Origin of the sequence: Streptomyces luteogriseus, assembly GCF_014205055.1 — a bacterium.
Classification (GTDB): Bacteria; Actinomycetota; Actinomycetes; order Streptomycetales; family Streptomycetaceae; genus Streptomyces; species Streptomyces luteogriseus.
This window is the reverse complement of record NZ_JACHMS010000001.1, coordinates 1-113,678: the sequence shown is the minus strand read 5'-3', so window position 1 is coordinate 113,678 and position 113,678 is coordinate 1. Positions and strand designations below refer to the sequence as shown.

Genomic DNA, 113,678 nt, shown 5'->3' with positions numbered 1-113,678 from the left:
GCGACTGTGGCTGTGACCTGGGTGCGCATGATGTCGACGTAGCGGCTGATCTCGGTGTGGGCGAAGGCCGGTTGCAGCTGGCGGCGTTTGCGTACGTGAGGGCGGCCGGTGGCGGTGACGACGCTGTCGCCCAGCAGTTGGCCCAGTTTGTCGTAGAGCCGGCCTTTGTCGAGGGTGGGTGCCAGGGCTTTGAGCATCTGGTGGATCAGGGCCGGGTCCTGGACCACGATGGTGCGCGTTCCGGGTTGCAGCACGATCTCGATGAGGGGTTCTCGTGTGTCGCGCAGTGAGTCGATGAAGCCGAGGTTGTCGCGCATTTTCAGTGCGTGGCCGATGAACGGAAGCGATCCTGCAGCCCGGGGTATGGGGGGAGGCGCAGCGGACGTCACGGGTCATCCCTTTCACGGCAGTCATGGACGTCCCTATGGCTTCCCTGGCCCGTCCCGGGCGCAATCCCGTCATGAACGTGTCCCTCGCCACGTGGGGCGGGCTGGTGGGGGGCCGGGGGCCCGTGGCCGGAGGGTGGTGCAGGGGGTTCCGGCGGCGAGGGGGCGGGTGAGTCGACCGCCCGGGCGCTGCGTCGTTCCCTCTGTGTCCCTTCCGGCCGGCCCGGCCGCCGCGTCGCCGGGCGGGCCGAACGTGCTCCCGCCGGGTCCTGGGCTGCCTTTACGACGAGGACCGGGACCGGTTGCCCGTGCTCGGTGACGCTGTGGAGGGCGCCCCCGAGGCCTGGGGCGGTCTCTTCGGGGCTTCTGCCTCGACGGGAAGGCCGGCCTGGGGGAGATGCTGGTGGGTGCCGGCGGCCGAGCCGCGCGCTGTCACTGCCGGAGGCCGGCCGGTGATGGAGATCGCCGGGATGCCACACGGGCTGATCCGCTGGACCTTCCGGCGTGGCGACCAGATCGCCGCCTGCCTGGAGGCCTTGGAGCGCGTGTGCGTCAGCGCAGTCTGCCTGGAGTACGAGTACGTCACCGCTGCCCGCCTGGAGGTCTTGGAGTACGAGCAGGTCTACGCCGTCGATGACGACGGTGAGCGGTGTCTCCAGTCCGCAAGCGTCGCCAGCAGGTCTGTCGCGAGCCGAAGCCCAGCTACCTCGCTCACCTGGCCCGGCCTGAAGCAGGGCAAGATGCGCCGGCGAACGGCAAGTGCGCCTGTGCCAGCATGCCCAAGAACCAGAACGAAGGAGTCGGCGGCGACCTGGGCGGTTCACCAAGGCTCAGCGACTCCTTGGTGATGACGGATGCTGGGTCGACGCAGAATGCAACCTGCAATTGCCGTATCCCGCGTTGCTGGGCGGCCGCAGCCGGCAAGGCGGGCCGGCCAGCGACGGCTGAAGCCGTGACAAGGAACCCGACGGGGCAGCACAGTGACCAGTGACATCTTCCCGAACCGCCAGCTCTACCAGCTCGGTTATTGCGCCGTCCTCGCAAAGGGCGTCGCACCCGCGGAACTTTTGGCCGTGTAGGAGGCGAAGGCCTCCACCTCGTCGCTTTGCCCCGCACCGAGACCGCTCACACTGAGGCCCTCGGCGAGGACATCGACGAGGACGACGTGCCCGACGTGACGTTGGATCAGCTGCAAGACAGCGGAGTCCTCGCCAGTGACGGCCCCGTCCTTAGGGCCGGCGAACACGATGGCTGGTCACTCGTGATCGAATCCGAGGGCTCCTATCTGGCGGCAGACGACATGGTGAAGTCGGTGTCCCGGGAGACGGTGGCTCTCTCGCTGCGGGACAGGGAGTCGGGCTCCTGCTGGATCTCCTACGCTGAGGACGGCGAGATCCTCTCATCCTTCGATCCGCTCTTCCCGGACCATGAATACGGCACGCGGCCTGAGGTGCTCGAGCAGCTCACCGGGCATGGGGCAGCAATCAGCAACGGGGATCGAGCCGACGCGTACGCGAACGCGGTGCGAGCGATCCATCAGAGGTTGCAGTGCACGGTGCCGCAGGAAGCAGATGAGAGCCGCCTCCTCACACTCAAGATCGCAGATGAGTACTGAGTCGACGATGGCCAGGCCCACCGCGACCACCTGCCTCTGCCTCATGCACCTGCGTCGCGGTGTGAGCGGATCGGGCTGTATCGGCGCGTGCATGTCGTCGGCCGGCCGCGGGCAATGCTGAACTATGGCTACGGATGGTGGCGTTGCGGCCGGAGTGCAGGTCTGCTCGCTCAAGGTCGATACACCTCAGCTGATCTCGCCGGGCGCCACGTACACGATCGTCCGGTTCCCCTTCGGAGCGGCGGAATCGACGGACCGATTCGAGATGCACCAGGCGGTCCAGCCGGACGGCTACGTGGTGAGTGACTGGACAACAGACGACCGTAGCGGCCTGATCTGGCCGTCCAAAGCCGGCTGGGGACACCTGCACGCGATGATCCAGTGGGAGTCCGCCAGCGGCACGGCCGGCTACACCGAGCTGCGCGACCAGTACGTCCGTGACCCGCTGGGCCTGACGCCCCACCCCAACGACACCACGGCGACCGAGCATCGCACGCCGACGCCCGGCGGCCAGTACTACGTCAAGAACCACGGCGTCTTCGTTGTCCCGGGCACCCCGGTTGCGCTCCGTGTCACGCACAACGACGCCAACCCGCGCCTGTTGACCCTCGCTGAGTTCAAGCTCGTCATCCACGACGCCGCCTAGGGCCTGTATCGAAAGTGTCTGGTTGTGACTCTGTGGCCTGTGTTTCTATGCCGGTGTGAACATCGAGAGCTTCGGGGTGCCGGATGAGAGACCGAGCCGCTGGGTCCGGCAGAGGGCTGATGGCGATGTCGAGGAGTGCGTGCGGGTCCTCGCGGAGGTCCATGCGCGCGACGGCTATCCGGTGAACTGGCCGGATCTGCCCGGCGAGTGGCTGTCACGCGGTCCCCTGCTGGGCTCCTGGGTTGCCGAACTCGAAGGCCGCCTGATCGGGCATGTCAGTTTGTCGCAAGGCGGCGAAGGCGATCTGGCCCCGAAGTTGTGGAGCGAGCGAAACGGGGCGACGCGGGGTATGACCGCCGTGGTCAGCAGGCTGTTCGTTGCCCCGCAGGCGAGGGGACATCAGATCGGTGCACTGCTGATCGGCCAGGCAGTGGAGGAAGCACGGCGTCGTGGCCTGCATCCGGTGCTCGACGTCGTCGCATCCGATGCCGCGGCGGCAGCCCTGTATGAGCGGCTGGGCTGGGAGCTGATGGCCACAGTCGAGCAGCAGTGGAGTCCGCACCAGACGGTGGCCATCCGCTGTTACGCAGCGCCATCGTGACGTGATCAGTCATAGCCACTCGTTGATGGCCGCGGCGAGGACGGTCGCCTCGTAGCGGACCGCGAGCCAGTCGTACCTCGTGGCAACGGCCCGGTGCCTTTTGAGGCGATTGATGCCGCACTCGACTGCGTGCCGAGCTTTGTGGTCGGACTTCTGGCCCTATTCGATATGCGTGCGTTTCCGGCGGATGAGTGCTTGGCCGTAGCCCGGTGTCCGATCTGGCGCCTCGTACAGGTATCACCGCTCGTCAGTGGCGTTTCAGGCGCTGTTCTGGCAGGCAAGGTGTCGGGCATGGACATCTCGCCGTTCCTGCAGCGCAAACTCGCCCGGCGCTTCGCCACCTTCGACACACTGCCGGGACCTTGTCGAGCAAGGGCAGCAGCTGGGTGACGTCGTTGCGGTTGCCGCCGGTCAGCGATACCGCGAGCGGGATGCCCTGGCCGTCGGTGAGGACGTGATGTTTGCTGCCCGGACGTGCGCGGTCGACCGGGCTGGGACCGCTTTTTGGGCCTCTGCGGGTCGCCCGGACGTGAGAGGAGTCGATCACCGGCCGCGACCAGTCGAGCTTCTTCGCTGCCCGCAGCTTCTCCAACAGCACCAAGTGCAGTTCGTCCCAGACGCCGGCCTCGTTCCAGGCGGCCAGGCGCCGCCAGCATGTCATCCCTGAGGCGAAGCCCAACTCCTGCGGCAGGTACTCCCACTGGATGCCGGTGTGCAGTACGAACAGGATCCGCACAAGGCCTGGAGGTCCGGGACCCGAAGTCTGCCCTCGACCAGCTTCGGACCCGGCTCAGGCAGCAACGGCTCAATCAGCAACCACAGTTCGTCCGAGACGATCCACGGTCGCGACTCCCTCTTTCCCACGACCAGACCAACGAGCAACCAAGCCGACCGTCACATGACCAACAGCTTCTGTCAGGACCTCTTAGAGACCCAATCTGTCGGCCGGACAGGCCGACAGGGCAAGGCCTTGAGCAGTCCCCAGCCGCTCTGACACCCGTGGCGGCGAAGGGTGCCAGGCGGTGTGGCGGGGGACGCTCCACGAGTCTGGTCTGTCACCGGGTGCGCCGGATGCGCGGGCGTGCCCAGGTTCAGAAGCTATCGAATTTCAGACGGCTCCCGCGAGATCGGCCCTGATTGCCTCGGGACAGACGATGGTGCGGCTCCGTGCGCCCCTGGTGGTCTCGAAGCGCGGCCGCGCCTCCAGCGCCCCCCTCACGGGCGGTTTGGCATCCGGAGCAGGTCAGGGCTTGCCGCAGGACTGTGACACTCGAATGGCTGCGGGGGGATGACCTGGCCATCGGGCCGGAACCGTCCGTATGCCTTCCGCCGACCAAGGGGAGAAGCAAGCATGGCGAACGAGCTGAAGTACGGCGACCAGGTCCACCTGCAGAACGGCTACAGCAGTTGGGCGGGCGGGTACCTGGACACCAACGGCCACAGCAGCGACGGCGGGGCGAAGTACGCGGTGTCGACGGCGGACTCGCCCACGCGGGGAGCGGGCACCGGAACCTGGCAGATCCTCTCCGCCGCGGGCAAGGCCGTGGGCGCCAACGTGGTCAGCGGGGACCTGGTCTACCTGCGCAACCTCTACGGCGGTGACGGCGGCTACCTCGACACCAACGGGCACGCGACCGCCGACCAGCAGAACAGCGGCGGCAAGTACAACGTCTTAACGTCCAAGGACCAGGACCGCGCCCCCGGTACCGGCCGCTGGCGCCTTTTCGCCCAGGCGTCCAGCCCCGGGGACCAGAACGTCCGGCCCGGCGACGTGATCCACCTGTGGAACACCTACGGCGACAACGGCGGCTTCCTGGAGACGAACGGAGGCGGACCCTCCGGCGGCAAGTACGACGTGTGCACCAACGCCTACTACAACCGGGCCCAGAACGTCGGCGACTGGAAACTCCACCGCGCGTAGGCCGGCACCGGTGCCGCCACCACCGTGGCCCGTCCGATGCTCCTGAAGACCACGCGGAACCCGCCCTGGACCGGGAGGCCCAGGGCGGGTTCGCGGCCTTCGGCCGCGGGGCACCGCGGCGCGGTGAGACTGTGACTGGCCCCCTTCGGAGCGGACCCTTTGCCCGCCCCGAACCGGGGGGAGAAGATGCCGACCCCGACGCCCACTTGGCAGACCCGCTGTCGGCGTCGGAGACGATCGCCGCCCACCAGGCGGAGCTGGAACCGCTCGTCGCCGACGCCGACCAGGACGATGACACGTTCGGCCGGTTCGGCGACCGACTGGACGCGCACCTGAACAGCCTGGCCGTGTCCGTTCCCGCGGCCGCCGTCACCGGATTCACCGAACTGGACAGCCCCATGAAGCTGATGCCCGGGCAGATGATCCTGGTCGCCGCCCGGCCAGCCATGGGCAAGTCCGCGTTCGCCTTCGGCGTGGCCACCGCGAACGCGAGCAACGGAGCTCTCCATCGCACCGGCAACGTGGGCGCTGCCACCCTCCCCCTCCCCCTGCAGCTCGCCCTCGCTGCCGAGGCCTACCCGGGCCCGGGCCGACAGGATCCGGTTGCTGACTTCCGCGCGGCCCATGTCCAGGCTGTGCACGAGCGTGGGACGGCCAGCGGTGCCAGTGGCGGCGTGATACTGATCAACTGGTAGACCGGCCAGCGACCGTGCTTCCGGGTCTGCTCCAGCTGAGGGCAACCCGGGGAGCCGTGAAGGCACCGCGAACACCTGGTTCCACCGGGCCGTATCCGCCTCTGCGCCCGCCAGCGGGCCCCAAGGTCGCTGCGCGGCGGCCCCCGGCTGGTCGCCGTCCCCAAGGAACTGGTGCCATGTGACTGCTGGGTGCGGCCCGGGCGTTGACGAAGCTTCCAGGCTGGAGGAGTTCAGTGGTGCGTGCTGTTGTTCCCCTTGCCGGCTGCTTTCGTGTTCGCGTTGTTGTTCGATGCTTCCGAGAGGGTGCTGTTGACGAGCGATCCCAGGACGTTGACGGAATCCAGGGCGGCGGCGTTGTCGAGTGCGCCGTCGACGACCCCGGCCTGCGCGGGGGCCACGGAGGCAAGTGCTGCGCCGGCGGTGAGTGCCGTGATGGCGATGATGCGTGAGGGCGACTTCTTCATGCCGTGATCAACTCCCGCAGCGCCTGCGGGACACGGTCCAGTGCAGCTGATCGCTGACGCGCATGAGGCTGGACCCCATCACGTACGACCTGGCCACGCTGGAGCATGTGCTGGCCGCTCCGCAGCCTGCTGATCTGGGACAGCCGGCCTGCCCGTCACGCCCCCGGCGCGTACAGCTCCCCGGACGTCAGAGGAGTCGACCGTGAGCGCCGCTGTCCGCCACCGCGACCGCAGACGATCCCCGAGCAGATGGGCACCGCCAAACAGGGAACGCGCAAGAACGGCCCGGGCGGGACAACATCACGGGCCCCGGGGAAGCCTCCCCGGGGCCCGGCATGACCCGGCCCGTAGCATCGGGGCGGCGTGCGCAAGGCCCGGGGCGGGCAAGGGCGCTGGCAGCGCTGCGGGAGGCCGCGTAGGTGTGCGTCGCCTTGGGGCGGCGGCGTGAACCCGTTCGTCGCCATGTGGCAAGTACTGGGTGTGAGCACCCACCATCCTGACACCCACCGACCCCACCGACGGACGGACTGTCCATGACCGACCTGGCCGGCGGCGACGCCGAGCTCATCGCGGCCTCTGTGGAGGACCCCGAGCGTTTCGCAGCGCTCTTCGACCGACACGCACCGGCGATCCACCAGTACGTCACCCGGCGGCTGGGCCGGGACGCAGCCGACGACGTCACCGCGGAAACGTTCTTGACGGCCTTCCGGATACGGGCCCGGTTCGATGCGGCCCGAGCCGGCGTGCGGCCCTGGTTGTACGGCATCGCCGCCAAGGAGATCGGCCGACACCGCCGACAGGAGGTGAAGGCGCTGAAACTGCTCGCCCGCACCGGCCACGACCCCATCGCCGACAGCTGGACCGACTCCGCTGACGACCGTCTTGCCGCCGAAGCCGCCGCCCGCCCCCTGGCCGAGACGCTGGCTCGACTGTCCGCGGGCGACCGGCACGTCCTGCTGCTGTTCGCCTGGGCCGACCTCAGCTACCAGGAGATCGCGGAGGCCCTCGACATTCCCGTCGGAACTGTCCGCTCCCGCCTCAACCGCGCCCGCCGCAAGCTGCGCCGCGCGGCCGGCGCAGGCGGCCCTCTCGTCGAAGCTCGCATACACGAAGGTGACCCCGCATGAACGAGCTCTCCGTGCTCCGCGGCCTGCGCGCCGACGCACCCCTTCCCGACGCCGACCGGCTCGCCGCGCCGCGAGCCCGCCTCACCGCGGCGATCCACCAGGACACCCGCCGCGGGCGCGCCGCCCTTCCCCAGCGCCGGATGATCCTCGTCGGCGCCGCCACCGCAGGGGCCCTCGCAGTGACCGCCGGGATCATCTCGGCTCTGCCCGGAGACAGTTCCGGCGCCTCCGCGCCGAAGGGCCCTCAGGTGCTGTCGGCAGGCGCCTCCGCCGACACGCTCGAACTGGCCGCCGCGACCGTCGAGAAGCACGACGGGACCGAACCCGGCCCGAAGCAGTGGGTGTACGAGAAGGAGACCGTCTTCGGCCAGGACAAGCCGCGCACCGATGAGGAGTGGACCCGCTGGGACGGCACCGGGCACGCCAATCTGCCCGGCATTGCCCCGGCCGGTGACATCTCGGGCTTCGACCCGGACAAGCTCCAGGTCTGGTACGGCCCCAACCAGGAGGAGAAATGGAAGAAGGAGGGCTACGATGACCGCTCCCAGCGGCAGTTCTACCGCTTCCTCGACACCCTGCCGAGCGACCCCGACCGCATGATGAAGCGCATCCGCGAGGAGCACGCCATCGGTGACATCAAGGGGGAGACGCGCGCACAGCGCGACTGGCGGGAGATCAACGTGCTGTACCGCTCGGTGCTGATCCCGCCGAAGGTCCAGGCGGGCCTGTTCCGGGCGCTCGCGAAGATCCCCGGCGCCCGGGTGACGACCGGTGTGAAGGACCCGCTCGGCCGTGCGGCGATCAGCGTGAGCGTGCATTACGCCGAGAAGATCCCGTCGGGCTGGCAGGGCAAGCAGGAGATCTTCTTCGATCCCGAGAGCTATGCCTACCTCGGGACGAGCAAGGCCGACGGGCTCGTCGTCAGCGCCCGCGACGCCTGGGGCGTCGTCGACAAGCCCGGCGCCCGCCCCTGAGCACCCGCCAGAAGCGCCCGGTACGGGGTTCGGACTCATGCCTCCGGCGTTCCGGACCTCGCATCGGGCTGGGAGCGGCCCGATGCGCTGACGGCGACAGTTACGGGTGCCGCACCTAACCCTCGGGCGGCGTCATCGCTCTCCGGGCCTGGTCGCGAGGTACGTGGCCCGTGCTCGACCCTGCTGTCGTACCGGGTGGGCAATTGCGAGCGTGTGCTGGCGGCCTTCCGGTGCACGACCCCGGTTCACGCCGGGACGACGTGCGGCCGACGCTGTGGCAGGAGCTAGCCCGCGGCCCAGCCGGTTCGAACTGCGGGCCGCCGCCCCGGACGGGCCCTGGCGCACCTTCGCCACCCTGAGCTTGGATGCCGCGACGAGGAAAGCCCGTGTGGCTCATCATCGGGCTCATTGTTCTCGTAGCCTCTTGCAGTGCCTGCCGGGGTCGTTCGGCGTGTTCGGGAAGGACCAGCGCGTGCTAGGCGTTGTGGCCGTCGGTCGTCCCGATGGGCGTGACAGCAGCGTAAGGGTTCCGTCATCTCCTGCGGGCTACGGGACGACAGCTCGCCGCGTTGAATGGGGAGCGACAGGCGGACTCTTGAGGGGCGAGGCAAGGATGAGGCGCGCGCGGAAGGCACTGACCAAGCCGTTGGTCATCGGGGTGCTAGTGGTGGCGGTTGCCGGGGTAGGTTTCGGGCTGTACTGGTTCCAGCCGTGGAAGCTGTGGCAGGACGAGACCGTCCAAGAGGCTCTGCCCGAGATAGTGACCACATCCGCCCCACCAACGGCGGTGGCCGAGACGCCTTCCTCACCGGTCGGGCCGCTGACGCTGGCGAGTGGTGAACTGATCAGCCACGAACACGCGACATCGGGCACGGTGAAACTCGTACAGCTGGCCGATGGCTCCCACGTCGTTCGGATGGAGAACCTCGACACCAGCAATGGGCCGGACCTGCGCGTGTGGCTGACCGACGCACCTGTGAAGGAGGGGAAGTCCGGCTGGCACGTCTTCGATGACGGGAAGTATGTCAGCCTGGGCAAGCTCAAGGGCAACAAGGGAAGTCAGAACTACGTCCTGCCCGACGACGTCGACCCTGCTCGCTACACCAGCGTCAGCATTTGGTGTGACCGCTTCGACGTCTCCTTCGGTGCGGCCGAACTCGCCCGCGCCTGACGTCTGTGCGCGGTCTCACGGGACCGCGCATGATGCTGTGCCGTCCCCGGGCGCAACAGTGGCACCGTGGACGTAGCCGGACGGACAGTCGATCTCTGCTCGCACCACGTTGGGGGTGCTGGAAGCGGAGGAGGGAACGGCCATCGGGGCGAGCGCCAGGGCGGCGATCGCCGCCGTACGCATCAGGATCTTGAGCACGTGGCGGAGGGTGTGCTGGTCGGGAGTCATCACTGATCCTGTGAGGAGGGGTAGATCCGCCAGAGCTGGGAGAGGTTCGGTCCGCCCCACATGCGGGTCAGGCCCACCAGCCGGTCGTTGCCCGGGAGATGGTCGGCGATGGCCAGGGCGTATCGGGGGTGCACGACAGAGACCAGGTAGAAGTCGTTGCCTCGCTCGGTGTGGGAGACCAGCCGCCAGTGCTGGTTGAGGCTGTCGGTGGGTTCTCGGAGGGTCACGGTGTCGGGCGGGTTGGCCCCTGCTGTGAGGCAGCGCTGGTTGGCGTAGGACTCGATGCGCACGGTGCCGTCGGCGTTCTGCCGCAGGAACCACCGGTGGGAGTTGTTGTCCTTGGCGAACGGGTCCTGTGCCCAGGTCTGGGTGTGGTTGCCGACACCGTCGTGCCAGTCGTTGCACATGAAGTAGGTGCCGGTGACGTGGTGAGTCATGGTCACCGAGCCGCCCGCGAGCAGTACGAGGTCGGTCACGTCCGTGCTCCTCAGCCTCGAGAGTTCTTCATGGGAGAGGGCGCCCCTGAAACTCAGGGTAGCCAGCAGGCTGTTGCTTCAACGCACGGTGAACCGGTCGTTTCGCTAGGTCAGAGCCTGTCCAGGGGGTCTCGAACACATAGACGGCACTACACAGACCCACTGACGCAGCGTCACCCACATGTCGCGCACGCGAAGCAACGGTGCGGAAACACACCGCTGGATTCAAACGGGCGAGCGTGAACCCCTCGTGGCTGGCACGAGTGGCAAGAACGAGAACCAGACAGCCGTTTCGACGATGTGGCTGTCTCATTCGCCTCCCTGTCACGAGAGGCGCCGGGCCCGGGACGGCCGGCTGAGCCGCGGGGTGCACCTCACGAGGAGGCGCTGGCGGCTCTGGCACGGGCTGGGGTTCCCGCGATCCGTCGGCACGAGAACTCCAGCCGGCCGAATCATGGGACGGGGCTGACGGTGACGTCGGTGCCGGGCGTCGCGTCAGCGTCGTCTACAGGGCGGGCCGCGTGTTCTGTGCTGCCATGCGACGGCGCAGTCCGCGCCGCCGGACTGTGGCCCGGGCGAGGGTACGAGAGTGCGCGTGTCGTGGAGGCTGTCGCCGAAGGTGCTCAGTAGACGGTTGAGGCGGTTGGTTGGGGTTTCCGCGATTGTCGGACAACGCTGGTGAGGAGGACTCGTGTGCCTCGTGCCAGTGCGGGCGGAAGAACGACGGTTCCCCGTCCAGAGCGCGGATGAGAGCACTGATTTCTTCCCAGGTCCCGGGCCTCTCACCGTGAAGGATCCGGCGGATGCCGTGTGGCTGACGAGTTGCCCGGTAGCGACCGCGAGGCTGAACGGGGAGGGACAGGCTGCCCGCTGGTACAGGGTGCGCAGCGCCGCAGCAAGTGATGCGCCGGAGTCCGGCTCTCCAGGCGGAGACTCCTGGCGGGCCCGACGAGGGCGGATGCCGTGGCGGTCGCGTTCGTCCTGCCACACCTTGAGCACGGCGTCGTGTGTCCGCTCCGAGGACCAGGGCGATTCTCACGTCCGACAGTCCCCAGGGGCCGGCATCCCAGGCACCGCCGCAGTGAGTGTTTTCGAACCTGAGCTCTGCGAGAACCGGAGTGACAGGGGCCCCGTGATGGGCGAGACTCCGGCCGTGCGTGATCACGTAGAGACTCCATCCGGGCTGCTGCTGCGTCGATGGGCCGGGCTGGATGCCCGCCCTGTGATGAGTGCGTTTGCAGACCCTTTGATGCGTGGGCAGTCTGAGGAGGCGATCGACTCGCAGGACGCTGCGGAACGGTGGATTTCGGGGTGGATGGAGCGATGGGACGCGGGGTCGGCGTTTGCCTTCGCCGTGGTTGATGAAGGAGGCGCCGTACTCGGAAACGTCGCCGTTGGTGCCGTCGATCGGCGTCATGCCACCGGCTGGGTGTCGTACTGGACGACGTCCACGGCCCGCGGGCGGGGGGTTGCCTCGCAGGCATGCAGGGCTCTGGCACGGTGGGCGTTCGATGACGCTGAGCTGTTCCGCCTCGAGCTGGGCCACCGGGTCAACAACCCCGCGTCGTGCCGGGTCGCTGCCGCCGCTGGCTTCGCGGCCGAGGGACTTCAGCGGCAGAAACTCGAATACGACGGCGTGCGCTATGACGTCGAACTCCACGCAAGGCTGGCAAGCGACAAAGAACCGTCACTCCGGTAGAGAACCAATGAGGCGGGCACCTTGCGCGGCGGGTTCCGCCTCGGACCTCAGGCGTTGTCCGCAGTCTTCTTCGTCGAACCTCGTCGGCAAGACCTGCATAAGAGTCGAAGACGGCCTGACCGGGTCGTGCAGCAGGCGTTCACCCGCCCATCCCCAAGTCGGCCAGCGCGCAGATCTGGTGGGCAGTACACCGCCGGCGCCGGACAAGCCGCAGCTGCCTACTGCCTCTACCTGCACCACCTGGCGCTCGGGGAGCGCGACACAGCAGACTTCTGGCACCGACAGACCGCTGCCAAGCCCACAGACCGACCTGCCTGCCGGGAGGTTCTGTGATTCTGCTTGCCCTGCTTCTGCCGGTTGTGATGATGGCTTCTCTCTTCGCTGCGGACGCGCTCGAGGACCTCTTCTTCCCTCCAGCAGTCCCAAACAAGGCAGCCCTCGCTGTCGACGGCTCCGGATCCTCGCATCCTGACGGTGCCCTCTTGAGAGACCTCCTCTAGGCGTCGGCGAGGAGGGGGCCGTACGCGGTGTTTGTGCGGCGGCCCGACATGAAGGAGAGGAAGTCGCCCACGAAGGCGCTTTGGCTGTAGGTGCCGTCAGTGGTGGTGAGGTCGCGGTGGAAGGCGGTGCGGAAAAGGGTCCGGTACTCGTCGGCGTCGATGGTTCCGCTGCCGTCCTTGTCGGTGGCGTCGAAGAGAACCTCGGCGACGCGGATGAGTGCGGGTCCGGCGAGGGAGGGGACGGCGGCGGCGTACTCCTCGGCGCTGACGCGGCCGTCGCCGTCCGTGTCGAGGGCGCTCTGCAGCTCGCGCCACCAGGCGGCGAAGGCGTTGTAGAGCCGGGTCTCCTCGGGTTCGTCCAGGTCGAGGCGGGTGGAGAGTTCACGGGCCATGGCGGCGAGGTCGGGCCAGTCGAGATGGCCGTCGCCGGTCTGGTCCAGCACCTTGCGGAAGAACTCCTCCGCTGAACGCCGGCTCTCTCCCAAGCCCGTTGAGGGTGCCGGGTCCGGGTCGGGGCCGCCGCTCAGTGGTGTGAGGAGGCGGAGCAGAGCCGATGCCCGCTTCATGCGGGCGGCCAGGGCGGTCACGGTCCGGCCCCGGGGGTCGTCGCTGTCGGGCGAGAGGGAGAGGGCTTCGATGATGCTTTCGGCGTTGATCCAGCCCTCGGGCAGGAAGCGGGCGAGTCCGGCGGCGCAGTAGGCGCCCTGCATGAGAGTCGAGGCGCCGGGCATCTCCGGCAAACCGGCCCGGCGCCGGTACGGCTCGGGGAGCGAGGCGACGGTGATCGCGCCCAGCAGCGGACCGGCTACGGCTCGGCCGGCTGCCCACAGCGTCGGTGCCCCCTCGAGCAGCGCCGGGGCGGGCAGGTGGTCGAAGAGCCGGTAGAGGATGACGCGGGCCGCCTCGGTGTTCTCCAGTTCGTCCTCGACGACCCGGTCGAAGTATCGCCAGAAGTCGTTCATGTCCTCGGGGAGTTCTGCGGCGTCGCCGTCGAGGGCGGCGAGGAATGCGCGGTACTCGGCGTACATCCGCTCCATGGTGCCCTGGTCGAGCGGTTGACCGCTTAGCCGGCACATGGTGACGGCGCTTTCGAAGAGGGTGGCGACCACCCAGGCCCGGGTCGCCCGGTCCATCGCGTCGTAGGCACGGCCGCGGGAATCGGAGCCGCTCATGCGGGCGTGCAGCCGGTTGAGCCGGGCGGCCTCCCGTTCCCGTACCGCAGGGTCAGCGCCGAACATGCGCCGCATGCTCAGGAAGGTATTGCGCAGCCGGCGCCAGGGGTGGGCGACGAAGGTGGAGTTGTCGACGAGGGCGGCGCCGATCTGCGGGTGCGCGGCCTCCAGCACGGTGGCTCGGATCATCGCCAGCGCCCAGCGCGGGTCGTCAAAGAAGGCGCTGAACCGTGATTCCGGGCCGAACAGTGGCGTCTCGTCGGCCGTTCCCGTGGTGGTCATGAGGGGTCTCCGTTCGTGCGGGGCGGCACGCCGCCGAAACGGCGGTCGCGGCGCCGGTAGGTGTGCAGGCAGGCGAGAAAGTCGGGGGCCCGGAAGTCCGGCCAGAGCACCTCGGGGAAGACCCACTCGGCGTAGGCGACCTGCCAGAGCATGAAGTTGGAGATGCGCTGCTCGCCAGAGGTGCGGATGACCAGGTCGACGTCGGGGGTGTCGGGGAACGGCAGGTGGTCCGCGAAGAGCCGCTCGGTCACCTCGTCCGCGGGTGTCTTGCTGCGGATCAGCGACCTGGTGGCCTCCACGATGTCCCGGCGCCCGCCGTGGTCGAAGGCCACGGTCAGTGTCATCCCCCGGTTGTCTGCGGTCAGCGTCGTCAGATCCTCGAAATCCCGGGCCAGCTCACGCGGGATGCGAGGGTCGGCGACCCCGAGGAAACGGCAGCGAATGCCCCGGGCCAGCAGCAATGGCGCGTGCTTGCGCACGACCCGGCGAACCAGACGCATCAGGAATTCGACCTCAGTGCCAGGACGGTTCCAGTTCTCGGTGGAGAAGGCATACAGGCTGAGCCACTCCACGCCGGAAGCCCGGGCCGCCTCGATGATGTCGATGACAGTGGCCTCAGCGGCCCGGTGCCCCGCCGTGCGGGGAAGCGAACGCCGCTGCGCCCAGCGGCCGTTGCCGTCCATCACGCAGGCCACGTGCCGCGGCACCGCACGCGCCGCCCCGTCGCTCTTCTGCTGCCCATCGGGGCCGCCACCGTACTGTCGCCCACCCGGCCCGTCCCCCGTCGCCGCGCGTGCGCGAGGGACGCCGTGGTCCCTCCTGGCCGGCCCCGTCCCATCCGGAACCGCACGCTCGGCCGTACCGCGTTCGGTCACACCCACCCCGCCTCACCGCCCAGGTGCCTCACCCACGCCCCCACCGGCGCGTTCCCTCCTGGGAGTCTGGCAGCGCGAAAGAGGCGACGACCGGCCAAGCGGGTGGCCGCCACCCTTGGCTCGTGTGTCCGATTCCCAGGGGGCCGCCAGGGCCCCTGCCGATGCTGCCCACACCCTGGTCCTCACAAGATGATCAAGGTGCATATGCTGCGCTGCGTGTGCGTCTTCGAGGACGATCAGCAGCCGGCTGTGGCAGCGCCGTGGGGGAGCGGAATGTTCGCTGCCACAGGCGGTCTGTGTCGGCGTGCCCGCCGACCGCGTCCGCAATCGCCAAACCACCCTTGCCGGTAGACCTGTACCAGGCTAGCCACTGGCCCGGGCCCGTCGAGCGCTCCACACGTCATCCCCTGCTGGCTGTGCGATCTTCGTCCGTCTGGCTGGTGGAGCTGGTCCTTCTGCTAACGCCACGCCCCGTGGCACCGCGGTCAGGAGGTGTCGTGGCGGCCTTGGCGCCTCTCGTCCCCTTGGTGCGGTTTTGATGCAGTTCGGCCGTCGAAACTCAGCCTCTCGGGCCGTGAGAACAGCCGATGTGGGGCCTGCCGGGCGACGACCCTCGTCGGCCCGGACAGCTTGCATCCGACCGGGCCGAGGGTGCCGAGTGAGTGCGGGGAGGTTTCTTGGTGGTCAGGGCAAGTGCTGTGGGTTGCTCGGACGGGGTGTGGGGATGACGGTCGTTGCGGTCGCGCCGCTGTCGCCGTCGGAGGTGAGGTGCAGGTGGGCGGTGATGTGTTTGCCGTTGGTGCGCAGAGTGACGTCGACGGTGTGGCTGACCATGTGAACCACGCGCATTCCGTGGCCTCCGATGCCGCTGGGGTCGCTCCTTTTCATCACCGGCCGGTGGGGCGAGGTGTCCCACACGGTGATGCTCAGTTCGGTACTGGAGAGCTGCAGGTTGATCCCGCAGGGTCCGGGGGCGTGTCTCACGGCGTTGGTGAGCAGTTCGCTGACGACGAGTTCGGCGTCCAGGGTCAGGCGGGCGGGCGGGGGTGTGCGGCCGGTGTTCGGGGCGTGGGTGAGCAAGGCACGCACGGCACGGCGCGCGTCGGCTAGCGGGACGGTGCCCTCTGCCCACGCCGCACTGAAGTGCAGCGTGGTGGGCTCGTCCCCGCCCTGTTCATCCGCCTGCTTCATAAGCGGGATGACCATGTGGGATCTTTCGAGTCGTCTTGCGGTCCGGTGGCTGACCTGCTGGCGTCTACCCGGGTGCGGACGGCGCATACGGGGTTGGACCTGCCGCTGCTGATCGCCGGCGCCTTCCAGCCCGACAACCGCCCGATACAAGGGAGAAGAACACCGGCGCAGAACAGCGGCCCGACTGACACCCCGGGCGGCGCGCACATGTCGGGCGATGCCGCAGGGCTTGATGTTGTGGCGCTGCGGAGACGGGGTGCACCACGTTGAGGGCCCCGTCATCGCTCATGCGGCGGCGCTCCACGAGTTTCCCGTGGCCTCAGTGATGGCGTGCCGGTTCTCCAGGGCGCGCTGAGGCTGGTCGAGGGTGCGGGCAAACCCGTGGAGGGCGACGGTGGCGTGCGGGCCAAACGCCCAGCCCGTGGTTGCGGCGTCCTCGTGGACGGTGCGGGACTTGGGCGCAAGGGCCACTGTGGCATTCTGAGCTGTTGCCGGAACTCGGATACGTGACACACTTTTCCGGCAATCGATGACGTGATCCCGTTGGGGGAGAGAGCTACCGGAGGAGGCTGAAGGTGTCTCGGGAGGAGGCTGTGACGCCGACGCTGGTGAGCGACACGGGCGGGGAGCCGTTGCCGCAACAGCGCACCGGACGCGCCTCGGAGGTGGCGGGGGTGGTGCAGTACGAATGGCGCGGGGCGTGGGTCGTCACCGCCCGCGGCGCCTACGACCTGGACTCGCTCACTCCGCGGGCACGGTCGAGGCCGTGCACCATCATTCCTCTCTAACGATTTCCATATTTTAAGCCCAGCAGTAACCGGCTGCGCGCAGCAGAAACACGTCAGGACGCCAAAAGCCCGCCGGGCCGTTATGTATACGCGGTAATGTGGGATTCACCTACTGGTGGCGAATTCTCGCCAGTCAACCGTGGAGTCACATGTCACCTGATCTGTTGATGTCCAAAATCGCGAAGCGTTTCGAACTTCTCGATGTCGACGGCGATGGCGCGGTCACGGCCGCAGACTTCCAGGAGTCTCTTCGCCGTCTGGCCGAGGAGTTCGGCGAATCGCCCGGGGCGCCGAAGTATGAAGCACTCAGCAACGCATACGCCCAGCTCTGGGAGCAGTTGCTGCGGCACGCGGACGCGGATGGGGATGGCGTGGTCACTCGTGAGGAGTACGTCGCATCGCTGCATGTCGACGGTCCGATCGACTACGGAAGTGTCATGCGCCCCCTCGCGAAGGCGACGCTCGAACTGTGCGACACCGACGACGATGGTTTGATCGGCCGCGAGGAGTTGCGCCGGGTACAGCGCAGCCTGCGCATGAACACCACCGACGCAGACTTGGCGTTCACCGCGCTGGACCGCGACGGTGACGGTTCCGTCAGCCTGGAGGAACTGATCCGGGCGATTGAGGAGTTCTACACCAGCGTCGACCCTGCCGCTCCGGGGAACATGGCTTTCGGCTCCTACTGATCCATGTGCCGGTGCCGGGTGATGACTCGGCACCGGCAGTGGAACGCCCTCAGCGCGCCATCTCGTGAGCGCCAGCAGCCGACGCCGAACGAGAGATGCGTTGCCGGGTCAGGGCCCGCTGCCACTTCCCGCTTGTCGTACGGGGCAGGGAGTTGGCGGCGACGGTGTGTACCTCGACTGCGTTGATGTCGAGCGCCTCACACACCGCTCGCCGTACACGCTTGGCGGTGGATTCGGGTGCTCCGGTGCGTGCTACCTCGATCGCCACAGCGATGCGCTCATCACCGTCGTGGTCCGTCACAGGGAAGGCGACGCAGTGTCCGCGATGGACGCCCTGGACTTGGCTCGCGACCGCCTCGATGTCCTCCGGGAAGACGTTCACACCCCGAATGATGATCATTTCCTTGTTGCGGCCCGCGACGAACAGATCCCCCTGGAGCTGGAAGCCGAGATCGCCGGTGCGGAACCAACAGCCGTCGAAGGCTTCCCTGTTGGCCTCGGGATTTCGGTAGTAGCCGGTGGTCACGGCTGGACCGCTGATCTGGACTTCGCCGAGCCGGCCGGGACGGCACAGCTCTCCGGACTTCTCCACCAGCCGCATACGCATGCCGTGGACCGGCTTGCCGACGGCCACGAGCGCTTTGCCTCCGGGGTGGTCGTGGGGGCGCAAGCGAACAGCGCCTTCGTTGCTGAGCACTTCCCGGTCCACGTGCACCACGCGGGGCCGGCTGCCCGGTTCGGGAAAGGTGATTGCCAAGGTCGCCTCTGCCATCCCGTAGACGGGATACATGCTCGACGATGCGACCCCGGCCGGGGCGAAGCGCTCCTCGAATGCCGTGAGTGTGGCGGCGCGGACCGGTTCGGCACCGTTGAAGGCGATGCGCCAGCGGCGCAGATCCAGCCCGGCGAGGGTCTCCGGGGTCGCCGCCGAAGCCAGGCGTCGATAGGAGAAGTCCGGCCCGGTCATGAGCGTGCCGCGGCTTCGGGCCATTTCCGCCAAGAGGCCCGCCGGCCTTCGGATGAAGGACATCGGGCTGAGGAGGACCGCGCTGCCGCCGTTGAGCAGCGCGGTGAGCATTCCGAAGAGCCCCATGTCGTGATGGGGCGGCACCCACTGCACGAGCACGTCGTCAGGCGTCAGTCCACTCGACAGCGCAATGGCGCGCAGACCGGCCAGCACTGCCCTGTGCGGGAGCATGACGCCCTTGGGCTCGGCGGTGCTGCCGGAAGTGAATTGAACGATCGCGAGATCGTCGGGCGCTACCTCGGGCAGGGTGCCGCTGCCGGGTGCGCCGATGTCGGCTCCGAGGAGCGCCAGGCCGGGACAGGATTCGCGCAGATACCCGATGGCGGTCGGATCTACTGCGCCGGTGATCAGGTGACGCATTCCTGCCGCATGCACAGCGTGGGCGAGACGAGTTCTGCTGCTGGACAGCCCCTGCAGTGCCGGCAACGGACAGACCGCCGCACCCGCCCGCAGTACGCCGAAGAGGCTCACCAGGAAGTCCGCCGAGGCCGGAACGGCGAGACCGACCACGGCTCCAGGGCGTACACCGTGGCGGAGCAGGCCGCGGGCGAACCGGGCCGATGCCTGGTCGAGTCCGGCGGCGTCCAGGCTCACGTTCATGCCGGGGAACGTGGCCGTCGCGGCCGGAAAGTGGCGTGACAACGCTGACAAGGCCGCGGGAAGCGTCGCCTGGTCCAGTGGATGGTCCGCTGGTGCGTTCATCGCGAGGTCCGTTCTCGGTGCTGCGAAAAGGTGATGGTCAGCGGTCCGGCCGGGGAGATGCTCGCCCCGTTGTGCGTGACGTCCGCCACGTACCTGTCGGAATCGGCGTTCATGCGGAACGCCTCCAGGAAGTGCTGGGTGATGAGTCTGCTGGTGAGTGTGGCGAGATGGACACCGGGGCAGATACGAGGGCCTGCGCCGAAGGGGACCAGGGCGAAGCCGGGCGGGGTCTCCTCCGTCTTTCCGACACCGAAGCGGCCGATTCGGAACTTCTCCGGCTCGGGGAACAGGACCGGGTCGTGGTGGGCGGTGAGAACGGAGAAGAACACATGGCTGCCTGCGGGAATGTGGTGTCCCGCCCAGTTCAGGTCGACGCCCGAACGCCGCGGGAGATGCGCGAGGGGTGGGTGCAGACGGGCCGTCTCGGCGAACACCGCGTCGAACAGCGACCGTCCCCCGACAGGGTCTTTCCTTTGGAACCCCAGGCGGAGCTGTTCCTGTAGTTCCGCGTGGCGAGCCACCAGCCACAGCATCCGGGACAGCAGGTAGCCCGTGGTCTCGTATCCGCCGAGAAGGAGAATGGACAGGTTCTCGGCGATCTGGAGGTCCGACGGCCGGTCGTCCAGCGCTCTGAGCCGGGTCACCGCGTTGTCGCGGTTGCCGCCTGGCCGGCGGGCGGCGGCGAGGAGACCGGCGCGCAGTGCATGGCGTGCCCTGACGGCACGCTGTACGGCGCGCATACCCTCCGCGGTGCCCAGGGGCCGAGGCGCCTGGAGATGGATGTACGCCTCCAACAGTTCCTCGGTGTCGCGCGGTGCGATACCCGCGAGAATCTCCGCGGAGATCTCAAACACGAGTCTGCGGACGAGAGGGAACACGTCGACGCTTCCGCCGAGCTCCGTAGTGACCCTGCGAAAGGCGGAGGTGATGTGCGGGGCGTAGGCGGCAACGGCGCGTCGTTTCAGCAGCGGCATCACGGCCCGCCGGTACGTGTCGTGAAGACGCCCGTCGAGATTGAGCATCCCGTGTCCAAAGGCCGCTCCCAGGACACTGTTCCATCCGTCGGCGTGACTGAGCGCACCATCGTGGGCGTGGAAGAACCGACGGGCGAAGTCCGGCCCGTGCACGTAAAAGCACCGGTCGGCCTCCACGGGACCCAGCGTGGGACCTGCGAACAGGCCGGACGCTCCTTGAGCCCAGTGCTTGACCGCCCGCGGATCGGTCTCGCGCACAGAGCAAGGGCTGGGCGGCGTGATCATGTCGCTCCGTTCCCTGTCGACCCTCCTGGGTCAGCGCTGCACGGGCGTGGGCAGTTCGGTCGCCATCAGCTGTTCGACGAGGTCGTCGAGAGTGCGCGCGCCGATGAAACTCCTCGGGTCCACGTGGCGAGCAAGGCCAAGCGTCTCCTCCGCCAGGACCAGCAACTCAACCCGAGCGAACGAATCCAGGCCCAGGTCTGCCACCAGTGACCTTTCCCCGTTGATGTCTTGGGGGGACAAAGCCGGGTTGACCTGCATCAGATTCTGCACAAGCACATCGAAGACTTCGTCGCGACTAGTCATCAGAGAACTCCCGAGATAGGCACTAGACATCCGGTCCACTCCAACGCACCGAACATCCTTCCCTCACCTTTTGGCGCAGCTCGGCCGTCGCCACGCCGAAAGTCCCTCATTCGAGTGAGCGCCGCGTTGTCCGTCAGGGAGGGATCACTATGCTCTCCGGAGGTGAGCGGGTGTCATGGGTGCGGCACCGACTTAGCCCAAATGGAGGCGTGACGATGGATAGGTGTGCGAACCGTGGGGTCACGCTCCGACAGTCCGTGCACTACGACGACCTCGATGCCATGGGCATGCTGCACAACGCCCGTTACCCCGTCCTGGTCGAGCGCGCGATCTCCGATTTCTGGTCTCGGTACGGTGTCACCATGCGGGACGGCCGCCCGAGCCATCCCGACGGGGCAATCGCGGTACGCGAGATGAGCGTTTCGTACCTGTCCCCGGTGCGGGAATCCGGCGCCGTGGAGATCAGGATTTGGGTCGAACGACTGGGCAACACCAGTGCGACGTACCGATTCGCCGTCGTCTCTCTGGACGGCCACACGGTGCACGCGGAGGGGCATCGGGTCGTGATCAAAATCGACCTGGCGGACGGCCGGCCGTCACCATGGAGCCCCCAGTACACGGCTGTTGTCGAGAAGGAGCTCACCGGCCGGTCGTCCGCGCCTCCTGACGAGGCCTGATCAGACCTCGGTGAGCGCTGTGGATTGTTCGGAGGGGGAGTGGGGAGGTCGGGCCCTTCTGGCGCGTCGCTGTGGCCATCGGTGGTGAGGTGCAGGTGGGCGGTGACGTGTTTGCCGTTGGTGCGCAGGGTGACGTCGACGGTGTGGCTGACCATGTGAACCACGCGCATTCCGTGGCCTCCGATGCCGAGGGAGTCTCTTTTTCATCACCGGCGTGTGGGGCGAGGTGTCCCAGACGGTGATGCTCAGTTCGGCAAACCGACGGGGCCCGAGCCCCTCTCATCCGTCCCCGTGCGCCCGTTTGAGGTGAGGCATCGAAGGACCTACCAGGCACCTCTACTCATGACGCGATCAATACCTCGCGCCCTGGAGTGTCCAGGGCGTCACCGCGCGGATCTGCCCGGATGATGAGGTATGGCGTGCGACGAAGGCCATGGTGGTTGGAGGCCTCCATCGCCGGGCTGCAGGTCCGTGCGGAAGGCGCCGCCCGGGATGCGTGTGCTGGGGTGGGAGGGGGGCGTGCCGCTTTCGGTGATCAGAACCGCGTGGAGTGTGCGGAGCCGGCAGCCAGTTGCCTGGCTGCCCCTCCAGCGATGCTGCCGGGGGTGAGAGGGACACAGCACACCCAAGGCCGCCTGCCGACCCGGCACAGGCTCAGGCCACGTCCGTCACCGGACGCGTGGGGCCGGGACATTGAGATGATCCGCCAGGTTCTGCGGCGGGCCGGGTGTGCGGAGTTCAGCGATACCGACGACGGCTTCGTCGTCGATCACGGCCCAGACGAGGAACTGCTCCGCGTGGTGTGCACGATCGGGCACGGGACGGCGGTGCAGCGGGAGTTGCGGCGATACCGCCAGGCGCTCACCCAGGCGGGCATGCAGGTTGGGCGGCACTCAAAGGACCGCAACACCTTGCTCGTGTCGATGCCGGACACCACGGTGTTGGCGGCGCCTGTCGGACCGGTAGGGGTTCGTACTGGTCGCGTCGTGTCTGTGATCGCCTGGGAGTGCGCAGCGTCCGTGGCTGGTAGGCCCGCATCAGGGCTGTTCGCGGATCACGGCGAAGAGCGCCCGGTCTGTCGGGCGCCCGGTGGCGTCGAAGGCGCGATGCCGGCCGAGATGCTCGACGCGGCCACCTGAGCAGTTCTCCAGCAGGTACTCGCCGAGCCAGACGTCCGGTGTCGGCACCATCGCGGGAAGGCCGAACTCCCGGGGCATCTCGTCCTCGCCATGTCTTACCCGGGCCTGTCCGGGTGGGTGCCACCTGTTCGGGGGAGTGACATCGCAGTTGGCCGGGCCCAGCGACGAGAAAGGTTGGCTCGCTCAACCGGAGCCTCCGTGTCACCATGCCGGGGGCCTCGGGGGAGAAGTCGCCCCCGAGGCCCGGCATATGGAGTTGTGCTGCTCAACGACAGTGCACCTCAGCTGTCACGCGTGGGCCGGTCACCGGTCACGTGTGCAGCCGGTTGGTCGGCGGTGGTGGCCCCAGGAGGCGTCGTGGATGAAGCGTCCGTGGTCGTTGCGGAGGGTGGCGGTGTCGGAGCGGTTGTCCCAGACGTAGTTGCGGCGGTCCTGGAACAGGTCGCTGCGGGAGTCGCGGCCTTCACCAGTGTGGACGCGGACGGTGGAGCGGCCGTCCAGGCGGTAGTGGTGGAAGGTGAACTTGTGGCCGTCCTCGTCGCGCAGGGTCCAGCCGTCCGGGTTCACGGCGCGGCGGCCGGTGTTGGTGATCTCCACCATACGCCGCTGCACTCTGACGGAGTGCTCCAGGCTGTCGACCGCCGATGCCCTGTGACTGTTCGACAGCAGCCGCAGCAGGTGGCGCACTCCTCCTGCGTGTCCTGAGCAGTCCCTCGAGCAGCTGCAGCTGCTAGAGGGACTGCTCAGGCAGTGCCTTGGAGGCGGTGTCCGGGTCGGCGGAGTCGCCGCGTCGGCGATCCTGGCGACACGGGCTGCATCGCCGCCTACCTCGACCGCTTCCTCACCGCCCGCGGCATCAGTCTGCTGCGGCCCTCCTACCGCAACCGCGACATCCCGCAGCCCGCAGAAGCCCTGCTCAAGACGGTGCGGCAGCTGATCGAGTCGGTCAACGACACCCTTAAGTCCAATTCGACCTCGAGCAGCACGGTGGACGCACCATCGCGGGCGTCGGTGTCCGGGGGGCCCAGCGGATCCTGGCAATGACCTGCGCGATCTGGCACAACCGCAACACCGGCGCACCCGTCACCAGGTCCCTCATCGCCTACGACCACTGAGCCACGTCGGAACTACTCGTCTAGCTCCGGAGCGGGCTCAGTCGTATGCCTTAAGGCACAGCAGTGTGGCGCCGTCGTCCACCTTCTGGGACCAGTATGTGTTCGTGTCGTACTGCCCGGCACGGCAGTCCGCGGTGGAGGTGCTCGCCGTTGCCCGGTAGATGGCCGTGATGACGAAGATGTCGTGGTACGCGCTGGGGACCTGTCTGTCGGTGCAGTTCACGGACGACAGCAGCGCGATGCTGGCAGAGTCGCCGCGGTTGTTGGCGAGCAGGCAGTCGCCGTTGCGGTACTGGCCTTCGAGGCAGAGCGCGGTGCGCTCGCCGCTGCTGCTGGAGTAGTACGACCAGGTCGCCTGGTCCCGGGCGCTGTCGCAGTCGCCGGTGGTGCGGTAGACCCGCACGCGCGCGGTGCTGCAAGGAGCCGTGTTGGGCTCCTCTTTGCTCCAGTCGTACTTTTCCTCGCCGCCGTACCCGGTGTCGACGACGTCCAGGCAGTCCCCGACCGAGACGGCCTTGAAGGCATCCTCGGTGGGGTCCGGCTCCGGCGAGCTGGTCTCCGGTTCGGGTTCGGGATCGTAGTCGTCCGAGCCGCCGCTCGACGAGGTGGAGAAGCCGTCGGAGCCGGACGAGGCGTCGCCGCTGCTGCCACCGCTGACCAGGCCGGAGCTGTATGTCGGCTGGGGGCTGCTTTGCGGGCTGTTGTCCTTCTGCTTGTCCCAGGGCTGCCAGATCAGGAGCCCGATGATGACTGCGCCCACGAGCAGGCCGACCCAGCCTTCGGAGTTGTTCGATGTTTTCGAGGCGGACTTTGCCGGAGTCTTCGGTCTCGACGAGGCCGAGGATGTAGAGGGCGTGGAGGTTGAGCCCTGGGTAGAGGTCTGGGTCCCCGCCCGCGCTACGCGTTCGCGCTCCTTGCGCTCGTTCTCCTTGCGTTCCTTCTCCGCGCGGTCCGCAGCCTTGCGCGCCTGCTCCAAGCGGCCGCGTTCCTCCTCCGCTAGGCGCCGCCGCTCCCGCTCCTCGGCCTCCGCCCGCTCCTCGGCCTGCTCCTGTGCTAGGGCATCCCGTTGCTTGCGTAGCGCCTCCAGCTGTTCGCGCATCGCGCTGACGGTCTCTTCCCAACCGTCGCGGTCGGCCTCGGGCCCTACCTGCGTCCGTGCGTCGGCCGCATCGAAGTCGACTATCCCGTTCTGTAACTGGCGTCCCTGCTCCGCGTACTCCTCGATGAGCGCGGTCCACTCCGGCGGCAGCCACCGTGCGGCCTGCCCGGTCACCGTCAGCGGGCCGAGGCCGCGCAGGCAGTTCCGCAGTACATCGGCGGGTGCGGGCCGCTCCCCAGGCTCGGCCCGCAGCAACGGGAGGATCAACCGCTCCAGTTGCTGGGGAAGCCCCTCCGTGTCGAGCTCGGCGCGCTGAACGAGAGCAAGGAGCCCGATGGAGTGGTCGGTTTGCTCGTACGGGGGGCGGCCGACCGCGAGGAAGAAGAGTGTCGCTCCCAGCGAATACATGTCAGACGCGGTGGTGGACTTCTTGCCGGACGCCTGCTCCGGCGACGTGAACGGGAAGGTACCGATCGTCGTTGCGGAGCTGGTGTGGTCATGGGCGTGCGAGATACCGAAGTCGATGAGGCGGGGCCCGCCCCGGGTCAGCAGAATGTTCTGGGGTTTGACGTCCCGGTGGACGACCCCTACGCCGTGCAGCTCGACCAGCGCACGCGCGGCCTCGGCCGCGACCCAATGCACGGCGTCGGCAGGCAACGTCCCAGCCTCGCAGACGAGTTCGGCCAGACTGGGCGCCGGAATGAACTCGATGGCCAGCCACGGGCGCTTCGCCGTCGCGTCGGAGGCCAGGACCTTGGCCGTGGACGCGCTCTCGACGCGTCCAGCCAACGCCACCTCGCGGGCGAATCGGTCCCGGTCCGGCCTGCTGACGAAGCCCTCAGCGAGGAGCGTCTTGACCGCGACCAAAGGATGGTCCACCACGGTTCCGGTAGGCCCGGCTGCGTCCGCTGCGGCCGCCTCCTGCCGCGCGAGATAGATGCGGCCCATCCCGCCCGTGGCGATCCGCCGCAGCAACCGGTAGGGGCCGAGCCGCCGCGGATCATTCGATTCGAGTGAGTAGAGCTTCATTCCGGTCATGCCGTGTCACTCCCCATGCGCGTCCCCCGTCGTCCTGTTGTCGCATGCGCCCCTTGCGGCCCTAGCCGCCCCCGAAATTCTGGGATCAAACCGTGCCACGATGCAGGCAGTTGGGGAAGTTGGTGCGGCTGGAGTGGCCATGACCATCCAGCGAAGCCAACTGAAGATGCGCTCGCCACGAGCGGTCTTCGATGGCCGGTCAGCAGGGTGCCGTTCCCTGCCTTCCACGCCTCGGTCGCACCGGGCCGCTCCACCACTACGGGGAAGCGGCCCGACGCGGCGCTCGTTCAGCCAGCGGCGGGCCGGCTCTGCTCGACCTGTGCAGTGGGAGGGGGCCGCCGACCCTGCTTCTGCAGTTGTACGTGGCTCGCGTCGCTGGAGGTCATGCGCCGGAGGGGCGGCGGCGAAGTTGTCCCTGAGCTCAGTGACTCTTCTGGCCAGCGACATCGTGCGGACCCTCGTCATGGCTTCGGCCACGGCTCAGGGGCAGATCCGGTGGTACGCGACTCCGTTGGGGACGTAGCGGCGCCATTCGCCTTTGGTCAGGGACCGGCCCGCGATTGTGCAGGCCTTGTGGGTGAGAGTGGCGAGGTCGTTGAAGGTGTCGGTGTCCCACAGCCGTACGGTCCCGTCGGCGCTGCTGGTGGTGGCGAGGGCGTCCCCGTCCGGGGCGAAGATGGCCGACTGCACGCCACCGGTGTGGCCGGTGTACAGGGCCAACTGCTGGCGGGTTTCGATGTCCCAAAGACGTACGGTGCGGTCGTCACCGGTCGTTGCCAGGGTCTGGCCGTCGGGGCTGACTGCGACCGACCCGACGATGCCGGTGTGGCCAGCGAGGGTGGTGAGGCGGCGGTGGGTGGTGACGTTCCACAGTCTCGCTGTGGCGTCCCGACCGCTGCTGGCCAGACTCTTCCCATCTGGGGTGAAGGCCACCGACTCCACCACGTCGGTGTGACCCTCGAGTGTCGCGATGAGGCGGCGGGCCCGCACGTCCCACAACCGCAGTTCTCCGCCTCCGCCTGCCGTAACCAGGGTGCTACCGTCCGGGCTGAAGGCAACGGGGCCTAACATTTTGCTAACCGCGTCCAGGGTACCGAGCCGACGGTGGCTCCGGGCATCCCAGACATGCACGGCCGAGGACTGGAAGGCGCTGGTGACGAGGGTTTCGCCGTCCGGGCTGAAAGTCGTCCAGCCGGACCCGCCCGGGATGGACGCCAGCCGACGATGGGTGCGGACGCTCCACAGGCGGGTTGTACCGTCGATGAAACTACTGGTGGCGAGGGTCTGGCCGTCGGGGCTGAAGAGGACGGAATACACGGGTCTGCTGTGGTCGTCGAGGGTGGCGAGGCGACGGCGGCTCCGTACGTCCCACAGCAGGACTGTCGGGCTGTCGTAGCTGCTCGCGGCTATAAGCCTGCCGTCGGGACTGAACCCAACAGAGCTCACCGAGCCGTCGACTCCGGTCAGTCGCCCCAGCATATGTCGCGCGCGGACGTCGTACAGGCGTACGCCCCCGTAGTCGTCACCGACCGCCAGCACCTTCCCGTCGGGGCTGTAAACGGCCTCGGGTTCCGACACCACGGTTCGGGGTTCCGTACCGGCCGGTCGGACGATCGTGGCGCGCGGCCGCCCGGCCCGCATGTCCCACAGTCGGACCGCAGCGTCCTGGGACCCGCTGGCCAGCATCGCGCTGTCCGGGCTGAACGCGAGTGCGTCCACAAACCCCGTGTGGCCGTTCAGCACGGTCACGGCCGTACGTTCCCGCACGTCCCACAGCCGTACGGTACGGTCCTGGCCTCCGCTCGCCAGGGTCCGGCCGTCCGGGCTGAAGGCCAACGCGAACACGGTGCCGCTGTGTCCGGTGAGTGTGGCCACCGGGCGGCGCCCGCGCACGTCCCACAGGCGCACCGTGGCATCGCTCGCACCCGTGGTCAGGGTAGCGCCGTCCGGGCTGAACGCCAGCGAAGTCACCTGCCCTGTGTGGCCCTTCAGCGTGGCGATGCGCCGGCCCTTCCCCACGTCCCAGAGCTGCACCTCGGACTGGTCGCTTTTACTGGCCCGGAAGCCGAAGACGGTTACGGCGAGGGTCTTGCCGTCCGGGCTTAGGGCGAGGCCGTGAGGCGAGGCGCCGTCGTTGCTGCGGTGGACCTGGAGTTCGTCGATCTTCTGATGAGTACGGGCGTCCCAGAGCAGGACCTTGCCCTGCTGACTGCCTGTGGCGATTGTGGCTCCGTCCGGGCTGAAGACAGCCGGGGCTCCGACGCCGGTCAAGGTAGCGGTCTGTTCTCGGGTATGGACGTCCCACAGTCGTGCCTTCGAGCCGCCATGACTGGTGATGAGGGCCCTGCCATCAGGGCTGAACGCCGCGGTGTCCACCTGGCTACTGTGGTCGTCGAGTGAGGCCACCTGCCGACGCCTCAGCACGTCCCACAGTCGTGCGGTGCCGTCGTTTCCGCTGGTCGCGAGAGTCTTGCCGTCGGGGCTGAAGGAGACCGATCTCACCCCTTTGGTATGCCCAGTGAGAATGGCCCGCAGGGGTGAGGACACCGTGGCCAGGAGCTGCGCGCGGGTCCCTGGAGTCGGGGAGATGCGCTGAGCGGCCAGGGCGAGGCGAGCCGCCAGGGCCGGGTCGGCGTTGGCCTGTTGCCGACTCTGCTCCGTCAGGCTCCGAGTGGCGGCCAGGGCCCGCTGCTCGCTGCTGCTGCTGCGGGCGTTGAGGGTGGCCAGACCGGCTGCAACGAGAACGAGTGCGGTGAGCACGGCGAAGCCCGCGATGACCAGGCGGCGCCGACGTTGGACCTGAGTACTGGCCTCGACGTACTCGGCCTCCTCGGCGGGTACTTCGGTGACGCGTGTGCCAATCCACCGCCGCGCCTCCGCGATCTGCTCCCGGCCGAGGGCCAGTTTGCGCGGGTGCCCCTGCTCCTGCCAGGCCCGCAGGGAACGGCGCAGCCCCTCCTGCCAGCTGCGGAACTCCCGGTTCTCCTCGACCCAGCCTTGCAGCCGCGGCCACTTCTCAACCAGTGCCTGGTGCGCGAGCTCAGCGGTGTCCCGCCCCGTCGGGCGGCGCGTCACCACGACCAACCGCGTGCTGGCCAGCCGGTGGATCAACGCCCAGTCTCCCGGGGAAAATTGGGTGCGGGCGGCGACCCGGCGGGTGTCCGGGCCCCGCTCCCCGGCGTCCAGCTGCTCGCCGGGACGTACAAGCTGGATGAAGATCCGCTCCAGCGCCTGCTGCTCGGCCTTGTCCGCCCAGTCCCACAGACTGTGGTCCGCTTCTCCCGCCAGGGCCCCCTCCACGCCACCAAGCTCCTGGTACGCGGTGGTGGTCAGCCACCCGCGTTCCTGTCGCTCCCACAGTCGACTCAGGGCGTATTCCAGCATCGGCAGCGCGGCCGGACCGGGCCGGGTGTCCCGCAGCAGCTGCTCGACCAAGCCGTCGGCGAACCGGACCCCCGCATGCCCCTCCAGCGGACAGGCGATCACCTCTCGCAGCTGCGTTCGCGTCATCGGCTGTACCACCATGGAGGTGGCGTCCCATGCCGTACGAAGGTGAGGGAGCTGCTCGATCTGCCGGAGGAAGTCGATCCGGGCAACGACCACGGCCTGGGCGGGGCGGCTGCCGTCCGTGCGGCGAGCCGTCATCACCCCGAGCATGGCATCCAGTCGGCCGGCGGTGTCGGGGGCGTCCGCGAGTAGCGTTTCGAACTGGTCGGCCACAAGCACCAGCCGGGACCGTCCGCCGTGGCGGGCCAGTGTCTGTTCCACGGCGGTACGGATGCCCTGCTCGTCGGTGAGTTGCCGGGCCAGCGCCACCCAGCGGTCGTGCCAGCCCGCCTGCATGGTGTCCGCGTCTCCGGCCGAGGCCAGGGCCCAGGCCAGCAGTTCCTCGGCGGTGAGGCGCAGCCCGTGGGGCAAGCGGGCGATCACGTACCGGTCGCTGTCGAGGTGCCCGAGCAGGCCGGCGCCGACCAGCGAGGACTTGCCGACGCCGGAGGGTCCGAGCACAGGCAGGACGGGGACCTGCTGCTTGAGGAGGTCGATCAGCTGCTGCGTCTCGTTCGTACGGCCGTGAAAGATGGCGCGGTCGTGCTCGGTGAACGGCAGCAGTTCGCGGTACGGGCTGTCCGCCAGCAGCCTTCTGCGCAGCTCGGGCCACTCCCGGGTGAGCGACTCCACGGTGAGTGCGTAGCCGGTCCGGCGCCGCCGGTCCCCCTCGACGGCGACGACGATGCCGATGACACCACCGTATTCCTCGTCCCACACCGGCGCCCCGCTGAAGCCGCCTGCCAGAGGGAACGGTGCCTCTTCGTCGCAGGTCAGCTGCCACCAGCCGGTACCCTCGCGGCCCTCGACGATGCCGCGCGTCCAGATCCCGGCGTCCTTGCTGCCGCCTCGTCCCGGGAACTTCGGGAAGCCGAAAGCCCGCCAGCGGTGCCCGGCCAGGCCCTCCGCCTCCACGATCCGCAGGGGCACGGCACCCGGAGGGGGCTCGCCGCGCAGCTGCAGGACGGCGACATCGCCGCTGCTGTCACCGGCCACAGGCACGCTGAAGTGCACGGTGGCCGTGGCCTCGGGACGCCCAGGCAGCAGCGGGAAGTCGAGGGTGACCGGAAGGAGGTCCGGCAGCGGCTCGTCGTCCGGGAGGCCTGCGGTGGAGGCGACGACGTGGGTGCACGTAAGCAGCAGCCGGTCGGGGATCAGGAATGCCACCCCGACCGGACGCCCGTCGTGCACCACCCGGGCGGTCCCGCGCTCCCATGCGGAGTACGGCTCGCCTGCCGGCGTCATGCGCCGCTCTCGGGGCGGCTCCACTCCAGCTCCAGTTTGATGTGCGCGTCCCCGGATCCCTTCGCCACGACCAGGCCCGCCTCAGCTGTCACCCGTAGTCCGAACTCCGCGCGGACGTGATCAGGACTGCGTGGCAGATCCGCCAGCCGCTGAAGCATGGTCGCGGCCACTCGCTGCACCCGGGCCATACCCGACTCGAATGTGTCGGCGGACGTCTCGAAGAGCTCGTCGCCGCGACTCGCCCGGATCACCCCGGAACCCTGCTCGTCGGACAATTCGACGACGAAGACTTCACCGTCCTCGAAGGGGACACTCAGGTACACGCGATGACCTCTCTGCTGCTCCATCAAGTCACATGCAAATCAGCAAAGTTGAGCGGATCTTCCGGGCCTGCCATGGTAGCTGTGATCTCCGCCTGCGGGCCCTTCTTCGGGCGTTCCTGAGTTGGGCAAGGGGCGCTCCAAGACCGGCTTCGAAGGAGCCGACGAAGCAGGGACCCCTCTCGCGGACTGGCTGCGCGGCCGCGGGATCGAGGAGTCGACGTGATGGACATCGCCACGGACCACTGCGTGCGTGCCACCGCGCTGGACGCTGTGAAGGCCGGCTTCCGCGCACGGGTACGCGTGGACTATCGGATTCGCCCCGGACACGACGGCCGCGGCCGTGGACGACTTCCACCAGGCAGGTATCGCCGTATCCGGTGCGGCTTCACTACCGCAGTAGTCCCACTCGGGTCATGGCCCGGCCGTGCAGAGCGCGGCCGGGTGCTTTCGGAAATGCCGGCGTGGCCGGCTGTGTCAACCTCCGTTGCTCCTTGTGTCCGGCGATTCGAAGAGTACGCAGCCGATCTGCCTGGTTTCTTCACGCTTCTTGCGGGAACTGGGCTCAGTTTCTTCACCGATGTCTGCCCTCCCGGTCGTCGGGTGTCTGCCCGTCCGCGCCTTTCCGCCGCGCAGCTCGAAGCGAACGTGCTGGCCCATGCCGCGCTCGTCCGTGCCCGAGGTGGAGTTGATGCCGCGCTCACGCGGCTCCCCTGTCGCCGCTCGAGACCACACCTCACCACTCACACACGAAAATCTATCTTTGCTGGAGTAGACATTGGTCGGTGGTGTGGTTATGGTTTCTCTCGTAGCCAGCCAGACAGAAGGGCACGGCAGACACGAACTGCCGGGCAGCAGTACCGCAGTTGCAGTGCGCAGGACGGTGCGGTGGTGGAGTTCCGAAGCCAGGGTTGTTGCAGGACGGCGACGGGACTGACGACCGGACCGGGTGGCCCGCAGTGGTCAGGGGCCGCCGCGAGCAGTACCCGCTGTATCCGCAGTGGAATCAGTGAGCAGTATCTCGGTGAAGGCGCCGGCTGCGGGCGCGCGCATCGGGAGGTTCGGCAGTGGGGTTCCAAGCCAGAGCAGTGGCAGGACGGGCGACGGGGCTGGCTGCCGAAGAGTGGCGCTGTAACAGGCCACCAGCAGTACACAGTGGAGCAGTACCAGCAGCGAGGGAATGAACGGAGGAAGTGGACGCCATCAGGATCGCCCGGGCGGCTTTTCGAGTCCCGGGTACCGCAGGACATCGATAGTGAGGTGGTCTCCGGTCAAGCAACCGCGATCCCAGCATCCCCGGCGGCATTCCGGCCGGGTGTGCGGTGACAGAAGGCCGGCGCAGCAGTAGGGCCGGCAGATGGTGTAGCAGTTCCTTCGGGCCCTGGCGCCGTACGGCGCCAGGGCCCTCCACGCGTTCCACAGAGAGGTCAGATGACAGCAGACGATTCCTTCGGACGTCTCGAAGACGACAACTACCCCGCCTACACCATGGGACGGGCCGCGGAGCTGCTCGGCACCACGCAGGGTTTTCTCCGCGCCATCGGCGACGCCCGCCTCATCACGCCGCTGCGCTCCGCGGGCGGACATCGCCGCTACTCCCGCTACCAGCTGCGCATCGCCGCCCGCGCTCGCGAACTCGTCGACCAGGGCACCCCCATCGAGGCCGCCTGCCGCATCATCATTCTCGAAGACCAGCTCGAGGAAGCCCGGCGCCTCAACGCCGAATACCGCCGTGCCGCAGCCCGACACACGGCCGGTGTCTGACCCGCACTCCACGGCGACGCGCCGGACCGCAATTCCTCCGCTGATTCAGAAGATGAGCGCATGATCGCCGAAGACCCTCAGCCGCCGGCACGCGGACCGGAGCCCCATGCGCCCGACGTACCCCGGCGGCAGATGCGCCTGCCGGCGCAACCTGCCGGCTCGCCCTGGTCCGGCACCGGTAGCCGCCGGCTCGCCGGAGCTCGGCGAACTCCACGGTCGCAATGGGAGCGGCCGGTGCCCAATCCGCAGTGCGGGTGGCAAGGGCACCGGCCAACCAAAGACCCTCACGAAGAAGACTCCACTACCAGCGTATCGGGCCCTCAGCCTTCGCAGACCTGCCCGCGGAACTCCACCGCCCCTTTTTGAGTGCACCGGCAGCGTGCTGGTGGGCCCGGACGACCGTGGAGTCCACCGACATCGTCCAGTCGATGTCGTCATCGGCGTCCGCCGCCGATAGGACGGCAGCGAGGAGCATCTCCCAGGTGCCATCGACGGCCCATCTGATCAGCCGCTTGTGAGCGGTCTGGAACGAGCCGAGCTCGTCGGGAAGGTCCCGCCAGGGCGAGTTGGTGCGGTACTTCCACGCGATGGCCTCAAGAGTGCGTCGGTGGTCGGCCCACCGCCGCCCGCGGACCGGATCAGCCAACGGAGGGCACGGCCACGGAGCATCAACGGCTCGATCCGGCCCCACATCGCATCGGTGATCACTAATCGGACAGACACATCCGATCAACTCACCAATCCATCAAGGAGACACGCGCTAGGGCCCGTATGGCGACTGGCCAGTTACCCCTCCGCTCCTGGAACGTCACCTTCTAAGGGGCGCACACCCGAGACTCAGCGCCGGAGCACGTCGGCGAGCCAGTCGAAAACGACGTCGCAGTGCTGCTGAGGGGCCATCGGGGAGCAGTGCAACTGTGCCCCGGTGGCCTTCGTCAGTTTCACGTAGTCGCGCCGCGTGCGCAGCAGGTCGTACATCTCCCGCGGCTGGCCCGGGTAGAACTGCTCGAAGTCGTAGTCCAGTACGAGCGTCGGGGCCTTGATCCTGCCGACGATCCCGGTGATGTCGAGGCCCATGGCCACCTGCGCCGGTGTCCAGAGGTCGGTGAGGACCTTGCCCTGGCGCGCCTGGCGCAGTGCCTTCCGATCGAAGATCTCGAAGCGCTTCTTGACCGTGAAGGCCTCCTGCGGGGTCAGCTCCGGGACGACGTCCTCGTTCCAGACCCGGTTGGTCTCCTCCTTGTCGGGTGTGACGATGTCACGCAGTGCCTCGTCGAATCCGAGCCAGGGGCTGAGGCATCCGGGCATCGCCACACAGGCGGCGAGCCGGTGCTCGAAGGCGGCGGCGCGCGGGGCGAGGTTGCCGCCCATGCTGAGGCCGGTGAGGGCGATCCGTCGGCCGTCCACGTCCTCGCGCCGCAGCAGCCAGTCGACGATCGGGGCGACCACCGTCTCCCAGCGGGTGGTGAAAGGGATCTCCTCGACGAACAGCAACTGCCCCTGTCCGGGGCCGTCGTAGACGAGGGCGTTCCAGCCGCGGTCGAGGGCTGCGGACACGCCGTAGGTCCACATGTCCACGTTCTGCCCGTCACTGCCGTTGGTGAGGATGACGGTGGGGCGCCGCTCGGCGGGGCCGTCCGGGCGGAAGAACCACAGCGGCAGCCGGGTCCTGCCCCACGGAACCCGGGCTGTGACAGCGGCGGGCGTGCCGAGCCGGGCGAAGGTGTCCCAGGCCCTGCGTCCCGCCTCGTAGACCGCCTCCTCGTCACCGGGCTGGTCGGTGCCCAGGACGTAGAACAGCGCCTGGGCGTAGTACTGGGCCGCGCGCAGCGAGCGGAAACGGCGGGTCTGCGACGGCGTCCCGCGGCCGTCCCGGCCCACGGCCGGGGGAGCGGAGAGCTGGTCGCCCCAGGACCGGAAGGTGTCGGTGTAGGTCTGTTCGGAGAGCCCCGCCGCGTTGATGGCATTGACCGCGGTCAGCACCTCGCCGACCTCGGAGGCGCGCATGCCTGCGGCTCCCAACGCGAGCAACCCGGCGAAGTTGAAGCCGGGATCGGCGAAGAGCTGCATCGCTCCCGGCGTCGGATCGGGCGCCGCCGAAGGCGCAGTGGGCGCGGCGGCCGCGGTACGAGCGGTGCTCCCGACGGCGAGCGCGCCCGCCCCCGCGGCGAGCCCGGTCAGGGCCGCGCGGCGGGTGAGGGAAGCAGGCTGGTGCGGTGTGCTTGCGGTCATGCGGGGGACGCTACGGCGCTCCACCCCGCGCGAAAATGTGGCGCGCCCTCCCATGCTCCGAACGGGCCCGTGTGCGGGCCTGCTTCGGTCTCCTGCAAGAGCCGGTCTCCGGGAGTGAAGTCCCAGGCAGTGGCCCGTGGCCGCCGACCTTGCCACTGCCTGCGGGTCGCAGGAACGTGGCCGCACTGCGGTGGCCGCCGGTCCGAACTCGTCCCGATCGTGGATCGGGAACTCGCGGCTCTGCTCACCAAGGTCGTACCGTCGCATCCGTGGCCATGGTTTCCAGAAGGAACCACTGGGCCGGAGCAGGATCTCGGCCGCCAGGCACTGGACGCCGTGGCCGACACGGTGACGAATCCCTGCTCGGCCAGCAGCCTTCGAACGAAGCGGTATTGGCGGCCGTGGGTGCTCCTCAAGGCACCCCCCCTGGGCATTGCCGTGATGATGATCAGGCGGGCTCAGGTGGGTCCACGGCGAACTCGTAGGCCACTTCCCAGCTGCCGTCCGGGACGACGATGTCGGCGGTCTCCACGGCGCGGCCGTCGCTGGCGTAGTACGACCGAGCAGGAACGGAGACACGATGCGGGAGTTCCAGGCTTGATCGACTGGGTGTCCGGCACCTGAGCCGGCCTGGCAAGGATCAGATGCGGAGCAGCGGTTGCCGCGTCGCAGGTTCGGTGGCCCATGGCCATCACGCGCCTGCGGAGTCCCATCCGCGCCGCCTCGACTGTGCGCGCGTCGGCGGGCGACACTCCTGCTTCTGTGTGATCCATGTCACATGTAGCTCCTGTCAGGAATCAGGGCGCTGTCCCGCTCAAGTCACCGACATGGAGCTAGCGAACCGACGGGAGCATCACATGAAGCACCGCATCGTCGTTCTCGGCGCCGGCTATGCCGGGGCCTACGCGGCCGGCACCCTGGCCCGTCGGCTGTCCCCGGCAGGCACCGAGATCACTGTGGTCAACGCTGAGCCGGATTTTGTCCAGCGGCTGCGGCTGCACCAGCTCGCGGTCGGCCAGGAGATCGAGGCTCCGCGGCTCGCCGACGTCTTCGCGGGCACGGGTATACGGCTGCGCCTGGCCCGTGTCACCGCCGTCGACCCCGAGCGACAGGTCGTCTCCGTGGCTGACGCCGACGGCGGCGGCGAGCTCGGCTACGACACCCTCCTCTACGCGCTCGGCAGCCGCGTCGCCGACCACGGCGTCCCCGGCGTAGCCGAGCATGCCTCCCATGTCACCAGTCGTCCGGCGGCGCTGCGTCTGCGCGAGCGCCTGGACAGCCTGGGCAAGCGGGGCGAAGGCGGGAAGGTGCTGGTCGTCGGCGACGGGCTGACCGGCATCGAGACCGCCACCGAGATCGCCGAATCCCGGCCCAGCCTGTCGGTGTCGCTGGTTGCTCGCGGCGAACTGGGTGCCCCGCTCTCCGCCGGAGCCCGCAGCCATCTGCGCCAGGCCTGTGACCGGCTGGGCATCACCGTCCTGGAGCACACCAGCGTCGAGGCCGTCGAAGCGGCGCGGGTGCTGTGCGCCGACGGCACCGTCCTGGCATCCGACGCGACCGTGTGGACGGCCGGGTTCGCGGTCGACGCCATCGCCGCCGCAGGCGGGCTGGAGGTCACCGACAACGGTCGGATCGTCGTCGATCGCACCATGCGGTCGGTCTCGCACCCGAACGTCTACGCCGTGGGCGACAGCGCCTACGCCATCGGCGACAACGGCCGGCCGCTGCCGATGTCCTGCGCGTCGGCCGGCTACACCGGCATGCAGGCCACGGCCGCGATCGTGGGACGCTTGACCGGGCACAAAATCCCTAACGCCAAGCTGGACTACCACGGCAACCACATCAGCCTCGGGCGGCGGGACGGGATCCTGCAGATGGTCGACGGCGAAGCACAGGCGAAGCCGAAGTACGTGGGCGGCAGGAAGGCCGCGCGGATCAAGGCGGGCATCCTGAGGATGTCGCTGTGGACCACCTCGCACCCGACTTTCGGCCTACCCAAGCGCAAGCGCCACCTGGTCGCCGTACCGGAGGTGTCCGCAAAGAAGGCGGTCGCGTAGCCGCCGTGGGCAAGCGCTGCCACAGCGCTTCGACACCAGTCGCTTCGAGGGCCAGGGGCGGATCGCCTCCGCCCCCTCCTGTGCGCGCCTGAGCACCCCGCACTGGGCCAGAGATGGGCCGCCCACCTGCGAGGCCGGACCAGCATCCGGGCGGAGCCACTGCCGACCCGAGGTGTTCACAACCAGCCCGTCCCCGTCACCAAGCAAGGAAATCTCTCTGTCCGAGGAGGACGCATGGATACTCCGGCCCCACGCGTAGCCGACACGCTGCCGTCGACCTGGCCGACGGTGGCCAGGACAGTCGTCCTGCTCACAGCACTCATCAGCGTGCTGCTCACCGCCTTCGCCTGGCCGTCGGTGCGGTCGCATGTGCACGACGTGCCGATCGCCGTCGCCGGACCGCCCGCCGCGGTCAAGCGGGTCAGCGCCGCGCTCGACCAACGTCTGCCAGGCGGCTTCGCGATCACCGAGGTCGCCGACACCACAGCCGCCGAACGGCTGATCCGCGACCGGGAGGTGTACGGGGCGGTAGACGTCAGCTCCGGCGCTCCGCAGGTCATCACAGCCTCGGCCGCCGGCGCAGCGGTCGCCCAGACCCTGCAGGGTGTCGCGGTGGGGCTCGGTCAGGGGCAGGGCCTCAGCAAGACGTCCCCTGTCCGCGACATCGTCGCCCTGCCGGCCGACGACCCCCGCGGCGCCGGCCTGGCCGCCGGAGCCCTGCCCCTGGTCATGGGCGGCCTGCTCGCCGCGCTGTTGCTGACCAGGCTCGTCCGCGGCATCGCCCGCCAGGTCGCCGGGGCACTCACCTTCGCGATCACCGGAGGCCTGGCCGTGGCAGCGATCCTGCAGTTCTGGCTCGGCTCACTGGACGATTCCTACCTGGTCAACACCGGCGCGATCGCTTTGGCCATCGCCGCCACATCCCTGACCATCATCGGGCTGGAGTCACAGCTCGGGTACGCCGGCTTCGGCCTCGGTGCCGCCACCATGATGCTCATCGGCAACCCCCTGTCAGGCACCTCGACCGCACCCGAGATGCTGCCGGGCTGGTCCGGCACGCTCGGCCAGTTGCTGCCGCCCGGGGCGGGCGGCCAGTTGCTGCGCTCCACAGCCTTCTTCGACGGCCACGGCTCCACCCACTCCGTCCTCGTGCTCATGACCTGGCTCGGATTCGGTGTCGCGCTTTGTCTGGCCGGCGGTCGCCCCAGGCGCGAGCGCCGCCTGGCCGCCGGGTCCGCCGAGAACGCGGCAGCGCAGCCGTCTAGTTAGGGTGTTTCGCGTGGACAGAACCGCCAATGATCGCTTCGACACCAGCCGGTTCGAGGCCAGCCGGAACCGGCTGGCCTCGCTGGCGTACCGGCTGCTGGGATCCGCCGCCGATGCGGAAGACGCCGTGCAGGATGCGTTCTTGCACTGGCAGGCTGCCGACCGACAGCGGATCAAGGTGCCGGAAGCATGGCTGACCAAGATCGTCACCAACCTGTGCCTCGATCGACTCCGCTCGGCGCAGGCCCGCCGCGAACGCACCGTCGGTGCCTGGCTGCCCGAACCGCTCCTCGACGGCGACCCGATGCTTGGCCCGGCCGACACATTCGAGCAGCGTGAATCGGTCTCCCTGGCCGTGCTGACCCTCGTGGAGCGTCTGTCACCGCTGGAGCGGGCCGTCTACGTCCTGCGCGAAGCGTTCTCCCACAACCACGCCGAGATCGCCGAGATCCTCGACATCACCGAATCCGCAAGCCAGCAGCACCTCCACCGGGCCCGGCACCGCATCACCGCCGCGCGCCGCGGCGGCGGCGAAGTCGACCCGGCATCCGCCCGCAGGATCGTCGAGGAATTCCTCGCAGCTGCGACCTCGGGCCGCACCGAACGCCTGGTGGCGCTGCTCACCGACGACGCGACCGCGATCTCCGACGGTGCCGGCCTGACCGAGAAGCTGCTGCGGTACGACACTCCGCAGCGCATCGCCGCCATCGCACGGGCCGGCTTCACATCCACACCCGCAAAACAGCGACTTGCCGGCGGAATTTCTGCTGTCCACTACGCGCTCGTCAACGGCGCCCCCGCCATCCTTTTCGTGCCCGACGGCAAGGTTGTCGGCGCCGTGACGTTCGACATCACAGGCGGCAAGATCGCAACCGTGCGCGGCATCGCCGCCCCAGCCCGCCTCGTCCGTCTCACCGAAGCCTGGCGTCAGCACGGACCGGACACACCGCTCATCACCCAGTGGTGAGCCGGCGCCGACCGCGGCCAAGCACAGCGCCGGGGGCGCGGCGAGAGCCATGCCCGGGACACGGTCGAGCCGACACGGTGGGCCTCACTGCGCAGGGCTTCGAAGCAGGCATGTGGCCCTGCGGGGGAGCCCCCTTCACGTACGACACGGTGCCGGTGATCGCCAGGACATAAACCAAACCCGTGCCCTTCATGGCCCGGTCGGGGACCGACGTTTCTTGATGTAGTGCCGCAGCCAACGCCAACCACGAGGGTCCTCGTACACCAGGTGCAACATCCCTGCCCTTTCACAGTGTTATTGGCCAGTGGACCGGAGGCTGTGACAACGGACCTGCTCTCCAGCTCTCGCCGATCGTCCAACCAGCGCAAGTACTCCCCGGGCATCGGCCTGCTCACCGACGAGGAAAGGGACACCAGCGCATGAGTTCCCTGATCAGCGCGGACGAGATCAGCCACGAAGCCGAACTCGTGTGGCTGGAGGACATCAACGACCTCGACTACGTGCGCCAGAGCCTGGACCGGCTGCCCACCCGCAAGGGCAAACCCCCTACCACCGCGACGGCCGCATGGTCGGTTACGCCATCCTCGGCCCCGAGGCCAAGGCCTCCCGCGCGTCTGGCACTTTCCGCCGCCGCGTCTTCTGGCTGCTGCCCCACGACCGCGACAGCGAGCCTGACGGCCTGTACGCCAAGAGCGCCCCCGCCGAAGCCGTCGACCCCCGCACCCTCGAACCGCGGGTCAAGGGCTACAAGACCGAACGCTCCGAAGGCGGCCCACCCTCCGCCGCCATGCAGGAACTCGGCATACAACTCCCGCTGTAACCGGCCCTCCGAGGCACCGCCGCCGATGATCGATTGCCGGTTGAGGGCAAGTTCTAGCTGTACCACCAGCTGTCGTAGGGCGCGGCGTCCACGAGTTGGCAGAGTCCGGCAGCGGCAGCTCCGAGGACCAGGAGAAACAGCCCGCAGCGCAGGAACACCGGACCCACAATGGTGACCGAGGCGGACTGTCCCGTGATGGTGCGCCAGTCCCGCACGCGTCGGATGTCTCCCGCGCTGGCCCACCAAAGCCGGCACCGGTCACCAAGAAGATCGCCCCGAACAGGGCGACAGCACTGACGTCGGTACTCATTGACCTCACGTACATGAGCGCCCGGAGCCTCCGGCACGGACCCATGCCGGCTGAGGCGATGGTCCCGCGCCTCGTGCATGCAGTGTGCTCAGCGGGCGCGGGGATTACCGGCCACCGACGACCGCTGTATCGCCGGCGAAGAAGATCCCCCGCGGGGGCTGGGACGACCAGCTTGGTGCGGCTGACGGCAACTTCGTCCAAAAGCTACCCCCGCGTGCGCGGGGACGACCTCGTGTCACTCGGCACGCCTCTCCAATCGCTGCCGAGGGCCGCGTGGTCATCGGTCGGAACGGCTGGCGGTCCCCAATGCGCGGCCCGCGAGCCAGGCAGCGATCCGCTTCTGCAACTCCTTGTCGGCGCGGGGATAGTCCCAATGTGCGTACCATTCCAGGTCCTGCAGGATGTTCTCAGAGCGGGCCGGGTGGGCCACCGCACTCACGTCGACCCCGATCTCGCCCGTCGAGCAGCCGATGTACACGCTGCTGTCGAGCGCCATCATGCCGAAACCCGGGTGGCCCGCACGTATGCCGAGGAACGCCGATGCCGCACCCCGACCCATGATGTCCCAGCGGTCAAGGAGCCGGACCCGGGTCCAGACCGGCGATGGGGCACGGCGGCCATAGTGCAGGTTCTCCTTGGGCAGGACGGCCTGGTGCGTGTAGGTGCCGTGAGGAAGCAGGACGAGGAACTCGCGCCGGTGGTCGAAAAGGCCCGAGGAGACCGCCAGGGCATGCCAGTCCTCGTTGAGACGCTCGACGAGCCGTGGGGTTTCGTACCGGTGGGAGAAGCCGCCGACGATGTCCTCGGGACCATATCCGGAGACGAACGGCATCGTTCCGTCCGGCACGGCGTCCGGGATCACTTCCAGGCCGGCCCGCCACAGCGGCCGGTACATCTTGCGTTCGCGCTCCTGGACACCCACGGGTCAGTGTTCTACCAGGTGCGGCGCGCCAAGACTCCCCGGCCCGGCGCGTCTCCGTGTGGCTCCATTGGAGGGACGAGCGTACCCGGGTGCGTTCCGTGGTGGCGGGCTCCGCCCTGGGCCCGGCGGTCAGCGATAGTAGGGCTCGACCGCAGCCCGTACCTCGTCGAGCAGCGCGGGGCCATCCTGCGGCACGGGCCGTCGGCTGCTGCCCGGCCTGATGTCCAGGAGCTGTTCGTTGGACAGGGCGAACACCACTCGCCGCAGCCCCGCCCATTGGATGACTGCCTCGCACATCCCGCACGGCTGGCAGCTGGTGTACATGGTGGTGCCTGCCGCGGTCTGCGCGTCGAGTTCTCTTGCGGCCCACCTCGCCAATTTGAGTTCCGGGTGTGCTGTGACGTCATTGTCGGTGAGGGTGGTGTTGTGCTCCTCGGCCAGGATTGTCCCGTCCGGTCCTGCCAACAGAGATCCAAAGGGCGGGTTGCCGCTCGCGCGTGCCTTGGCCGCGAGAGAGATGGCCTGCCGGAGGAGGGGGTGGTCGTCGAGTGTGGTCATGACTGCTCCATCGTGGTGCGGGGTGGGGTGCTGGGTGGGAGAAGGTGCGCGGCCACGGTGGCGAGGGCCTGCCAGGCCGCCTGCGGGTGACATGTCGTGTGGGGGTCGCCCGGGTAGGTGTCGAGGACGACGGACTTGGCGCCCAGCAGCCGCAGTTGGTCGAGGTCGTCCATGATCTGATCGATGGTGCCCTCTCCGGCGAGCCGTCCCGCTCCGTCGACCGGTTCCTTGGTGAGTCGCAGGGCGATGCGGGGAGCCAGGGCGGGCACGGGCAAGTGTTGCTCGTCCGCGTACGTCTGCAGCCTGCCTGCGGCTTTGCGCAGCCACGGCACGGTGGGGCGCAGCGGATGCCATGCGTCTCCGACTCGTACGGCCCGGCGCAGTCCCGCGTCGCTGTTGCCGCCGACCCACACCGGGATCCGGCGGTCTCCGTATGAGGCGGTGTCCTTCCAGGCGGCCCGGATGTCCCGCAGGTGGCCGTCGGTCAGCTGTCCGCGCTGTGAGAACGGGATGCCGAGGGCGGTGAACTCCTGCCGCGCCCAGCCCACTCCCACGCCGAGGACCAGCCGGCCGCCGCTCAGCTCATTCAGATTGGCCGCCATTCGGGCGGTGAGCAGAGGGTGCCGGTAGGGAGCGATGAGGACCGTCGTGCCGAGCTGGATACGGGTGGTGATGCCGGCCAGCCAGGACAAGGTGGTGAACGGCTCGTAGAAGGGTGCCGGATAGCGCTCGGCAACATCCGGCGTAATGGCGATGTGGTCCGAGATCATCAGTAGGTCGAAGCCCAGGCCTTCCACGGTCTGGGCCCAGCTTCGCAACACTCCGGGGTCGGTGCCCGGGCCGAAATTGGGGACGTTCACTCCGATCTTCATAGGGCCCAACCCTAGGCAGGGCGTATGGGTCGCCAGAAGGGATTCCCGCCTGTTCAGAGGCAGTTCAGCCGTGGATCCGCCGGTAGAATGGGCGTATGACCGAGAGTCTCGACGTGACGGACTGGGCGATCCTGGCAGAAGTCCAACGGGACGGCCGGATCCCGTTCACCGAGCTGGCGCGGCGGGTGAACCTGAGCGCGTCGGCGACCAAGGAGCGGGTGCGCCGGCTCGAGGAGGCCGAGGTGATCACGGGGTACCGTGCGGAGGTGAACCCGGAGCGGACCGGTTACCCGGTGATGGCGGTGGTCCGGCTCAAGTACCCGGGGCCGGGAACCCGGCACCAGCCGCTGCGCCGGCTGCTGGACGAGCGCCCGGAGATCCTGGAGTGCCTGCGCACCACCGGAGACGACTGCTACGTCATGAAGGTGGCGGCAACGTCGATGGCCCACTTGGAGGAGATCGTCGACGAGCTGGCCGAGTTCGGGAGCACGACCACCAACCTCGTCCTCAGTCGGACGCTCCCGTTGCGCGGCCCGGGGGTGCCTCGGGTGAACACCGTCAGGTAGGCGCTGACGTTGCGCGGACGCCACTCCATCACCGGGGCCCGGCCTGGCGTCCAGCAGCGGCGAGTCGCCGCGCTGCGCGAGCGTGAACGCGACCTCACCGCCGCGATCGTCACGCACGGCCTTCTGGAACGACGTCGCCGGGCCCGAACGGCTCGATGCCCGCTCACAGCTCAAGCACGCCCTCGCACGTGAGGACGGCGAGGGCCAGGAGGCGGCGTAGCCGTGGCGGACACGCCACCCGAGCCGGAGCCGCCGCCCATCATCGTGGTCCTGCCCGACGGCCAAGAGGTCACCGGCCCGCCTCCAGGAGCGCCAGCAGGTTCCGGGCGCCTGGCTGTACAAGGTGGCCGTCCCGGCCTGGCAGGACACGCCTTCCGGGCATGTGGAGCCCGCCTGGTACGGGGTGTGGGTGCAAGCCCCCGACCATGTGGAAGCCGGTGCCCGGCGTCTCGTACGACGACGTCCCCACGAGCAGGCCGCCGCCGACGGAGCAGCAGATCCTCGGTGAGCGCCGGCCGTCGGGCTGGGTCCTGCAGAAGCTGGACGGCGGCCGCGGTCCCGGCCGGGGCGTCTTCCACGCCGTCGACTGCGAAGCACCCGCCGGGGCGCCGAAGCTGACCCTGGGCCAGGCGCCGGACGCCGCGGAGCATCCAGGGACCCGGCTGTGCTCCCTGCGCGACGCGGCCCAGGTTCAATAGCGACGAAGCTGTTGTAGTGGGCGGGGTGTTCATTGCTGAAGCGAGTGACGTCGTAGCCAGCTCCGTTGACTGGTAGGTGTATCGGTACGACCTGGAATGTGCCTGGCACTTCGGCGCTCGGCTTTCTGCGCCGGTGGTCAGCCGGTGAAGGACTCGGGGCCCCAACGGCCCCACGCGACGAAGGCGGCTAGGGCGAGGTAGATCAGGTCGCCTGCGATCGTGGCCTTCTCGCCACGGCGCAGACGCATGGCGACCGCGCAGGCGAACAGCAGAACGAGTCCGGTGGCGGCCAACGGCACCAGGGCCGGCGCGACGTCGAGCGCCGCGGGCAGGATCAGGCCGACCGCAGCCAGCAACTCGACGGCACCGATGGCCTTGAGGGCACCGGGGCTGAACTCCAGGACCCACTGCGCAGAGGAGCCCATCGCGGCCAGCTTCTCCCTCGGCACGAACACCTTGGAGCTGCCCACCAGGCAGACAGCGGCGAGCACTCCGGCAGTGATCCACAGTGCGACGTTCATCATCAACTCCCTGATCGAGGACTTCCGCACCCGAGACGAGGCAGCGACTTGGCCTGTGACATCCCGAGCCCGGTCAGCGGAGAGACGTGGCTCACACCGCGTCGTGTCACAGACGTGAGGGCCGTCTCGTCTTGGGGATGAAGGCATCGACGAACGTGGAGGAGCACACGATGGACACGCGACTGAACTACTTCGCCAGCGCGACCGCCGGCAAGGCGCTCAAGTACTTCATGTCGGTCGGCCGGGAGCTGAAGGAATCGCCGCTGCCGGCCACGACGCAGGAACTGGTGGCGCTGCGCGTGAGCCAGATCAACGGCTGCGCGGCCTGCATCGACATGCACACCAAGGAAGCCGCCGCGGCCGGCGAGAGCCCGGTGCGGCTGAACCTGATCGCGGCCTGGCGGGAAGCAACGGTCTTCACCGCGGCCGAGCGCGCCGCACTGGAGCTGGCGGAGCAGGGAACCCGGGTCGCGGACGCGGCCACCGGGGTCAGCGACGACGTGTGGGCGCGCGCCGCCCAGCACTACGACGAGGAGCAGCTCACGGCCCTCGTGCTGCTGGTCTCGTTCATGAACACGGTGAACCGACTGAACATCATCACCCAGCAGCCGGCCGGCGACTACCAGGTCGGCCAGTTCCACTGAACCGCCACCGCATCCTGGCCCAGGTCAGGCCCGCCGGGGCCAGGACGCCGTGGTCAAGGCGGGCAGGGCGGTCGCGGTACGAGCGTTGTCTGCTCCGCCCACACATCGGATGATCTTCGAAGGTGCCTCACCGGCGCGGGTCCGGACGGGCACACAGACCGCAATGGGGGAAGACTGCATGAGCAAGGTCGAGGAGTTCGAGGAGCTCCGGCCGCTGCTGTTCTCGATCGCGTACCGGATCCTGGGCAGCGTGGGCGAGGCGGAGGACGCGGTGCAGGAGACCTGGCTCCGCTACGACGCCTCGAGAACCCGGCCCGTGTCGGCCAAGGCGTTCTTGTCAGCCACGGTGACCCGGATCGCGATCGACGTGCTTCGCTCCGCCCGGGTACGGCGGGAGAAGTACGTCGGACCGTGGTTGCCCGAGCCGCTGCTGGACGATCCGTACCAGGACCCGGCCCGCGCGGCCGAGCTGGCCGACTCGGTGTCGATGGCGGCGCTGCTGCTCCTGGAGCGGCTCAGCCCGCTGGAGCGGTCGGTGTTCGTGCTGCGGGACGTCTTCGCCTTCGGCTTCGACGAGATCGCCGACGCGGTGGGGCGCTCAGAGGCGGCGTGCCGGCAGCTGCTCGTACGGGCACGCCGCCACATGCACGAGGGGCGGCCCCGGTTCGAAGCGGACCGCCAGGATCGGCAGGAACTGGCGAGGCGGTTCTTCGAGGCACTGACGCAGGGAGACGTGGACGGACTGCAGAATCTGCTGTCGGCCGACGTCCAGCTCATCGGGGACGGCGGTGGCAAGGCACCGCAGCTGGCCAGGGCCGTCGCCGGCGCCGAGGACGTGGCCAGGCTACTCGCCACCGTCTACCCGCTCATGGCCCGGATCGACATCACGTTCGAAGCGCACGAGGTCAACGGGCAGCCGGGCGCGCTCTTCCGCGACCGCGACGGCAAGATCCTCCACATCCTCGCCCTCGACACACTCGACGGGCAGATCCAGACGATCCGCGCGGTCATCAACCCCGACAAGCTCAGCCACCTCGGCCCGGTCGCCGACGCCTGGGCCGTCGACCAGGAAGTGAAGCAGACCCGTAAAACCCAGTGATCTCCCGACCAGCCTGACAGGGCAGGACCGGAGGTTTCAGTGCCGCATGCCGATGTCCTGGCGCACGGCTCGTCCTGACGTTCTCCCACGATTTGAACCGCGATACGAACCGTGATCATCCACCGCGCAAGATCGACTATCGACACACCCACGAGGGGTTCAATCATGATCCTGATTACCGGGGCCACCGGCGTCGTCGGCCGAGAAACCATCCGCCTCCTGGTCGAGGGGGGAACAAAAGTCGCCGCTGTCACCCGCGACCCGCACGCCGAATTCCCCGCGGGCACACAACTCGTCCACCCCGCGAAGGTGCCCGCCCTCGACGGCGTGGAGGCCATCATGCTCAGCCCACGTGCCGCCGGCTCCACCGCTGTCGACCTGCTGGCCCACGCCTGCGAAACGGGCGCGGCAAGAGTGGTCGTACTGTCCTCCGTGACCGTGCGGTACCCGGCCGGGCACGCACGCTTCCGGCAGCAGTTCCACGCGGTCGAGGAAATCGCCAGGGGGAGCGGCCTGGACTGGACGATCCTGCGCTGCGCCGATTTCGCCGCGAACACCCTGGCCTGGGCCGGGCAGATCCAGGCCACCGGGATCGTACGGGGGGCGTACCCGCATGCGAGGACCTCGACCGTCGACGAGCGTGACATCGCCGCGGTGGCCGCCCTCGCCCTGACCCACCCGCAGCACCGCGGTCAGACGTACCTGCTCACCGGAGAACAGTCGCTGAGCCAGCCGGAGAAGGTCGCCGCGCTCGGCGCGGCCCTCGACCGGACACTGTCGTTCGTCGAGGCCGCACCGGACGAGATCCGCCGCGGCATGCTCGCCGCCGGCCTGCCCGACGAGGTACCCGACCGGCTGCTCGGCTCGCTGGCCGACTACGCCCGCGAAGCCGGGCCCACCACCGACACCGTGCGGCGGCTGCTGGCCCGCCCGGCCCGCACGTTCGCCACCTGGGCGCAGGACCACCGCGCCGCCTTCACCGCGGGAGGACCCCGATGAGACTCACGATCGTCGCCGCCACCGGCGGTATCGGACGGCACCTGGTCGAGCAGGCGGTAGCCGGCGGGCATGACGTCACCGCCGTGGCCCGCCGCCCAAGTGACCTGCCGGACGGCGTCAGGACGGTCGCCGTCGACCTCACCCGACCCGACATGCCGACGCTCACCGCGGCGGTACGCGGCGCCGACGCCGTACTGTCCGCGCTCGGCCCGCGAAACCCGCGCGCGGACGCGGGCATCACCTCGCACGGCACCCGCGCGATCGTCGCGGCGATGCAGGCCGAGCGCGTCCGGCGGATCATCATCGTCAGCGCCGCACCCGTCGGACCGGTGCCGGTGCCTGGCCGGCCGACGCCACCCAGGCACGATCCCGGCGACGGCTTCCTCATGCGCCACCTGGGAGTCCGGTTGACCCATGCGATGTTCGGCCGGCACTACGCCGACCTCGCCGTCACCGAGCAGACCCTGCGCGACAGCGGACTGGACTGGACGGTGTCGCGCCCGCCCAAACTCACCGACAAGCCCCTGACCGGCACGTACCGGACCGCGTGGAACCGCAACATCCGGGGCGGATTCTCCGTGCCACGCGCCGACGTCGCCCACCACATGCTCGCCATGGTGAACGAGCCGGAGACCGTCGAGCAGGTCGTCGGAATCGCGACCTGACGCATACCAGCCACGCACACGACCCGGCGCGGCGACGAGAGTCGGGATGAGAGTGCGCGCGGTGCCGAGGACGGCGTCCTCAGACAAGTCGAACCGCAGCGGAAGTTCCTCCTGGCGGCTCGGACGCCTCGGAGCCCAAAAATGCGGCTTTCGCTTGCCAAAGGATTGAGACGAGGCCACGCCGAGTGCGTATCGGTTGACAAGAAGACCGTAGGCACACCTCTGCGGCCCAGCTCACCAACAGACGATATCGACCCGATCTCCCGCGTTGACCGGCCAGTTCAGCAGATCACTGGTCTGCCGGCACGGATTCCACGCAGCACTATGCGGGCCGTGGTGGCGCCCCGCTCCGGACCTGGTTGGTCGAGGAGGACTACCGATGGGATGCGACGAGGCCGAACCGATCCCGGCCCTCCACTGGGGGCGCGAGCCCGCGCAAGAAATCCAGGATTCGTTTCAGGCAGTTCTGAACGCCCTGGATGCCGCTCGCGCTGATCTTTACGCGGTGGAGGAGCACGGCCCGCCCGGAAGCCCGCTACCGTCCTTGGACCACCCCAGCGCAACAGCCGGATACGGTAGCTCCACTCATCCCGACCCGTCCCTGTCGCCACCGCAGCCACGGACGCAGGGCCTGGGGTCCCGGCCCGAACTGGTTCCGGTCAGTCCGGAAGGCCTCCTACCGTCTGCCGACCCGCCTCAACCCGCTCGGGACCGGCCAGCCGCCGAGAACGCCGTGGTCGAGCCGCTGTGGTCACGCGGTGTGCGGCAGGAGGCGGTCACGCCCCCCGACGCGGTCGCACCACCGGAGACGGGCCAGCCACCCACTGCGAGCGGCGGGGGTCCAGCGCAGGCCGAACCGCCAGCAGCTTTCCCGCCGCCCCCAGGCGCTCTGCAGGAATGTGCGCGCCGAAGGACCGACTCAACGGAGGACTCCCCCTACCAATCGCAGGCCGCGCAGCCGAGCTGCTTCGTCGCCCCTCCCTCCCACACGCCACTGCGGCCAGAACCGGTCCGCCCGCCTGAGCCGAGGGCAAGCCAAGGACATCGACGCTTCACCGACCGGCGACACAGCCGGCTCGCCGGAGTCTTCGGCCTGGGCGCCGTGAGTGGCTTGGTCCTTGCCTCTTGGCTGCTCAGCACAGGCGACTCCGCACCGGCGCCGCCTGCGTCCTTGGAGCAACCGGCCCGGCCATTGCCTGAGAATCCGGCACCTGCAGTACCGTCCCCACCGACCGGGCAACCGAACCGGCCCACTCCCGGCAACGCCTCGCTTCCCGAGATCCCGGGCACCGGGCTACTGCGCCAAGGCGACACCGGCCACGGTGTTTACGAGTTGCAGGTGCGTCTGCTCCAGATCCCTCACATCTATGACGGCGGCGCCCTCAACGGCCGTTTCGACACGGAGGTCCGGCAGGCAGTGGGCCGATTCCAGAACGCGTACGGCATCCATGGAGACGAGACCGGCGTCTACGGGGACAACACTCGACACGCCCTCATGTTGCGGACGAAATAGTCGTCAACAGCCACATGCCGCCGCGGCACGTGTACGCATGAGGTCCGTATCGAGGGAGGGCAGTTCCGGCGTCCTTCTGGGGGGGGCGGAGCGAGAGCGACATGATGGAGCTCGCGACCTGAGACTGCCGCGGCAGCGCTTAGGGCGTACGTCGGCGCGAGCATGAAGAGCATCACTGCGTACCGCAGCCGCCCTCGTCACGGCCTCCGCCATTGAATGCTCTCTCGCCTTGGTCAAGGCCAGGGGGCAGAGAGCAGCCGCCTGGACCGCGGGTAGAGCAGTTTGTCCCGGGCGGGACTGCACCAAGGCCCGGTATGACCATTTCACTCACAGCGCCCCGTGCTGTGTCGTTATCACTGGTCCTCGGGATCGAATATCGCGGCCTGCCGTGACACGCACAACCGCCATCGCGAGCCCGTCCCGTGATGGCGGTTGCGCTGTGTCTCAGTCCAGCCTGGTGATGGAGTAGGCCTCGATGGCTCGCGCTGAAATGCGGCTAGCCCCGGGGCGATCGCCTCGTAGGCGGTGCGCCAGGCGTCGTTGTCCACGCAGGAGCGTCCGATGGCCCGGTACTCCTCGGCCGAACCGACACGCAGCTGAGTCAGGGCCCGGTACTGGGCGATCGCGTTACGGCGCCCGGACAGGCATCTCGGCGGTCATCCTCATCCACCGTGTCGTCCACGGACCGTCTGCGTTACTCGAGCAACGCTTTCGCGTCGGCCGACAGGCCGACGACACTCAGCTGCGGCCCTGCCACTGAACACGACGACCGCCTCTCAAGTGCTGCGCCTGCTCGACCTGGCCCCGGGGCAGAGTCTGCTGGTCACTGGCGCGGGCGGTGGAGTCGGGGCGCACGCCGTGGAACTGGCCCACCGGCAGGGGCTGAAGGTCACCGGCCTCGGCTCCGCCGCTGACGAGAAGTTCGTCCGAGCCCGCGGCGCCGACCACCTCCTGGACCGCGGCCAGCCCCCCCGAAGTGGCCGGCTTCGACGGCGTGCTCGACGCCGCGGGTCTGGGGCAGGCCGTGCTCGCCGTCGTCCGCGACGAGGCCGCCTACGCCGGCCTGTGGCCCGGCAGCGAACCCGTCTCCGAGCGCGGCATCCGCGTCGAGGCCCTCAGCGTGCAGTCCGACGGCGCCCTGCACACGGGTGAGTGCTGGGACCCGGGCAAACGGACGAAACCTGCGACCAGAGCGCAGGCCATCGCGGCACTGCGCCAGCAGGCGTCGGCGTGCACGAAGTGCAGGCCGGACACGGCGCTCGGCATCGAGATCTAGGCGCTGCGTGGCCAGCGCCCGGACGTCCTTATCACCGCCGGCCGGCGGCACGCGCAGCGTCGGCGGGGTGCTGAGGAGGCACGCCCGGCATCGGTTGAACCAGCGGGGCCCGTGGGCCCGGAGGGTGGGTCCCGCTGCTGGTGCGGGAGTCTCCCCGGCCTACTCGCGGAGATGCTGGGTTGTCTCATGGCCCGGGATCAGGGTGTCCAGCGCCTGGTCCAGGACTGTGAGCAGGTGCTCCCGCTCCTGCGGGGTGTACAGCATGCGCAGTGCCAGGCCGTCGGACAGTGCGATGACTGCGTCAGCGACGGCCGCCGCGTGGGTTTCGTGCCCGGCTGACTCCAGCCAGGTGGCCAGTGCCTGACGGATGTCCTGGTCGACCTGTCGCCGGATCGCGGCAAGGCGGGGGTGGTGTGCCGCGTGGACGGCGAAGGCTAGTTGCGCGGTGGCCTCGGCGCGCCGCTCGGCGTCCATGGGGAGCGTGGTCAGGATCAGGTCACGCAGCGCCTGGCGCAGCGGCAATGCGGTGTTCACCTCGGCCATCCGGCGCTCGATGCGCTCACCGGCCAGCTCGGCGGCGAACGTGAGCATCTCGTCCTTGGTGCGGAAGTACTTCTGAACAGCGCCGGGGGAACGGGCCGTTGCGGCGGCCACCGTGCGCACGCTGACCTCGTCGAGGCCGCGTTCGGCGACCAGCTGGAGCAGGGCCGCACCGATCTGCCGGCGCTGTTCCTCCCTGTCGACGGTTTTGGGCATCGGTCGCACTCCCATCTTTGAGATACAGTCGTATTCTAATCTTCCGTCAGGTGACGTGCTGCACGGAGCTGAAAGGAGACAGGGGTGGATGACCGACGTGAGCCCTCCGTACCCGCTGTGCGGGTCTCGGACCTCGACCGCGACGAGGCGCTCGGTGTGCTGGCGGCAGCGCTGGCCGAGGGGCGACTCGATCCGCACGAGCACGAGATCCGATCCAAGCGCGCCCTGCGGGCGCGGACGACCGATGAACTCGCGGCGCTGACGGCCGACTTACCCGTACCGGCGCCGACCCGCTCGGAGCAGGACCGCAAAGACCTCAGGGAGTGGCTGGCCGAATGGCGCTACTGGCTCGGTGGGGCGGTGATCATGTCCGGGATCTGGGGCGCAGGCTGTGTGCAGAAGAGTGAGCTGACCTACTACTGGCCGGTCACGCCGCTGGGGGTGTGGGCGGCCGTGCTGATAGCCATCGCCATCTGGCCGCGCGACACGGACGACAGCGGTAGCGGGCGAATTCGGTGATGAGGGTTTTCGCGGTGGCGCCGGGCGGGACCAAGAGGCACGCCAGGGGCGCCGCGACGGGGCTAATCCGGGCGATGCGGGGTTTTTGCGGGTGTGGGCGAGGTGGCAGGCGGTGTTCGCTGGTGTCGGTGAACACCGTCACGGCCGAGGAGGCGACGTGTTGCTGGTCGCTCCGGAGGTAGCGGCAGCCGGTGAGCCGGGCGGCGGACGAATCACAGCGGAGCACGTCCAAGTAGCAGCAGGCTGGTTGCCGAGTCTCCGGGGGGTTTGGCCTGGAGAGCCCGTCTGAGTAACTAGGGCGGGCCCTGGGCGACTGCCCGGGCTCCGGCTGTGAGGGGTGAAGCCGGCCGTGCGGGGGGGCGAGGTGTGGCTGGGGTCCGGTGGTTGGAGGTGCAGGTTTCGCTGCTTCACCGGGCCCCAGCCATGGGACCTTGTGCCCGGGAAGGTGTTGATTACACCGTTTGCCCGGGGAGATGTCATAAGGCCGGACATGCCTGTGGCCTTTCTACATGGTGCACCCGACCTCGGCAGCCCGCGGGCCGCTGAGGACGTCGCCGCTTTCGCCCGGCAAGCCGCGGCCGCCATCGGATTCACGGAAGGGCTGGTCAAGCTCAGAATCGTCGACCGCCGCGACGCCGCGGCGTCCATGGGCCTCCTCGACGAGCTGGAGAACGACCCGCTCATCGAGCATGCGCTACAGCTCAGGGCAAAAGCGCGGGCCTGGCGGGGTTGGTTTCTGCTGCGCGGCGGTGCCGACGCCGACGCGCTCGACTGCTTGCGCGAGGCCGCGTCGCTGCTGAAGGCCGGCGGCCTCTTCCTGGAACTGCCCATCGTCGGGGTGCTGCTGGCGGAGGCGGAATGGCGCGCCGGCCACGAGGTCGCGGCCGACCGGGCCGCCGACCTGGCCCTGGAGACATCGGCCCCCAGGGCTCCCACCACGTACTGCTCAAGATCCTCACCAAGTTCCCCGCCGTGCGTCGCGCCGTAACGACGCCGAGGCCGAGGCGACACCCCGTGGCACGCAGTCGGCGGGCGCTCGCCGCCCAAGGAGCGAAGATCCAGGTCGCGGAGCGCCTGCCGGCAGTGACGGTCTCGGAGTTCGGTCGCCACGCCCTGATCGTCGACGGCGTCGAGGCCCGCCTGCGCATCAGCAAGAGCCTGGAACTGCTCTCGTACCTGAGCAGCAGACCCGGCCACGCCGCCGATCGCCCCCGGATTCTGGAGGCACCGTTCGCGCGCGACGCCCGCGCAGTGTGCTGTCGCGGGGCAGCACCGGGGTGACAGTGGTGGAGGTGCGCGAGCGCGACCGCCGTCGGCGCGAAGCCCTCGCCACTCGCCACAGCCTGGCCCACTGGCGGGAGGAGCTCCGGCTCGTGCCCGGCGCCGTGCCGCCCAGCGCCAGAGGCAACGGTGGGCATCCGCTGTCAGAGGTCGTGCCCAGTGTGAGGATGCTGAGAGGTTTCGGGGGTAAGCGCGTGGGCAGTGCACGGCGCTTCGGAAGTGAGGCGGGTCCATGGATGCTGCTGCCCAAAACGAGGGCCAGGAGCCGGTCGTCGACCGTCCGATCGCGGCCTTTGCCGCGTTCGAGGGCAGCGAGGAGATCGCCGAGGCCCGTGACATGGCCCGCGACTTCCTCACGTCTGTGCAGGCTGAGCATGGGCTGCCGGTGTCGGCGCGGGCGATGGGCATGGTGCAGCTGGTCGTGAGCGAACTGGTGACCAACGCCCGCAAATACGCGCCCGGACCGTGCCTGCTGGACTTGGAGATCAACGAAGGTGCCGTCCAGATCAGCGTGTGGGACAGCAGTACCACCCTGCCGTCGGTTCAGGCAACGAACCCGGACCGGCTCGGCCAACACGGTCTGGAAATCGTCATGGCGGTGTCCCAGACCTTCTGCGTTCACCGGGAACCGGTGGGCAAACGGATCACCGCGTCCGTCGTCCTCGCCGACGACACCGGCGGGGATGCCGCCGGCCATCGGGCCCGGTGAGGTCGGGCGGCGGCTACCCAGCGGCAGCATGAAGCCGGAAGCTTGAGGCGCGCAGCGATGACGACGGAAGCACGCAGCTCCGCAAGCTGGACGTCCCTAGATGCGACGGGAACGAGGAGTACCCCGCCCCAGATCCTCGAGGAGCGCACAAAGCAACGAGGCACAGACCGGTTGACGACCGCACTGTGGCCGGGACCGGCGTGGGTCGCAGGCGGGCGAGGACCTCGGTGCCGCGGTGGGTGGGGATGCATCTGCGGGGCCAGGCACTGGGCACGGTCGAGCGGACACACAGCCGTCCACCCCGAAAAGAGTTGACGGCTCCCGCCTGTTTTCCTAAGCGAGCCCCGTTTGCGAGGGGCCGTCTCTGTTTCGACCAGAGCCTGCTCCCGCTTGCCCAGACTGTCATCACAAGCGGCGTTTTGGCCAGCGCCTCGGGCGTGGCTCGGCACGAAACGGTCAGCGGTGATTGCGTGCGGTGGAGTGGAGGTGTTCCAGGGCGTCGAGGACGACGGTTTGGCGGTGCCAGTGCAGCCATCGGCCCACGGTGGTGCCGGTCTTCTCCAAGGCGGTGAGCTGTGTCTGGCTGAGGCCTGCCAGGGGTGTTCGTGGTGGGAGGAGATCATGCCGAGCACGTGGCCACGGCTGGTCAGGGGGAGGCTGTGGGCGGCGCGGCTGCCGGCCTGGAGGATGGCGTGGCGGGAATCGTCATCGAAGATGTCGGCTGATTCGACGTCTTTCACGGTGATCTGCTGACGCTCCTGGGCGGCCTGCGCGCACGAGGTGGTCGAATCCTGGACGAAAGCGAAGAAGTCGGTGAAATACCGGTTCAGGCCGGTGTGCTTCTCCAGGCGCAGCATCCCGTGTTCGGCGAGCTGGACGTTGCCCATATCGGTTTCGGTGACGTGCAGGACCCGCCGCAGCGCCGCCCGGAGAACCACTGCCTGACTTTCGGCCCTCGCCCCGCGCAGCGCCAGATCCGGCAGCGCGGGGGCGACGAAGCGGGCCCGGCGTGGAAACCACTGCTCGGCACCGGCGTCCGGGCCGGCGACACGCACCACGGCACCAGCGAGCGTGTGCAGCTTGATGTTGAAGCGCTGAGACGTCTGCTTCAGCAGTTCGAACCCTTCGGCGAGAACGGCCAGACGGTAGCGGTGCACCAGGATCCGCTGCGCCGGTTCGACCGCGGCCCGCGCGAGCTGCCGATTGCGCACCTCAAGTGCATCCACCGAAGTGGCGGGTACGCCCTCGCAGGGCCCGTCCGTGTGGGGACCGTTCGGCAAGGGGCCGGGCATCCCTTGGCTTCCGTCGCTCACAACGGCACCTCCTGAGGGCATAGGGACAGGACAGGACCGCAGGAGCGCACGCTTGCTCGCGACGTGTCCCGCGGTGTGCCTGTGGCCTAAGCACTCACCCTCAGCCTAAACACACAACCGCCCAGCCCGATACGGAGCTTCATCTGCTAGAAGGGGGATCGCGAGCTCCGCCACCCCGGTAATGCGATCCGCGGTCTTGGTGAGATCTTGGGCGAAGGTGAGCGGCCCGGCCTGTACCCATTGCGAGCCGCCCTGTACAGAGGCCGCAGTCGTGGCCGCCGTCATGACGCAAGCGCTCGCGGCGCGTTCACCCGTCGGCGACAGCTCAGCCGACCCCGGTACGGGTCGGCACCATCGTGGTCGAGGACACCTACGTTGATCGCCGATGCCAGTTCCTCGGGCGGTCCTCATGGGAGTTTGCGTGCAGCCGGCGCCAGCCGATTCACACCAGACTCGACAGCGGCACCTCACCGCGCCGTGGTCCGGCACGGCGCTGGTCAGGCGGTCAGGGCCTGCTCGGCGGTGGGATGCCAGCCGATGACCTCGAAGGACCTGCGAGGCCTCCTCTATTCATGACGCGATCATTACTTCACACCTTGGAGTGTCCAGGGCCAGGGCGCGCGGATCTGCCCGGATGATGAGGTATGGCGTGCGACGAAGGCCATGAGTGGTTGGAGACCTCCATCGCTGGGCTGCAGGTCCGTGCGGAAGGCGCCGCTGGGATGCGTGTGCTGGGGTGGGAAGGGGTCGTGCCGCTTTCGGTGATCAGAGCCGTCGTGGAGTGTGCGGAGCCGGCAGCCAGTTCCCTGGCTGCGCCTCCAGCAGTGCTGCCGGGGGTGAGAGGGTCACAGCACACCCAAGGCCGCCCGCCGGCCCGGCACAGGCTCAGGCCGCGTCCGTCACCGGACGGGTGGGGCCGGAACGCCGAAACGATCCGCCAGATTCTGCGGCGGGCCGGATGTACGGAGTTCAGCGACACCGAAGACGGCTTCGTCGTCGATCACGGCCCAGACGAGGAACAGCTCCGCGTGGTGTGCACGATCGGACACGGGACGGTGGTGCAGCGAGAGTTGCGGCGATACCGCCAGGCGCTCACCCAGGCGGGCATACAGGTCGTGCGCAACTCCAAGGGTCGCAATTCCTTGCTCGTGTGGACGCCAGACACCACGGCGTAGACGGCGCCTGCCGGACCGGTAGGGGTTCGTACTGGCCGCGTCTCGTCTGTGATCGCCTGGGAGCGCGCAGCGCCGTAGCCGGTGAGGTCGTGGCCTCTATCTGGGCTGTTTTCGGATCACGGCGAAGAGCGCCCGGTCTGTTGGACGCCCGGTGGCGTCGAAGGCGCGGTGCCGGCCGAGACGCTCGACGCGGCCACCTGAGCAGGTCGCGAGCAGGTACTCGCCGAGCCATTTCAACTCGACATTCGGGGACACGACTGCTGGCCTCGATGTCGGCCGCAGTTTTACCCTTCCCGGCGCCGTTCGGCGTAGCTGCCCGCGTGCCAGGGAGAACAGCGTCGACTGGCCCATGGATGATGGTCTGAAGCCCGGCTGGCATCTGTCCTGCGGGTGCGTTGAGGAGTCCCGTTCATGCGCAGTCCGTCTCGTCGGCAGGCAGTGGTCGCCGCGGTGGCCGGCGCCGCTCTAGCTGCGTCGGCGGTGATCGCGGGCGTTACCTCCGGCGGGGATTCCGTGGAGCCGTGGGAGCGGGCCGTGCGGGCCATCGAGCACGGCAAGGCCAGGAATGTCATCCTTCTGATCGGCGACGGCATGGGCGACGCGGAGATCACACTCGCCCGCAACTACACGGTCGGGGCGGGCGGCCGCCTGAACATGGACAAGTTTCCGCTCACCGGCGCCTACACCACGTACGCCGTGCACGAGGACGGCACCCCGGACTATGTGGCCGACTCCGCCGCCAGCGGCACCGCATTCGCGACCGGCCGCAAGACGATCAACGGCCGGATCTCCAAGACGCCGAACACCGACCAGGCCATTCCGACGATCCTGGAGCTGGCGCAGGACAACGACTACGCGACCGGCAATGTCACCACCGCCGATCTGACCGATGCCACCCCGGCGGTGATGGCCTCGCATGTCACCGACCGTTCCTGCAAGGGCCCGGCCGACATGGCCAAGTGCCCCACCGACACCCTTGGTGAGAAAGGGCCGGGCTCGATCGCCGAGCAGTTGGTCAACCACAAGGTGGACGTCCTCTTCGGCGGCGGGCAGCAGCGCTTCGACCAGGAGGTCACCGTCGGCAGGTACAAGGGCATGACCGTGACCGAGCAGGCGCGCATGCTCGGCTACCAGGTGGTCACCAGCAGCGCCTCGATGAAAGCCGTCACCCCCGCCAGGCCGGTGCTCGGCCTGTTCGCCGGGGACGACCTGCCGACGGAGTGGACAGGCAAGCCGGCAACGCGCGACGGCAGCGAGTGGCAGCGGTGTGTCACCTCCAACCCGAACCGCCCGCCGGGCACACCGAGCCTGGCGGACTCGACGGCAAAGGCCATCGAACTCCTCGAGGCCAGGCAACAGCGGCGGGGCAGCGGGCAGAGCTTCTTCCTGCAGGTGGAGGGCGCTTCCATCGACAAACGCGATCATGCCGCCGACCCGTGCGGGCAGATCGGCGAGACGGTGGCCTTCGACCGCGCGGTCAAGGTGGCCCGCGACTATGCGGCCAAGCACCCCGACACCCTGGTGGTGACCACCGCCGACCACGGCCACACCAGCCAGATCGTCCCGCTGGAGGCCACCCCGCCCGGCCTCTCCGCAACCCTGATCACCGGCGAGGACCGGCAGATGAAGGTCAACTACTCGACCAACACCCCCAGCCAGACCCAGGAGCACACGGGTACTCAGGTCCGCATCGCCGCCCAGGGACCGCAGGCCTACCGGGTCCTCGGCGTCACCGACCAGACAGACCTCTTCACCACCCTGCGCGATGCCATGCGCCTGCACTGATCACACGCTGACGCTGGAGGGGGCGGTGGCTGGTGTACCGGGCGCTGGCTGACCTGGTGTGTTGCTGGTCTTTGAGAAGCGGGGTGCGTGGTTCGAATGGGGAGGCCGGGATGTGTGAGCTGGGGTTATGGGTTCTGCATGCTGGATGGGTGGTTAGCGGCCTTGGGTGGGGCGGTGGTGTCCATGACCTCGAGACCGGGTTCTGCGATGCGCTGTTCGCCGATCTACATGCCCCTACCGACGGCTCCGCCTGGCCCGGGGTTCACGGCCGAGGGGGAAACACTCCTACGAGGGACTCGATCTGCTGATTCACCCCGATACCGAGCCGAGGCCAACGGCCTTTGCGCACGCCTGCGCCCTGGTCGCAGGCCTCGGCGGCCAGGGCGCCATCTAGGTAGCGCAGCCCACGTAGTACGGGCCACGGACATTCGTCCGGTAGGCCTCGGTCGCATCCATATGAGTGGGCAGCGCTGGGGGAGTCTCCTGCCGATGCGGCGGCTTCTCGTCGATGGTCCACTTGCCGGGAGGTGAGTCCTGGTCGCGGAAGTCCAACCGTGCGGGGAAGGGCAGTGTGTACGTGCCGCCGCCTTTCTGTGCCGTGCTGAAGCCGGCCAACGTCCAGCCGTGACAGGCGGGCACGAGGCCGACCTTGATGTAATACCCGTCGCTGAACGTGATTGTCGCTTCGTCGATGTCGAAAGAGTTCCGGTTGAAGACGTTGAGGACCTGCGGGTTCGTGTAATTCTGTTGCCAGAAACCGACTCTTTTCGCGCCTCCCTGCCGCTCGGACTCCTGGGCAGCGCTCTGTGCCTTCCGAGATTGCTGGTAGCTCAGGAGTGAGACGACCAATGCAAGGATGGCGACGAACACGGACAGCCAATCGGCACGAGAGCCCCGCATCAAGCGCCGTCGCGACCTGTTGTCGTTCTGCTGGCGTTCATTGGGCGACCCGGCTGCGTCAGTCATGGTTCATGCTGGGCACGGTCCCGCCGACCGCGCCGCTCGAGCTGCGCTGTTAGAGCGGGGACCCGCTTGCCCGAGTCCTAGCACTCACCAGTGTGTACGGCGACGATGTTGTTGCGGTCCAGGCCGGAGCGGCGCCCGGGAAGGGCTTCGGCAGCGATGGCCTGCAGGTACAGCAGCTCAGCACCTTCACGCGCGCCACAGGCCTCCTCCCGGGAAGAGGACACCTATCAGGCTCAGTCGCCGGTACACCTGCGGGCCCGACGCCGCGGAACGATATCCCCACGAACGCCGAGATGCGCGGTGGTCTGGTAGAGGTCCTTGGCCAGTGGCTCTCAGGCGGATGGAGTTGTTGGCGAAGATGAGGCCCGACAGCCTGCGTCGAGCGTGACCGCTTCTCGCTCTTGCCGCGTGCGTGCGGCCTGCCGGTTGTCAGTGGCGCGTCCTACTGTCCCTTTGCTGGGATTTTCACGGCAGAAGGGCGGTTGTAGGTGGTCAATATTGTCTGGCACACGAAGTTGCGGATCTATCTGGACCTGGCCCGAGACGATCTGGGGCATCCGGAGTTGCCGGATCTGTGGGTGACCGTCTACCGCACGGACCGGCTGTATGCCGCGCGTGGTGTGCCGGTTGCCGAGCGGGATCTGCAGTGCGGCGGTGTGTGCCAGGAGGCGGGGGTGGAGGCCTGGATGCATTTGCGGCTGCGTGCGGGGCGCCGGGAAGCCGTCCATGAGAAGGCCGAGGACGAGGACCGTCACACCCTGCCCATGAGTACGGACCGCCCGTTCGGCGCACAGGAGACAGGCGCCAGCGAGCAGCAACTGCGCGACCTCGCCGGGAGCCTCGGCGAGGTCGCCGACTGACCCGACGAACCGAAAGCGGATCAGCGCATGCTCGCCCCCACCGCCGCGTGTCCCGCGTACCGTGGCGAGGAGACCCCCGCCTGGAGGAGCCATGAGCGCCCAGCCTGACCACGCGCCCGTCCCGCCGACCCCGCCCGCTCCGGCCGCGGCCGCGCAGCTGCTCGCCCAGCTCCGCGAGAGCAGCCGCGCCAGCACGTGGGTGCCCGCCTTCGAGCATGACTGGGCACGGGCGCTGGAGGACTCCCGGCACAGCTACAGCCTCAGCCCGCTCCATCACGTCGTGCGCACCTGGCAGGCCCGCCTCGCCGCCGCCCCGGCCCTGGAGGCCTTCCTCGTCGGCGGCTGCGACGACTCCGACGGCGTCGACCTGGCCGACGTCCCCGGCACCCGCCCGTGAGCGGTACGCCCTGGCTCGCACGTCTGTCACCGAAAGCCCTGGCCGTTGTAGAGGAGCTGCCCGGGCACGCCCGGGAGATGGTCCGCGACGTGCTGGACATTGCCGGCCGCGATCCGTGGTCCTTCCCGCCCTTCGACGCACGGGACCCAGAGGGCGAGGACGTCCGCTCCGCCTCGGTCGGACAGATCACCGCCGTGTCCTGGATCAACCGCCCGGCGGGCCGCCTGTACGTCATCGACATCGTCTGGCTTGGCTGACACCACACTCCGGACCGGCCACCGCTTGGTCTTGCTGGGGGGCTGGGCCGCGTCCTGCTGTCACCGGCCGATCTTGTCCAACTCGGTGAGCTCCTCGTCGGAGAGCGGGAGCCCGCGCCGGCGCCATTCTCGCGCAGGTGCTCCACCGGCGAGGTGCCGGGAATCAGGATGCTCGGGGACCGCCGCAGCAACCAGGCCAGGGCGACCGGCATCGGCGTCGCATCCAGCCGGGTGGCTGCCGCCCTCAGGTCCCGCACCCGCGCGCGGGCTTCATCGTTGGTCCCGGAGGGGGCGGCGTGCGCCTCTGTCGTGAGGAAAGGGCGCGTGATGGTTTCGGATCGCAGGAGTGCTTACAGCCGTATCACCCAGGTCGCGGTCCACCTGCCTGACGGCCGCCAGAGCGCGCGAGCCATCGAGGACCGGCTGCGCGAACACAGCCCTGGTGTACGGGTTCCGGTCGGCTTGCTGTCCAGGCTCTACGGGCTGGAAGAACGCGTCGTCGCCGCGGACGGCGACGTGCCCTCCGGCCTCGCCTGCCATGCCGTCAGCCGTGTCCTGGCCCAGGCATGCCTCGAACCTGGTGAAGTCGACCTGCTGATGTTCGCCGCTGTCAGCGCCGATGTCCAGGAACCCGCCAACGCCCACATCGTCGCCGCCCGGACGGGGCTGTCCTGTCCGGTCTTCGACGTCTCCAACGCCTGCAACAGCGTCCTGAACGCCCTGGAGGTCGCGGACGCTTTCATCCGCGCCGGCCGTTACCGTCGGATCCTGATCGCGTGCGGGGAAACCCTCAGCCGCCTCAGCCGATGGAGCCTGACTCCCACCACCCTGCGGACCGGGCTAGCGTCCCTGACCGGCGGGGACATGGGCGCCGCCCTGCTCGTCGAAGCCTCCCCCCGGCCGGGCATCATCGCCCAGACGTTCATGGCGAACTCCGCGGGTTGGCCGGCCGCCACCCTCTTCAACCCCCACCACGCCCCCAGCGGCCCGTCGGGACTGCACATCGACTCCGAAAAGCTCCTCGCCTCCTTCCTCGGTATCGACACCCGCGCCGCACAGTGGCTGAAGGAACAGCACACCGACCCGAACGAACTCGGCCTGATCTGTCTCCACCAGCCGTCCGTCCCCTTCGTCCGTACCTTCTGCGAACGCCTCAGCATCCAGCCCGACACGGTCGTGCCCACCTTCCACCGCACCGGCAACATGGGCGCAGCCACCCTCCCCCTCCAACTCGCCCACGCCGCCGACCAAGGCCGGCTCCGCCCGGGCACACAGGTGGTCCTGTTCGGCATGGCCAGCGGCGCCAGCGGCGGCGTGATGCTGATCAGCTGGTAGGCAGAGTGGCGCGCACACTCGCACTCGAGACACCGGTCGGCCAGAGCGGCTCTGCTCAGCGCGTGCTCCATTGAGGGCTCCGGCCGAATTCTTGTGATCCATGTCCCGCTTGTACTGCGGTGGTGCTCCCGCGCTTGGTGGCGCTACTCGCTCAGAAACCGGCCCAGTGCACTGGAAACCCCTCGAGACAAGCGTTCTGGGCGTGTCGAGACGGTAAGCGAGCTCGGGCCGGGGCTTTTGATCTGGTCTTCACATAGCGTTCGACGGTGCGCTAGCTGATGCCGAGCAGCTCGGCCACGCGCCGGGTGCTGCCGGACCAGGTAGCGCATCTGCGCCCCCAGGGACTTTCGGTGCCGACGCCGAGGCCACGGGCAGGGACCGCCCCCGGCGCCTCTGACCCGGTCAGCGCGACCATCGCCGCCACCGCGGCCGCCGTGTCCTTGACGGCTCTGACTCGGTGCCCTCCCACTTTCCGGTCCCCTCCTTGCAGACGTCTGTCCTCGTCTGCTCTACGCGGCGGGAGGGTGGGTCCGCCGCAGGGTTTCGGCGCGTGCCGCTGCGGCGGCTTTTGCCGATCCCATCATGTGACGAGGATCTGACCATCTAGTCGTTCTTAGGCTGCCGCCGTGACCGAACAGCTGGTGGTGAACGGAACCGGGGCGGGCTGGACCTCTGTGGTCGCCGGGAATCTGCGGTGGATTGAGGAACTGCTCGACAGTCTCGGCCTCCCGGCCGAGCGCTCCGACGAGCTGCGCGCCCGCCTCACAGCGGTTCGGGCCCGCGCGGCCGACCCGCAGTTGCGGGTGGCGGTGTTCGGCGAGGCATCCTCTGGCAAGAGCACGCTGCTCAATGCCTTCCTGCGACGCCGGCTGCTGCCCTCCTCCGCCCTGGTGACGACGCGTACGACCACGTCGCTGGAGTGCCTCGGGGGCGCCGAGGGCCTGACGGTGAGGACAATTGACGACACCGTCCTTGAGTGGCCGTCCGCGCCGTTCGCCCGGTGGGCGGGGCTGAAGTCCGGGCCGGGCACCATGGAGCGCGCGTTGGAGCGGGTGCTGACCACGGAACTCGCCGAGGACGTCAGCGGGCTGTGGGTGCACTCGCCGGCCCGGCTGCTCGGCGGCGGCCTCACGGTGATCGATACCCCTGGGTTCAGCGTCACCGAGCGGGGACACCGGGAGCTGGCCGAGGCGGCGGCGCGGCAGGCGGACCTGGCGCTGGTGGTGGTGCCCACCGTCGCGGCGATGTCGCTGACTTTGGCGGACTTCCTGACCGGGCCGCTGCGGGACCATCATGACCGGTGCGCGTTCGTGCTCACCAAGATCGACTTACTGGACGAGGAGGAACGCGCCGAAGCTGTCGAGGTGGCCGAGCGCCGGCTGCGGGATCTGGGATGCGCCGATCCGCTGCTGCTGCCCTGCGCCCCGGGAAAGGCACTTGGCGAGGTCACCGGCGGCGGCCGCGAGCGGGACGGGGCCGGTCATCTCGCGGTGTTCGAGCGGGTGGAGGCGCGGATCGCGCGGCTGGCCGCCGACAGCCGTCAGTCCGCCATCGCCGCCACGGTGCTCGGGCTGCTCTCGGAGCTGCTGTCGGCGGTGGAGGAGACCGCCGAGGCCCGACGCACCGCGCTCGCTCGTGGCGAGCGCGAACTGGCGGCCCTGACGCTGCCGGACCTCACCGCTGTTCTCGACTCCTGGTCCGCGCGCACGCTGGACCGCACCCGGGCCGAGATGAACGCCGCCACGATCGGGATGTCCGGCACGTCCCGTACCAAGCTCGACAGTAAAGTCGGCGACGCCGTGGCGGGCGAGAAGATCAACGACCTGGCCGCCGCCGCTCAGGAGGTGTCCCGCCTGGTCCGGCGCCACCTGCGGCGGCACGCCGAGCGCGTCGTCCAGAAGGCCGCGCGCCGAGCCGGTGAACTGCTGACCACCGCCGCCGACGAACTCGCCCGGGACTTCACGGCCCAATACAGCGCCCTAGCCGGACTGGCCGGCGAGTCCCGGACCGCTCCCCCCGTGCCCTCGGTGGCGTGGCCGGAACTCCCCGCCCCAGACATGTCCGGCATCGACCAGGCACTCACCGCGATCGGCGCCCGGCTGACCTCCGGCGACAACTGGCGCACCGGCGGTGGGGCGATGGCCGGTGCCCTGGCCGGCAGTCTGGTCGCCCCCGTCATCGGCACCGTCATCGGCGGCGCGCTCGGCGCGCTCATCGGGCGACGCGGCGCCGACGCGACCCGGGAGCAGTTCCTGCGGCAGGCCCGCCCGGTCATCACCGCCGCGCACGAGGAGATCGCTGCCCTCGCCGCCGCCTGCCTGCCGCGCGTCCAGGAAGAGCTCGCCGAGAGCGTCGCCGCGCTTCGCCGACGGTACGACGACGAGTGGCGTGACGAGATCACCCGCCTCACCGAGGCCCACGACCGGCGGCGCGCCGAACTGGCCGTCGGCATCGCCCGCGTCGAGAAGACCGCGGCCGCCGCCCGGCGACGTCGCGACGAGGTCGCCGCCCTGCGCCGGGCGACGGGCCGGACCGTCCCCGAGCCAGAGGAGTCATGACACGTGAGCAGCACATCCCCGCCCTCGGCGGGCGCACCGCCCAAGGGCGCGTCCGTCGTCCCCACCCCCCAAATCGCCACCGTCACGCCCGACTGGCTGCGGGAGGCGCGCCGGCTCGCCGAGGACCACGGTCAGGAGCACATCCGCGAGGCGCTTGACCTGCTGGCCGCCGGGCGTGGTCGGCCCGCGTTCCGGATCGCCGTGGTGGGCGAGTTCAACCGCGGCAAGTCCACCCTGATCAACCGGCTCCTGGGCCGGGATCTGCTGCCGACCGGTCCGCTCCCGGTCACACGGGCACCGGTGGTGATCCGGGCCTGTGACGAGGAGGGACTGATACTCGGCCGGCCGGACGGCCGCCGCGAACTGCGCAAGCTCGACGACGACGGCATCTGGGACGGGCTGACCGGCACCCCGGCGGAACCGGAACCGGGTGCTCTCGCCGGGGCCCCGGAGCCCGAGGTGACTCTGGCGGTGGCCGACGACTGGCTTGCCGGTCTGGACGCCGAGCTCGTGGACACGCCGGGGGTCAACTCCGGTACCGAGGAACAGTTCGAGCAGGTGCGCCGGACCGCGGCCGGCAGCGACGCCGTGCTGTTCGTGGTCTCCGCCCTCTCGCCGATGAGCATCACGGAGCGGCGCCTCCTGGAGGAGGAGGTGCTGTGCCGGCACGTTCCCTTCGTGGCCGTCGTCGTAACCATGCTGGACCTGGTGGACGGCGACGACCGCGAGGAGTCCGTACGGGACCTCGGCAAGCGGGTCGCGGACCTGGGCGGGCTGCCCGTGCTCACCGCCCCGGTGCCCGGCGGCGGAGAGCCCGAACTGGCCGCCCTGCGTGGTCTGGTGGAGGGATACGCGCGGGACAGCGAACGGGCCTTGTGGCGTGACCGGGGCATCGCGGCGCAGGTGGCGGACCACTGCGAGGCGATGGCCCGGATCGCCACCGAGGCCGAGGCGGTCGGCCGGCTCCCGGAGGAGGAGGCCGCGGAGCGGGCCAGGACGGAGCGGGCGCTGCAGGAGAGCGAGGGCCGGCAGTGGGAGCAGCTCCGGGTGGATCTGACGAGCCGGCAGCTTCATCTGTGCACCCGGCTGCGTGAGCACGTCCAGAAGGGGCGCGACGGCATCATCGAGCGGCTGCGTTGGGACCTGGAGCGCGCCTCCGACCCGGGCACCTGGTGGGGGCGCGACCTTCCCGTCCGGCTGGGGCAGGAACTGTCGCTGCTGGCCAGGAGCTGCGAACGCACGGTCCTGCTGCCGGGCATGGCGGCGGACACCGACTGGCTGGACGGGGAAGTGGCGCGCAGGCTGCCGGGTGCGGCGCGCAGCCCGCTGCCCGGGACACTGGAGCTGACCACCGAGCCGGAGATTGCCGGTGAGGTCTCGAGCCTGTCCAGGACCCGCCTGATCACTCGGCTGGGCGCCCAGGGCGGTTCGATCCTCGGACTGCTGATCGCCACGGCCCGCCAGAGCCAGAGCGGCCGTGCGGACTCGGGTCCGTCCGGCCCGCCGCCGATGCTCTACGGCAGTGTCCTCAGCCTGGTCGGCGGGCTGCTGGCCGAGGCCTACGTCAGGAACGCCGCCGAGGAACAGCGCCGCGAGGTCGACGCCGTCCTGGTGCGGGCGGTCGACGAGAGCGCGGGGGTCTTCCAGCGCCGGGCCGTCGATGCGCTCGGTGATGTCTACGCGGATGTGTTCGCCCGGCTCCGCGAGTCCCACCGGGCCTGGGCGGATGCCCGGCGGGCGGCGGTTGAGTCGGCATCGGCGTCCGGCACGGACTGGGCCCGCCTGGCGAGCGACGCGGCGGAGCTGGCCACCCACATCCGGTCCGTACTCGCCTCGGCGTGCAGGGACGAGGAGGAAGAGCGATGAACAAGGAAGAGGACGGCCTAACCATGACCAGCGAAGAGAGCGGGTACGCGGCCGCCGACGAACAGCGGCTGAGGCTGGCCGAGATGTGCCGCCGGATGGAGAAGGCCGCCGAGCAGATCGGCAACAACGGCGCCGTCAAGGCGGTGACGGCACTGCTCGAACGGATCGAGAACGAGGCCTTCCACGTGATGGTGGTCGGCGACTTCAACCGCGGGAAGTCCACTTTCCTCAATGCCCTGCTGGGAGACCGTGTGCTGCCGGTCAAGGCGATCGCCGCGACCGCCGTCATCACCGAGGTCAGGTTCGGCGAGTCGCCGGCCGCGCTGCTGTGGACCGAGGACGCGGTCGAACCGGAGGCCGTGGACCCGGGCCGGCTCGTCGAACTCATCACGGTGAACAACACAGCGGGCGGCGAGCGCAGCCCGTATGTCAAGGCCGAGCTGGTCTGGCCGCTGGAACTGTGCCGCCACAACGTCGTACTGATCGACTCGCCCGGTCTGAACGCCTACCAGAGCCACAACGAGATCACGGTCACGCATCTCGGCAAGGCGGACGCGGTGATCTTCCTGCAGCACGCGATCGCCCCGATGAGCATCAGTGAGTCCGATTTCCTGAAGACGAGCCTGAGCGCGCACGACCCGTTCTTCGTGTTCACCTACTTCGACGCCATCGACGACCACGAGCGTGACGACGTCGTTGCCGCCGCCCGGCGACGCATCACCGATCTGCGCGGAGAGGACCGCGACCGGAACCGGTTCTTCTTCGTCGACGCCAAGTCGGCGCTGCGGGCCCGGACGGCCGAGGACGATGAGGCGTTCCGACGCTCCGGAGTGGACGCGGTGGAGTGGGAACTGGAACGGTACCTCTCCACCGAGCGGCACAAGGTCAAGCTGCTGACCCCGGCCCGCTCCCTGGACGGCATCGCACAGGAACTGCGCCGCAACATCCCCTCCGAGCTGAGCATGCTCGAGGCGGAGAGCGATGATCTGGAACGACGCTGGGCCGCCGCCCAGCAGCCGCTCAGGGACCTGCAGGCGCAGGCGCAGCAGATCACCCTGGAGATCCGCAATCAGACCCGGGTGCTGCAGGACCGGGTTCAGACCCTGCTCGGGGGCTTCCTCGCAGCCGCGGCCGACGAGGCGCCCGTGATCGCGCAGGATGTCGAGATCACCACCAAGCTCGGCCTGAACCCCCTGAAGGCCAAGGAGCGCGCGAAGCAGGTGGCGGAGGAGATCGCCGCCGGTACGGTGAAGGCCTTGGAGGAGAAGGTCGCCCTCTGGGTGACCGAGTCGCTGGCGCCCGTGATCGAGCTGGACCTGGAGCAGCTTGCCGAGCGGATGAACGCCGAACTGACCTCCTTCGAAGCGGCCCTGGAGAAACTGCGAGTCGACCTGCACGGGAACAGCGGGACGCTGGTCCCGGCCGAAGGGCGGGAGAGCGAGCCACTGATCCGGTTCCTGACGGGTGCGGTCGGACTCTGGTTCAGCGGGCCGGCGGGTGCCCTGGTCGGAGTGCGGTTCGGGCCGAAGGAGGCGTTGCGCACCGTCCTGCCGGCTCTCGGCATCCTGTTGGCCTGGATGGCCACCCCGTTCGGATTGCCGACGCTCCTCGCCGCCTGGATCGCACAGGGCATTTTCCAGGGCGGCAGCGCCGGTGACCGGGTGGAGAAGAAGATGCGGGAGGAGATCGGCCGCGCGATGGCCAGCGAGCTGCGGCTGGCGGCCCCCAAGGAGGCCCAGAAGGCCGCCCGCGCCTTCGCCGCGGAGAGCGTGGAGCCCATCCGGAAGGAGATCACCCAGGGCATGGCCTCCCGCATCGAGGAGCTCACCCGCAGTGTGGACTCCGCCCGGGAGGCCTTGGACCAGGGCGAGGAGGCGGTCGAACGGCGCCGTGGCGAACTGACCCGGCTGGACGAACTGCTGAACCGCGCCGGTGACGAGATCGGTGACCTGGTCGCCGAATTGACGAGGATGTGATGGCCCGTTACCGCAGGCGGCTGTGTCTGGCCGTCGACCTGCGTCACTACAGCCGTGGTGGCTACCGTGCCCAGGAGGACGCGCAGTACCGGCTCCGGCTCGTGGTCGAACACGCGCTGCGCCGGGCCCGGGTGCTGCGTGTCCGTGCCCAGCAGCAGGTGCAGGGGGACGGCCAGATGGTCGTCTTCCCGGCCAGGATCGATGCGGTGCGCGTGGTCCCGGCACTGGTCCTCGGCCTGCGGGACGGCCTCTACCAGGCGAATCGCACGCCCGGTTCGTTCGGCCGGATGCGGATGCGGGCGGCTCTCGCGCTGGGGTCGGTCTCGCGGGCCGACCGGGGGTATCTGGGCGACTCCGTGGTGCTGGTCAACCGGCTGGTTGACTCCGACGGGCTGCGCGACGTCCTTGAGGAGGAGGCGGGCAGCGACCTGGCGCTGGCCGTGCCGGACGAGATGTACCGGGACGTCATCCTGCCCGACGGGCTCGGTCTGGCCACCGAGTTCCGCCGGATCGACGTGGCCGTCGTGAAGAAGGACTTCGCGTGCGGCGCCTGGCTGCACGTGCCGCCCTCGGCTCCGGTCCCGGACCGCCGGGCGGAGCCGGTGATCTGGGGGCATTCACCGACGCGTACGGCGATGCGCGAGTTCGTCGTGCCGGCGCTCGGGGCCGCCCATCTGGCGGCCGCGGCGGTCTCGCACAGCCAGACGCTGCGGGAGTGGGTGCTCCCGGGCTGCGCCACGGGCGGGTCGTACGAGGGTGGGGACGGCGACTTCGACGGCCCGGACGAGACCGAACCGCGCGACGGCCACCGCGTCGACGCCCACCACCCGGGGCGGCACCCGCCAGGTGCCCATCCTGGGAGCGGGCATCACGGGAGCGGTTACCACGCGGACGTCAGGCTCCCCGGTCCTCATCCCACCACCCCGCATCATGGGGGCCCGCCCCACCCCGGCCCTCACGGCGTCGACCCGCACCATTACGACGCGTATCACGCCGACTCGCATGCCCAGGACGCGCACTACGCCGCGCCGCATGACCAGGACGGCCATGACGCCGACGTGTACCACGCCGACCCGTACCACCCGGACCCCTACCATCCGGACCCCCATCACGATGATCCGGTCCACCACGACCCCGGGCACCACTTCCACGACAACCACCCCTTCCACCACGACGGACACTGAGTGATGGCCGAACATGACGCGGCTGCCCGGGAACTGGCGGCGGCGGTTGCCGCGATGGCGTCGTTCCAGCAGGTCACACAGCAGGCGGATGCCAAGGCGGGGGCCCTGGTCCCGGTGCACGTGGGGCTCGCGGCCGTGGTGTCCGCGCAGGTCGGGTCGGTCGGTGCTCCGGCGCCGACCGACCTGCCGGCCGCACTGTTCTGGCTGGCGTTCCTCGCCTACGTCCTCACCTTCACCGTGTCCGGCTACCTGCTGGTGCAGGTGATCCGGCCGCGTAAGGGGCGACATTCGGAGCCGAACAGGTATTCCCTGGACGCGGCGGACCACGCGGGGGCCGACAACGGGCGGCTGACGGCTCAGGCATGGGCGACGGCCCACGCCATCGCGAGGATCGTCGCCCTGAAGAACGACTACACGACCCGTGCTGTCGGCTGGGTGGGTGCGATGGTCCTCGCGGCGATCCTGTGGTTGGTGTCCGCGGGGACCACCCGGTGAGCGGTGTCCGCGTCGGTCGCGGCGATCCGGGAGAGTTCGGGCACATCCCTGACCAGGACACGGCGGTAGCCGGTCTCGATGATGCCCTGCTGACGAAGGGAGCGCAGTACCCGGTGCACGCTCGGTTCTGAGGCGCCGACCAGCTCCGCCAGCTCCGGCTGGGTCAGCGACACCCCGATCGAGACCCCGGTGGCGCAGGGCTGCCCGTACGCCCGCGCCAGTTCCTGCAGGACACGGGCCACTCGTGTCTCCACCGGGCAGCTGCCGAAATCCTGGCGCCGCCGGGTGGCCCAGCGCAGCTTCCCGGCCACCGCACACATGACGGCCCGCGCCGACTCCTCGTATGACGCGAGGAAGTCCAGGAACTGCTGGCGTCCTATCAGCTTGGCGCTGCCGGTAACGGCGGCTACGACAGTGGCCACCCGGGGCTGCGCGTCGAAACAGGCCAGCTCGCCGACGAGGTCACCGCCGGCCCGGACCGCAAGGAGCGCCTCCCGGTCGTCCTTGGTCCTGGCCAGCACCTTGTACCAGCCACTCAGCAGGAGGAACACGTGTGAGCCGTACTCGCCCTCCCGCAGCAGCCGCTCGCCCCGTTCGAAGCGCACCGGCCGTCCCAGCCGGACTATCTGCTCGCGGGCCTCCACGGACAGTCCGCCTAGAAGACTCGCCGCCGGCCAGTGACCGTGCCCCGGCCGTCGAGCGGATCCGCCGCCCCCCAGAGGTAACCCCATGCACGGAACCCTTCGAATTGCTGTTCGTTTCAGCGGAGATGCCACCTGTTGGCCCATTATGTTCGGCCCGGTAGGCGTCGGTCGGCAGAACCCCTGTTTTGCTGTCGCGCTCGGTTTTTGTGCTGTCGCTCTCGGTCCGCACACGGAGCGAATATATCTATGTTTGCGATTTAACGGTCATCTCAGGAAACGAGTCGCAATCCTTGCCAGTCTCATGGGCGTTGGTCTCAGTCGAACGTGAGGTGAAGAGTTGGGCGTTGACCTTCCGCCACTGGACGGTGTGCACCGGTTGACGGGCGCGCTGGACGCGCTGGCGTCGTCCCCGGTGGACAGGCGTAAACCGCCGGTGGTCGTGTTCGAGGACGGCTCCGGGCTGGGAACAAGGTACGTCAACGCGTATCGAAAGCGGCTCAGGGGCCAGGACGGAAAGGGCATCGTCCCGCACGCAGTCGTGGGCCGGGACATCCTCGATCACGCGGTTGACGACCCTGAACCCGAGCCCGACGTCGTGCTGATGGACAAGATCGCAGAGCAGTTCGACAGCACGATGCCTCCGCTCACCCGGGGTGACGCCGGGCTCCCTCTGCCCACCTACTGGGTCTGCCGCACGGTGCTGGACACCGACGTCGGCGTGGGGCTGCCCCATCAGCAGCGCAAGATCCTAGTCAGGGCGCTGTACGAGGAGTGGCAGGAACGCACGCCGGGGTTGCCCCAGTTGCGCGAGCTCGTGAACGCGGACGGCGTGATGCAGAAGCTGGGGATCTTCTTCATTCTCCTCGTCGCCCTGCCCACACAGTGGTTCTACGGCTGGTGGCTGAACCGGACGAAGCGGTTTCGGTGGTTCGCCCAGCAGGTGGGCCGTGCCAACGTCCCCGCCCTTGGGTTTTTTGATGCGGCCGTGCACCTAGGGGTTCAAGGGGCCCTGCGGCACAACGCGGCGCTGCGACAGAGCCTGCTGCTCGAAGCGCTCGCCATGGATCTGACCCGGGCGACCGGACGGGGGCTGTTCAACCCGCGCCGACGTCGCCGGATCTGGCCCTTCACCGTGCTGCTGCCGCACACCGGCGACACCGAGGGCGCGCCCGCCCAGCGTCTGCTTGACGCCTTCCTTGCACTGCGGACGAGAGAGCGTGACACCTGGCCGCGGCGGCTGCGGCGTCGCGCGGTGCCGATGCTGTTCATCGCGGCCAGTCCGGTACCGGCTCCGGACGGCGTCGCGGACTCGCAGGACGCCGCCGACGGCGACTCCGAGGGAAGTGCCCGGTCGGCCCAGCAGGGCGCCAACGCACTGCAGGAGCTGCTGGCGGGCAAAGCCCTGCCGCCCGGAACCGAGCGGGACGGGCAGCTGACGGTCGCCCTGGGGGGACCGGCAAGGGCGGCCGTCCGTGACTGGCTGGAGCGCTACATGGCCGTGCCGGTGCGCCGGGTGAGCGGCTGGTCCGCCTACGCGGGCTGGCTGACGACCATGGTGCTGCTGGGCGCGTTGATTTCCCTGGGCTTCGTTCTGAAACCGGATCCGGACCCTCCGTGCCGGGACTCCTGGACGGCAGCAGGCGTGCGCGTCGGAGTCGACACCGAGAAGCCGCGTGCACAGGACGCCTGTTACTTCACACGCTCGGCCGACCAGAAGCTCCTGCGTGATCTTCAGGACCGCGTCCGGCGTCAGAACGCTGCCGTGGAACGCCACGGCAGCCCGTACGCCACCGTCGTCTTCCTCGCTCCGCTGACCGCCGACCCGAAAGGGGGGAGCGGACAGCTCACTCCGCCGGGAGTGCTGCAACTGCGCGGTGCCGTGCAGGCCATGGAGCGCTACAACGAGCAGGCACTCGAGTTCGACTCGACCAAGCCCGGCCTGCGGATGCTGGTCGCCAACGTGGGCTACGCCTATCGGCAGGCCCCCACCGTCGTGAAGCGGGTGAACGAGCTGGCGGCCGACGACCCGACCATCACCGCGGTGATCGGCATCGCTCAGAGCCGGGACGAGTCCGTCAAGGCGATCAACCAGCTGTCGGCAGACCTGCCCGTCATTGGGGCCTCGGTCACCGGCGACTTCATGACCACCGAGGCGCCGCACTACTTCCAGACACAGCCGACCAGCCGCCACATGGCGCGGGCCCTGGCGCGGCGCGTCGTCGAACTGCGGCGGGTGAAGGCTCTCGTCATCTACGACGACCGCGACCGCTACAGCACCAACCTGAAGAAGGACTTGGACGAGGAGTTGCGCACGCGGCACGTCACCCTTCAGCCTCCCGCCATCATCCGCGACTCACCCCGGGAACAGTTCGGTGTCCAGGACCGGCTGGACGAGCTCGCCGCCAGGATCTGCACACTGGGCAGGACCGACGGGATCACGCTGTACGCGGCCCGCGGCAACGCGCTGCCCCGGGTCCTCAACGCCGTACAGGGCCGGTGCGGTGCCGGCGAGGTGCGGGAGTTCCCGTTCCTCACCGCTGACGCCAACGTCCTGATCGAGTACCCGGAGCTGCGCAAGTCCGCCAGCCTGGAGACGTTCACAGCGGTCGACCTGACGTATGTGGCGTTCTCCACCGACCGGCACAGCGACAGAGACTCGGGGCGAGACGCGTTCCGTGCGGCCGCGGCCGCGATCGGCCGGGTCTGGAATCCGGAGAACCCGCCGCGCGCCTCCAACGTCCTGCAGCAGCTGCTCTCCGGCATCGAGGTCCAGGACAACATCGACAACCGCCGTCCGTTCACCATCCCGCCCGACACCCGAGTCCCGGCCGGTCGCCCGCTCTACCTGTGCACCGTGCGCCACGTCATCCATGCCGCCCCTTCGTGCCGGAAGGTGAACGGAGAGCCGTAGTGGTGCGCGTGCCGTCACCGAACCGGGGCGACGCCGTGGCGGCGCTGGCGGTGGGTGAAACCAGTCTGAGGTCGACACGGAGGATGCCGAGGCGATTGCGGCGTCTGACGCGGCGCTGCGCGACTTCGCCATGGAGTTGAACCGGCTGCACATCGCCTTCGGCGCGCCTTCGTACGAGGTGATCACCAAGGCGTCGGTGCGGCCCAGATTAACCAAGGCCGGTATCAACGAGGCGCTGTCCGGGAAACGGCTGCCCTCCATCGACTCACTGCTGGAGTTCGTCAGCGTGGTGAGCAACCCGCTGCCTCCACCCGCCGACGCCCCGGCACCGCGTTGTCGCCCCGACCTGGCAGACGCCTGGCGTGCCCGGTGGCAGGAAGTGAAATTCACGCAACGGAGAGCCCAGGCGGGCGTTGTCACGTTGTTGGGTGTGGGGGTGTCTGACGGTGTGCCGGGGCGTGGTGGAGGCGGGTTCCGGCTGTGCTCACGGCGCGGTGGGCAGGCCGGCGACTCCGGTGATCTGCTCCCAGATTGCGAAGCTGACGGTCATTTCGGCTCGGTAGTCGTGTGCGGGGATCAGATGGCGGCGGGGTCGGAAGTGGGGTGTGATGCCGCTGAACGCGGATAGAAACCGCTGTGCTCCGCCCACGGAACGGAAGCCTTTCATCGCCCGTTCGCGCTGTCTCGTTGGCTGGTGGCTGTTCTCGGCCCGGTTGTTCAGGTACTTCGACTGGCGGTGCTCGATGGAGGGCATGACCTCGCGGTGGGCCGCGCTGTAGGAGCGGAGCTTGTCGGTGACGATCACCCGCGGCACCGCACCGGTCTTCTGCATCAGCCTGCGCAAGAAACGCCTGGCCGCGGCCTTGTCCCGGCAGTTCTGCACCAGGATGTCCAACACGTTGCCGTCCTGGTCGACGGCCCGCCACAGGTACCGCTGCTCACCGTTGATCTTGATGAAGACTTCGTCCAGGTGCCACTTGTCTCCAGGTCGAGGCTGTCGGCGGCGCAGCGCGCCTGCGTACTGCTGACCGAACTTGCCACACCACCGCCGCACCGTCTCATAAGAGACGGTCACTCCGCGCTCGAGCATCAGCTCCTCGACCTCGCGGAACGACAGCGGGAAGCGGAAGTACAGCCACACACAGTGGGAGATGACCTCGACCGGGTACCGGTGCCCCTTGTACGACGGCGACACGGTCCCCACCGGCAGCCCCCTCCAGCACGATCAACCAGAAGATCATCCCACCCGGCCAACCAACGTGACAGCGCCCGACGGGCAGCTGGTTAACCAGCTACTGAGCTTTTCGGTTTGGGGTGACGTCATGTGTCAACGTCCTTGAACAGTGGAGGCCCCCGGCGGGAAAATGTGCTCAGCACGCCTAGGTCAGCGAAATGAGTCGATGTTCTCGCTCACCCAGTCGTCATAGGTGCGCAGTGGGCGGCCGATGATGTCCTGCACGGACGGCCGCTGGTCGAGTGTCCACTGAACGAGTTCGGCGAAGCGGGCGCCGTACTCTTCAAGCGCGTACAGCGTCACGTCGATCGCACCGTCCGGCCAGCCACGACGTCGCCAGATCGCCCGACTGTCGTCCGCTGCCAGATCGACCGTGTCGATGTCGCGGCCGAGAGCGGTGGCGATGCTCTGTATCCGTGAACGCGTGCTCAGCGGCGGGCCCACAGCCTCGACGACCGTCCCGGTGTAATCGTCGCTGATCAGTGCCTCGGCCACGACGGCGGCGAGGTCCTGCTCGTGGATGAAGGGGTAGTGGCCCTGGTTGAGGAAAGCCTCCCGGACCACCCCGTCGGCGCGGGCGGTGTCAGGCCAGTCCGAACCTGTCGCCGGGTAGGTGCCCTCGATGACGGCACCCATCACAGCCGACGGCCGGATGTGCGTCCAGGCGATGCCCGAGTGCTCCACCGCCTTCTCGATCGCCAGCCAGAACCAGGTCTCCGGCGGATTCGCCTCTTCGTACTCCGGCCCGTGAGACGACAACAGAACGACTTTACGGGCGGAGGCGTTTCGCGCCAGAGTGAGGGCGTCCTGGACCGTCGACGGATGAGCACCGGCGAGGAAAACCGCCTCGACACCGTCGAAGGCTCGGGCACACTCCAGCGGCCGGGTGATGGACCCTTCCACGACGTGCACCGCGTCAGGCCAGCCACCGCACTGGTCCGGCTCGGCCATCACCCGCACATGGCAACCCATGGCGAGCAGTTGTCGAGCCAGCCACCGGCCGACGATCCCGGTCGGGCTGTTGCCTTCATCTCTGCGCGGGCTGACGACGGTCAGCAGGCAGACACCTTCGGTTACCGGCGTCTTCTCATTCTGCTCGAACCTGTCCACGGCAAGACCTTTCAACGCGTGAGCGGAGATCTTGCGCTGGGCCCGGCCCGGGGCACCGGACGGCCTCTGCCGTGCCCCACAGCCGCAGTGCCACAGCTGCGGATCGAGGCCGGGAAGTCTACCAGGATGCACCTGGCGACAACTTCGTTGACGGCAGGCCCAGAGGGCGCCGGAGTCTTGGTGATACCGCGTCAGCGGGCCGCTGTTCCGCGCCGACCGGCGGCCAGCCCCGCGCCGATGGATGCCCGACGCCCACCCGCACATCTATGGCAGTCAGGTGGCGCCACGAGTGCCGGACACATCTGCCTCCGTCACCCTGCTGGGGCTGAACCCCGATGAGTGGCTGGGCGCGGTCGACCTCCAGGACCAGCGACTGGGCACCTACAGCATGACGCCGTGTCACCGCGACCTGCCGACTGGTGGCGGGGTTGCTACTTGCTGGCGGCCGCGCGGCTGCCGGAGGTGAAGTGCGCGCCGACAAGTTGCGGCCTCGAGGTCCTCTGGGCTGTTCGCGGCTGCTCCCGCGAGCTCAGTTCGGCCGCTCGTATTCGTCGATCCGCGACTCGATGACCCGGACCGCTGGGAGTGGACCGGCGACAGCCCCTGACGGCCCGCCACTCGGGCGGGTGAAGGCATAGAGGCAGGTCGGGATTTCGGCCAGCGACTAGGGATCGAGGGAGTGACGGGGTGAGTGCCGCCAGGGTTAGGACGCCCGCGCCAGCCGCACGATCGCCGCGATCGACCGGTCGACGTCGGCCTCCGTCGTACTGTGGCCGGACACCGAGATGCGCATCAGCCGTCGGCCGCGCCAGGTGGTTGCGCCCATCCAGCAGGTGCCGTCGTTCTGGACCGCCTGCACGACGTGGTCAGTGCGGGCGTCGTCGCCGAAGCTGACGAGGACTTGGTTGAGTACCACGTCGTTGACCACCTCGAAGCCCGCCGTGGACAGGCCGTCGGCGAAGCGGCGGGCGAGCAGGCAGCAGCGGTCCACGAGCGCGGCGACGCCGTCGCGGCCGAGTTCACGCAGCGCCGCCCAGGTGGCGAAGCCGCGGGCGTGGCGGGAGGACTCGGTGGTGAAGTCGGCGCCGCCGGCCGGAGTGCCGTCGGCCCGGGTGAGGTAGGAGGCGGTGTACGACAGAGCATCGGCATGGACGGCGGGGCGGGAGCAGAAGGCGTAGCCGCAGTCGTAGGGCACGTTCAGCCACTTGTGGCCGTCGCAGGCCCAGGAGTTGGCCAGCTCGACGCCGTCGACGAGGTGACGGTTCGCCGGGCTCGCGGCCGCCCAGAGGCCGAAGGCGCCGTCGACGTGCACCCAGCCGCCGTGGGCGTGGGTGAGATCGCAGGCGGTACGGAGGTCGTCGCAGGCGCCGGTGTTCACGTTGCCGACCTGGGTGCACACGATCGCCGGCGTGCCCCGGTCGGACGCCAGCGTGCGGCGCAGGTCGTCGGTATCCAGGGCGCCGCGTCCATCGGTGCGGACCGTCTCCAGGCAGTCGGTGCCCAGGCCGAGCAGCCGCAGCGAGCGGTCGACGGTGGCGTGGCGCTCCTCGCCCGCGACCACCCGCAGACGCGGGGCGCCACCCAGCCCCTTGTGTCCGACGTCCCAGCCGGCCTCGGTGAGCAGATGCTGTCGGGCTGCCGCGAGCCCCGCGGTGTTGGCCGCCTGTCCGCCGGTGACGAACCCGGTGGACGCCGTGGCGGGAATGCCGAGCAGGTCCTTCAGCCAGCCGCCCGCCGCCTCCTCCGCGGCGAGCGCGGCGGGCGAGAGAGCCGCGTTGAAGGCGTTCTGGTCCCATCCGGCGGCGAGGATCTCCGCTGCGGTGGCCGCGGGCAGCGCCGCGCCGACGACGAACCCGAAGAACCGCGGCCCCGCAGTTGCGACGAGTCCGGGCTCGGCGGCGACCACCAACTCGTCGACCACCGTGAGCGGGTCGGCGGGCGAGCGGTTCAAAGGGCGGGAGAACGCCGCGCGCAGTGCCGCGTGGTCGACGGGCCGCGCCACCGGCCGCTCGGGCAGCGAGCGGCGGTAGGCGGTGGCGTGCTCGGCGGCCCGATGGAAGATCTTGGTCAGCTCGTCCATGGTTGGACCGTAACTGCCCGTCTGATCTGCCGGGAACGGCCAATGGGGGGAGATCGGACTGTCTTTCGATCCCTGGGCCCGGGCGCGGGAAGCTCGACGGCCTGCGCCAGCACCGCACATGGTCCGGCCCCCCTTCCGTGTCTCCCGGGTCTCAATGACGGCGGCGGCGCTCACCGACCGCTATGACCGGTACCTGCTGTACGTGTGGAACGAGCAGGGCACCTTCGTCAACGAATCCCTCGTCCGCAGCGGTCACGTCAAGGCCGTCCTCTACCCGCCCAACGACAAGTACTGGCCCAGAATCTCTGACGCCGAGGACGCCGCCCAGCAGGCAGGATCCGGCCTGTGGGCCGCCTGCCCCGAGCAGCCGGAGACCTCCATCGCCCCCCGGACCCGCCTGACTCGCCTGCCCCGGATACCCCGGCACGTCCAGACCTCCCGGACGGGCCTCCCGCTGGTGTCCCCGACGTGGACTGCTCGGACCTGTCAGGCCCCGTCTGGGTCGGCCCCGATGACCCGCACCGCCTTGACCGGGACGGAGACGGCATCGGCTGCGATGCCAACTGATCCACCCGATAGCTGAACCAGTTCGCCTGGCTGATCACCGGCGTGATCGGCCCGCAAGCCGACCTGCAAACAAGGCACGTTCACCCGTTCGCACGCGGCGCCACCCTGCTGTTCGCGCGTCCCCTGGTCGTTCCCGCATTTCCACGTCCTGCGAAATGACAATGCCCCCCACGCACTCCCTTCACGCCACTGGAGACCTCCATGCCCACACCCATGCCTATGCTGGTAATCAAGGGGACGTACCGGATCATCAACACCCGACCCGACGGCGACACCGTCTCCTTCCTGCCCCAGGACCCGGGCTTTTGGTGCGACGTGCCCGGCAGGAACCGGGTCGAGCGCAATAGCCGTGGCGGCGGTACGGTCCGGATGGACGCCATCGGCGCACTGGAGACCCACTACAAGGGGGTCGGCCCCGACGAGGTTCACCAGCCACTCGACCTGGGAGCTCGTGCCGCCCGCGACGAGTTGCTGTCCTGGCTGGGCTTCGGCGCCGTCCTCCTGGACGAGAAGGAGAAGGTCACCGCCTCGACCCCGGAAACCGTGCCCGGCTTCATCCTCGCGAGCGGTGCCGACATCTTCGGCCGCTGCATCGCCCTGGTCGGCCGGGGCGACTTGCCGCCAGATCTCAAGAACGGCAAGCGCACCATCGTGACCACCGACCACCTGCACCAGACTGCCAACCACCGACTGCTTGAGCTCGGCCTGGTCTACCCGACCTTCTACAGCAAACTCCCCGAAGAGCTGCGCGACGACATGGCCGAAACCACCCGGCAGGCCCGCGCAGCCAAGGCCCCCAACAGTGTTTGGGCCAAGGACGTAACCTTCGAGGGCGGGGCCAAAATCGAGAAGCTCAATTCCATCACGGAGCACCAGGTGATCCTCCCGAAGCTGTTCCGCCGCCTCGCGGACTACATCCGCCTCTTCGGCCCATCCCTGAGCTGCTTCCCCGCCTATCTGGCCGGCGAGTACGAAGAGTTCCGCCTCTCAGGGCAAGAGAAGTCCCTCCACGGACTGCAGCACGTCCTCGAGATCACCGACAACACCATCAGGATGACCAGGCCGATCGAGGACATCACCATCGTGGAGAAGTGACCCCGCTGACCTCCGGTGCCGGCCCCGTCAAGACCACCGTGGAGCGCTACACGGGCGACGAGGCCAAGGTCAGCGTCTGGGCCTCGTCAGCTTTCGGACTGACCGGCGAGACCGTCGAGGAGATCCCGCCATCCACCACCTGGTACACCGCGACCGTGGACCTGCGCTGGCAGCAGTGGGGCGGATGGCAGGCCACCGAGCTGCAGATGAACGACGGACCCGAGCCGAGCACCAAGCGGTAGCACCGTCCGTACGCTGCGGGAGGGGCGCAGTTGGAAGCACCACGGCGACGACCTCGTACGCGGCGCGTCTTCTGGCGTGACACGTGAGGCGTCAGACCGCCTCAGGAGTCGCCTCCCAGAAGAGGAGCCAGTACGGCACGGACGGCCCCAGAGCACGCACCGCTGATGGCCGCCAAGGCGCCCTTCTTCGCGAATTCCTGCCGCGGATTCTGCGGCGTTGTCTGGGATGCCGGCGCCTGCGGCTGCTGCTGGTCACGCTGGTCGGTACTCACGGTTCCTCCCGGAGGTTCGGTCCGCTGTCCCTGGGCAGACAGCGGCGGAGGAACGCTGCGGGGAACGGGGGTTAGCCCCGCAACACCCTCCACTCCCTGTCTGTAACGGGACTGCCGGAAAGCCCGGGACCCGGGCACGACCAAGACCCCCGGCTCTGACCGGGAGGGAGTCACCTGGGAGCTAGCGAGTTGGATACCTGGCCTGCGAAGGCCCAGGCCAGAACCGGTCGAGCGCGGCCGGGTTCCGCGAGTACGTCTCCGGAGAGGCGTGGTGTACGCGTTCCAAACTGCGTAGGCGGACGACGCAGCGCGAGCCCGCTGGCCTCATCGGACCGGACGAGCCGTCAGAGTCCATCGCGGTCCGCCTGTAGGCTCCGCAGCGCCACAGTTGTGCCGGTAACAGTGACGCGCCCCGCCCGATCTGCAGACGATGTTCCTCACCCCACCTTTCCCCGCCACCTCCGGGCCCGCCGCTTCCGCTAACCGTCGGCTTCCTGGGCCGTCACGCCCAGTGGCCAGTGGCCCGTACAAGTCGATTCCGGCCTGCACGGTCCGCAACGTCCAGTAGATGGCCGCCATGACACCCGCCACGGTGACGCAACCCGCTCGGAGCTTGCGCCACCCCTTCTTCTCACGCATTTGCGGCTTCTCCTCTCCACGTTCCTGGTAGAAGGCCAGGGCCTCGTCCCTCATCTCAGGACCCGGGTACTCGAGATGGGGTACCGCCGACGGCGGTCGTGCCGCAGTGAGATCCAGGAGACCACAAGGTCGACTGCCCGAAACGGGGCCACAAAACCAGACTGATAATCGTATAAATCGCAGTCCGTGAGGCAGGGTTAGGTCTGTCCGCGTCAGGCCGAAGGCGCATCGAGGCATCGCGGATGCATCTGCCATTCGCCTATTTCCGCAGCTAACTGGGCACCCAATGCCCAGCTGGAATACCGGTGCGTAGGTGCGCACCCCTCGCAACGCGGCCGTCGTCGTCCGGCCGGAACGCAGCAAGTTCCGGTTCGTCAAGGAGCGATTTCCGTCAAGGTCACCCCGGCGCAGAGTGCGCAAGCGCCGATTTTCGCTCCGCTGTTCCTCAACCCCTGTGTTTCGATTGAAACGCCTAACAGGATCGGCGTCCGTTCGGCACTTGCGCGCTGTGATGAACTGGCCACTGATCACCAGTGAAGCAGGGGGAAAGATGACGGCAGAAGCAGAGCAGCTCCGCCAGGACGGGCACCCGATCGAGAAGTGGGCGGTCGGGTGGATGCTGCTGTCCCTGGCCCTGTGGGCGTGGTTCGGCTACCGGTTCCTGCTGGACGACGACCGGGGACGCTTCGCGCCCGCCGAAGGCGGCCGCGCGCTGGTGGGCATACTCGCGCTCGCGGTCATCCCGACGATCATCACGGCGGCGACCCTCGTGTACGCCCGGGTCCTGTTCCGCCTGGCTAGCCGGACTGGGCAGAAGGCGGACGAGGGATCCTGAGGACCGCCTTGATGCTGCTCCGCGCGGGGTCATGCCTTACATGCCTGAACTACCGATCAGCGCTGCGACCTGGGCGAAGAGGCTCCACCCCCTAGATAACAACGGGGGCCTCACCGCCACCGCCACCATCGACTGCCACCTGTCCGGCCGCATCGACCCGTGGTTTGCAGGGGTCAGTGCTCTCGGCCCGGTGGGGGTGGCGGCAGGGGGGCACAGGTCGGGCGGGGAGGCCCCGGAGGGCCTGGCGGCCCTCCGGGATGGTCTGGCGGGCGCCTTCGGCGCGTTCACCGGCATGGGTGACTGGCCCTGCGCAGCAAGCTGCGCGCACCGGGCCAGTCATGCCCTCCGCTCAACGAGGGGGGGATCTCACCGGTGCCGTCGATGTCGCCGAGCGGTGCATGGAAGCCGCACACGAGGCGAGACGGCCTGTCGCCGGCCCGTCGTCGGCCGCGCTCCGCGACCAGTTCGGGCCCGATGTCGTCGTCCCGGGCGGGCCGACGCGCGCCAGCCTTCCTATGCCTTCCAATTTCACAGATCAATGCTGCTGCTGGAAGTGAACGAAGCCACTCCGGCCACGAGGACCCACACGGCGCGGGATCAAGACTGAACCTAACGGAGCCCCACTGGCCTCGTGGGGCCTGCGCCAGTCGGCTTGTGACGGGCATGGGCGCTGGTTGCGTCGATCGCCGCTTTCACCGCCCGTTCGATCAGCGAGATGCCGCCTTGCTTCGACGTGTTGCCGCTGCTGAGAACCGAGACCAGGTACCGGTGCCCCGGCAGCCTGACCTGTCCGATGCTGTTGATGACCCACAGCCCGGTTGCAGTGCGCTGCAGCCAGCCGTTCTTGAGTGACCAGCGGGAGGATGCGGCCGACACTCCCCAGTCCTGACCTTCCACGATGTCACCCATCAACTCCCGGATGTAAGCCTTCGATTCCGGGTTCAGCCCGTCGCGCGCGCGGGCGGAGCCCGCCAGCCCATGGGGGAAAACCGACTGCAACAACCGGATCTGGTCCTTAGCCGTCGTCTGGGTAAGGCCCCAGTGGACGCCGGGGCCGCCATGTGTCGAGGAAAGCCCCAGCCGTTCGTTCGCCGCGTCGAGGCCCTCTCCCTTGCCGATCGCCCGCCACAGGAGGTCCGCCGCGTCGTTGTCGCTCGTCGTGATCATTGCCTCGGCGGCCTGGCGCTCCTTGGTCGTCAGTTCGCGGCCCTCATCCTGCGCTTGGAGCAGCAACGCCGCGAGAGTGTCCACCTTGCTGATGCTCGCCGTGGTGAACAATGCGTCGCCCTGGTAAGAGGCGATCTTCCGGTTAACGCTGTTCAGGTCGAACACGGCCACCGCCAACCGGGTGTCAGCGTCCATCAGTACCGGCTCGAGCGACCGCGCTAGAGCCGCGCCAAGGCTGGCTGACGGTGGCCCCGCCACTGCGGCGGCCGGCGCGCTACTGCGCGTGAGGGACGTCTGCACCTCGTCGAGCGTGCCGGTGGAAGAACATGCGGTGAGCGACGCCATGACCGAGGCGGTGGCGCAGGCCGCGACGGCGTGCGGGCGGAGGGCGACGCGACGGGGTCTTCTGGGCTCCTCATACGCCCTGTTGAGCTGTCCATCGGGCATAGCGGCCAGACCTCGATATTCCTGTGAACGGAGAGGAGGATTGGCCAGACAATATGACATATCAGCCAGAGTGCGGTGATCAACAGCACGGCAGGCGTGTCCTTACGTGCAAGCGGCCCGCAGCGTCATCGAAAACGCCAGCAGCCGACCTCGGCCCGGTCGCCGCCAGTGTCGTGGTCGTCCCGGCCGGAAGCGGAGGGCGACGGATTGGCTCCGGCCTTCCGGGTCCTGTCGGGTGTTGCATCCGTTCCTACCAGTCAGCGCGGGCGCTGTGGCAGGTGGCGGGATCACCGGCAGGTGATCGACGGGATTCTGCACCGAGTGCGGACCGGCGCTCAGTGGCGTGACCTGCCCGAACGGTTCGGCCCCTGGAAGACGCTCGGCGTGGCCGCAGGCAGCACAGCTGTGAAGACGTCCACGGCGGGGAGCGTAGGGCAAGTTGTCAGAAACGGCGGGGAACGGCAGCGCGGATACCTCTGAAGTGGTTACGGGTGCAGCCAGCAGTAGTGCCAGTCCGCGTCCGGGTCCGCGCCGAACATCCGCACGTACCTGTCGCCGCTGATGTCCATCTGGCTGGGCGATCGGCCGTGCTCGCCAGGCTGACCGTCACTTCGCCGCCGTCGGCCGGGCTGCCCTCGACCCCAAGTCGTATGTCCACGCCTCTCCAACGGGCGATAGGGCTGCTGGTGACGCGCTTGCGCTGCATACCTCAGCTCAGTACTCGCCGGACGCCCGCAGTTCCTCCGTCACTGTGTCCAGATTCTTAGGGCAATACGCCCTGACGCCGGCGACGAGCAACTCGTTAGCGTCGGTGAGGAGCATCCCCCATCCGTCACCCAGCGGGTATAGGTCACCGCCGTCCCCGAACATGTCGAACATCCACTCCACGCTGTGCCCCGCCTCCAGCTCCTTGCACCACCGTGTGTGTGTGTGTGGGGGGGGGGGAACGTCAGCAGCTCGTCGTTCGAAGGGCGCATTGTCACGAACTCCAGGTCCTGTGACGCGGTGATGAACTGGCCAGCGCGTCCACGCTCGGGCTGGCGCTCGGCTTGGAGGCCGACGCGGTGTCGTCGCCCGATCCGCAGGCGGTAAGGGCAAGCAGCAGGGCGGCCGTGATGGTGATGGCGGTGCGGGGCATGGTGTACCCCGGTGGCGCTGGTCGTGAAGGCCGGATCGTATCGGCGAGCGCCAGCTGCGTGGGTGGGAATGGGGAAGGCCCCGTCGTCCACGAGGGGAGGGGGAGGCAGCGGGGCGATCAGCCCTCTCCGTGGGTGGTGTTGACGCGCTGACAGGTCGGTGGGGCCTTGCGGGGGTTGGGGCGTGGCGTCTGTCCGCCACGGTGCGCCACCCCGCACTGGATCGGGCCGTCACCCGAAAGTGAGTAACAGCAGGCCGGTTGCCGAGCCTTCGGGGTTCTGGCCTGGAGAAGCCCGTCTGAGGAATCAGGGCGGGGACCCTGTTGGCTGGCCGCTCCTGCTGTGAGGCGCGAAGCCGGCCGTGCGGGGTGTCGGGGTGTGGCTGGGGTCCGGTGGTTGGAGGTGCAGGTTCCGCTGCTTCACCGGGCCCCAGCTATGGGGCCTTGTGCCCGGGAAGGTGGTGGTTACACCGTTTGCCCGGGGAGATGTCCTGAGGCCGGACATGCCTGTGGGCCCCGGGTGTTCCCGGGGCCCACAGGCCGGCTGCTATATGGCGGTTACCAGCGATACCAGCGGCCCTTGCGCCCGCCTGTGTCCGCGCTGCGCAGCACGAAGCCCAGCAGCCAGACGACCAGCACGATGACGGCGATCCACCACAGTGCCTTCAGTGCGAAGCCCGCACCGAAGAGGATCAGGGCCAGAAGCAGGACGAGAAGCAGGGGAACCATAGTTATCAACCTCCGCTGCTCCTTGTGCCCGGCGATTCGAAGAACACGCAGCCGATCTTCCTGGTTTCTTCACCCTTCTTGCGGGAACTGGGCTCAGTTTCGTCACCGACGTCCGCCTCCCGGTCGTCGGGTGTCTGCCCGTCCGCGCCTTTCCGCCGCGCAGCTCGAAGCGGACGTGCTGGCCCATGCCGCGCTCGTCCGTGCCCGAGGCGGAGTTGATGCTGCGCTCACGCGGCTCCTCCGTCGCCGCTCGAGACCACATCTCACCACTCACACACGAAAATCTATCTTTGCTGGAGTAGACATTGGTCGGTGGTGTGGTTATGGTTTCTCTCGTAGCCAGCCAGACAGAAGGGCACGGCAGACACGAACTGCCGGGCAGCAGTACCGCAGTTGCAGTGCGCAGGACGGTGCGGTGGTGGAGTTCCGAAGCCAGGGTTGTTGCAGGACGGCGACGGGACTGACGACCGGACCGGGTGGCCCGCAGTGGTCAGGGGCCGCCGCGAGCAGTACCCGCTGTATCCGCAGTGGAATCAGTGAGCAGTATCTCGGTGAAGGCGTCGGCTGCGGGCGCGCGCACCGGGAGGTTCGGCAGTGGGGTTCCAAGCCGGAGCAGACGCAGGACGGGCGACGGGGCTGGCTGCCGAAGAGTGGCGCTGTAACAGGCCACCAGCAGTTCGCATCACCAGCAGTACGCGATAGAGCAGTACCAGCAGCGAGGGAATGAACGGAGGAAGTGGACGCCATCAGGATCGCCCGGGCGGCGTTTCGAGTCCCGGGTACCGCAGGACATCGATAGTGAGGTGGTCTCCGGTCAAGCAACCGCGATCCCAGCATCCCCGGCGGCATTCCGGCCGGGTGTGCGGTGACAGAAGGCCGGCGCAGTAGTAGGGCCGGCAGATGGTGTAGCAGTTCCTTCGGGCCCTGGCGCCGTACGGCGCCAGGGCCCTCCACGCGCTCCGCAGAGAGGTGCAATGACAGCAGACGATTCGTATGGCCGTCTCGACGACGACAACTACCCCGCCTACACCATGGGACGGGCCGCCGAACTGCTCGGCACCACGCAGGGTTTCCTCCGTGCCATCGGCGACGCCCGCCTCATCACGCCGCTGCGCTCCGCGGGCGGACACCGCCGCTACTCCCGCTACCAGCTGCGCATCGCCGCTCGCGCCCGCGAACTCGTCGACCAGGGCACCCCCATCGAGGCCGCCTGCCGCATCATCATCCTCGAAGACCAGCTCGAAGAAGCCCAGCGCATCAACGCCGAATACCGCCGCACCGCAGCCCGACACACGGCCGACGTCTGACCCGCCTCTGACAGCGGATGCTCACCGTTGCCTCTGGCGCTGGGCGGCGCGGCGCCGGGCACGAGCCGGAGCTGCTTCGTCGGTCCAACTGATCAGACGCCAGCGTTCATCGTCATGGCCGGGGGTGCCCCGCCACGGCTCCAGGGCCTGCATCAGGCCGTTCCAGAGGTCCAGCCGCTCCTTCAGCGTCTCCGGCTTGGAGACGGCAAGGGTGTCCTTCAGTAGATCGAGCTGATATCCGACGGCCTCGTAGAGGCTCTGAGCAATGCGCGTCTCCGGAGCGGTCGGCCGGTAGCGGATGCTCACCTCGTCGAGCCGGGCCGCCAGGAAGGCCTCCATCGCCGCGACGTCGGCCGCGGTGATCGACGACGCGTAGACGTCGGGCGGGCCGTCAGGGGTGAAGCGACAGTCAGGAAGCTGGGTTGGCCTCTTCATAACAGAGCGTCTCCTAGTCAGCTGGGCGGTCGAGGGCCTTCACGAGGTCGGCAGGGTCGGGGGTGATGCCGGTGGTGAGGTGGCGCACGCCCGGGCCCGGTGGGGGCCATGCTGCGCCCCGGCCGAGCGGGTGGCGGCGGGAGGTCGAGGTGCGCCAGCCGTGCCGCTCGGACCACACCAGAGCCGCAGCCGGCGCTTCGGGGCCGTCCAGGACGAGCGCGGCAAAGCACTCGTCGCCCTGGGGGTGCTCGACGGCCAGGCCTGGAAGACGGGGTGCAGCGCGCGGCGGCTGCGCTGAAGCCTCTGGCGCTGCGGCCTTCGGGCAGGCACGCCGGAGCGCTCCAGCCGATGTACAGATGAAAGGCCGGTCGGGCGCTCAGTCGACACGTCACCGGACATGTGCAGAGCCGTCAGCGCGCTGCGGCCGTTCAGCGCGTGAAAGGGCGGGCCAATCCGCTTGCTCCGCCGACGCAGACCAGGACGGCGCAGACGCCGGCCGCGTGGCGTTTGAGCAGGGCTCGGCGGAGGCTGGCGTAGCGGGCTTCGTACTCCCGCCGCAGTTGCCCGGCCCGCAAGGCCGTGGTGAGCAGCAGGTCGCGGGTGACGTCGAGGCGTCGGCGGACGTAGTGGCCGGTGAGTTCCTCTGCCTGGGCGGTGGTCAGCCACGGCATCCGCGCGCAGAGCTCCTCCGCCTCACGCTGCGCCTGGTCGTGATGCGCGTAGGCGAGGAGGAAGCCCTCGGCCTCGTCGGCCAGCCCGCTGTCCCGTTCGCTGGCCGGTGCCGGGCGTCGGTCGCGGATCACTGCCGTTCGCCCTTGTGCCCTTCAGCGTCCACGGCATCGCGTCGTCCGGTGTTCTCGGCTTCGTCCAGTTGGGCCACATCGGGGTGGTGCAGGTCGAAGGCCGGGGATTCGGAGCGGATGCGCGGCAGCGTGACGAAGTTGTGCCGCGGGGGCGGACACGAGGTCGCCCACTCCAGGGAACGCCCGTATCCCCAGGGGTCGTCGACCTCGACCTTCTCGCCCTTCTGGGCGGTCCGCCACACGTTGTAGAGGAAGGGCAGGGTCGACAGGCCGAGCAGGAAGGCACCGATTGAGGAGAGGGTGTTGAGGGCGGTGAAACCGTCGGCGGCGAGGTAGTCGGCGTAGCGGCGGGGCATGCCCTCGATCGCCCCAGCGTGCGGCATGTACTGGATATCTCGCCCGCTTTGCCCAGTGTTTCTCGGCGGGGACCACCGGGATAGCCGTGGGCCTGATAGGGGGCGCCACAAAGCAGAGGGGCCGACCTGGAAGCAGGTCGGCCCCTCTGCTGTTGCTGCCTTTGCCGCCGTTGAGGGATCCGTTCAGGACGCAGTACCGGATCGGATCACCGCTGCCTCCGATCCGGTGTCTCAAGGATCCAGGACCTGATCCTGTCCCCCTGCCGGTCGGTCTCGCGGGAGGCGTCCGACCTCACTTCGGCGAACCTCCGTCCAACCTCCGCGGCCTCCTCGAGGGCGTCGAAGGCCTCTTGGCGCAGCCCCACGTCGGCCAACCGGGCGGCGAGGTTGTTCAGGCTTGTGGCGAGGTCCGCACCGACATCGACGAACCGGTGCGCGGCCAGCTCGCGGTAGAGCAGCACGGCTTCCCTGGCCGCCTGCAGTCCCTCCTCCCGCCGGCCGAGACCGCCCAGCCGGTTGCCCAGGTTGGTCAGATTCCTCGCCAGGGCCGCGTCGCGGGCCCCGGCGCCCCGGTTGGCCAGCTCGCGGTTGATTCGGACGGCTTCCTCGATCATGTCGAGGGCCTCTTCCCGGCGGTCCATGTCGGCCAGGCGGTTGGACAGGTTGCTCATGAGGGCGGCGAGGCCGGGACCGTACGTCTCCGGTTCCCGCTGCGCCAGCGGCCGGTACAGCGACACCGCCTCGTAGCTGGCTGCGAGGGCTTCCGTGGCCCGGCCGGTCTCGGCCAGCCGCACGGAGTGGTTGCCGAGCGTCTCAGCGAGTTCGCGGGCGGCGGCCTCGGGGCTGCGCGCGAAATGCTGCCGCAAGAGTTCCACCGCTTCGTCGACGGTCACGAGCGCCTCATCGAGGCGTCCGTCGTCGGCCAGCCGGTTCGACAGGATCCGAAGACTGCGGGCGAGGGGCAGGGCGTACGCGTCCGGGTTTTGCCGCGCGAGCGTGCGGTAGTGCCGGACGTTGTCGGCGGCGACGGAGGAACCCCCACCTTTTGGCTCTGCCTCTTTCCGCGTAGCTCCCATCGGTTCCGTATCTTCCGCCCCCGTCCGTACTGCGCCTTCGCCCGCCCCGGTGACGGCTTGTCGAGCGGACGCCCGGGCGAAGGCTGCTGCGAGCGTCGCGGCGGTGGGTCTGCGGGTCGGGTCCTTGTCCAGGCATCTCCAGAGGGCGTCGGCGAGCTCCGGGGCGATCCCCGACGCCGCCACAGCGCGTCGTCCTTCGGGGGTCCTGGAGTCGGACCACCTTCCCGTGAGGACGGACAGGAGCAGGGCACCGGTGGCGGCCAGATCGCTCTCTGGGGTAAGCGAGGAGCTGTCGTCGTCCGGCCCGAGATACGCGTCGCTGCGGGGGAAGCCGACACGGTGATCGTTGTCGGCACCGTCGACGCTCGCCGCCATCCAGCCGACCAGCCGGACATCGCGGTCGGTCACCAGGACGGCCCTCGGCGCGATCCCTCCGTGGACGAGTCCAAGACCATGGGCGCGATCGACCGCGCGGGCCAGGTCCTGGCCGATCCTCAGGAAGACCGCTTGCGGGACCGAACCCCCGTGCTCCTCGAGGAACGCGCGCAGGTTCGGCGCCGGACCGGACGACGGATCGTCTGCGCGCCGGTGCACCAAGGCCGCCGCGATCCACGGCCGCGTGTTGGCGGGGGACGTCCGTACGTCGAGCAGGTCGGGCGCGTACGTGCCGTCCATGCGGAGCAGGCACTCGGACTCCGTCCGTACGAGTTCCCCGGCCGCCTCCGGGCCCCGGTCATACTCCGGCGCGGGCGCGCGGACCGTGACGGCGGTGCCGTCCTCGTCCAGAGCCAGGTACATCACCACGTGGAACCAGCCACGGGCGCTGCGGGCGTACGGCCGGAACCGGCCGAACCGGACCGGGTCGTCTGTGAGGAGCGGCTCCCAGCCCGGCGGCAGCTCGTCAGGTCCGGGAAGGAGTGGCTCGGTCGCGGTGCCGTAGCCGTCGGACTCCGCACCGGGAGGTGTGGCGGGGCCCGGTCCGCCCGCTGCCGTGCGCGGCCCGGGGCCGGCCCCCGTGTCGCTGCCTCTCCCCGGCGCGATCCCCAGCCGACGCAGCAGCTCCTCCTTCAGCCAGCCGAAGGAGCGTCCGGCGTCCCCGATCACGGCGGAGCCGTCAGGGTGGCCGACCCAGGCCGGGAAGACCGGCGAGCGGCCGACGGCGGCTTCGATGTGCGAGGTGACCGCCTGGGTGGTGCGGAGCAGTTCCTTCGGCGAGACGGCTGTAAGGAGGCGGCGGCGGGCGTCGCTGGAGAAGTCGTACCGTCGGTGGTGGGGCAGGCGGTCCGGGGCGTCGGTTGTGAGCTGGTGCATCAGGCCGCCCAGGAACACCTCCGTGATGTGGCCGGGGTCGATGGGAGGCCCGAGCGCGGTCTGCACCAAGCGCATGACGGGCGGGGTGACCGGTGAGACGGCGGCGAGGTGGGCCGCGAGCCGGTAGGCCTCGGGCGAGGCGGCGTTCCTGAACCGCAGGACGGCGTCGGCGTCGTGGCCCGGAGAGGCACCGGCGGAGGGCCGGCCCTGTTGGCCCCGGCCGGGGCTCCACAGAGGCAGGACGGCGGTGTCCCCGGGGGAGGCGATGAGCCGCGCCCAGTCGCCGATGGCCGAGGGGGTCGGTTCGAGGACCGGGATGGGTACGGAGTCGAAGCGGACGAGGTCTGGCGGGAGTACCGGGTCCGTGACGTGCCAGGCACGGGTGGGCCCGCCGCGGCGCCGGGTGGTGACTTGCCAGGGCCGCGCGGCGATGCCGGAACCGTCCCATAGCCGTACGGGCAGTGCCTGGACGATGGCGGTGGGGCCGCACCGCGCCCAGAGCTCCATGACCCGCCGCATGCGGTCGTCGCGCCACGCCTTGCCCACGCCGTCGCTGACGACGAGCACGAGGGTGTTCCCTGTCGGATCGCTCACGGTCTCGGGCGCCCGGAGGTGCCCGCTGTCGGTGTACGGGCTGGAGCGGAGGCGCGGTGTGCTGCCTCGGGTGTCGAGTCCGTGGACGCGCACGTCGCGGAAGGCGCCGGCGCGCTCCATCAGCGCCCGGAGCTCGGCGGCGAGGCGCTGCCAGATGATCATGGAGACACCGTCGTCGACGACGAGAGCGAGGGAGAGCCAACGGCTCCTGACCGGGCGGGTGACGGTCTCGGGTATGCCGGTGTCGGCTAGCACCGTTACTGTGCGCGCGATGTCGAGTTCGTGGCGCCGATGGTCGGGGAACCGCTGCCGCAGCGGGCGCAGGGACTTCCCGAGCCGAAGTTCGCCGGCTCCAAAGACGCGGCCGTCGGGAGCGCGGACGGGGAGCGCCGTGACCTGTGGCGTGTCGGTGTCCTCCTTTGGCTCGGCCGTCGACAGGACCGGGCGCATGGGACCTGGGTCGGGCTGTTCGGCCGTCTCCGGCTCGTGGGGCTCCTCGGCACCTTCGGGGCCAGGCGCGGCTGGCGGCGGGGCGGTGTCCTCCAGGGCTTTGGCTGGCCCGCGCGGGGCCTGCTGTGCGGCGAGCCGGGCCAGCGGACCGGAGCCCGGGGGCAGTCTCCCGGCCAGCCAGAGGGCGTCGAGGAGTTCCTCCTGGGAGAGCTCGATGCCGCTCTCGGCGAGGACCTGCGTCACGCGCGTGATCACGGCGTCACACGGCTCCGCCGAGCCGGTGCAGGACGGCTTCGAAGAGGGAGCTGGCGTCGAGGCCGATGCCGCCCTTGCGGAGGAACACGGCGTTGAGGAGCTGGTCGGTGGCGAGTTCGCCGGAGGCGCGGCGGTCCAAGAACTCCTGCAGCAGGTCGTCGACGCCGTCGAGGGCGTCCGCGCCGAAGTGGGCGGAGACGATGTCCCGGAGGCGCTTCTCGTCGGGTTCGGGGAGTTCGAGGCGGACGCAGCGCCGGAGGAAGGCGGCAGGGAACTCGCGTTCGCCGTTGTTGGTGATGATCACGACGGGGAACTCCTGGCACCGGATCCGGCCGCGCGTAACTGCGGCGGGATGGTCGGGGTCGTCGGTCTGGACGTGCACCGGCGCGTGGTCCTCCGGGAGGCGTGCGAGTTCCGGGATCACGAACCATCCCTCCTCGAAGACCGTGAGGAGGTCGTTGGGGAGGTCGATGTCCCCCTTGTCCAGTTCGTCGACGAGCAGCACCCGGGGGCGTTCCCGGGGGACGAGGGCGTTGCCCAGGGGGCCGAGCCGGACGTAGTGGCCGATGTCGGGTTCCTCGCCGTCGGCGTTGCGGCGCAGGCTGGCTTCACGGAGCCGGCCGACGGCGTCGTACTCGTACAGCGCGTCCCGCAGGGTGGAGCGGCTGTTGACGGGCCACTGCAGGACGCGGCCGAGGGTTAGTTCGTGGGCGACGGCGTGGGCCAGGGAGGATTTGCCGGTGCCGGGGTGTCCTGTGACCAGGAGTGGTCGGCGCAGGTGAAGCGCGGCGTTCACGACATCTGCTTCCTCGGGACCGATGAGGTAGGGCCGGGACGATGCGGTGGCGTGTTCCTCGGCCGCGTCCTCCGGGTCGAACCGCCGCCACGGCGGCGCTGGGGGGAAAGGCGTCCGCCGCGGTGTGCCGTCACCGCTGAAGAGGCGCCAGTCGGCGTCCTCGGGCCGGGTCCGGGGGTCTGGGGCGGCCGCGGGCTCCGGGGTCGTCATGGCGCGTGGGTTCCTTTCCGTGGGTCGCTGAAGTGCAGCGGCTCGGGCGCGGGGTACCGGCCGTCCTGTTCCCAGACAAGGGAGGGGCGGGCCGCCCGTTCGCCCGGGTAGGCGAAGGAGCTGCTCCTGAAGGCCCGCACGCGCTCGGGGAGATCGTCGGGCCGGCCGGTGGGGCGGAGTTCGTGGAGCCGTTCGCTGTCTTCGTACGAGGCGGCGGCGCGGTCCCAGAGAACGACGGGGACTCCCATGGCGAGGCAGATCTGCAGCCAGGTCGCCCGTTCCTCGGCGGGGCCGTTGAGGACCACCTGGGCGGCGTCACGGTGCTCGCCCTGCAGGAGGTGCCTCAGCTGGTTGCCGTTGCGGCAGGCCGGGTCGGTGACGAGGGTCTGCGCGGGGCCGCTCTGCCAGCGGCGTCGCTGGTCCTGGGCCCGCTGGGGCCGGTAGTCGGACATGTCGGGGCAGCTCAGGGTGACGCGGTACTCCGCTCCGAGGGGTTGCCCGGGCATGATGTCGTCGGCCGCATCCGGCTGCCATTCGTCGACCGCGAGGTGGAGCTCCGTGCGGTCGACGACGACGGTCACCCACGGCACGTGGTCCCCCTGCCCAGGTTCCGTGGCGGTGGCGGCGACCGCGTCCCTCAGCCGGCGGGCGGCTTCCTCGGGGGTCTTCGGTACCGTCCTGGCGTCGTGGAGCACGGTCTGCGAGCCGTCGTCGCCGGCCAGCAGGATCCGGCAGCGGTACAGTTCCTCGCTCGTGGAGTCGTCCCTCTTCAGCTCCATCACCACCCGCGACACCGGCGATGTCGGCCGGTGTGCCCAGGCGGAGGCGTCCACGCGCCTCTCGCGCAGAGCGACCGAGTGGATGCCGAGCCGCCGGGCCGTCTCCTCGGACCAGGAGCGGAGCCTGGCCGCGACCTCGTGGGCGGAGGCGGCCGCCACGTACTCGACGAGGCGAAGGAGCGCGGGTACCGATGGGGTGCCCTCCGGGACTCTTTCGCTGTCGGAGAGCACCTCCAGCTCCTCGACCAGGCCGCCGAGGTCCTGCTCCGAGACGGTGGGGCGGGTGAGGCTCTCGGGCAGGACGGTGTAGCGCAGGGCCTCGCGGGCGGCTCGGGGCAACAGTGTTGGGTGTTCCTTGCAGACGCTACGCAGCAGGTCGAGCAATCCGTCGTACTCGTGCGGGGACAGCAGGGACACTCCGTCGAGGACGCGCGCCCGCATGAGAAGGTCGGTGAGGTTGGCACGAGCCCGTTCGTCTGTGCAGGAGGCGGCGAGGCTGCTGCCGAGCGTGGCTAATGCACGAGGGTGCGTCGCGAGGAGGGCGGCGAGGTCCGGGACGGTGGGCTCGTACAGGGCGGCCTCGTAGCCGAGTTCACGCGCGAGTTCTCGTGCGTAGGCCCTGCGGGTGCCCGGGTCGGCGAGCAAGGGCCTGAGCAGGGTGACCAGTTCGCGTTCGGTGGCCGAGCACGCGCCGGCGGGGCCGGCCTTCGGCGGGGCCGCGCCGATGTCGATCAGGCGGGGCGGGCTTTCGGGGTGTCCGGCGAGGTGAGCCGCGAAGCCGCTGTCCTCGACGAAGGCGCGGGCGGGGACCGCGCGCAGGCGCCGGTTGGCGAAGAACCGGTCGTCGTGGACGACGACTCCGACGAGGTGGTCGTCGCAGAAGACGGCTGCTCCCGAAGCTCCTCCCCAGGCCTTCTCGCCGTCGGTCCCGACGGCCGGAGCGGGTCCCTGGTCGAGGACGTAGTACTCCCCGGAGCCGGAAAGGGGTGCAAGGACGCCGCGCAGGTGCTCGGGGTCGCGGGTGCTGCCCGCGGTGGCCCGGGGGAAGCCCAGCCCTTCGTAGCGCAGTGGCGCTCTGCCCACGGGCCGGCCCCAGCGGACCGAGCCCTCGATGTCCGCCGCCTCCTCGACGCGCAGGAGCGCGACGTCCAGCCCTTGCGGGTGGTGCCACAGCAGCTCTGCCTTGACACTGGGTGCTTCGCCGTAGCAGGGGTGTCCCACACGGACGCGGATCTCGGGCCAGGGCTCTTCGGTGGCCCAGTTCACGAGGACGTGGCGCGCGGTGAGCACGAGCCGTGGAGCGATCAGGTAGCCGGTGCCGACGCTGTAGCGCGCGCCAAGGGTGCCGCCGTGGATCAGCGCCAGCCTGCGCTCATCCACGTCAATCGTCCCAGGACCCGGATTCGTCGTCGCTGATCTGGGGGTTGGTACCTCCGGCGGCGCGGTCCCGGATCGCCAGCTTGAGCTTCAGCCGGTGGGTCCGGACGGTCGCGTGCTCGCCGCCCGCGCCGACGACGGCCACGCCGAAGGTCAGCCGGCCGTCGGCTTTGCCGCTGTCGCGCAGTTCGAGCAGGAGCTCTAGTTCCGCTTCCTCGACGGTGAAGGCGAACTGCTGGTCCTTCCCGAGGTCCTGCGCCACGTACAGCTCCTGCCGCAAGTCGTCGATGGCCTCGGCCAGACTGATCGCCAGCATCTCGTCTCCCCCGCCCCCGGGTCCCGCACCCTGTTGTCGGGCCACGTTACAGCGACCCCAGGGCACCTCCAAGCCGGATCGTGGAGAATCGGGCGGGCGGGCCGCCGTACCGGCGGGGGACCGCGGCCACCGGGGCTACGACGGTCGGAGGGAGGGGCAACTCCTGTGGAAACGCGAGACTCGACGCCTGACAAAGAGGCGGAGCCGATCGACACCCCGGACCGCGCTGGCACGCTTCAGGAAGCGCTCTGGAAGGCAGTCGACAAGCTGCGGGGCTCCGTCGACGCCGCCGACTACCGGGAGCTCGTCCTCGGGGTCTTCTTCCTGCGGTACGTCTCCGATGCATTCGACCGGCGCCGTGCGGAGCTGGCCCGCGAACTTGAGGCGGACGGGGTCTCGGAGGACCGTTTCGACGCGTTCCTGGATGACCCCGACGCGTACGCGAGCGCCCGGGTCCTGTGGGTTCCGGAGACGGCCCGCTGGACGTGGATCACCTCTCACGTCAAAAGCCGACACCTCGTCGCGGTTCTCGACGGGGCGATGGCCGCGATCATGCGGGAGCACACGTCCCTGGCGGGGGCCCTGCCTCGGAACTTCCACGACGGTGTCGACACGAAGAGCCTGGCGGGACTCGTCCAAGTGGTGGACGAGACGCGTTTCACCGAGACCCAGGGACGGCCGACGGGGGACGTACTCGCCGACGTGTACGAGTACTTTCTTGTCAGCTTCGCGCGCGCTGAGGGCCGACGCGGCGGCGAGTCCCTCACGCCGCGGTCGGTGGCCCGGCTGGCCGTGGAGCTCCTGGAGCCATACGAGGGTCGGCTGTACGACCCGGCGTGCGGCTCGGCAGGCATGCTCGTGGAGGCGGCCCGGTTCGTCGAGACCCGACGGGGAACAGCGCACCTGGATGACCTCGTGGTCTACGGCCAGGAGATCAACGAGCAGGCTTGGCGACTCGCCAGGATGAACCTCGTCGTACACGGAGTCGAGGGAGACCTGGGCGCCCGCTGGGGCGACACCCTCGCCGACGACCGGCACCCCGGCCTGGAAGCCGACTTCGTGCTGAGCGTCCCGCCCTTCAACATGTCGCACCGGGCACTCAACGAAACCGACCCGAGATGGCGATACGGCGTCCCGCCGCGTGACGGCGCCAACTACGCCTGGCTGCAACACGCCCTGGCCAAGCTGGGACCGTATGGGACTGCGAGCGTCGTCCTAGCCAACGGCTCCCTGTACGCGAAGAGCGGGTGCGGGATCCGCCGGGCGATGGTGGAGGACGACGTCGTGGCCTGTGTGGTCGCGCTTCCACCTCGCCTCTTCCATACAACCCAGATCCCGGCCTGCCTCTGGATCCTGACCAAGGACAAGGGCCCGCAGGGCACGCGGGGGTCGGTGGACCGGCGAGGCCAGATCCTGTTCGTCGACGCTCGCGAGGCGGGCACGCTCCACGGCCGGACGGAACGCGTCCTCACCGAGGCCGATCTCGCGAGGATCGCCGGGACCTACCACGCCTGGCGGGGCACACTGTCGGCAGGGGGAAAGCGGGCCGCGTACCGCGACGAGCCCGGCTTCTGTGCCTCCGTCGGCCTGGAGGCCGTACGGCACCACGGGTACGACCTGACGCCGTCGCGGTACGTGCTCCACGCCCCGGTCGGCTCCGCGACCCAGGATGACCGGCGGGGCGAGCTCCAGGCTCTAACGAGGAACCTGGACGTGCTGTTCGACTGACCGGGCGCCCGACCCGGTCCCGCGCGCTGCCGGACCACCACCGTCGTCACCCCTGTCGACCTCACCGCCACGATCCCGGTCGCGACGTTCGTCCCCGTCGCCGCCCCGGCTGCTCACCGGTTGAGGCGGATGCGCGGCTCCCAGACGAACTCGAGGTCGTCCAGCAGGGTCTCAGTGATGGTGACCATGTTCCCGGCTGTTCACTGGGGCGGCCGCGCCTGATTCGCCGCCGTGGGTGCGGGGACTATCCACGGATCGTGATGGGGTTGGCGGCCGCCGCCTCGCGCGCGCCGGGCCAGGTGTCGAGGTCGCGGGCGACGTTGACCCATTCCGTGTCGTCGGACTCCGTCAAGGGCTTGAGCCGCGTCCAGAGCTCAACATCACCGCGAAGCATCATGACCTGTGGCATGCGTTCATTGTGCGGGTGGCAGCAACATGCCACGCTCTCGTCGGCTGGTGCCGGGCCGTACAGGCTCAAGCCCATGAGCAACAGATTCCGCCTCGGCGGCGACCTGGACGTCAACCGGCTCGGATTCGGCGCCATGCGCCTGCCGTCCAAGGACGGTATGGGCGGCCCCGCCCGCGACCCCGAGGCCGGCCGTGCCGTGCTGCGGCGTGCCGTCGAACTCGGGGTCGACCACATCGACACCGCCGACTTCTACGTCAGCCACGACGGTGCGGTGCGTGCGAACAGCCTGATTCGCGAGGCGCTGTACCCCTACCCGTCCAACCTGGTCATCGCGACCAAGGTGGGCCCGATCATCCGTCCCGACGGCCTCCACCAGGGCACCCCGGCCGACATGCGCGGCCTTGTCGAAGCCAACCTCACCGGCCTGGGCGTGGACCGGCTCGATCTCGTCTATCTGCGCATCGGGGCGATGACACCCCCGCACGGCGAGTCGCTCGCCGAACGCTTCGAGGCGCTCGCCGCGCTGCGCGAGGAGGGCCTGATCCGGCACCTCGGCCTCAGCAACGTCGACACCGGCCATCTCGCGGAGGCCCGCGCCATCGCACCTGTCGCCGCCGTACAGAACCACGCCGCCCAGTCTGACGACGCGGACGTCATGGCCGCCTGCCAGGAGTCCGGCATCGCTTTCGTGCCCTTCTTCCCTGTCGGCGGCGGTCGGGAACTCGACGACGAGCGTCTCGCGAAGGTGGCGGCCCGGCACCGCGCCACCGTCCCCCAGATCGGCCTCGCCCGGCTGCTGGCCTCCTCCCCGGTGGCCCTGGCCATCCCGGGCACGGGATCCCTCCCGCACCTGGAGGACAACATGGCCGCCGCCGTGATCACCCTCACCGACGACGACCTCGCCGACCTGTCCTGACATCGCACACGAAAGAAGCCCCTGCCATGAAGCTGCTGATCCTCGGCGCGACCGGTCCCACCGGTCGTCATGTCATCGACCTGGCGGTGCGATCCGGTGACTCGGTCACGGCCTTCGTCCGCAACCAGGCGGCCCTGGGTGATCTGGCCGAGCGGGTCACGCCGGTCACCGGCGACGCCACCTCACACCGCGACCTCGCCGCCGCCGCGGCCGGGCACGACGCGCTCGTCTCCGCGCTCGCCAGGGGAAATTCGGTGCGCGCCGACGGCCTCTTCACGCGCGCCTCGGCGGCCGTGATCGGCGCAGCCGGGGAAGTGGGTGTCTCCCGCCTGGTGTGGCTGTCGTCGTTCGGTGTCGGCGACACCTTCCACTGGTCGAGCACCACACAGAAGCTGATCTACAGCACGCTGCTGCGGTCGATCTACGCCGACAAGGAGATCGCGGACGAGAGCATCCGCTCCAGCGGGCTGGACTGGACCGTGGTCTACCCCACCAGGCTGACCCACGGCCCCGCCATGGGCACCTACAGGGCGGACGGCCGGCTGCCGATGAAGGGCAACCCGACGATCAGCCGCGCGGACGTCGCCGCCTTCATGCACCAGGCAGCACACGGCAGCGAGTGGATCAACCGCGCCGCCGTGATCTCGGACTGAGTGTCCGCACTCCGAGTATGACAGTCGTTATAGACGGGTGTAGCCTCGGACTCTATAACGCCTGTCATAGGAGGATGTCGTGACGATCATTACCGTGAACGCCCCCAGGGGACGCCTCGGCCTTGAGCAGCGCCGTGAGCTGGCCGAGACGCTGACGGACGCGGTGCTGGTGCCCGAGGTGGGACAGCCTGCTCCGGCCGCCCGCGTCGGGTTCCAGGTGCACTTCGGCGAGCGCGAGCTGGACATGATGGCCATCGGCGGACGGCTGCTTTCGGACGCCGGCCAGGAACTCGACGTGATGGTGATCGACATCGCGGTCATGGACGCCGCCTGGCAGCCGGACGTACGAGGCCAGGTCATCGAGCGCGTCCTGGCCGCGCTGGCGGAGTCCTGCGGACTGGAGAAGCCGTCACCGACGTGGTGGGTCAACTTCCGCGTGATCGACGAGGGCAGCTGGGGCTCGTCCGGGGGCGTGCTGTCCGTCCTCCCGCTCCTTGAGAGCGGTGTGTTCACGGAGGAGAGGGCCAAAGCCGTCCGTGCCGCGCTGGGCACCTGAAGTCGACAGCGGCGGTTCCAGGCGTGCACGGAGCCCTGCCCCTGCCCGGTCAGCCCTTGATCGCGGCGAGGACGAGGGCCTGCAACTGCTCCGCGGTGCGGTCCAGGGGCTGAGTGCTGCGCTTGGCGCGGCACATGGCCACGGTCCCCTCGACGGCCGCGACGACGAGGGTGGCGAGCTGGGCCGCCTGCTCACGCTCGGCGCCGTGCTCGCGCAGCGAGTCGGCCAGCAGGCTCTCCCAGGCGTCGAAGACGTCGGCTGCGGCTACCAGGGCGGCCGGCGTCTCGTCCGTGGGCGGCTCCTCGATGGAGACGGCGAGAACCGGGCAGCCCGCCCGGAAGTCACTGTCGACGACGATCTTGCGCCACAGGCCGAGGAACGCCCGCAACCCGGCGACCGGCCCCGCCTCCAGCTCCTTGCGCAGACGGCGCGCGACCCACTCGCCCGTGTAGCGGACGGCCTCGGTGGCCAACTGCTGTTTGCCTTCGGGGAAGTAGTGGTACGTCGAGCCGAGCGGCGCCCTGGCGTGCTTGGCCATCTCGCGGATGCTCGTCGCGTTCAGACCGCGCCGGCTGATCATGTCGGCCGCGCCGGCCACGATCCGCTCGCGCGCCGCCGGGCTGGGCTTGGTCACGTACATGATCCCTTCTGACCCCACTGGATATAACAGCCGTCATAGTCTAGCGTGACCGACACTTATAACGACCGTCATAGACCTGTGTCGAACGACAAGAAGACGAACGAAACAAAGCGAGGTATGCCATGCCGATGATCCGGCTCACCGCCCCGGCCGCCGCCCTGACCGCACAAGGCCGCCAGAGCATCCAGCATGACCTCGCGGCGGTGCTGCTGCGCTGGGAGGGCGCACCCGACACGGCGTTCTTCCGCGCCCAGGCGTGGAGCTACCTCACCGAACTGCAGGAAGGCGCCCAGACCACCGCCGAGGACGACGCGCCGCGCTTTTTGGTGGAGGTCACCGTCCCACAAGGAGCCCTGTCCGAGCGCCGCAAGGCGGGCCTGGTCGAGGAGGCGACGAAGACCGTCCTGGCCGCAGCCGGCCTCGGCCGGGACGACGCCCCGCGGGTGTGGGTGCTTGTGCACGAGCAGCCCGACGGCACCTGGGGTGCGGGCGGCTCCGTCATCCGCTACGCCGACCTGGTGGCACTGGCGAAGGGACAGAGCACCGATGCGTGAACTGACCTACATCGCCAGGCGCACCGTCGAGTGGCGCGAGGCACCCGACCCTCGACTCCAGTCCGATGGACAGGCGATCGTCGCCCCGGTGGCCGCCACCTCCTGCGACGTCGACTCCTCCATCCTGGCCGGTCACGGCTTCATCGACCCACCGTTCGCCCTCGGCCACGAATGCGTCGCCCGGGTCGTCGAGACCGGCGACGCCGTCACCACCGTCGCAGCCGGCGACCTGGTCGTCGTCCCCTGGTCCATCAACTGCGGCACCTGCGAGCGATGCCGGGCCGGACTGACCGCGCACTGCACCGCCGTCCCCTACATGGCGATGTACGGCGCACCGATCGGCGGCACTTGGGGCGGGCTCTTCTCCGACCTGGTCCGCGTGCCCTACGCCGACGCCATGCTCGTCCCGCTACCGGCCGGCCTCGACCCGGTCGCCATGGCCTCCGCCAGCGACAACTGGTCCCTGGCCTGGCGCCTGGTCGCCCCGCACCTCAAGGCCCGCCCCGGAGCACGCGTCCTGGTCGTCGCCCGCGGCAGCATCGGCCTGTACGTGTGCGACATCGCCCGCGCCCTCGGCGCCTCCGACGTGCTCTACGTCGACCCCGACCCCGAACACCGCGCCCTGGCCCGCGCGTTCGGGGCCGCCACCGCCGAGACCCTGGATCCGATTTCCCAGGGCTACGACATCGCCGTCGAGGCCACCGGCCGCGTCGACCAGCTCGCCCTCGCCGTCAAATCCCTGGCTCCGGAGGGGATCTGCGAGTCGGCGGGCAACCATTTCCTTCCCGGTGAACTGCCCCTGCTCGACATGTACCTCACCGGCGTCACCCTGCGCATCGCCCGCGACAACGTACGCGCCCACATCCCCGACGCCCTCGAACTCGCCGCCTCCGGCAAGGTCGCCCCCGAGAAGGTCGTCTCCCACGTCATCGACTGGGAGGACCTGCCGACCGCGCTGCCGGAGAAGCACCTGAAGCCGGTCTTCGTCCGGACCGATGACTGACCCCACCCGGCCCGTACCCCACCAGCCCACCCCACCGAGAAAACCGATGCACACTTCCCTCACCGACCCGCCGCCCACTGGCACTGCCACCGACCCCACGCGAGCGACAGCCGAGGAAGAGGAACTGGAAGACCAGAAGGCGGCGATCACCCACCTCGGCCACGAACTGCGCGCCCTGGTGGAAGCCACCGTCCGCACCGCCGCCTCCCCGGACACCCTCCACCGTGTGGCGGACGGCGTCCGTGCCGTCACCAGCCAGCTGACGGGCCGACGGCGGTCGCGGGCGGAGATCCCCGAGGTGGACGAGTTCCCCACAGGGACACGTATCTACAGCCCTGTGACCGGGGCCGGGAGCCCGCTGGCCCCGCCCGTACAGGTGAAGCCCACCGCCGACGGCCTGGTGGGTCACTGCACGCTCGGCATCGCCCACGAAGGGCCGCCCGGCTACGGCCACGGCGGCATGAGCGCCATGCTCCTGGACGAACTCATGGGCCGTGTCTGCGCAGCAGCGGGAACGCCCGGCCTGACCGTCTCCCTCCAGATGCGCTACCACCGCCCGGTCCCACTGGAGACACCTCTGCGGATCCTCGCCCGCGTCACCGGCACGGACGGCCGCAAGATCTTCGTGAGCGGGTCGATCACCACCCAGACAGACCCTGACGCGAACCTCGTCACGGCCGACGGGGTCTTCATTGCTCCCGACCTCCACCGCACTCGCACCCTGTTCCCGGGGCTGCAAGCCGAACGGTAACCAGCCGGGCACACGGCGTATCCCCCGCCAAAAGTTGCCGGCGGAACGGATCCAGCACACAACCCCATTGCCTCCTGGGCCAACAGCACGCCCACCTCCGGTCCTGCCCCACCGTCGGCACCGTTACGCCCACTGCATGCCCAGCTTCCGCAGTGCGGCGCGCTGCTCCGCGGTGAGCTTGTCCCGCCTTGCGCGGGTGTTCGATACCCATACGCCCAACTTGATGACCACCGGCTCGGCCTCGCCGCCGACCGCGATCTGTTCACTGTGGCCCCTCGGCACGGGCCGGTGGGCGCCTTCCCGTTCAACCCATTGCGCGAGGGCGGCAAGTCCGAGCTGGAAGGCCTGCTGCGCCTTGCCCGGCTTCGTCGTGCGGGTGACAGACGGGGCTGGAGACGGCGGCTGGACGGGCTTCAAGCCCAGCTGGGACAGCCGTTCCTGCTGCTCGTTGGACAGCAGCTTCCAGGTGCTGGCCTCGCGTTGCCGCTCCAGCCACCGTCCGATGTCGTCGCCGTCCATGAGCACGCCGGGCTGGATGTCGGGCAGCACCCCACCCGGCTCGTCCTCGGCGAGGTCGGCGAGGTGGCGGTAGTGGCGTTGCCAGTCCAGTGGCCAGGGGCAGTTCCAGTCCGGGTCGATCGCGGCCAGCTGCTTCGCGCGCTGTGCCGCCCGCTCCGGGTCCTTGCCCAGGCCACCCTTCCGGCGCAGGTTGGCCATGTGCTGGCCAACCGGCACCATCGCCTCGCCCTCGCCCCACACCGCGTCCTGACGCGGAGCGAGGTGCCCCATGGCCCGCCGGTAGGACCGGAGCGCGGCGAGCTTGTTCTCCCATGCCTCCTCGCCCGGCTCCCACACCATCCCGGCTTCCGGCAAGTCCAGCAGGGTCTTGCGCCGCTCCTCCAGCTCTCCGGCCCGCAGCGCCTTCCTCTGCTGGTGGACCCAGCGCCCGAGTGGGAAATCCTTCGTGACCCCTACTTCGACCTCGACGTCGTAGGGAACGGCGTAGAGGCCGGTGATCTCGTTCTCCTTCCGCCAGCGGAGCAGGGCCTGGTAGCCCTCCAGCCACACCAGCGACTCCGGCCGGTAGACCCGTGTGCGCAGGAACGCCGCGATGGTCGCCGCGTCGCGCGGGCTGGAGAAGTGCAGCAGGGCCGCTTCGGCGGCGGCCTGCGTGTCGTCCTCCTGGTCCTCGCCGTCGTCCTGGCCGCCAACCCCGACGATCTGCCCGTCCTCGTCTCGACGGACGTGGACCTTGCGCTTGCCGCTCGTGAGCGCCCTGGAGGCGAGCTGCTCGACCAGACGTTCGCCATGCGAACGCAGGCCCTGAAGGACGGCGACAAGGGGGCGGAACGAGACGCTGGCGACCATGTCCGCCGGGTCCTCGCCGGGCTCCAGGAACACCGGCACGATGATCCTGGCCACCTTCGTGGACCCGTCCTTGTTGAGCCGGAGCGCGCGGCCGATGTTCTGCACGATCTCCACCTGCGAGCCGCGGGTGTCCGCGAAGCAGACGGCCTCCACACCCCGCTCGCCGGTGATGTCGACCCCTTCCCCGAGGACGCGAACGCTGGCGAGGAAGGCGCGGTGGACTCGGCGGCCGGCCGTGTCGATGCCGTTGGCGAACTGGCGCAGGACCTCGCGCCGCTCGGCCACGAGGTGGTCGCCGCACAGCCATGCCGACCACACCCGGTCCGGGGGTACGTGGCGGCTGGCCTCGAGTTCGTAGAACTTCGCGTCGATCGAGGACTTAGGCAGCTTGTCGGCGGCGGCCAGGTCGTCGTCGGAGGCGTCGTTCATGTACAGCTCGGCTGCCGTCTCGGGCAGCTTCTCCGCTAACGCTCGGAGGGGGGTTTGTTGGTGGGTCGGGTGTTTGTTGGCCTGGGGTGTTGTGGGTTTGTTGAGAGGCGGGGTGGGTGGTTGGGGCGGGGTGGGCGGGGTGTGTGAGCTGGGCTTATGTGTTGTGTGTGTGGGGGGTGGCTCGGTTGGTTTGTAGGTAGTTCTAGCGTGTAAAGACTCGGTTGGTGTTTGTGCTGGTCAGCGCTGTTTTGCCTGGTTGGTGGGTCGGGGTTAGCGGTTGCGGGTGGGGCGGTTGTGTTGTTCGGCGAGGTGGTCGAGTTGTAGCGCGTCGAGGGTGGTTTTGGTGATGCGTTCGGTGCCGTCGCAGATGGCGGTGATGGCTGCTTGGCGGATGAGGCGGGTGAGGGATCCGATGCGGCCGGCGGTGCGCTGGTGGAGGTAGGGGGCGTGCCGGAGGAGGGTGCCGGGTTTGTGGTGGTGGAGGTCGAGGGCGTTTTCGATGTCGGTGATGACGTCGCGGAAGGGTTGGCGGGTGCCGTGGCGGGCGGGGAGGGGGCCGCAGGTGATGAGCGTGGCCCGTCCGGCGAGCTGAGCGCCGCGCGTCCCGCTGAACAGGGGGGTGTCGGTGACGTTGATGCCGGCGTAGACGAAGGTGGCGGGGAGGCGTTCGGTGAGGTCTTTGATCAGGTCGGCGGTTTGGGCGCCGGTGGTGGTGCGGGGGTTGAGGCGGTGGATTTCGTCGATGAGGACGAGTTGGACGCCCGCGGTGGTGTAGGTGTGGCTGACGGCGTCGGTGATCTGGGTCTGGGTCATGCGGGTGGTGACGGGGATGCCGAGGTAGCGGGCGAATTCGGTGATGAGGGTTTTCGCGGTGGCGCCGGGAGGGACCAGGACGTACGCCACGGGGGCCGCGGCGTGGGCTGATCCGGGCGGTGCGGGGTTTTTGCGGGTGTGGGCGAGGTGGCAGGCGCGGCCGACGTTGAGCAGGGCGGTGGTTTTCCCGGCTGCGGCGGGTCCGGTGACGATGAGGGAGGGCCGTGCGGTGGTCTGCTGGTGGCGGCCGAGGATCATCAGGGTGCGGACCTGGGTGGCGAGCTGGCTGATGGCGGGGTGCGGATGGTGACGAACGCGGAGTGGTAGGCGAGGCGTTCCTCAAGGCTGCGGGGCGGGTCGTCGGGCTGGGGCGGGGCGGGCGGGTTGGTGGTGGCGAAGCGGTGCCAGCCCCGCCAGGTGGTCAGGGGCCAGGACGGCTCGGCCGTACCCTCGCTGCCCGCGTCGGCGGGTGCGCTGCTCGGGTACTGCGCTGCGGGGTGGGGGCGGGTGTTCACCACTTGTCGGCTTCCTCGTGTGCGTCGTAGAGCCCGAATCCTTCGGCCGCGGCGGGGCGGGTGTCGTCCTCGGGGAGGTCGTCGAGGTCGTCGGTGCTGTCGTCCTCGCCGTGCTGCGCCGACTCTCCGTGCTGCGCCGGCTCGCCGGTTATGGGGCCGGTGGCGTATTGCGGGTGCCGTGCGGCGGCAATGGGCAGTGTGGTGGCGCGGGCGAGGAGGGCTTGTTCGGTGGTGGTGGCGTGGCCGCTGTGGACGCGGCGCATGAGCTGGTCGAGGGCGTCGGCGAGGCCGGCTTCATGCTGCTGGCTGTCGTCGTGGTTGTTGTGGTGGGCGTGGGTGCGGATGTGCTGCCAGGTGTGGTCGTTGAACGGCTGGTGGACGTGGTCGCGGTGGATCCAGGGGATTTCGGTGAGCTCGCCGTCGGGCAGGCGGATCCAGATCTGGCGGACGTCGTGGGGGTTGTAGTGGATTTCCCATTTCCTGCCCCGGCCGGCAACGGGGGAGGCCTGGCCGCGGTAGGGGGCGAGGAGATCGTGGTCGTAGGTGCGGTGGTGGATGGTGATGCCGGCGGGGGTGATGGCCTGCCAGCGCACGGGCAGCAGCTCGAGGTAGTCGCTGCCGGTGAGCGGGACGGGCACGTACCCGGCGACGGCGACCAGCGCGGCCCACATCTGGTTGGGGGTGAGGGCCTTTTTCGGCATCATCGGTTGGCGCAGGCCTTCGTGGGGCCGGTGGTGGTAGTGCACCAGCCATTCGTCGAGCAGGTCCTGGAGCTGGGGGACGCTGTAGCAGGTGTCTTTCTCGGTGTCGGGGCCGCGGCGGGTGACGTCGGATCCGGTGTAGCCGGGCAGGTGCTGGCAGAACAGGGCGTTGATGGTGCCGAACGTCCGCTCGACGATGCCTTTGGCGGTGGGAGCGCGCGGCGGGGCGGGCTGGACGCTGATGCCGAGGTGTTCGCAGGCGGCGGTGAACGCGGCGGAGACGAAAACTTCGCCGCGGTCGACGACGATCGTCTCGGGCAGGACGAAGGGCCGGGCCGCCGCGGCGGCCAGTCGCGCATCCAGCGCGGCCAGCCGCTGGTGGGGGAGTGCGGGGGCGTGGTCCATGCGCAGGATGTCCGGCCAAGTGGGGCGGGCGGGGTGCGGGACGGCCATCTCCGCCAGCAGCAGGGCGGCGTCCACGGCCTTGGTCGCACTCGGGCACAGCACGGCGGCGAGGATGGCACGGGTGGCGACGTCGACGGCAATGGTCAGTTCGGGCCGGGCCAGATGCCCGTCGTCGAAGAGGGCCAGGACGTCCAGGCGGGTGGTGTCGACCTGGACCTGCTCGCCGGGCCGCAGTGCCGTAGCCGGGGTGAACGCCCGCCCGTCGACGCTCGCCGGTACGTGCCGGACGGGTCCGGAGGGCAGTTCGCCGGGCCGGGCGAGATTGGTGACGAGCCGGTACAGCTTGGCCTGGGACGGCGCGGGCACCGTGCCGGGGCCGTGCCGGTCCTCGAGGATCTGGTTGATCAGCGGGAACAGGCCGTTGATGGTGCCCTTGGAGCGGCCGCGGCGGCGGCGCAGCGCTTCGCGGACGGCGGCGACGACCCGCTCGTCGGCCCGGCCGGTGGGGCTGGAGGCGCGGGTGGTGCGGTGGTCGAGCAGCCCCCACAGGCCTTGCTTGCGGTAGGCGAGCCGCATGCGCTGCACCGTGGTGCGCGAGACCCGGCCGAATCCGAGCGCGGTCAGCTCCTGGGCCTTGGCCTGCTCCCGTTCGGCCAGCGTGTACCGCTCGGGGTCGTACTGCTCGCGCACTGCTCCTTCGCTGCCGGGCCCGCCAGGCAGGCCGCATTCGACTTTCCTGACGTGTCGTTGCCAGGCCAGCGCCTTCTCACGCGCCGCGGCAGGGGGCGGTCTCGAACAGCCCCCACTGCGGTGCCGCCTGAGGCGCATCGGCCCCGACGACGGTGAAGCCGGGGTCGGCGAACAGGTGCCCGGCGAGCACGGCCTGGCCGCCGCCGTCCGGGCCGACGAGGTGGATGTCCTGTCCCGACAGGGCGACCACTTGCCACTTCGTGCCACGGAAGCGGATGTGAGCACCGACCTTCACGGCCGGCCGGGCATGGCGCCGCGCGCTCACCCGGCATCTCCGGTCTGGGGGCCGCTCCAGTCCCGCGGGCCGACGGGGACGCGTTCGTGCAGCGGCGTGTCCAGGCCGGCCGTCAGCTGTCCGTGCCACAGGGCGTGAAAGACGGCGGGCAGGACCTTGATGGGGTCGCCGGCCGCGCTGGCGCCTTCGATCAGCGGCCGCGGCCGCGTGAACGCCTCCAAGACAGCGGGCATCAGGCCGGGCTGGCCGGCGTTGCGGGGATGGCGGTAGCCGGCCAGCCATTTCAGGTTGGCGGCCAGTACGTCGTCGAGCGGTGTCAGGCGCCGGTAGCTCCAGCCGATGTGCGCGCACGCTTCCGCGACGGCCTTGGCGGCGCCCCGGGCGCGTTCGCCGTCGGCGCCCGCGTGGCTGGGACAGTCGGCGAGCAGCGCGGTGCCGTCGGTACGACGGGCGAAGAGCTGCGGCACCCAGGAGCGCACCTGCCCGCGGGGATTACGCCACAGCAGCCGCACCGGCCGCCCCGCCAGGCCGGTCACGTCCGGGTCGCGGTCCAGGACCATCAGCTGGGCGCGCATCGCGTTGGACCCGGCGGCTACGTGCCGCCCGGTGGTCGCCGACCACCAAAGTCCCGGCCCCCAGCGGCGTCCCGGGACCACCGGGAACGCCGATACCGGCGGCAGTTCCTCGAACGCCACGGTCATGGCGGCATCCGCCCACCGCTGCTGGACCGCCTGCCCCACTGGGTCAAGGAACACCGCCTCGAACCCGCTGCCCTGGTCCACGTCTGCCCGCCCTGCCCGGCTCCGGGGCCGGGCCGCTCCTGTGCTGGTCACCCGCGCCAGCCAAGCCGCTCCCGCCGGCACAGGCTCCCGTTTTCAGTATTTCTGCCACGAACGAGTGCCGTATCAGCTAACAGCCGACCTGCCCGTCGACGCATCGCTCTCAGCCGCCGGTCTCCTGCCTGCCCGCCGTCAGCATCTGCCTGAGCACCTCAACGGGCACGTCAACCCACCGGGCCACCTCCTCAAGCGGCACCCCGCCGTTCACCGCCGCCAGGGCGGTCCGTTTCCAGGCGTTCTCGATCAGGCCGGCACTGTGACCGAGCCCGCGCAGCAGCCGCCGGGCGACCTCGGCGGTCGGACCGGTCTGTACCCCGCGCAGCTGCAGCAGCTGCTCCTCGGCGCTGTCGATAGCGCTGGTGATCAGCCTGCGCTGCTCGGCGGGCACCGCAGCCCGCCACATCGTCCCCGAACCGGGCGCCTTCTTCTCCTTGCCCAGCACCCGCAGCTGCCCGGCCATGGTCGCGCTCTGGTGTTCCTGCCGCAGCCACCACGGGTCGTTGTCGTACCCGGGCGGCCCGCCGGCGCCGCGGCGAAGGCGGATCACGCTGCCCATCCACGCGATGAGCGGCCCGCCGTGGTCCGTCGCGGCCAGCGGCCCCAGCCACCCCCGCCCCAGCCGCTCACCGAGCCTGCGGCAGAACATCCCCTCGGCGGGCAGCGCCCGCGGCCGCCCGGCACCGCTGTCAGCCCACACCAGCTCGGCCATGGCCGGGTCCAGCAAAGCGTCGGCCACCGCCACCACCTCCGGGAAGACGACCGCGTCCCGCCCCACGATCCGCCACCGCTCCAGAGCACCGCCTGCATCCCCGCCCGCGACCTGGTGCAGGCGCCGCGGCCAGATCGTCTCCCGCTCCCACTGCAGGGCCTGCTCCCACCACCGGGCCACCACCGCCTGCGCCAGCGAGAACACCCGCTCCGACTCCGCACCGGCCCGCACCGCCCGCCGCGCCACACCGGCCCACCGCCGCTGCGCCGCCACAACCTCCGGCAGACCACGCAGATCGAGGTGCTCAAGAGGCTGGTTGGCGTCCGCGTCCAGCTGCCACCGCCCATGCCGAACACACGCCCGCTCCCACCGCGGCGCGTACCGCACCGCCCGCAGAGCCGTCCCCGTACGCCGGGCCGTACACAGCCGGCAGCCAAACGCCACCGGCCCGGCCACCGCGCCACCGATCCGCCACAGCCCCACCGGATCGCCATCCTCGGCGCGCAGCTTGGTGTCCCCTTCTTCCCAGGACGGCAACGCCCGTGCCAGCACGTCTTCCTCGACGCCGCATATGCCTGCCAGGAGCTGGCGTCCGGCTGCGTTCAGCAGCACCTCGGCGTCGGCCCGTGCGCCTCCGCCCTCGTGCCCAGGCGGGTAGTTGCGCCACTTCCAGCATGCCCGCAGCACCTTCGCTTCCATCCCGTAGCGGCTCGCGATGCGGCAGATCAGCGACGAGGTCGTCTCTCCCCCGTAGGGGAGCGGGCCGCAGTAGGCGGCGGGAGTGAGGGGTCACTCCACCACGGTCTCGTGTTCGCCGTCTCGGCGGGCGCTTTCGCACGGAGCTGTCTCTGCTAGTCCCCCCATCGGCTGCGGCGCACGGACCCCGCCGCGCGAGGACGGGGGGCGCAGGGCAGGACTCCAGCATCGGCGTCTACCTCAAACGCACTTCGTACGCGATGGGTACGTGCTTCGCACGCCAAACGTACGGTATCTGTACGGTCATGGGCTAGGGTGTTGCTCGGAGGTGTTCCATGTCCGAGTTGTTCGACGCGGTCGATGCGCTGGTTGCGTCCCGGTCTGTGCTGCCGCCGCCGGCGGAACGTAAGCGGCTGCGCCAGGCACACGGTCTGACGCTGGACGAAGTGGCCTCAGCCCTGGACGTTCGACGGGCAACCGTCAGTGGCTGGGAGGCCGGTAAGACCGAGCCCCGCCCGCCGGAACGCGAGGCGTACGCGCGACTGCTCGGCAAGCTCGCGGAGCTCTACCCCGCTGACCCCAACCCTGCGGCGCCCGCGAAGGACACGGCCGTTCCCGAGACGTTTGTGAGCGCGCCCGCCCCGGCTCCGCAGGCGCAGCCTGTGCCCACAGACGCGGCGCCCGAGGCTGCGGCCATGACGACCGGGCAGACGACCCGGACCCGCTCCGCCGACAACGCCGTGCCTCCGGCTGCGACATCGCGTCCGGCGCGCACCACCAGGACGACGTCGTCCGCGTCGCGACGCCCGGCCGCGAGGAAGGCGGCCCCGGCCGCGACCCCGGCGAGAGAGAGCGACTCGCGGTTTGAGAACGGGCCGCTGGCGGTCGTCGACGTCGACGCCGACGGCCAGGCATACGCGTACTGCGTCGGCGGCCTGGTCTTGGACGTGCCCGCCAAGGGCATCCCCTCCCTGGTGGAGTGGACGCTCAAGGAAGCCAGGCTCGGGGCGCCGAAGTTGTCCGGGCCGGGCAAGGACGCCGACCCGCTGCTCGTGCTCACCGAGGCCGCCCTCGAGCGCTACGGCCTCCCCGTCGCCCTCACCGAAGAGGAGCGGCATGCCGGGCGGATTCCCGAGGCCCACAAGGTCATCAAGCAACTGACCCGCGCCGACTGGAGGCTCACGAAGCGCGGGTTCGGGCCGTGGGCGAGGATCTACCGCCCGGCCCACGGTTCGGAGCGGGCCTGTGTGCAGTTGTGCATCCCGTCGTGGAACGCGCTGGACACCCGGCACTGGGGCCACGCCGCACAGCTCCCGCCAGCCGAACTCGCCCGCGTCCTGGGCATGTACGCATCGAGGGTGATGACGCCGCGCGGCTCAACGGCCGTGACCGGCCTGGAGCTGATGACGGCGCTGCACCCGCCGACCCGCGCCTCCGAGCCCGACGCGACGGGTAAGCGGCACTCCGAGCACAACCCCGGCTCGCTGGGCAAGGACCCGGTGGACTGCGCGCCGTGCGAGGCCCCCGACGGGCACCCGCTGCTCAAAGATCTGCCGCGGTTCCACGTGCGGGGACCTGCGGAGAAGCTGTTCGAGGAGGCGTACGACTGGGCGCGGCCGATGACGGATGCTGAGTGCACCCTCCTGCACCTGGTCGGCATCGACGTGAACGTGGCCTTCGCGGCGGGCGCCAACGGCCTGATCGTCGGCCTCGGTGCGCCGACGCACGTCAAGGCGCCGGTGTTCGACCCGAAGCTGCCCGGCTCGTGGCTGGTCGACCTGTCCCACGTCGACCTGTCCCGGGTGAAGGTCGGCAAGGACAAATGGGCGGACCTGGACGCCAGTCTGCTACCCAGCCCGTTCACGCCGAAGGGCGAGCGACCCGAGGGCCCGGCCTGGTACGCCACGCCCACCGTCGCGTACGCGGTGGAGCTCGGCTACGAGGTGCGCCCGATCGAGGCGTACGTCCGGTACGACAACGGCCGCTACCTGGACGGCTGGTACAACCGGCTGCGCGACGCCTATCTCGCCACGATGGCCGACCTCGGTGTGCACGCCGACATGGAGCCGGCCGACTTCCTGGCGGCGATGGACGGCTACAAGGAGCGTGCCCCGGAGCTGGCGATCGTCGTCTCGGCGGTCAAGGCGACGGTGAAGGGCGGCCTGGGCAAGCTGCGCGAGCGCCCGCGCGGTGAGGGCTGGAAGCCCGGGCAGCCGTGGCGGGCGCTGTCCCGTCCGACATGGCGGCCGGACATCCGCGCGGCGGTCATCTCCCGCACCCGGATCAACCTGCACCGCAAGATCGTCAAGCACGCGGCGTCCACCGGGCAGTACCCGGTCGCGATCCTGTCCGACTGCGTCGTCTACGCGGCCAACGGGCCGTCGCCGCTGGACTTCCTGCCCTACCGGGAGGGCAAGCCGCTGCCAGGCGGGTTCAAGCTCGGCATCAACCCGGGCTGGTCAAGTGGGAGGGCACTCAGAGCGTCCTGTGGGGCGAGGAGGTCCGCGAGCGGTTCAACGCCCCCGAACTCAACCTCGCCCGGTACATCAAGGACGGCACCGTCACCGACGTCGACAACGGAGAATAGGAGAGGGCGACGATGAGCCTGTTCGGACGGCCTGGAAGCCGCGGTGCACAAGGCGTTCACCCGCCCAGCGCCCAAGAGCGCACCCGCGCAGATGCGGTACCTGGTCAAGCAGCTCAAGAGCACCAAGCGGTCGCCCAGATGCTGCGCATCTCCCAGCGCACCGTCGAGCGGTACGTGAAGGACCAGATCAAAAAGCCTCGCCCCGACCTCGCCGCCCGCCTGGAGCGCGAGGTGAAGGCCCGCTGGCAGCCGCAAATCCGCGCCAAGGCCAAGCAGCGGGCGGCGACGACCGGCGGCATCGTCATCGACACCCGCGCCCGCCTCGGCTACACCGCGCCCATCGGCTCGACGGACCAGGACCGCCTCCGGCATCTGACCGTGGCGCTGCCGCCGCAGTACGCCGCCCGCCTCTTCGACGCCCAGGAAGCCGGCGCCAGCGACCAGCAGCTTCAGCAGATCGCCGCCGAAGCGCTCAAGGAGGTGTACTTCCAGGACAACGGCCGCCGCGCCGGACAGCTGGAGGAGGTCCGGTTCACCGACATCGAGCACCTCGAGTTCGACCTGTAGATCTCGCATCACCGCCCTCGAAGACGACCTGACCGCCGCCCGCACCATCCTCCGCAGGATGATCCGTGCCGAAAAACTTTCGGTGAGCGAACATGGCATCGCCAGCAAAGGGACAGAATCATGTCCAGCGCATGCCGATGGCGGACAGCTGTTCGATCCGGTCCGGCGACAGCGTCGCGGCTCTGGATCTCTGATTCCCGACCCATGCGCCGAGTCGGAGCTGGCGCTGCTCCTGGTCCTCGTCGTTGCCGTTGTTCCTGTCGCCGTGGGATGACGATCTGTTCGATGTGTTTGCGGGGGTACGCGCAGGTGCCCTTCGCGTTCGTAGTACTGCTTGGCGGCGGCGTAGTTGAGGGCCCACTTGTCGGCCTGCGAGGTGCGCGACTTCGGCTTCTCGTCGTCAGGGGCGGCCTCGATGCCGAGGATGTGCTCGCACATCCACTGCTGCACGGTGGTGAGCTTGTCCCAGCCGAGCCGGACCCCCCGCACCCACCGTCCGAGGTCTTCGCCCTGGTGCACGACGGTGCCCGG

Annotated in this window: 98 protein-coding genes and 13 pseudogenes (1 of these 111 running past the window's edge); 59 read left to right on the top strand and 52 right to left on the bottom strand. The window is 69.4% G+C overall.

Going from position 1 to position 113,678, the window contains the following annotated elements; translation table 11 throughout:
* Positions 1–389: the beginning of a cytochrome P450 gene (locus tag BJ965_RS00540; RefSeq protein WP_184906820.1), read on the bottom strand. Its footprint begins 964 nt before the window's first position; 389 of the gene's 1,353 nt are visible here — the first part of the coding sequence; the start codon lies at positions 387–389; its stop codon lies off the left edge, out of view.
* A gap of 1,102 nt (positions 390–1,491) precedes the next feature.
* On the opposite strand from BJ965_RS00540, the gene BJ965_RS00535 reads away from it, so the two are divergent.
* The 3 genes from BJ965_RS00535 to BJ965_RS00525 all read left to right on the top strand — a co-directional run bounded on the left by BJ965_RS00535 (position 1,492) and on the right by BJ965_RS00525 (position 3,248).
* A complete protein-coding gene (locus BJ965_RS00535; RefSeq protein WP_184906819.1) occupies positions 1,492–2,001 on the top strand; it encodes a DUF6461 domain-containing protein in 510 nt (169 codons plus the stop codon).
* A 124-nt stretch (positions 2,002–2,125) separates the two neighbouring features.
* Entirely contained in the window at positions 2,126–2,647 is a 522-nt protein-coding gene (locus tag BJ965_RS00530) for a hypothetical protein (protein ID WP_184906818.1), read from the top strand.
* 139 nt (positions 2,648–2,786) lie between these two features.
* Entirely contained in the window at positions 2,787–3,248 is a 462-nt protein-coding gene (locus BJ965_RS00525) for a GNAT family N-acetyltransferase (RefSeq protein WP_184916589.1), read from the top strand.
* Between the two features lie 349 nt (positions 3,249–3,597).
* On the opposite strand, the pseudogene BJ965_RS00515 reads toward BJ965_RS00525, so the two are convergent.
* Positions 3,598–4,118: pseudogene (locus tag BJ965_RS00515) on the bottom strand (IS5 family transposase); the annotation flags it as partial.
* Positions 4,119–4,599: 481 nt separating this feature from the next.
* Here BJ965_RS00515 and BJ965_RS00510 point away from each other — a divergent pair.
* Both BJ965_RS00510 and BJ965_RS39795 read left to right on the top strand, forming a co-directional pair.
* The gene (locus BJ965_RS00510; RefSeq protein ID WP_184906816.1) at positions 4,600–5,169 is read left to right on the top strand and encodes a hypothetical protein; all 570 of its coding nucleotides are present in this window, start codon (positions 4,600–4,602) and stop codon (positions 5,167–5,169) included.
* Between the two features lie 206 nt (positions 5,170–5,375).
* Positions 5,376–5,864, top strand: a complete 489-nt coding sequence (locus BJ965_RS39795) for a DnaB-like helicase C-terminal domain-containing protein (RefSeq protein WP_376777888.1) — start codon at positions 5,376–5,378, stop codon at positions 5,862–5,864.
* 230 nt (positions 5,865–6,094) lie between these two features.
* Here BJ965_RS39795 and BJ965_RS00500 read toward each other — a convergent pair whose 3' ends face one another.
* Positions 6,095–6,328, bottom strand: coding sequence for a hypothetical protein (locus tag BJ965_RS00500; protein ID WP_184906815.1), 234 nt, complete (start codon positions 6,326–6,328; stop codon positions 6,095–6,097).
* Between the two features lie 533 nt (positions 6,329–6,861).
* Here BJ965_RS00500 and BJ965_RS00495 point away from each other — a divergent pair.
* From BJ965_RS00495 to BJ965_RS00485, 3 genes are all read left to right on the top strand, one after another.
* Positions 6,862–7,455 (top strand): RNA polymerase sigma factor, encoded by a 594-nt coding sequence (locus tag BJ965_RS00495; protein ID WP_184906814.1) that lies wholly within the window; start codon positions 6,862–6,864, stop codon positions 7,453–7,455.
* Positions 7,452–8,429 carry a CU044_5270 family protein gene (locus tag BJ965_RS00490; protein ID WP_184906813.1) on the top strand — a complete coding sequence of 326 codons (978 nt, stop codon included), beginning with the start codon at positions 7,452–7,454 and terminating at the stop codon, positions 8,427–8,429. Before BJ965_RS00495 ends, BJ965_RS00490 begins: the two co-directional genes overlap by 4 nt.
* A 613-nt stretch (positions 8,430–9,042) precedes the next feature.
* On the top strand, positions 9,043–9,600 hold the full coding sequence (locus BJ965_RS00485; protein WP_184906812.1) for a DM13 domain-containing protein: 558 nt from the start codon (positions 9,043–9,045) through the stop codon (positions 9,598–9,600).
* 15 nt (positions 9,601–9,615) lie between these two features.
* Here BJ965_RS00485 and BJ965_RS00480 read toward each other — a convergent pair whose 3' ends face one another.
* Positions 9,616–9,828, bottom strand: coding sequence for a hypothetical protein (locus tag BJ965_RS00480; RefSeq protein WP_184906811.1), 213 nt, complete (start codon positions 9,826–9,828; stop codon positions 9,616–9,618).
* The gene (locus BJ965_RS00475; protein ID WP_184906810.1) at positions 9,828–10,304 is read right to left on the bottom strand and encodes an RICIN domain-containing protein; all 477 of its coding nucleotides are present in this window, start codon (positions 10,302–10,304) and stop codon (positions 9,828–9,830) included. Before BJ965_RS00475 ends, BJ965_RS00480 begins: the two co-directional genes overlap by 1 nt.
* 1,153 nt (positions 10,305–11,457) lie before the next feature.
* Here BJ965_RS00475 and BJ965_RS00470 point away from each other — a divergent pair.
* Positions 11,458–12,003, top strand: coding sequence for a GNAT family N-acetyltransferase (locus tag BJ965_RS00470; RefSeq protein WP_376777887.1), 546 nt, complete (start codon positions 11,458–11,460; stop codon positions 12,001–12,003).
* A gap of 496 nt (positions 12,004–12,499) precedes the next feature.
* On the opposite strand, the gene BJ965_RS00465 is transcribed toward BJ965_RS00470, so the two are convergent.
* The 3 genes from BJ965_RS00465 to BJ965_RS00455 form a co-directional block, all read right to left on the bottom strand.
* Complete coding sequence (locus tag BJ965_RS00465) at positions 12,500–13,957, bottom strand: oxygenase MpaB family protein (RefSeq protein WP_184906808.1); 1,458 nt, start codon at positions 13,955–13,957, stop codon at positions 12,500–12,502.
* Positions 13,954–14,640, bottom strand: a complete 687-nt coding sequence (uppS, locus tag BJ965_RS00460; protein WP_221513324.1) for a polyprenyl diphosphate synthase — start codon at positions 14,638–14,640, stop codon at positions 13,954–13,956. The genes BJ965_RS00465 and uppS overlap by 4 nt, the downstream gene beginning before the upstream one ends.
* A gap of 876 nt (positions 14,641–15,516) precedes the next feature.
* On the bottom strand, positions 15,517–16,038 hold the full coding sequence (locus BJ965_RS00455; RefSeq protein ID WP_184906806.1) for an ATP-binding protein: 522 nt from the start codon (positions 16,036–16,038) through the stop codon (positions 15,517–15,519).
* Positions 16,039–16,616: 578 nt separating this feature from the next.
* Here BJ965_RS00455 and BJ965_RS00450 point away from each other — a divergent pair.
* Both BJ965_RS00450 and BJ965_RS00445 read left to right on the top strand, forming a co-directional pair.
* Positions 16,617–16,811, top strand: coding sequence for a hypothetical protein (locus tag BJ965_RS00450; RefSeq protein WP_184906805.1), 195 nt, complete (start codon positions 16,617–16,619; stop codon positions 16,809–16,811).
* A 98-nt stretch (positions 16,812–16,909) separates the two neighbouring features.
* Positions 16,910–17,500, top strand: coding sequence for an EF-hand domain-containing protein (locus tag BJ965_RS00445; RefSeq protein WP_184906804.1), 591 nt, complete (start codon positions 16,910–16,912; stop codon positions 17,498–17,500).
* A 49-nt stretch (positions 17,501–17,549) separates the two neighbouring features.
* Here BJ965_RS00445 and BJ965_RS00440 read toward each other — a convergent pair whose 3' ends face one another.
* From BJ965_RS00440 to BJ965_RS00430, 3 genes are all read right to left on the bottom strand, one after another.
* Complete coding sequence (locus BJ965_RS00440; protein ID WP_184906803.1) at positions 17,550–19,229, bottom strand: AMP-binding protein; 1,680 nt, start codon at positions 19,227–19,229, stop codon at positions 17,550–17,552.
* Positions 19,226–20,251 carry a cytochrome P450 gene (locus BJ965_RS00435; RefSeq protein ID WP_184906802.1) on the bottom strand — a complete coding sequence of 342 codons (1,026 nt, stop codon included), beginning with the start codon at positions 20,249–20,251 and terminating at the stop codon, positions 19,226–19,228. Before BJ965_RS00435 ends, BJ965_RS00440 begins: the two co-directional genes overlap by 4 nt.
* A 267-nt stretch (positions 20,252–20,518) precedes the next feature.
* Entirely contained in the window at positions 20,519–20,791 is a 273-nt protein-coding gene (locus tag BJ965_RS00430) for an acyl carrier protein (protein ID WP_184906801.1), read from the bottom strand.
* A gap of 257 nt (positions 20,792–21,048) precedes the next feature.
* Here BJ965_RS00430 and BJ965_RS00425 point away from each other — a divergent pair, with 257 nt between their 5' ends.
* Both BJ965_RS00425 and BJ965_RS00420 read left to right on the top strand, forming a co-directional pair.
* Positions 21,049–21,468, top strand: coding sequence for an acyl-CoA thioesterase (locus BJ965_RS00425; protein WP_221513024.1), 420 nt, complete (start codon positions 21,049–21,051; stop codon positions 21,466–21,468).
* 698 nt (positions 21,469–22,166) lie between these two features.
* Positions 22,167–22,607 carry a hypothetical protein gene (locus BJ965_RS00420; RefSeq protein ID WP_184906799.1) on the top strand — a complete coding sequence of 147 codons (441 nt, stop codon included), beginning with the start codon at positions 22,167–22,169 and terminating at the stop codon, positions 22,605–22,607.
* Positions 22,608–22,910: 303 nt separating this feature from the next.
* Here BJ965_RS00420 and BJ965_RS00415 read toward each other — a convergent pair whose 3' ends face one another.
* Entirely contained in the window at positions 22,911–23,237 is a 327-nt protein-coding gene (locus BJ965_RS00415) for a lamin tail domain-containing protein (protein ID WP_246546311.1), read from the bottom strand.
* 174 nt (positions 23,238–23,411) lie between these two features.
* Between BJ965_RS00415 and BJ965_RS40295 the strand changes: the two are divergent.
* Positions 23,412–23,722 (top strand): annotated as a pseudogene (locus tag BJ965_RS40295) (IS982 family transposase); the annotation flags it as partial.
* 37 nt (positions 23,723–23,759) lie between these two features.
* Here the strand turns inward: BJ965_RS40295 and BJ965_RS00405 are convergent.
* The 3 genes from BJ965_RS00405 to BJ965_RS00395 all read right to left on the bottom strand — a co-directional run bounded on the left by BJ965_RS00405 (position 23,760) and on the right by BJ965_RS00395 (position 30,973).
* On the bottom strand, positions 23,760–25,859 hold the full coding sequence (locus BJ965_RS00405) for a serine/threonine protein kinase (protein ID WP_184906798.1): 2,100 nt from the start codon (positions 25,857–25,859) through the stop codon (positions 23,760–23,762).
* 480 nt (positions 25,860–26,339) lie between these two features.
* On the bottom strand, positions 26,340–30,650 hold the full coding sequence (locus tag BJ965_RS00400) for an nSTAND1 domain-containing NTPase (RefSeq protein WP_184906797.1): 4,311 nt from the start codon (positions 30,648–30,650) through the stop codon (positions 26,340–26,342).
* Entirely contained in the window at positions 30,647–30,973 is a 327-nt protein-coding gene (locus tag BJ965_RS00395; protein ID WP_184906796.1) for a CU044_2847 family protein, read from the bottom strand. Before BJ965_RS00395 ends, BJ965_RS00400 begins: the two co-directional genes overlap by 4 nt.
* A gap of 142 nt (positions 30,974–31,115) precedes the next feature.
* Here BJ965_RS00395 and BJ965_RS40290 point away from each other — a divergent pair.
* A pseudogene (locus BJ965_RS40290) lies at positions 31,116–31,373 on the top strand (isochorismatase family protein); the annotation flags it as partial.
* A 1,028-nt stretch (positions 31,374–32,401) separates the two neighbouring features.
* A complete protein-coding gene (locus BJ965_RS00390; protein ID WP_184906795.1) occupies positions 32,402–32,734 on the top strand; it encodes a helix-turn-helix domain-containing protein in 333 nt (110 codons plus the stop codon).
* 355 nt (positions 32,735–33,089) lie between these two features.
* Here the strand turns inward: BJ965_RS00390 and BJ965_RS00385 are convergent.
* Positions 33,090–33,457, bottom strand: a pseudogene (locus tag BJ965_RS00385) (transposase); the annotation flags it as partial.
* A 114-nt stretch (positions 33,458–33,571) separates the two neighbouring features.
* Positions 33,572–34,966, bottom strand: a complete 1,395-nt coding sequence (locus BJ965_RS00380; RefSeq protein WP_184906793.1) for an alpha/beta hydrolase family protein — start codon at positions 34,964–34,966, stop codon at positions 33,572–33,574.
* 857 nt (positions 34,967–35,823) lie between these two features.
* On the opposite strand from BJ965_RS00380, the gene BJ965_RS00375 reads away from it, so the two are divergent.
* The 4 genes and pseudogenes from BJ965_RS00375 (at position 35,824) to BJ965_RS00360 (ending at position 40,076) form a co-directional block, all read left to right on the top strand.
* Positions 35,824–37,023, top strand: coding sequence for an NAD(P)/FAD-dependent oxidoreductase (locus tag BJ965_RS00375; protein WP_184906792.1), 1,200 nt, complete (start codon positions 35,824–35,826; stop codon positions 37,021–37,023).
* Positions 37,024–37,257: 234 nt separating this feature from the next.
* Entirely contained in the window at positions 37,258–38,292 is a 1,035-nt protein-coding gene (locus tag BJ965_RS00370) for a hypothetical protein (protein WP_184906791.1), read from the top strand.
* A gap of 10 nt (positions 38,293–38,302) precedes the next feature.
* Entirely contained in the window at positions 38,303–39,256 is a 954-nt protein-coding gene (locus BJ965_RS00365) for a sigma-70 family RNA polymerase sigma factor (RefSeq protein ID WP_184906790.1), read from the top strand.
* A gap of 419 nt (positions 39,257–39,675) precedes the next feature.
* Positions 39,676–40,076, top strand: a pseudogene (locus BJ965_RS00360) (DUF6009 family protein).
* A 53-nt stretch (positions 40,077–40,129) separates the two neighbouring features.
* Here BJ965_RS00360 and BJ965_RS38670 read toward each other — a convergent pair.
* The 4 genes from BJ965_RS38670 to BJ965_RS00340 form a co-directional block, all read right to left on the bottom strand.
* Positions 40,130–40,465, bottom strand: coding sequence for a DUF6336 family protein (locus BJ965_RS38670; protein ID WP_221513022.1), 336 nt, complete (start codon positions 40,463–40,465; stop codon positions 40,130–40,132).
* 198 nt (positions 40,466–40,663) lie between these two features.
* Complete coding sequence (locus BJ965_RS00350; protein ID WP_313666669.1) at positions 40,664–41,308, bottom strand: hypothetical protein; 645 nt, start codon at positions 41,306–41,308, stop codon at positions 40,664–40,666.
* A gap of 129 nt (positions 41,309–41,437) precedes the next feature.
* Entirely contained in the window at positions 41,438–41,866 is a 429-nt protein-coding gene (locus BJ965_RS00345; protein WP_184906788.1) for a nucleoside deaminase, read from the bottom strand.
* Positions 41,863–42,738 (bottom strand): TIGR03619 family F420-dependent LLM class oxidoreductase, encoded by an 876-nt coding sequence (locus BJ965_RS00340; RefSeq protein WP_184906787.1) that lies wholly within the window; start codon positions 42,736–42,738, stop codon positions 41,863–41,865. The genes BJ965_RS00345 and BJ965_RS00340 overlap by 4 nt, the downstream gene beginning before the upstream one ends.
* A 95-nt stretch (positions 42,739–42,833) precedes the next feature.
* On the opposite strand from BJ965_RS00340, the gene BJ965_RS00335 reads away from it, so the two are divergent.
* Both BJ965_RS00335 and BJ965_RS38870 read left to right on the top strand, forming a co-directional pair.
* Complete coding sequence (locus BJ965_RS00335; protein ID WP_184906786.1) at positions 42,834–43,304, top strand: Lrp/AsnC family transcriptional regulator; 471 nt, start codon at positions 42,834–42,836, stop codon at positions 43,302–43,304.
* Between the two features lie 425 nt (positions 43,305–43,729).
* Positions 43,730–44,002, top strand: a complete 273-nt coding sequence (locus tag BJ965_RS38870) for a DUF6233 domain-containing protein (protein WP_246545798.1) — start codon at positions 43,730–43,732, stop codon at positions 44,000–44,002.
* A 137-nt stretch (positions 44,003–44,139) separates the two neighbouring features.
* Here the strand turns inward: BJ965_RS38870 and BJ965_RS00325 are convergent, their stop codons facing one another.
* Complete coding sequence (locus BJ965_RS00325; RefSeq protein ID WP_184906785.1) at positions 44,140–44,523, bottom strand: DoxX family protein; 384 nt, start codon at positions 44,521–44,523, stop codon at positions 44,140–44,142.
* A gap of 170 nt (positions 44,524–44,693) precedes the next feature.
* Here BJ965_RS00325 and BJ965_RS00320 point away from each other — a divergent pair, with 170 nt between their 5' ends.
* From BJ965_RS00320 to BJ965_RS40285, 5 genes are all read left to right on the top strand, one after another.
* Complete coding sequence (locus BJ965_RS00320; RefSeq protein ID WP_184906784.1) at positions 44,694–45,167, top strand: carboxymuconolactone decarboxylase family protein; 474 nt, start codon at positions 44,694–44,696, stop codon at positions 45,165–45,167.
* A 178-nt stretch (positions 45,168–45,345) separates the two neighbouring features.
* Positions 45,346–46,266: an RNA polymerase sigma-70 factor gene (locus BJ965_RS00315; RefSeq protein WP_184906783.1), complete on the top strand. Its 921-nt coding sequence runs from the start codon at positions 45,346–45,348 to the stop codon at positions 46,264–46,266.
* 165 nt (positions 46,267–46,431) lie between these two features.
* Positions 46,432–47,265, top strand: coding sequence for an NAD(P)H-binding protein (locus BJ965_RS00310; protein WP_184906782.1), 834 nt, complete (start codon positions 46,432–46,434; stop codon positions 47,263–47,265).
* Complete coding sequence (locus BJ965_RS00305; RefSeq protein WP_184906781.1) at positions 47,262–47,930, top strand: NAD(P)-dependent oxidoreductase; 669 nt, start codon at positions 47,262–47,264, stop codon at positions 47,928–47,930. The genes BJ965_RS00310 and BJ965_RS00305 overlap by 4 nt, the downstream gene beginning before the upstream one ends.
* A 379-nt stretch (positions 47,931–48,309) precedes the next feature.
* Complete coding sequence (locus BJ965_RS40285; RefSeq protein ID WP_376777885.1) at positions 48,310–49,443, top strand: peptidoglycan-binding domain-containing protein; 1,134 nt, start codon at positions 48,310–48,312, stop codon at positions 49,441–49,443.
* Positions 49,444–49,887: 444 nt separating this feature from the next.
* Here BJ965_RS40285 and BJ965_RS38860 read toward each other — a convergent pair.
* Positions 49,888–50,063: pseudogene (locus BJ965_RS38860) on the bottom strand (TipAS antibiotic-recognition domain-containing protein); the annotation flags it as partial.
* A 118-nt stretch (positions 50,064–50,181) separates the two neighbouring features.
* The gene (locus BJ965_RS00295) at positions 50,182–50,391 is read right to left on the bottom strand and encodes a hypothetical protein (RefSeq protein ID WP_184906779.1); all 210 of its coding nucleotides are present in this window, start codon (positions 50,389–50,391) and stop codon (positions 50,182–50,184) included.
* A 28-nt stretch (positions 50,392–50,419) separates the two neighbouring features.
* Here BJ965_RS00295 and BJ965_RS40040 point away from each other — a divergent pair, with 28 nt between their 5' ends.
* Complete coding sequence (locus tag BJ965_RS40040; RefSeq protein WP_184906778.1) at positions 50,420–50,719, top strand: DUF6233 domain-containing protein; 300 nt, start codon at positions 50,420–50,422, stop codon at positions 50,717–50,719.
* A gap of 159 nt (positions 50,720–50,878) precedes the next feature.
* On the opposite strand, the gene BJ965_RS00285 is transcribed toward BJ965_RS40040, so the two are convergent.
* Entirely contained in the window at positions 50,879–51,475 is a 597-nt protein-coding gene (locus tag BJ965_RS00285; protein ID WP_184906777.1) for a TetR/AcrR family transcriptional regulator, read from the bottom strand.
* A gap of 84 nt (positions 51,476–51,559) precedes the next feature.
* Between BJ965_RS00285 and BJ965_RS00280 the strand changes: the two genes are divergently transcribed.
* The 4 genes from BJ965_RS00280 (at position 51,560) to BJ965_RS00265 (ending at position 53,984) form a co-directional block, all read left to right on the top strand.
* Positions 51,560–51,994, top strand: coding sequence for a DUF1707 SHOCT-like domain-containing protein (locus BJ965_RS00280; RefSeq protein WP_313666668.1), 435 nt, complete (start codon positions 51,560–51,562; stop codon positions 51,992–51,994).
* 490 nt (positions 51,995–52,484) lie between these two features.
* Entirely contained in the window at positions 52,485–52,982 is a 498-nt protein-coding gene (locus BJ965_RS00275; RefSeq protein ID WP_184906776.1) for a hypothetical protein, read from the top strand.
* Between the two features lie 26 nt (positions 52,983–53,008).
* Positions 53,009–53,275 (top strand): hypothetical protein, encoded by a 267-nt coding sequence (locus tag BJ965_RS00270; protein WP_184906775.1) that lies wholly within the window; start codon positions 53,009–53,011, stop codon positions 53,273–53,275.
* Positions 53,276–53,507: 232 nt separating this feature from the next.
* On the top strand, positions 53,508–53,984 hold the full coding sequence (locus tag BJ965_RS00265; protein WP_184906774.1) for an ATP-binding protein: 477 nt from the start codon (positions 53,508–53,510) through the stop codon (positions 53,982–53,984).
* On the opposite strand, the gene BJ965_RS38850 is transcribed toward BJ965_RS00265, so the two are convergent.
* A complete protein-coding gene (locus BJ965_RS38850; protein ID WP_313666667.1) occupies positions 53,894–55,210 on the bottom strand; it encodes a GAF and ANTAR domain-containing protein in 1,317 nt (438 codons plus the stop codon). The two genes, BJ965_RS00265 and BJ965_RS38850, sit on opposite strands and share 91 nt — an antisense overlap.
* Positions 55,211–56,196: 986 nt before the next feature.
* A complete protein-coding gene (locus BJ965_RS00255) occupies positions 56,197–56,346 on the bottom strand; it encodes a hypothetical protein (protein ID WP_184906773.1) in 150 nt (49 codons plus the stop codon).
* Between the two features lie 537 nt (positions 56,347–56,883).
* On the opposite strand from BJ965_RS00255, the gene BJ965_RS00250 reads away from it, so the two are divergent.
* Entirely contained in the window at positions 56,884–58,257 is a 1,374-nt protein-coding gene (locus tag BJ965_RS00250; protein ID WP_184906772.1) for an alkaline phosphatase, read from the top strand.
* Between the two features lie 390 nt (positions 58,258–58,647).
* On the opposite strand, the gene BJ965_RS00245 is transcribed toward BJ965_RS00250, so the two are convergent.
* The gene (locus tag BJ965_RS00245; protein ID WP_184906771.1) at positions 58,648–59,223 is read right to left on the bottom strand and encodes a hypothetical protein; all 576 of its coding nucleotides are present in this window, start codon (positions 59,221–59,223) and stop codon (positions 58,648–58,650) included.
* A gap of 488 nt (positions 59,224–59,711) precedes the next feature.
* Here BJ965_RS00245 and BJ965_RS00240 point away from each other — a divergent pair, with 488 nt between their 5' ends.
* The 3 genes from BJ965_RS00240 to BJ965_RS38845 all read left to right on the top strand — a co-directional run bounded on the left by BJ965_RS00240 (position 59,712) and on the right by BJ965_RS38845 (position 60,737).
* A complete protein-coding gene (locus BJ965_RS00240; protein ID WP_184906770.1) occupies positions 59,712–60,083 on the top strand; it encodes a hypothetical protein in 372 nt (123 codons plus the stop codon).
* Between the two features lie 91 nt (positions 60,084–60,174).
* Complete coding sequence (locus tag BJ965_RS00235) at positions 60,175–60,480, top strand: DUF6247 family protein (RefSeq protein ID WP_184906769.1); 306 nt, start codon at positions 60,175–60,177, stop codon at positions 60,478–60,480.
* A gap of 89 nt (positions 60,481–60,569) precedes the next feature.
* On the top strand, positions 60,570–60,737 hold the full coding sequence (locus BJ965_RS38845) for a hypothetical protein (RefSeq protein WP_246545796.1): 168 nt from the start codon (positions 60,570–60,572) through the stop codon (positions 60,735–60,737).
* Between the two features lie 60 nt (positions 60,738–60,797).
* Here BJ965_RS38845 and BJ965_RS38840 read toward each other — a convergent pair.
* Positions 60,798–60,985, bottom strand: a pseudogene (locus BJ965_RS38840) (aldo/keto reductase); the annotation flags it as partial.
* Between the two features lie 79 nt (positions 60,986–61,064).
* On the opposite strand from BJ965_RS38840, the gene BJ965_RS00225 reads away from it, so the two are divergent.
* The 6 genes from BJ965_RS00225 to BJ965_RS00200 all read left to right on the top strand — a co-directional run bounded on the left by BJ965_RS00225 (position 61,065) and on the right by BJ965_RS00200 (position 70,151).
* Positions 61,065–62,072, top strand: a complete 1,008-nt coding sequence (locus tag BJ965_RS00225; protein WP_184916573.1) for a 3-oxoacyl-ACP synthase III family protein — start codon at positions 61,065–61,067, stop codon at positions 62,070–62,072.
* 626 nt (positions 62,073–62,698) lie between these two features.
* A complete protein-coding gene (locus BJ965_RS00220) occupies positions 62,699–64,630 on the top strand; it encodes a dynamin family protein (protein WP_184906767.1) in 1,932 nt (643 codons plus the stop codon).
* A 3-nt stretch (positions 64,631–64,633) separates the two neighbouring features.
* Positions 64,634–66,496 (top strand): dynamin family protein, encoded by a 1,863-nt coding sequence (locus BJ965_RS00215; protein WP_184906766.1) that lies wholly within the window; start codon positions 64,634–64,636, stop codon positions 66,494–66,496.
* Positions 66,497–66,519: 23 nt separating this feature from the next.
* Complete coding sequence (locus BJ965_RS00210) at positions 66,520–68,472, top strand: dynamin family protein (protein ID WP_184906765.1); 1,953 nt, start codon at positions 66,520–66,522, stop codon at positions 68,470–68,472.
* On the top strand, positions 68,472–69,656 hold the full coding sequence (locus tag BJ965_RS00205; protein ID WP_184906764.1) for a hypothetical protein: 1,185 nt from the start codon (positions 68,472–68,474) through the stop codon (positions 69,654–69,656). The genes BJ965_RS00210 and BJ965_RS00205 overlap by 1 nt, the downstream gene beginning before the upstream one ends.
* 3 nt (positions 69,657–69,659) lie before the next feature.
* Positions 69,660–70,151 carry a hypothetical protein gene (locus tag BJ965_RS00200; protein WP_184906763.1) on the top strand — a complete coding sequence of 164 codons (492 nt, stop codon included), beginning with the start codon at positions 69,660–69,662 and terminating at the stop codon, positions 70,149–70,151.
* Here the strand turns inward: BJ965_RS00200 and BJ965_RS00195 are convergent.
* On the bottom strand, positions 70,067–70,795 hold the full coding sequence (locus BJ965_RS00195) for a Crp/Fnr family transcriptional regulator (RefSeq protein WP_313666666.1): 729 nt from the start codon (positions 70,793–70,795) through the stop codon (positions 70,067–70,069). The two genes, BJ965_RS00200 and BJ965_RS00195, sit on opposite strands and share 85 nt — an antisense overlap.
* Positions 70,796–71,132: 337 nt before the next feature.
* Between BJ965_RS00195 and BJ965_RS00190 the strand changes: the two genes are divergently transcribed.
* Entirely contained in the window at positions 71,133–73,706 is a 2,574-nt protein-coding gene (locus BJ965_RS00190) for an ABC transporter substrate-binding protein (protein WP_184906762.1), read from the top strand.
* A 484-nt stretch (positions 73,707–74,190) separates the two neighbouring features.
* Here BJ965_RS00190 and BJ965_RS00185 read toward each other — a convergent pair whose 3' ends face one another.
* The 3 genes from BJ965_RS00185 to BJ965_RS00175 all read right to left on the bottom strand — a co-directional run bounded on the left by BJ965_RS00185 (position 74,191) and on the right by BJ965_RS00175 (position 78,130).
* Complete coding sequence (locus BJ965_RS00185; protein ID WP_184906761.1) at positions 74,191–74,910, bottom strand: IS6 family transposase; 720 nt, start codon at positions 74,908–74,910, stop codon at positions 74,191–74,193.
* Positions 74,911–75,090: 180 nt separating this feature from the next.
* Entirely contained in the window at positions 75,091–76,050 is a 960-nt protein-coding gene (locus BJ965_RS00180) for an SDR family oxidoreductase (protein ID WP_184906760.1), read from the bottom strand.
* A gap of 703 nt (positions 76,051–76,753) precedes the next feature.
* Positions 76,754–78,130, bottom strand: coding sequence for a pyridoxal phosphate-dependent decarboxylase family protein (locus BJ965_RS00175; protein WP_184906759.1), 1,377 nt, complete (start codon positions 78,128–78,130; stop codon positions 76,754–76,756).
* A gap of 154 nt (positions 78,131–78,284) precedes the next feature.
* On the opposite strand from BJ965_RS00175, the gene BJ965_RS00170 reads away from it, so the two are divergent.
* The 4 genes from BJ965_RS00170 (at position 78,285) to BJ965_RS00155 (ending at position 81,780) form a co-directional block, all read left to right on the top strand.
* The gene (locus tag BJ965_RS00170) at positions 78,285–78,713 is read left to right on the top strand and encodes a thermonuclease family protein (protein WP_246545795.1); all 429 of its coding nucleotides are present in this window, start codon (positions 78,285–78,287) and stop codon (positions 78,711–78,713) included.
* Between the two features lie 203 nt (positions 78,714–78,916).
* Positions 78,917–79,792, top strand: coding sequence for a nuclease (locus BJ965_RS00165; protein WP_313666665.1), 876 nt, complete (start codon positions 78,917–78,919; stop codon positions 79,790–79,792).
* Complete coding sequence (locus tag BJ965_RS00160; protein ID WP_184906758.1) at positions 79,789–80,034, top strand: hypothetical protein; 246 nt, start codon at positions 79,789–79,791, stop codon at positions 80,032–80,034. Before BJ965_RS00165 ends, BJ965_RS00160 begins: the two co-directional genes overlap by 4 nt.
* 1,461 nt (positions 80,035–81,495) lie before the next feature.
* The gene (locus tag BJ965_RS00155; RefSeq protein WP_184906757.1) at positions 81,496–81,780 is read left to right on the top strand and encodes a hypothetical protein; all 285 of its coding nucleotides are present in this window, start codon (positions 81,496–81,498) and stop codon (positions 81,778–81,780) included.
* A gap of 609 nt (positions 81,781–82,389) precedes the next feature.
* Here BJ965_RS00155 and BJ965_RS00150 read toward each other — a convergent pair.
* The gene (locus BJ965_RS00150; protein WP_184906756.1) at positions 82,390–83,292 is read right to left on the bottom strand and encodes a serine hydrolase; all 903 of its coding nucleotides are present in this window, start codon (positions 83,290–83,292) and stop codon (positions 82,390–82,392) included.
* 366 nt (positions 83,293–83,658) lie between these two features.
* Here BJ965_RS00150 and BJ965_RS00145 point away from each other — a divergent pair.
* Positions 83,659–83,775 (top strand): annotated as a pseudogene (locus tag BJ965_RS00145) (transposase); the annotation flags it as partial.
* A 333-nt stretch (positions 83,776–84,108) separates the two neighbouring features.
* Here the strand turns inward: BJ965_RS00145 and BJ965_RS00140 are convergent.
* On the bottom strand, positions 84,109–84,273 hold the full coding sequence (locus tag BJ965_RS00140) for a hypothetical protein (protein ID WP_184906755.1): 165 nt from the start codon (positions 84,271–84,273) through the stop codon (positions 84,109–84,111).
* A gap of 814 nt (positions 84,274–85,087) precedes the next feature.
* Positions 85,088–85,258, bottom strand: coding sequence for a hypothetical protein (locus tag BJ965_RS00135; protein ID WP_031106884.1), 171 nt, complete (start codon positions 85,256–85,258; stop codon positions 85,088–85,090).
* A 974-nt stretch (positions 85,259–86,232) separates the two neighbouring features.
* On the opposite strand from BJ965_RS00135, the gene BJ965_RS00130 reads away from it, so the two are divergent.
* Positions 86,233–86,565, top strand: coding sequence for a MerR family transcriptional regulator (locus BJ965_RS00130; RefSeq protein WP_184906754.1), 333 nt, complete (start codon positions 86,233–86,235; stop codon positions 86,563–86,565).
* A gap of 21 nt (positions 86,566–86,586) precedes the next feature.
* Here BJ965_RS00130 and BJ965_RS00125 read toward each other — a convergent pair whose 3' ends face one another.
* Positions 86,587–87,000, bottom strand: coding sequence for a hypothetical protein (locus BJ965_RS00125; RefSeq protein WP_184906753.1), 414 nt, complete (start codon positions 86,998–87,000; stop codon positions 86,587–86,589).
* 160 nt (positions 87,001–87,160) lie between these two features.
* On the opposite strand from BJ965_RS00125, the gene BJ965_RS00120 reads away from it, so the two are divergent.
* Positions 87,161–87,298, top strand: coding sequence for a hypothetical protein (locus tag BJ965_RS00120; RefSeq protein ID WP_184906752.1), 138 nt, complete (start codon positions 87,161–87,163; stop codon positions 87,296–87,298).
* Between the two features lie 130 nt (positions 87,299–87,428).
* Here BJ965_RS00120 and BJ965_RS00115 read toward each other — a convergent pair whose 3' ends face one another.
* The 6 genes and pseudogenes from BJ965_RS00115 to BJ965_RS00090 form a co-directional block, all read right to left on the bottom strand.
* Positions 87,429–87,803, bottom strand: a complete 375-nt coding sequence (locus BJ965_RS00115) for a hypothetical protein (protein WP_184906751.1) — start codon at positions 87,801–87,803, stop codon at positions 87,429–87,431.
* Positions 87,800–88,165 (bottom strand): annotated as a pseudogene (locus tag BJ965_RS00110) (cytochrome ubiquinol oxidase subunit I); the annotation flags it as partial. The pseudogene BJ965_RS00110 and the gene BJ965_RS00115, both read right to left, overlap by 4 nt.
* Positions 88,166–88,365: 200 nt before the next feature.
* Positions 88,366–91,845 carry an SAV_2336 N-terminal domain-related protein gene (locus BJ965_RS39790; protein WP_184906749.1) on the bottom strand — a complete coding sequence of 1,160 codons (3,480 nt, stop codon included), beginning with the start codon at positions 91,843–91,845 and terminating at the stop codon, positions 88,366–88,368.
* 4 nt (positions 91,846–91,849) lie between these two features.
* The gene (locus BJ965_RS00100; RefSeq protein ID WP_184906748.1) at positions 91,850–92,851 is read right to left on the bottom strand and encodes an AAA family ATPase; all 1,002 of its coding nucleotides are present in this window, start codon (positions 92,849–92,851) and stop codon (positions 91,850–91,852) included.
* Entirely contained in the window at positions 92,848–95,010 is a 2,163-nt protein-coding gene (locus BJ965_RS00095; RefSeq protein WP_184906747.1) for a VMAP-C domain-containing protein, read from the bottom strand. Before BJ965_RS00095 ends, BJ965_RS00100 begins: the two co-directional genes overlap by 4 nt.
* Before the next feature lies 1 nt (position 95,011).
* Positions 95,012–95,323, bottom strand: a complete 312-nt coding sequence (locus BJ965_RS00090) for a trypco2 family protein (RefSeq protein WP_184906746.1) — start codon at positions 95,321–95,323, stop codon at positions 95,012–95,014.
* Positions 95,324–95,488: 165 nt separating this feature from the next.
* Here BJ965_RS00090 and BJ965_RS00085 point away from each other — a divergent pair, with 165 nt between their 5' ends.
* Positions 95,489–97,051, top strand: a complete 1,563-nt coding sequence (locus tag BJ965_RS00085; RefSeq protein WP_313666664.1) for a type I restriction-modification system subunit M — start codon at positions 95,489–95,491, stop codon at positions 97,049–97,051.
* Between the two features lie 244 nt (positions 97,052–97,295).
* On the opposite strand, the gene BJ965_RS00080 is transcribed toward BJ965_RS00085, so the two are convergent.
* The gene (locus tag BJ965_RS00080) at positions 97,296–97,460 is read right to left on the bottom strand and encodes a hypothetical protein (protein WP_246545794.1); all 165 of its coding nucleotides are present in this window, start codon (positions 97,458–97,460) and stop codon (positions 97,296–97,298) included.
* Positions 97,461–97,533: 73 nt separating this feature from the next.
* Here BJ965_RS00080 and BJ965_RS00075 point away from each other — a divergent pair, with 73 nt between their 5' ends.
* The 3 genes from BJ965_RS00075 (at position 97,534) to BJ965_RS00065 (ending at position 99,585) form a co-directional block, all read left to right on the top strand.
* Positions 97,534–98,376 carry an aldo/keto reductase gene (locus tag BJ965_RS00075; RefSeq protein ID WP_184906745.1) on the top strand — a complete coding sequence of 281 codons (843 nt, stop codon included), beginning with the start codon at positions 97,534–97,536 and terminating at the stop codon, positions 98,374–98,376.
* A gap of 26 nt (positions 98,377–98,402) precedes the next feature.
* Positions 98,403–99,029: an NAD(P)-dependent oxidoreductase gene (locus BJ965_RS00070; RefSeq protein WP_184906744.1), complete on the top strand. Its 627-nt coding sequence runs from the start codon at positions 98,403–98,405 to the stop codon at positions 99,027–99,029.
* A 79-nt stretch (positions 99,030–99,108) separates the two neighbouring features.
* Complete coding sequence (locus BJ965_RS00065) at positions 99,109–99,585, top strand: tautomerase family protein (protein ID WP_184906743.1); 477 nt, start codon at positions 99,109–99,111, stop codon at positions 99,583–99,585.
* A 49-nt stretch (positions 99,586–99,634) separates the two neighbouring features.
* Here the strand turns inward: BJ965_RS00065 and BJ965_RS00060 are convergent, their stop codons facing one another.
* Positions 99,635–100,225 (bottom strand): TetR/AcrR family transcriptional regulator, encoded by a 591-nt coding sequence (locus BJ965_RS00060; RefSeq protein WP_184906742.1) that lies wholly within the window; start codon positions 100,223–100,225, stop codon positions 99,635–99,637.
* A gap of 122 nt (positions 100,226–100,347) precedes the next feature.
* Here BJ965_RS00060 and BJ965_RS00055 point away from each other — a divergent pair, with 122 nt between their 5' ends.
* The 3 genes from BJ965_RS00055 to BJ965_RS00045 are packed head-to-tail and all read left to right on the top strand — an operon-like array spanning position 100,348 to position 102,533.
* Positions 100,348–100,779, top strand: a complete 432-nt coding sequence (locus tag BJ965_RS00055; RefSeq protein ID WP_184906741.1) for a tautomerase family protein — start codon at positions 100,348–100,350, stop codon at positions 100,777–100,779.
* Positions 100,772–101,782, top strand: a complete 1,011-nt coding sequence (locus BJ965_RS00050) for a zinc-dependent alcohol dehydrogenase (RefSeq protein WP_184906740.1) — start codon at positions 100,772–100,774, stop codon at positions 101,780–101,782. Before BJ965_RS00055 ends, BJ965_RS00050 begins: the two co-directional genes overlap by 8 nt.
* Before the next feature lie 46 nt (positions 101,783–101,828).
* Positions 101,829–102,533 (top strand): PaaI family thioesterase, encoded by a 705-nt coding sequence (locus tag BJ965_RS00045; RefSeq protein WP_184906739.1) that lies wholly within the window; start codon positions 101,829–101,831, stop codon positions 102,531–102,533.
* Positions 102,534–102,656: 123 nt separating this feature from the next.
* Here BJ965_RS00045 and BJ965_RS00040 read toward each other — a convergent pair.
* The 6 genes and pseudogenes from BJ965_RS00040 to BJ965_RS00020 all read right to left on the bottom strand — a co-directional run.
* Positions 102,657–104,372: pseudogene (locus tag BJ965_RS00040) on the bottom strand (Helicase associated domain protein); the annotation flags it as partial.
* Positions 104,373–104,600: 228 nt separating this feature from the next.
* Positions 104,601–105,568, bottom strand: a pseudogene (locus tag BJ965_RS00035) (TniB family NTP-binding protein).
* A gap of 86 nt (positions 105,569–105,654) precedes the next feature.
* Positions 105,655–107,454 (bottom strand): Mu transposase C-terminal domain-containing protein, encoded by a 1,800-nt coding sequence (locus tag BJ965_RS00030; RefSeq protein ID WP_313666663.1) that lies wholly within the window; start codon positions 107,452–107,454, stop codon positions 105,655–105,657.
* 76 nt (positions 107,455–107,530) lie between these two features.
* Complete coding sequence (locus tag BJ965_RS40035; RefSeq protein WP_313666662.1) at positions 107,531–107,779, bottom strand: hypothetical protein; 249 nt, start codon at positions 107,777–107,779, stop codon at positions 107,531–107,533.
* A complete protein-coding gene (locus tag BJ965_RS00025; RefSeq protein WP_184906738.1) occupies positions 107,776–108,531 on the bottom strand; it encodes a TnsA-like heteromeric transposase endonuclease subunit in 756 nt (251 codons plus the stop codon). Before BJ965_RS00025 ends, BJ965_RS40035 begins: the two co-directional genes overlap by 4 nt.
* Positions 108,532–108,691: 160 nt before the next feature.
* On the bottom strand, positions 108,692–109,996 hold the full coding sequence (locus BJ965_RS00020; protein WP_246545793.1) for a DNA-binding protein: 1,305 nt from the start codon (positions 109,994–109,996) through the stop codon (positions 108,692–108,694).
* 332 nt (positions 109,997–110,328) lie between these two features.
* On the opposite strand from BJ965_RS00020, the pseudogene tap reads away from it, so the two are divergent.
* Together tap and tpg are read left to right on the top strand one after the other, a co-directional pair.
* Positions 110,329–112,580, top strand: a pseudogene (tap, locus tag BJ965_RS00015) (telomere-associated protein Tap).
* Positions 112,581–112,592: 12 nt separating this feature from the next.
* A pseudogene (gene tpg, locus BJ965_RS00010) lies at positions 112,593–113,147 on the top strand (telomere-protecting terminal protein Tpg).
* A 118-nt stretch (positions 113,148–113,265) separates the two neighbouring features.
* On the opposite strand, the gene BJ965_RS40030 reads toward tpg, so the two are convergent.
* Positions 113,266–113,508, bottom strand: a complete 243-nt coding sequence (locus tag BJ965_RS40030) for a helicase associated domain-containing protein (protein ID WP_313666661.1) — start codon at positions 113,506–113,508, stop codon at positions 113,266–113,268.
* Positions 113,509–113,678: the final 170 nt, after the last annotated feature.

What these genes read in the sequence shown, in the direction of transcription:
- BJ965_RS00370 (WP_184906791.1), top strand. Translation starts at nt 37,258, where the DNA reads ATGGATACTCCGGCCCCACGCGTAGCCGACACGCTGCCGTCGACCTGG.
- BJ965_RS00455 (WP_184906806.1), bottom strand. Translation starts at nt 16,038, where the DNA reads ATGGTCATCCCGCTTATGAAGCAGGCGGATGAACAGGGCGGGGACGAG.
- BJ965_RS00490 (WP_184906813.1), top strand. Translation starts at nt 7,452, where the DNA reads ATGAACGAGCTCTCCGTGCTCCGCGGCCTGCGCGCCGACGCACCCCTT.
- BJ965_RS00175 (WP_184906759.1), bottom strand. Translation starts at nt 78,130, where the DNA reads ATGGACGAGCTGACCAAGATCTTCCATCGGGCCGCCGAGCACGCCACC.
- BJ965_RS00070 (WP_184906744.1), top strand. Translation starts at nt 98,403, where the DNA reads ATGAAGCTGCTGATCCTCGGCGCGACCGGTCCCACCGGTCGTCATGTC.
- BJ965_RS00250 (WP_184906772.1), top strand. Translation starts at nt 56,884, where the DNA reads ATGCGCAGTCCGTCTCGTCGGCAGGCAGTGGTCGCCGCGGTGGCCGGC.
- BJ965_RS00020 (WP_246545793.1), bottom strand. Translation starts at nt 109,996, where the DNA reads ATGGAAGCGAAGGTGCTGCGGGCATGCTGGAAGTGGCGCAACTACCCG.
- BJ965_RS00060 (WP_184906742.1), bottom strand. Translation starts at nt 100,225, where the DNA reads ATGTACGTGACCAAGCCCAGCCCGGCGGCGCGCGAGCGGATCGTGGCC.
- BJ965_RS00345 (WP_184906788.1), bottom strand. Translation starts at nt 41,866, where the DNA reads ATGACCACACTCGACGACCACCCCCTCCTCCGGCAGGCCATCTCTCTC.
- uppS (WP_221513324.1), bottom strand. Translation starts at nt 14,640, where the DNA reads ATGGACGGCAACGGCCGCTGGGCGCAGCGGCGTTCGCTTCCCCGCACG.
- BJ965_RS00080 (WP_246545794.1), bottom strand. Translation starts at nt 97,460, where the DNA reads ATGCCACAGGTCATGATGCTTCGCGGTGATGTTGAGCTCTGGACGCGG.
- BJ965_RS00405 (WP_184906798.1), bottom strand. Translation starts at nt 25,859, where the DNA reads ATGACCGGAATGAAGCTCTACTCACTCGAATCGAATGATCCGCGGCGG.
- BJ965_RS00245 (WP_184906771.1), bottom strand. Translation starts at nt 59,223, where the DNA reads ATGACTGACGCAGCCGGGTCGCCCAATGAACGCCAGCAGAACGACAAC.
- BJ965_RS00315 (WP_184906783.1), top strand. Translation starts at nt 45,346, where the DNA reads ATGAGCAAGGTCGAGGAGTTCGAGGAGCTCCGGCCGCTGCTGTTCTCG.
- BJ965_RS00485 (WP_184906812.1), top strand. Translation starts at nt 9,043, where the DNA reads ATGAGGCGCGCGCGGAAGGCACTGACCAAGCCGTTGGTCATCGGGGTG.
- BJ965_RS00050 (WP_184906740.1), top strand. Translation starts at nt 100,772, where the DNA reads ATGCGTGAACTGACCTACATCGCCAGGCGCACCGTCGAGTGGCGCGAG.
- BJ965_RS00055 (WP_184906741.1), top strand. Translation starts at nt 100,348, where the DNA reads ATGCCGATGATCCGGCTCACCGCCCCGGCCGCCGCCCTGACCGCACAA.
- BJ965_RS00275 (WP_184906776.1), top strand. Translation starts at nt 52,485, where the DNA reads ATGCCTGTGGCCTTTCTACATGGTGCACCCGACCTCGGCAGCCCGCGG.
- BJ965_RS40285 (WP_376777885.1), top strand. Translation starts at nt 48,310, where the DNA reads ATGGGATGCGACGAGGCCGAACCGATCCCGGCCCTCCACTGGGGGCGC.
- BJ965_RS00205 (WP_184906764.1), top strand. Translation starts at nt 68,472, where the DNA reads ATGGCCCGTTACCGCAGGCGGCTGTGTCTGGCCGTCGACCTGCGTCAC.
- BJ965_RS00420 (WP_184906799.1), top strand. Translation starts at nt 22,167, where the DNA reads ATGATCCGCCAGGTTCTGCGGCGGGCCGGGTGTGCGGAGTTCAGCGAT.
- BJ965_RS00200 (WP_184906763.1), top strand. Translation starts at nt 69,660, where the DNA reads ATGGCCGAACATGACGCGGCTGCCCGGGAACTGGCGGCGGCGGTTGCC.
- BJ965_RS00510 (WP_184906816.1), top strand. Translation starts at nt 4,600, where the DNA reads ATGGCGAACGAGCTGAAGTACGGCGACCAGGTCCACCTGCAGAACGGC.
- BJ965_RS00225 (WP_184916573.1), top strand. Translation starts at nt 61,065, where the DNA reads ATGGTTTCGGATCGCAGGAGTGCTTACAGCCGTATCACCCAGGTCGCG.
- BJ965_RS00320 (WP_184906784.1), top strand. Translation starts at nt 44,694, where the DNA reads ATGGACACGCGACTGAACTACTTCGCCAGCGCGACCGCCGGCAAGGCG.
- BJ965_RS00435 (WP_184906802.1), bottom strand. Translation starts at nt 20,251, where the DNA reads ATGCTCAATCTCGACGGGCGTCTTCACGACACGTACCGGCGGGCCGTG.
- BJ965_RS00530 (WP_184906818.1), top strand. Translation starts at nt 2,126, where the DNA reads ATGGCTACGGATGGTGGCGTTGCGGCCGGAGTGCAGGTCTGCTCGCTC.
- BJ965_RS00285 (WP_184906777.1), bottom strand. Translation starts at nt 51,475, where the DNA reads ATGCCCAAAACCGTCGACAGGGAGGAACAGCGCCGGCAGATCGGTGCG.
- BJ965_RS00375 (WP_184906792.1), top strand. Translation starts at nt 35,824, where the DNA reads ATGAAGCACCGCATCGTCGTTCTCGGCGCCGGCTATGCCGGGGCCTAC.
- BJ965_RS00310 (WP_184906782.1), top strand. Translation starts at nt 46,432, where the DNA reads ATGATCCTGATTACCGGGGCCACCGGCGTCGTCGGCCGAGAAACCATC.
- BJ965_RS00075 (WP_184906745.1), top strand. Translation starts at nt 97,534, where the DNA reads ATGAGCAACAGATTCCGCCTCGGCGGCGACCTGGACGTCAACCGGCTC.
- BJ965_RS00305 (WP_184906781.1), top strand. Translation starts at nt 47,262, where the DNA reads ATGAGACTCACGATCGTCGCCGCCACCGGCGGTATCGGACGGCACCTG.
- BJ965_RS00495 (WP_184906814.1), top strand. Translation starts at nt 6,862, where the DNA reads ATGACCGACCTGGCCGGCGGCGACGCCGAGCTCATCGCGGCCTCTGTG.
- BJ965_RS00090 (WP_184906746.1), bottom strand. Translation starts at nt 95,323, where the DNA reads ATGCTGGCGATCAGTCTGGCCGAGGCCATCGACGACTTGCGGCAGGAG.
- BJ965_RS00165 (WP_313666665.1), top strand. Translation starts at nt 78,917, where the DNA reads ATGCTGGTAATCAAGGGGACGTACCGGATCATCAACACCCGACCCGAC.
- BJ965_RS38670 (WP_221513022.1), bottom strand. Translation starts at nt 40,465, where the DNA reads ATGCACGAGGCGCGGGACCATCGCCTCAGCCGGCATGGGTCCGTGCCG.
- BJ965_RS00380 (WP_184906793.1), bottom strand. Translation starts at nt 34,966, where the DNA reads ATGACCGCAAGCACACCGCACCAGCCTGCTTCCCTCACCCGCCGCGCG.
- BJ965_RS00500 (WP_184906815.1), bottom strand. Translation starts at nt 6,328, where the DNA reads ATGAAGAAGTCGCCCTCACGCATCATCGCCATCACGGCACTCACCGCC.
- BJ965_RS00400 (WP_184906797.1), bottom strand. Translation starts at nt 30,650, where the DNA reads ATGACGCCGGCAGGCGAGCCGTACTCCGCATGGGAGCGCGGGACCGCC.
- BJ965_RS00465 (WP_184906808.1), bottom strand. Translation starts at nt 13,957, where the DNA reads ATGACCACCACGGGAACGGCCGACGAGACGCCACTGTTCGGCCCGGAA.
- BJ965_RS00170 (WP_246545795.1), top strand. Translation starts at nt 78,285, where the DNA reads ATGACGGCGGCGGCGCTCACCGACCGCTATGACCGGTACCTGCTGTAC.
- BJ965_RS00125 (WP_184906753.1), bottom strand. Translation starts at nt 87,000, where the DNA reads ATGAAGAGGCCAACCCAGCTTCCTGACTGTCGCTTCACCCCTGACGGC.
- BJ965_RS00140 (WP_184906755.1), bottom strand. Translation starts at nt 84,273, where the DNA reads ATGTTCGACATGTTCGGGGACGGCGGTGACCTATACCCGCTGGGTGAC.
- BJ965_RS00430 (WP_184906801.1), bottom strand. Translation starts at nt 20,791, where the DNA reads ATGACTAGTCGCGACGAAGTCTTCGATGTGCTTGTGCAGAATCTGATG.
- BJ965_RS00045 (WP_184906739.1), top strand. Translation starts at nt 101,829, where the DNA reads ATGCACACTTCCCTCACCGACCCGCCGCCCACTGGCACTGCCACCGAC.
- BJ965_RS00340 (WP_184906787.1), bottom strand. Translation starts at nt 42,738, where the DNA reads ATGAAGATCGGAGTGAACGTCCCCAATTTCGGCCCGGGCACCGACCCC.
- BJ965_RS38870 (WP_246545798.1), top strand. Translation starts at nt 43,730, where the DNA reads ATGTGGAAGCCGGTGCCCGGCGTCTCGTACGACGACGTCCCCACGAGC.
- BJ965_RS00100 (WP_184906748.1), bottom strand. Translation starts at nt 92,851, where the DNA reads ATGACGACCCCGGAGCCCGCGGCCGCCCCAGACCCCCGGACCCGGCCC.
- BJ965_RS00265 (WP_184906774.1), top strand. Translation starts at nt 53,508, where the DNA reads ATGGATGCTGCTGCCCAAAACGAGGGCCAGGAGCCGGTCGTCGACCGT.
- BJ965_RS00210 (WP_184906765.1), top strand. Translation starts at nt 66,520, where the DNA reads ATGACCAGCGAAGAGAGCGGGTACGCGGCCGCCGACGAACAGCGGCTG.
- BJ965_RS00235 (WP_184906769.1), top strand. Translation starts at nt 60,175, where the DNA reads ATGAGCGCCCAGCCTGACCACGCGCCCGTCCCGCCGACCCCGCCCGCT.
- BJ965_RS00130 (WP_184906754.1), top strand. Translation starts at nt 86,233, where the DNA reads ATGACAGCAGACGATTCGTATGGCCGTCTCGACGACGACAACTACCCC.
- BJ965_RS00440 (WP_184906803.1), bottom strand. Translation starts at nt 19,229, where the DNA reads ATGAACGCACCAGCGGACCATCCACTGGACCAGGCGACGCTTCCCGCG.
- BJ965_RS00135 (WP_031106884.1), bottom strand. Translation starts at nt 85,258, where the DNA reads ATGGTTCCCCTGCTTCTCGTCCTGCTTCTGGCCCTGATCCTCTTCGGT.
- BJ965_RS00390 (WP_184906795.1), top strand. Translation starts at nt 32,402, where the DNA reads ATGACAGCAGACGATTCCTTCGGACGTCTCGAAGACGACAACTACCCC.
- BJ965_RS00480 (WP_184906811.1), bottom strand. Translation starts at nt 9,828, where the DNA reads ATGACTCCCGACCAGCACACCCTCCGCCACGTGCTCAAGATCCTGATG.
- BJ965_RS00325 (WP_184906785.1), bottom strand. Translation starts at nt 44,523, where the DNA reads ATGAACGTCGCACTGTGGATCACTGCCGGAGTGCTCGCCGCTGTCTGC.
- BJ965_RS00150 (WP_184906756.1), bottom strand. Translation starts at nt 83,292, where the DNA reads ATGGCGTCGCTCACCGCATGTTCTTCCACCGGCACGCTCGACGAGGTG.
- BJ965_RS00335 (WP_184906786.1), top strand. Translation starts at nt 42,834, where the DNA reads ATGACCGAGAGTCTCGACGTGACGGACTGGGCGATCCTGGCAGAAGTC.
- BJ965_RS00155 (WP_184906757.1), top strand. Translation starts at nt 81,496, where the DNA reads ATGACGGCAGAAGCAGAGCAGCTCCGCCAGGACGGGCACCCGATCGAG.